Annotated in this window: 104 protein-coding genes, 4 tRNA genes, 3 rRNA genes, 4 pseudogenes and 2 riboswitches (2 of these 117 running past the window's edge); of the genes and pseudogenes, 68 read left to right on the forward strand and 47 right to left on the reverse strand. The window is 48.3% G+C overall.

The window, feature by feature from the left end; translation table 11 throughout:
* Positions 1 to 1,455, forward strand: partial view of a methyl-accepting chemotaxis protein gene (locus tag I3X05_RS21050; protein ID WP_045570087.1) — the 3' portion only. It extends 114 nt beyond the left edge of the window; only the last 1,455 of its 1,569 coding nucleotides appear in the window; its start codon lies off the left edge, out of view; its stop codon occupies positions 1,453 to 1,455.
* 103 nt (positions 1,456 to 1,558) lie between these two features.
* Here the strand turns inward: I3X05_RS21050 and I3X05_RS21055 are convergent, their stop codons facing one another.
* From I3X05_RS21055 to I3X05_RS21070, 4 genes are all read right to left on the reverse strand, one after another.
* Positions 1,559 to 3,001, reverse strand: a complete 1,443-nt coding sequence (locus I3X05_RS21055) for a catalase (protein ID WP_337971241.1) — start codon at positions 2,999 to 3,001, stop codon at positions 1,559 to 1,561.
* A 100-nt stretch (positions 3,002 to 3,101) separates the two neighbouring features.
* Entirely contained in the window at positions 3,102 to 3,344 is a 243-nt protein-coding gene (locus tag I3X05_RS21060; RefSeq protein ID WP_045570089.1) for a thioredoxin family protein, read from the reverse strand.
* Between the two features lie 310 nt (positions 3,345 to 3,654).
* Complete coding sequence (locus I3X05_RS21065; protein WP_045570155.1) at positions 3,655 to 4,278, reverse strand: MarR family winged helix-turn-helix transcriptional regulator; 624 nt, start codon at positions 4,276 to 4,278, stop codon at positions 3,655 to 3,657.
* A gap of 8 nt (positions 4,279 to 4,286) precedes the next feature.
* The gene (locus I3X05_RS21070; RefSeq protein ID WP_337971242.1) at positions 4,287 to 4,694 is read right to left on the reverse strand and encodes a helix-turn-helix domain-containing protein; all 408 of its coding nucleotides are present in this window, start codon (positions 4,692 to 4,694) and stop codon (positions 4,287 to 4,289) included.
* 92 nt (positions 4,695 to 4,786) lie between these two features.
* On the opposite strand from I3X05_RS21070, the gene I3X05_RS21075 reads away from it, so the two are divergent.
* The 5 genes from I3X05_RS21075 to I3X05_RS21095 all read left to right on the forward strand — a co-directional run bounded on the left by I3X05_RS21075 (position 4,787) and on the right by I3X05_RS21095 (position 8,953).
* Positions 4,787 to 5,281, forward strand: a complete 495-nt coding sequence (locus tag I3X05_RS21075) for a DUF2938 domain-containing protein (protein WP_337971243.1) — start codon at positions 4,787 to 4,789, stop codon at positions 5,279 to 5,281.
* A 190-nt stretch (positions 5,282 to 5,471) separates the two neighbouring features.
* A complete protein-coding gene (gene trpS / locus I3X05_RS21080; protein WP_045570092.1) occupies positions 5,472 to 6,494 on the forward strand; it encodes a tryptophan--tRNA ligase in 1,023 nt (340 codons plus the stop codon).
* A gap of 259 nt (positions 6,495 to 6,753) precedes the next feature.
* Positions 6,754 to 7,044, forward strand: coding sequence for a co-chaperone GroES (locus I3X05_RS21085; RefSeq protein ID WP_193167362.1), 291 nt, complete (start codon positions 6,754 to 6,756; stop codon positions 7,042 to 7,044).
* Between the two features lie 31 nt (positions 7,045 to 7,075).
* Positions 7,076 to 8,671: a chaperonin GroEL gene (gene groL / locus I3X05_RS21090; protein ID WP_045570094.1), complete on the forward strand. Its 1,596-nt coding sequence runs from the start codon at positions 7,076 to 7,078 to the stop codon at positions 8,669 to 8,671.
* A gap of 72 nt (positions 8,672 to 8,743) precedes the next feature.
* Complete coding sequence (locus tag I3X05_RS21095; protein WP_193186808.1) at positions 8,744 to 8,953, forward strand: hypothetical protein; 210 nt, start codon at positions 8,744 to 8,746, stop codon at positions 8,951 to 8,953.
* 32 nt (positions 8,954 to 8,985) lie between these two features.
* Here the strand turns inward: I3X05_RS21095 and I3X05_RS21100 are convergent, their stop codons facing one another.
* Entirely contained in the window at positions 8,986 to 9,834 is an 849-nt protein-coding gene (locus I3X05_RS21100) for an SIS domain-containing protein (protein ID WP_337971244.1), read from the reverse strand.
* A gap of 245 nt (positions 9,835 to 10,079) precedes the next feature.
* On the opposite strand from I3X05_RS21100, the gene murQ reads away from it, so the two are divergent.
* From murQ to alr, 6 genes are all read left to right on the forward strand, one after another.
* Positions 10,080 to 10,982: an N-acetylmuramic acid 6-phosphate etherase gene (murQ, locus tag I3X05_RS21105; protein ID WP_045570156.1), complete on the forward strand. Its 903-nt coding sequence runs from the start codon at positions 10,080 to 10,082 to the stop codon at positions 10,980 to 10,982.
* Between the two features lie 25 nt (positions 10,983 to 11,007).
* Positions 11,008 to 11,577, forward strand: coding sequence for a PTS transporter subunit EIIB (locus tag I3X05_RS21110; protein ID WP_045570097.1), 570 nt, complete (start codon positions 11,008 to 11,010; stop codon positions 11,575 to 11,577).
* 350 nt (positions 11,578 to 11,927) lie between these two features.
* The gene (locus I3X05_RS21115) at positions 11,928 to 14,351 is read left to right on the forward strand and encodes a M9 family metallopeptidase (protein ID WP_193167361.1); all 2,424 of its coding nucleotides are present in this window, start codon (positions 11,928 to 11,930) and stop codon (positions 14,349 to 14,351) included.
* A 256-nt stretch (positions 14,352 to 14,607) separates the two neighbouring features.
* Complete coding sequence (locus I3X05_RS23875) at positions 14,608 to 14,769, forward strand: 4Fe-4S dicluster domain-containing protein (protein WP_082069637.1); 162 nt, start codon at positions 14,608 to 14,610, stop codon at positions 14,767 to 14,769.
* Between the two features lie 259 nt (positions 14,770 to 15,028).
* Complete coding sequence (locus I3X05_RS21120) at positions 15,029 to 16,660, forward strand: methyl-accepting chemotaxis protein (RefSeq protein WP_045570099.1); 1,632 nt, start codon at positions 15,029 to 15,031, stop codon at positions 16,658 to 16,660.
* 47 nt (positions 16,661 to 16,707) lie between these two features.
* The gene (gene alr / locus I3X05_RS21125; protein WP_045570100.1) at positions 16,708 to 17,934 is read left to right on the forward strand and encodes an alanine racemase; all 1,227 of its coding nucleotides are present in this window, start codon (positions 16,708 to 16,710) and stop codon (positions 17,932 to 17,934) included.
* Between the two features lie 86 nt (positions 17,935 to 18,020).
* Here the strand turns inward: alr and I3X05_RS21130 are convergent, their stop codons facing one another.
* Positions 18,021 to 18,818 (reverse strand): AraC family transcriptional regulator, encoded by a 798-nt coding sequence (locus I3X05_RS21130; RefSeq protein ID WP_045570101.1) that lies wholly within the window; start codon positions 18,816 to 18,818, stop codon positions 18,021 to 18,023.
* A gap of 185 nt (positions 18,819 to 19,003) precedes the next feature.
* Complete coding sequence (locus tag I3X05_RS21135) at positions 19,004 to 19,477, reverse strand: Dps family protein (RefSeq protein WP_039442185.1); 474 nt, start codon at positions 19,475 to 19,477, stop codon at positions 19,004 to 19,006.
* A gap of 347 nt (positions 19,478 to 19,824) precedes the next feature.
* Between I3X05_RS21135 and I3X05_RS21140 the strand changes: the two genes are divergently transcribed.
* The 6 genes from I3X05_RS21140 (at position 19,825) to arsB (ending at position 27,592) form a co-directional block, all read left to right on the forward strand.
* Positions 19,825 to 20,805: an SLAC1 anion channel family protein gene (locus tag I3X05_RS21140; RefSeq protein ID WP_045570102.1), complete on the forward strand. Its 981-nt coding sequence runs from the start codon at positions 19,825 to 19,827 to the stop codon at positions 20,803 to 20,805.
* Positions 20,806 to 20,837: 32 nt separating this feature from the next.
* The gene (locus I3X05_RS21145; RefSeq protein ID WP_039442181.1) at positions 20,838 to 21,179 is read left to right on the forward strand and encodes a carboxymuconolactone decarboxylase family protein; all 342 of its coding nucleotides are present in this window, start codon (positions 20,838 to 20,840) and stop codon (positions 21,177 to 21,179) included.
* A gap of 104 nt (positions 21,180 to 21,283) precedes the next feature.
* Positions 21,284 to 22,720 carry an MFP transporter gene (locus I3X05_RS21150; protein WP_337971245.1) on the forward strand — a complete coding sequence of 479 codons (1,437 nt, stop codon included), beginning with the start codon at positions 21,284 to 21,286 and terminating at the stop codon, positions 22,718 to 22,720.
* Entirely contained in the window at positions 22,717 to 25,827 is a 3,111-nt protein-coding gene (locus I3X05_RS21155) for an efflux RND transporter permease subunit (RefSeq protein WP_045570104.1), read from the forward strand. Before I3X05_RS21150 ends, I3X05_RS21155 begins: the two co-directional genes overlap by 4 nt.
* Positions 25,828 to 26,114: 287 nt before the next feature.
* Positions 26,115 to 26,453 carry a metalloregulator ArsR/SmtB family transcription factor gene (locus I3X05_RS21160; RefSeq protein WP_045570105.1) on the forward strand — a complete coding sequence of 113 codons (339 nt, stop codon included), beginning with the start codon at positions 26,115 to 26,117 and terminating at the stop codon, positions 26,451 to 26,453.
* A gap of 44 nt (positions 26,454 to 26,497) precedes the next feature.
* Positions 26,498 to 27,592 (forward strand): ACR3 family arsenite efflux transporter, encoded by a 1,095-nt coding sequence (arsB, locus tag I3X05_RS21165; RefSeq protein WP_193157459.1) that lies wholly within the window; start codon positions 26,498 to 26,500, stop codon positions 27,590 to 27,592.
* 97 nt (positions 27,593 to 27,689) lie between these two features.
* Here the strand turns inward: arsB and phoU are convergent, their stop codons facing one another.
* The 5 genes from phoU to I3X05_RS21190 all read right to left on the reverse strand — a co-directional run bounded on the left by phoU (position 27,690) and on the right by I3X05_RS21190 (position 33,171).
* The gene (phoU, locus tag I3X05_RS21170) at positions 27,690 to 28,442 is read right to left on the reverse strand and encodes a phosphate signaling complex protein PhoU (RefSeq protein WP_045570107.1); all 753 of its coding nucleotides are present in this window, start codon (positions 28,440 to 28,442) and stop codon (positions 27,690 to 27,692) included.
* Between the two features lie 23 nt (positions 28,443 to 28,465).
* On the reverse strand, positions 28,466 to 29,305 hold the full coding sequence (pstB, locus tag I3X05_RS21175) for a phosphate ABC transporter ATP-binding protein PstB (RefSeq protein ID WP_045570108.1): 840 nt from the start codon (positions 29,303 to 29,305) through the stop codon (positions 28,466 to 28,468).
* A 5-nt stretch (positions 29,306 to 29,310) separates the two neighbouring features.
* Positions 29,311 to 30,681: a phosphate ABC transporter permease PstA gene (pstA, locus tag I3X05_RS21180; protein ID WP_193157458.1), complete on the reverse strand. Its 1,371-nt coding sequence runs from the start codon at positions 30,679 to 30,681 to the stop codon at positions 29,311 to 29,313.
* A 16-nt stretch (positions 30,682 to 30,697) separates the two neighbouring features.
* Positions 30,698 to 32,080, reverse strand: coding sequence for a phosphate ABC transporter permease subunit PstC (gene pstC / locus I3X05_RS21185; RefSeq protein ID WP_193157457.1), 1,383 nt, complete (start codon positions 32,078 to 32,080; stop codon positions 30,698 to 30,700).
* A 68-nt stretch (positions 32,081 to 32,148) separates the two neighbouring features.
* Positions 32,149 to 33,171 carry a substrate-binding domain-containing protein gene (locus I3X05_RS21190; RefSeq protein ID WP_045570110.1) on the reverse strand — a complete coding sequence of 341 codons (1,023 nt, stop codon included), beginning with the start codon at positions 33,169 to 33,171 and terminating at the stop codon, positions 32,149 to 32,151.
* Between the two features lie 326 nt (positions 33,172 to 33,497).
* Between I3X05_RS21190 and I3X05_RS21195 the strand changes: the two genes are divergently transcribed.
* The 5 genes from I3X05_RS21195 (at position 33,498) to arsJ (ending at position 37,102) form a co-directional block, all read left to right on the forward strand.
* Positions 33,498 to 33,875, forward strand: a complete 378-nt coding sequence (locus I3X05_RS21195) for a hypothetical protein (RefSeq protein WP_045570111.1) — start codon at positions 33,498 to 33,500, stop codon at positions 33,873 to 33,875.
* Between the two features lie 87 nt (positions 33,876 to 33,962).
* Positions 33,963 to 34,304: a metalloregulator ArsR/SmtB family transcription factor gene (locus tag I3X05_RS21200; protein ID WP_045570112.1), complete on the forward strand. Its 342-nt coding sequence runs from the start codon at positions 33,963 to 33,965 to the stop codon at positions 34,302 to 34,304.
* Positions 34,305 to 34,316: 12 nt separating this feature from the next.
* Entirely contained in the window at positions 34,317 to 35,318 is a 1,002-nt protein-coding gene (locus I3X05_RS21205; protein WP_193157456.1) for an ArsJ-associated glyceraldehyde-3-phosphate dehydrogenase, read from the forward strand.
* A 12-nt stretch (positions 35,319 to 35,330) separates the two neighbouring features.
* A complete protein-coding gene (locus I3X05_RS21210) occupies positions 35,331 to 35,828 on the forward strand; it encodes a cyclin-dependent kinase inhibitor 3 family protein (protein ID WP_193157455.1) in 498 nt (165 codons plus the stop codon).
* A 47-nt stretch (positions 35,829 to 35,875) separates the two neighbouring features.
* Complete coding sequence (arsJ, locus tag I3X05_RS21215) at positions 35,876 to 37,102, forward strand: organoarsenical effux MFS transporter ArsJ (protein ID WP_171816716.1); 1,227 nt, start codon at positions 35,876 to 35,878, stop codon at positions 37,100 to 37,102.
* Between the two features lie 227 nt (positions 37,103 to 37,329).
* Here the strand turns inward: arsJ and I3X05_RS21220 are convergent, their stop codons facing one another.
* Positions 37,330 to 37,707 carry a low molecular weight phosphatase family protein gene (locus I3X05_RS21220; protein WP_226972158.1) on the reverse strand — a complete coding sequence of 126 codons (378 nt, stop codon included), beginning with the start codon at positions 37,705 to 37,707 and terminating at the stop codon, positions 37,330 to 37,332.
* 455 nt (positions 37,708 to 38,162) lie between these two features.
* Here I3X05_RS21220 and I3X05_RS21225 point away from each other — a divergent pair, with 455 nt between their 5' ends.
* On the forward strand, positions 38,163 to 38,540 hold the full coding sequence (locus I3X05_RS21225; protein ID WP_226972156.1) for a SirB2 family protein: 378 nt from the start codon (positions 38,163 to 38,165) through the stop codon (positions 38,538 to 38,540).
* A gap of 8 nt (positions 38,541 to 38,548) precedes the next feature.
* Here the strand turns inward: I3X05_RS21225 and I3X05_RS21230 are convergent, their stop codons facing one another.
* Entirely contained in the window at positions 38,549 to 39,760 is a 1,212-nt protein-coding gene (locus tag I3X05_RS21230) for an MFS transporter (RefSeq protein ID WP_193157454.1), read from the reverse strand.
* 90 nt (positions 39,761 to 39,850) lie between these two features.
* On the opposite strand from I3X05_RS21230, the gene I3X05_RS21235 reads away from it, so the two are divergent.
* From I3X05_RS21235 to I3X05_RS21260, 6 genes are all read left to right on the forward strand, one after another.
* Positions 39,851 to 41,584 (forward strand): ABC transporter substrate-binding protein, encoded by a 1,734-nt coding sequence (locus tag I3X05_RS21235; RefSeq protein ID WP_193157453.1) that lies wholly within the window; start codon positions 39,851 to 39,853, stop codon positions 41,582 to 41,584.
* Between the two features lie 113 nt (positions 41,585 to 41,697).
* Positions 41,698 to 42,444 (forward strand): nicotinamide riboside transporter PnuC, encoded by a 747-nt coding sequence (pnuC, locus tag I3X05_RS21240; protein WP_045570118.1) that lies wholly within the window; start codon positions 41,698 to 41,700, stop codon positions 42,442 to 42,444.
* A complete protein-coding gene (locus I3X05_RS21245) occupies positions 42,441 to 43,169 on the forward strand; it encodes a nucleoside phosphorylase (RefSeq protein WP_045570119.1) in 729 nt (242 codons plus the stop codon). Before pnuC ends, I3X05_RS21245 begins: the two co-directional genes overlap by 4 nt.
* A 155-nt stretch (positions 43,170 to 43,324) precedes the next feature.
* Entirely contained in the window at positions 43,325 to 44,005 is a 681-nt protein-coding gene (locus tag I3X05_RS21250) for a Crp/Fnr family transcriptional regulator (RefSeq protein ID WP_045570120.1), read from the forward strand.
* A 300-nt stretch (positions 44,006 to 44,305) separates the two neighbouring features.
* Positions 44,306 to 45,268, forward strand: coding sequence for a DUF1852 domain-containing protein (locus I3X05_RS21255; protein ID WP_193167998.1), 963 nt, complete (start codon positions 44,306 to 44,308; stop codon positions 45,266 to 45,268).
* 29 nt (positions 45,269 to 45,297) lie between these two features.
* A complete protein-coding gene (locus I3X05_RS21260; protein WP_045570122.1) occupies positions 45,298 to 46,341 on the forward strand; it encodes a methionine synthase in 1,044 nt (347 codons plus the stop codon).
* Positions 46,342 to 46,387: 46 nt separating this feature from the next.
* Here the strand turns inward: I3X05_RS21260 and I3X05_RS21265 are convergent, their stop codons facing one another.
* Complete coding sequence (locus tag I3X05_RS21265) at positions 46,388 to 47,302, reverse strand: GlxA family transcriptional regulator (RefSeq protein WP_337971246.1); 915 nt, start codon at positions 47,300 to 47,302, stop codon at positions 46,388 to 46,390.
* A gap of 121 nt (positions 47,303 to 47,423) precedes the next feature.
* Here I3X05_RS21265 and I3X05_RS21270 point away from each other — a divergent pair, with 121 nt between their 5' ends.
* A complete protein-coding gene (locus tag I3X05_RS21270) occupies positions 47,424 to 47,948 on the forward strand; it encodes a cysteine hydrolase family protein (RefSeq protein WP_193168001.1) in 525 nt (174 codons plus the stop codon).
* A gap of 127 nt (positions 47,949 to 48,075) precedes the next feature.
* Here I3X05_RS21270 and I3X05_RS21275 read toward each other — a convergent pair whose 3' ends face one another.
* Entirely contained in the window at positions 48,076 to 48,981 is a 906-nt protein-coding gene (locus I3X05_RS21275; RefSeq protein ID WP_337971247.1) for a DMT family transporter, read from the reverse strand.
* 87 nt (positions 48,982 to 49,068) lie between these two features.
* Here I3X05_RS21275 and I3X05_RS21280 point away from each other — a divergent pair, with 87 nt between their 5' ends.
* Positions 49,069 to 49,977: a LysR family transcriptional regulator gene (locus I3X05_RS21280; RefSeq protein ID WP_337971248.1), complete on the forward strand. Its 909-nt coding sequence runs from the start codon at positions 49,069 to 49,071 to the stop codon at positions 49,975 to 49,977.
* 63 nt (positions 49,978 to 50,040) lie between these two features.
* Here the strand turns inward: I3X05_RS21280 and I3X05_RS21285 are convergent, their stop codons facing one another.
* A complete protein-coding gene (locus I3X05_RS21285) occupies positions 50,041 to 51,345 on the reverse strand; it encodes a dicarboxylate/amino acid:cation symporter (protein ID WP_045570126.1) in 1,305 nt (434 codons plus the stop codon).
* A gap of 435 nt (positions 51,346 to 51,780) precedes the next feature.
* Entirely contained in the window at positions 51,781 to 52,503 is a 723-nt protein-coding gene (gene nfsA / locus I3X05_RS21290; protein ID WP_193168003.1) for an oxygen-insensitive NADPH nitroreductase, read from the reverse strand.
* A 164-nt stretch (positions 52,504 to 52,667) separates the two neighbouring features.
* Here nfsA and rlmC point away from each other — a divergent pair, with 164 nt between their 5' ends.
* Together rlmC and I3X05_RS21300 are read left to right on the forward strand one after the other, a co-directional pair.
* A complete protein-coding gene (gene rlmC / locus I3X05_RS21295; RefSeq protein ID WP_193168019.1) occupies positions 52,668 to 53,801 on the forward strand; it encodes a 23S rRNA (uracil(747)-C(5))-methyltransferase RlmC in 1,134 nt (377 codons plus the stop codon).
* A gap of 145 nt (positions 53,802 to 53,946) precedes the next feature.
* The gene (locus I3X05_RS21300; protein ID WP_039427058.1) at positions 53,947 to 54,156 is read left to right on the forward strand and encodes a hypothetical protein; all 210 of its coding nucleotides are present in this window, start codon (positions 53,947 to 53,949) and stop codon (positions 54,154 to 54,156) included.
* A 103-nt stretch (positions 54,157 to 54,259) separates the two neighbouring features.
* Here I3X05_RS21300 and I3X05_RS21305 read toward each other — a convergent pair whose 3' ends face one another.
* The 3 genes from I3X05_RS21305 to I3X05_RS21315 form a co-directional block, all read right to left on the reverse strand.
* Complete coding sequence (locus I3X05_RS21305) at positions 54,260 to 56,002, reverse strand: hypothetical protein (protein WP_045570128.1); 1,743 nt, start codon at positions 56,000 to 56,002, stop codon at positions 54,260 to 54,262.
* 325 nt (positions 56,003 to 56,327) lie between these two features.
* Entirely contained in the window at positions 56,328 to 58,175 is a 1,848-nt protein-coding gene (locus tag I3X05_RS21310; protein ID WP_045570129.1) for a M3 family metallopeptidase, read from the reverse strand.
* A gap of 119 nt (positions 58,176 to 58,294) precedes the next feature.
* The gene (locus I3X05_RS21315; RefSeq protein WP_045570130.1) at positions 58,295 to 59,746 is read right to left on the reverse strand and encodes a PLP-dependent aminotransferase family protein; all 1,452 of its coding nucleotides are present in this window, start codon (positions 59,744 to 59,746) and stop codon (positions 58,295 to 58,297) included.
* A gap of 87 nt (positions 59,747 to 59,833) precedes the next feature.
* Between I3X05_RS21315 and I3X05_RS21320 the strand changes: the two genes are divergently transcribed.
* Positions 59,834 to 60,748: a DMT family transporter gene (locus tag I3X05_RS21320; protein ID WP_045570131.1), complete on the forward strand. Its 915-nt coding sequence runs from the start codon at positions 59,834 to 59,836 to the stop codon at positions 60,746 to 60,748.
* Positions 60,749 to 60,850: 102 nt separating this feature from the next.
* Positions 60,851 to 61,633, forward strand: a complete 783-nt coding sequence (locus tag I3X05_RS21325) for a substrate-binding periplasmic protein (RefSeq protein WP_045570132.1) — start codon at positions 60,851 to 60,853, stop codon at positions 61,631 to 61,633.
* A gap of 44 nt (positions 61,634 to 61,677) precedes the next feature.
* Here the strand turns inward: I3X05_RS21325 and I3X05_RS21330 are convergent, their stop codons facing one another.
* The 8 genes from I3X05_RS21330 to I3X05_RS21365 form a co-directional block, all read right to left on the reverse strand.
* Positions 61,678 to 63,309 carry an endonuclease gene (locus I3X05_RS21330; protein WP_337971249.1) on the reverse strand — a complete coding sequence of 544 codons (1,632 nt, stop codon included), beginning with the start codon at positions 63,307 to 63,309 and terminating at the stop codon, positions 61,678 to 61,680.
* A 257-nt stretch (positions 63,310 to 63,566) separates the two neighbouring features.
* Positions 63,567 to 65,588, reverse strand: a complete 2,022-nt coding sequence (locus I3X05_RS21335; protein ID WP_193157452.1) for an alpha-amylase family glycosyl hydrolase — start codon at positions 65,586 to 65,588, stop codon at positions 63,567 to 63,569.
* Positions 65,589 to 65,846: 258 nt separating this feature from the next.
* Complete coding sequence (locus I3X05_RS21340; protein WP_045570135.1) at positions 65,847 to 67,784, reverse strand: LTA synthase family protein; 1,938 nt, start codon at positions 67,782 to 67,784, stop codon at positions 65,847 to 65,849.
* An 11-nt stretch (positions 67,785 to 67,795) separates the two neighbouring features.
* On the reverse strand, positions 67,796 to 69,451 hold the full coding sequence (locus tag I3X05_RS21345) for a phosphoethanolamine transferase (RefSeq protein WP_139046307.1): 1,656 nt from the start codon (positions 69,449 to 69,451) through the stop codon (positions 67,796 to 67,798).
* The gene (locus I3X05_RS21350; RefSeq protein WP_045570136.1) at positions 69,448 to 69,807 is read right to left on the reverse strand and encodes a diacylglycerol kinase; all 360 of its coding nucleotides are present in this window, start codon (positions 69,805 to 69,807) and stop codon (positions 69,448 to 69,450) included. Before I3X05_RS21350 ends, I3X05_RS21345 begins: the two co-directional genes overlap by 4 nt.
* Positions 69,808 to 70,099: 292 nt before the next feature.
* On the reverse strand, positions 70,100 to 71,407 hold the full coding sequence (locus I3X05_RS21355; protein WP_045570137.1) for an ATP-binding protein: 1,308 nt from the start codon (positions 71,405 to 71,407) through the stop codon (positions 70,100 to 70,102).
* 9 nt (positions 71,408 to 71,416) lie between these two features.
* On the reverse strand, positions 71,417 to 72,115 hold the full coding sequence (locus I3X05_RS21360) for a response regulator (protein ID WP_045570138.1): 699 nt from the start codon (positions 72,113 to 72,115) through the stop codon (positions 71,417 to 71,419).
* Positions 72,116 to 72,362: 247 nt separating this feature from the next.
* A complete protein-coding gene (locus I3X05_RS21365; RefSeq protein ID WP_045570139.1) occupies positions 72,363 to 72,998 on the reverse strand; it encodes an NAD(P)-dependent oxidoreductase in 636 nt (211 codons plus the stop codon).
* A 124-nt stretch (positions 72,999 to 73,122) separates the two neighbouring features.
* Here I3X05_RS21365 and I3X05_RS21370 point away from each other — a divergent pair, with 124 nt between their 5' ends.
* The gene (locus tag I3X05_RS21370; protein ID WP_045570140.1) at positions 73,123 to 74,031 is read left to right on the forward strand and encodes a LysR family transcriptional regulator; all 909 of its coding nucleotides are present in this window, start codon (positions 73,123 to 73,125) and stop codon (positions 74,029 to 74,031) included.
* A 71-nt stretch (positions 74,032 to 74,102) separates the two neighbouring features.
* Here I3X05_RS21370 and I3X05_RS21375 read toward each other — a convergent pair whose 3' ends face one another.
* From I3X05_RS21375 to I3X05_RS21385, 3 genes are all read right to left on the reverse strand, one after another.
* Positions 74,103 to 74,399 (reverse strand): isoamylase early set domain-containing protein, encoded by a 297-nt coding sequence (locus I3X05_RS21375; protein WP_039432709.1) that lies wholly within the window; start codon positions 74,397 to 74,399, stop codon positions 74,103 to 74,105.
* 156 nt (positions 74,400 to 74,555) lie between these two features.
* Complete coding sequence (gene ribB / locus I3X05_RS21380) at positions 74,556 to 75,212, reverse strand: 3,4-dihydroxy-2-butanone-4-phosphate synthase (protein WP_045570141.1); 657 nt, start codon at positions 75,210 to 75,212, stop codon at positions 74,556 to 74,558.
* Positions 75,213 to 75,314: 102 nt separating this feature from the next.
* Positions 75,315 to 75,454, reverse strand: a riboswitch (FMN riboswitch).
* 196 nt (positions 75,455 to 75,650) lie between these two features.
* A complete protein-coding gene (locus tag I3X05_RS21385) occupies positions 75,651 to 75,773 on the reverse strand; it encodes a hypothetical protein (RefSeq protein ID WP_264299430.1) in 123 nt (40 codons plus the stop codon).
* 30 nt (positions 75,774 to 75,803) lie between these two features.
* Here I3X05_RS21385 and I3X05_RS21390 point away from each other — a divergent pair, with 30 nt between their 5' ends.
* The 6 genes from I3X05_RS21390 (at position 75,804) to I3X05_RS21415 (ending at position 80,506) form a co-directional block, all read left to right on the forward strand.
* Positions 75,804 to 75,962, forward strand: coding sequence for a hypothetical protein (locus I3X05_RS21390; RefSeq protein ID WP_171816718.1), 159 nt, complete (start codon positions 75,804 to 75,806; stop codon positions 75,960 to 75,962).
* 57 nt (positions 75,963 to 76,019) lie between these two features.
* Positions 76,020 to 77,768, forward strand: a complete 1,749-nt coding sequence (locus tag I3X05_RS21395) for an SgrR family transcriptional regulator (protein ID WP_045570142.1) — start codon at positions 76,020 to 76,022, stop codon at positions 77,766 to 77,768.
* Between the two features lie 45 nt (positions 77,769 to 77,813).
* Positions 77,814 to 78,353 carry an isochorismatase family protein gene (locus I3X05_RS21400; protein ID WP_045570143.1) on the forward strand — a complete coding sequence of 180 codons (540 nt, stop codon included), beginning with the start codon at positions 77,814 to 77,816 and terminating at the stop codon, positions 78,351 to 78,353.
* Positions 78,354 to 78,467: 114 nt separating this feature from the next.
* Entirely contained in the window at positions 78,468 to 79,268 is an 801-nt protein-coding gene (locus I3X05_RS21405; protein ID WP_045570144.1) for a Cof-type HAD-IIB family hydrolase, read from the forward strand.
* Between the two features lie 222 nt (positions 79,269 to 79,490).
* On the forward strand, positions 79,491 to 79,781 hold the full coding sequence (locus I3X05_RS21410) for a hypothetical protein (protein WP_045570145.1): 291 nt from the start codon (positions 79,491 to 79,493) through the stop codon (positions 79,779 to 79,781).
* A gap of 281 nt (positions 79,782 to 80,062) precedes the next feature.
* Complete coding sequence (locus I3X05_RS21415; protein ID WP_039427081.1) at positions 80,063 to 80,506, forward strand: TetR/AcrR family transcriptional regulator; 444 nt, start codon at positions 80,063 to 80,065, stop codon at positions 80,504 to 80,506.
* A 363-nt stretch (positions 80,507 to 80,869) separates the two neighbouring features.
* On the opposite strand, the gene I3X05_RS21420 is transcribed toward I3X05_RS21415, so the two are convergent.
* From I3X05_RS21420 to trmY, 3 genes are all read right to left on the reverse strand, one after another.
* The gene (locus I3X05_RS21420) at positions 80,870 to 81,595 is read right to left on the reverse strand and encodes a phosphatase PAP2 family protein (protein WP_045570146.1); all 726 of its coding nucleotides are present in this window, start codon (positions 81,593 to 81,595) and stop codon (positions 80,870 to 80,872) included.
* A 122-nt stretch (positions 81,596 to 81,717) separates the two neighbouring features.
* Positions 81,718 to 82,557, reverse strand: coding sequence for a bifunctional hydroxymethylpyrimidine kinase/phosphomethylpyrimidine kinase (thiD, locus tag I3X05_RS21425; protein ID WP_045570147.1), 840 nt, complete (start codon positions 82,555 to 82,557; stop codon positions 81,718 to 81,720).
* Positions 82,558 to 82,652: 95 nt separating this feature from the next.
* Positions 82,653 to 82,754, reverse strand: a riboswitch (TPP riboswitch).
* A gap of 37 nt (positions 82,755 to 82,791) precedes the next feature.
* Positions 82,792 to 83,394 carry a tRNA (pseudouridine(54)-N(1))-methyltransferase TrmY gene (trmY, locus tag I3X05_RS21430; RefSeq protein ID WP_045570148.1) on the reverse strand — a complete coding sequence of 201 codons (603 nt, stop codon included), beginning with the start codon at positions 83,392 to 83,394 and terminating at the stop codon, positions 82,792 to 82,794.
* A gap of 198 nt (positions 83,395 to 83,592) precedes the next feature.
* Between trmY and I3X05_RS21435 the strand changes: the two genes are divergently transcribed.
* From I3X05_RS21435 to I3X05_RS21475, 9 genes are all read left to right on the forward strand, one after another.
* Complete coding sequence (locus I3X05_RS21435) at positions 83,593 to 84,117, forward strand: DUF3087 family protein (protein WP_045570149.1); 525 nt, start codon at positions 83,593 to 83,595, stop codon at positions 84,115 to 84,117.
* Positions 84,118 to 84,600: 483 nt separating this feature from the next.
* Positions 84,601 to 86,160 (forward strand): 16S ribosomal RNA (locus I3X05_RS21440).
* Positions 86,161 to 86,264: 104 nt separating this feature from the next.
* Positions 86,265 to 86,340, forward strand: a tRNA-Glu gene (locus I3X05_RS21445).
* A gap of 1 nt (position 86,341) precedes the next feature.
* Positions 86,342 to 86,417 (forward strand) — tRNA-Lys (locus tag I3X05_RS21450).
* A gap of 63 nt (positions 86,418 to 86,480) precedes the next feature.
* A tRNA-Val gene (locus I3X05_RS21455) sits at positions 86,481 to 86,556 on the forward strand.
* Positions 86,557 to 86,895: 339 nt separating this feature from the next.
* Positions 86,896 to 89,785, forward strand: a 23S ribosomal RNA gene (locus tag I3X05_RS21460).
* Positions 89,786 to 89,895: 110 nt separating this feature from the next.
* Positions 89,896 to 90,011 (forward strand): 5S ribosomal RNA (rrf, locus tag I3X05_RS21465).
* Together the 16S, 23S and 5S rRNA genes with 4 tRNA genes alongside form the textbook arrangement of a ribosomal RNA operon.
* Positions 90,012 to 90,080: 69 nt before the next feature.
* Positions 90,081 to 90,171, forward strand: a tRNA-Ser gene (locus I3X05_RS21470).
* 87 nt (positions 90,172 to 90,258) lie between these two features.
* Positions 90,259 to 90,489 carry a DUF6538 domain-containing protein gene (locus I3X05_RS21475; protein WP_139046385.1) on the forward strand — a complete coding sequence of 77 codons (231 nt, stop codon included), beginning with the start codon at positions 90,259 to 90,261 and terminating at the stop codon, positions 90,487 to 90,489.
* On the opposite strand, the gene I3X05_RS21480 is transcribed toward I3X05_RS21475, so the two are convergent.
* Positions 90,473 to 91,509 (reverse strand): IS630 family transposase gene (locus I3X05_RS21480; protein ID WP_337971250.1). Its coding sequence is split into 2 segments (ribosomal slippage): positions 90,473 to 91,048 and positions 91,051 to 91,509, totalling 1,035 coding nucleotides; the frame shifts between segments, so codons are not numbered across the junction. The genes I3X05_RS21475 and I3X05_RS21480 overlap by 17 nt on opposite strands.
* Before the next feature lie 62 nt (positions 91,510 to 91,571).
* A pseudogene (locus I3X05_RS23880) lies at positions 91,572 to 91,738 on the reverse strand (IS630 family transposase); the annotation flags it as partial.
* Between the two features lie 58 nt (positions 91,739 to 91,796).
* Between I3X05_RS23880 and I3X05_RS21485 the strand changes: the two are divergent.
* Positions 91,797 to 92,192 carry a helix-turn-helix domain-containing protein gene (locus I3X05_RS21485; RefSeq protein WP_337971251.1) on the forward strand — a complete coding sequence of 132 codons (396 nt, stop codon included), beginning with the start codon at positions 91,797 to 91,799 and terminating at the stop codon, positions 92,190 to 92,192.
* On the opposite strand, the pseudogene I3X05_RS21490 reads toward I3X05_RS21485, so the two are convergent.
* Positions 92,189 to 92,976, reverse strand: a pseudogene (locus tag I3X05_RS21490) (IS630 family transposase); the annotation flags it as partial. The gene I3X05_RS21485 and the pseudogene I3X05_RS21490 overlap by 4 nt on opposite strands.
* A 75-nt stretch (positions 92,977 to 93,051) precedes the next feature.
* On the opposite strand from I3X05_RS21490, the gene tnpA reads away from it, so the two are divergent.
* From tnpA to tnpC, 3 genes are read left to right on the forward strand one after another with little or no spacing between them, the layout of a single operon-like run.
* The gene (gene tnpA, locus I3X05_RS21495; RefSeq protein WP_045569184.1) at positions 93,052 to 93,372 is read left to right on the forward strand and encodes an IS66 family insertion sequence element accessory protein TnpA; all 321 of its coding nucleotides are present in this window, start codon (positions 93,052 to 93,054) and stop codon (positions 93,370 to 93,372) included.
* On the forward strand, positions 93,369 to 93,722 hold the full coding sequence (tnpB, locus tag I3X05_RS21500; RefSeq protein WP_337970604.1) for an IS66 family insertion sequence element accessory protein TnpB: 354 nt from the start codon (positions 93,369 to 93,371) through the stop codon (positions 93,720 to 93,722). Before tnpA ends, tnpB begins: the two co-directional genes overlap by 4 nt.
* A gap of 59 nt (positions 93,723 to 93,781) precedes the next feature.
* Positions 93,782 to 95,314, forward strand: a complete 1,533-nt coding sequence (gene tnpC / locus I3X05_RS21505; RefSeq protein ID WP_193277853.1) for an IS66 family transposase — start codon at positions 93,782 to 93,784, stop codon at positions 95,312 to 95,314.
* Here tnpC and I3X05_RS21510 read toward each other — a convergent pair.
* Positions 95,304 to 95,609 (reverse strand): helix-turn-helix domain-containing protein, encoded by a 306-nt coding sequence (locus tag I3X05_RS21510; RefSeq protein ID WP_337971252.1) that lies wholly within the window; start codon positions 95,607 to 95,609, stop codon positions 95,304 to 95,306. The two genes, tnpC and I3X05_RS21510, sit on opposite strands and share 11 nt — an antisense overlap.
* Before the next feature lie 155 nt (positions 95,610 to 95,764).
* Here I3X05_RS21510 and I3X05_RS21515 point away from each other — a divergent pair, with 155 nt between their 5' ends.
* The 3 genes from I3X05_RS21515 to I3X05_RS21525 all read left to right on the forward strand — a co-directional run bounded on the left by I3X05_RS21515 (position 95,765) and on the right by I3X05_RS21525 (position 98,186).
* Positions 95,765 to 96,676 (forward strand): ParB/Srx family N-terminal domain-containing protein, encoded by a 912-nt coding sequence (locus I3X05_RS21515; protein WP_045569538.1) that lies wholly within the window; start codon positions 95,765 to 95,767, stop codon positions 96,674 to 96,676.
* A gap of 61 nt (positions 96,677 to 96,737) precedes the next feature.
* Entirely contained in the window at positions 96,738 to 97,340 is a 603-nt protein-coding gene (locus tag I3X05_RS21520; protein WP_193167113.1) for a pentapeptide repeat-containing protein, read from the forward strand.
* 126 nt (positions 97,341 to 97,466) lie between these two features.
* Entirely contained in the window at positions 97,467 to 98,186 is a 720-nt protein-coding gene (locus tag I3X05_RS21525; protein ID WP_193167114.1) for a carbonic anhydrase, read from the forward strand.
* Between the two features lie 30 nt (positions 98,187 to 98,216).
* On the opposite strand, the gene I3X05_RS21530 is transcribed toward I3X05_RS21525, so the two are convergent.
* Entirely contained in the window at positions 98,217 to 99,311 is a 1,095-nt protein-coding gene (locus I3X05_RS21530; protein WP_193157964.1) for a mechanosensitive ion channel family protein, read from the reverse strand.
* Positions 99,312 to 99,582: 271 nt separating this feature from the next.
* On the opposite strand from I3X05_RS21530, the gene I3X05_RS21535 reads away from it, so the two are divergent.
* Complete coding sequence (locus I3X05_RS21535) at positions 99,583 to 99,930, forward strand: hypothetical protein (protein ID WP_045569535.1); 348 nt, start codon at positions 99,583 to 99,585, stop codon at positions 99,928 to 99,930.
* A 324-nt stretch (positions 99,931 to 100,254) separates the two neighbouring features.
* On the opposite strand, the gene I3X05_RS21540 is transcribed toward I3X05_RS21535, so the two are convergent.
* Together I3X05_RS21540 and I3X05_RS21545 are read right to left on the reverse strand one after the other, a co-directional pair.
* Positions 100,255 to 101,157: an AraC family transcriptional regulator gene (locus I3X05_RS21540; protein WP_337971253.1), complete on the reverse strand. Its 903-nt coding sequence runs from the start codon at positions 101,155 to 101,157 to the stop codon at positions 100,255 to 100,257.
* A 450-nt stretch (positions 101,158 to 101,607) separates the two neighbouring features.
* Complete coding sequence (locus tag I3X05_RS21545) at positions 101,608 to 102,954, reverse strand: magnesium transporter (RefSeq protein WP_337971254.1); 1,347 nt, start codon at positions 102,952 to 102,954, stop codon at positions 101,608 to 101,610.
* A gap of 220 nt (positions 102,955 to 103,174) precedes the next feature.
* On the opposite strand from I3X05_RS21545, the pseudogene I3X05_RS21550 reads away from it, so the two are divergent.
* The 3 genes and pseudogenes from I3X05_RS21550 to I3X05_RS21560 form a co-directional block, all read left to right on the forward strand.
* Positions 103,175 to 103,267 (forward strand): annotated as a pseudogene (locus I3X05_RS21550) (hypothetical protein); the annotation flags it as partial.
* Between the two features lie 33 nt (positions 103,268 to 103,300).
* A pseudogene (locus tag I3X05_RS21555) lies at positions 103,301 to 104,020 on the forward strand (PLP-dependent aminotransferase family protein); the annotation flags it as partial.
* 12 nt (positions 104,021 to 104,032) lie between these two features.
* Complete coding sequence (locus I3X05_RS21560) at positions 104,033 to 104,794, forward strand: class II glutamine amidotransferase (protein ID WP_193167116.1); 762 nt, start codon at positions 104,033 to 104,035, stop codon at positions 104,792 to 104,794.
* Here the strand turns inward: I3X05_RS21560 and yjeH are convergent, their stop codons facing one another.
* The gene (gene yjeH / locus I3X05_RS21565) at positions 104,795 to 106,045 is read right to left on the reverse strand and encodes an L-methionine/branched-chain amino acid transporter (RefSeq protein ID WP_202934739.1); all 1,251 of its coding nucleotides are present in this window, start codon (positions 106,043 to 106,045) and stop codon (positions 104,795 to 104,797) included.
* Positions 106,046 to 106,285: 240 nt separating this feature from the next.
* Here yjeH and I3X05_RS21570 point away from each other — a divergent pair, with 240 nt between their 5' ends.
* The 3 genes from I3X05_RS21570 (at position 106,286) to I3X05_RS21580 (ending at position 108,450) form a co-directional block, all read left to right on the forward strand.
* On the forward strand, positions 106,286 to 106,741 hold the full coding sequence (locus tag I3X05_RS21570; RefSeq protein WP_193167118.1) for an Lrp/AsnC family transcriptional regulator: 456 nt from the start codon (positions 106,286 to 106,288) through the stop codon (positions 106,739 to 106,741).
* Between the two features lie 95 nt (positions 106,742 to 106,836).
* The gene (locus tag I3X05_RS21575; protein ID WP_337971255.1) at positions 106,837 to 107,784 is read left to right on the forward strand and encodes a LysR family transcriptional regulator; all 948 of its coding nucleotides are present in this window, start codon (positions 106,837 to 106,839) and stop codon (positions 107,782 to 107,784) included.
* Between the two features lie 51 nt (positions 107,785 to 107,835).
* Positions 107,836 to 108,450 carry a LysE family translocator gene (locus I3X05_RS21580; RefSeq protein WP_337971256.1) on the forward strand — a complete coding sequence of 205 codons (615 nt, stop codon included), beginning with the start codon at positions 107,836 to 107,838 and terminating at the stop codon, positions 108,448 to 108,450.
* A gap of 106 nt (positions 108,451 to 108,556) precedes the next feature.
* Here I3X05_RS21580 and I3X05_RS21585 read toward each other — a convergent pair whose 3' ends face one another.
* On the reverse strand, positions 108,557 to 109,030 hold the full coding sequence (locus tag I3X05_RS21585; protein ID WP_061899624.1) for a peroxiredoxin: 474 nt from the start codon (positions 109,028 to 109,030) through the stop codon (positions 108,557 to 108,559).
* Positions 109,031 to 109,190: 160 nt separating this feature from the next.
* Complete coding sequence (locus I3X05_RS21590; protein ID WP_039436491.1) at positions 109,191 to 110,447, reverse strand: adenylosuccinate synthetase; 1,257 nt, start codon at positions 110,445 to 110,447, stop codon at positions 109,191 to 109,193.
* Positions 110,448 to 110,550: 103 nt separating this feature from the next.
* Here I3X05_RS21590 and I3X05_RS21595 point away from each other — a divergent pair, with 103 nt between their 5' ends.
* Entirely contained in the window at positions 110,551 to 111,423 is an 873-nt protein-coding gene (locus tag I3X05_RS21595; protein WP_337971257.1) for a LysR family transcriptional regulator, read from the forward strand.
* A gap of 6 nt (positions 111,424 to 111,429) precedes the next feature.
* On the opposite strand, the gene I3X05_RS21600 is transcribed toward I3X05_RS21595, so the two are convergent.
* Complete coding sequence (locus I3X05_RS21600) at positions 111,430 to 111,636, reverse strand: hypothetical protein (RefSeq protein ID WP_039427114.1); 207 nt, start codon at positions 111,634 to 111,636, stop codon at positions 111,430 to 111,432.
* A gap of 331 nt (positions 111,637 to 111,967) precedes the next feature.
* Positions 111,968 to 113,404, reverse strand: coding sequence for a glyceraldehyde-3-phosphate dehydrogenase (locus I3X05_RS21605; RefSeq protein WP_045569524.1), 1,437 nt, complete (start codon positions 113,402 to 113,404; stop codon positions 111,968 to 111,970).
* Between the two features lie 603 nt (positions 113,405 to 114,007).
* Here I3X05_RS21605 and I3X05_RS21610 point away from each other — a divergent pair.
* Positions 114,008 to 115,343: the 5' portion of an ATP-binding protein gene (locus I3X05_RS21610; protein ID WP_226972484.1), read on the forward strand. It continues 1,283 nt past the right edge of the window; 1,336 of the gene's 2,619 nt are visible here — the first part of the coding sequence; its start codon is at positions 114,008 to 114,010; its stop codon lies off the right edge, out of view.

Consider the following 115,343-nt stretch of genomic DNA (forward strand, 5'->3'; position numbering starts at 1 on the left):
AACTCGAAAGCGAAAGGGTCACAAATGGCTCTGCACGCTGAGTACATTTTAGAAAACTCCAAGCAGCCGATTGACGATCTGCAAGAGATGGTGACGACGCTCAGCCATCGTGCGGACATCGCTTACGCGATAGTGATCGACAAAAACGTGGCGGCGGTCGCGCACAGTGACAAGCAAAAAATCAATAAAGTCTACAAGGATGAGTACACGGTGCTTGGCGCGACACAAGGTGTGGTGCAGCACTCGAAATGGTATGCCGATGTACAGAAAGTGTGGACCTACGACATCATGTCGCCGATTTATGTTAACGGCAAACTCTATGGAACATTAGACATCGGCGTGCCGATCACCGAAGTCGACTCGGCGGCGATGGGCATCATCGTTACCCAATTGGCGACTACTTGCGGTATGTTCGTGCTGTGTATTGTGGTGTTGGCGGGCTTGATGACCAAACTGTTCCAGCCTCTGACTCGTTTGCAAAGTGCGCTTGAAGATATTTCTCAAGGCGATGGCGACTTAACCATGCGCTTGCCCGTTAAGGGCAATGACGAAATCGCTCATATCTCAACCGCATTCAACACGTTTGTCTCGAAAATCAATGACATTATTCAGCAGGTCGTGCGTACTGGCAGCGAACTCAATCAGTCGGCCAATGTGGTGCGTGAGCAGTCGGTGCGAGCGCTGACTCGCGGCGATCTGCAGAACGAACAGTCCACACTGGTGGTGACATCGATGAATGAGATGGTATCGACCATCAATGAAATTTCCACCAATGCCGCAGGGGCGGCGCAGGCGGCGGGTAATGTAAATAAAGAGACCGCCAACAGCAGTGCGGTTTTGCAGTTTGCCACCGAAACCATCAGCAACTTAACTGATGAAATGAACAACACTGCTAATGTGGTGGTGGCGCTGGCGGATAGAACACAATCTATTGAGTCGATTTTGGATGTGATTCGCGGTATTTCCGAACAAACTAACCTTCTGGCACTTAACGCGGCGATTGAAGCCGCAAGGGCTGGTGAAGCTGGGCGCGGTTTTGCTGTGGTGGCCGATGAAGTGAGAAATCTGGCAACCAAAACAGCGCAATCGACCGGTGAAATCCAGACCATGATTGACCATTTACAAGCCGAAGCGAAAAGTGCGGTGACGGCGATGAACGCCAGCCGTGAACTGACCATCAAAGGTGCAGAAGCCACGCTCGAAGCGCAGCAAGCGATCAGAACCATCGCGTCTCAAGTCTCTTCGATTTTAGATCTCAATACCCAAGTGGCAACCGCCACCGAGCAGCAATCGAGCGTAACGAAAGAGATCAACTTGAATATGGACTCGCTCAATGAGTCAGTGAGAGAGGGGCTGAGCGCTAGCCAACAACTGGAAGACACCAGTAAAACCTTGACTGCGCTTTCGCAAACACTGGATAAGTATGCGGGTTCGTTTAAAGTCGGCAAGGCGTAAGTTGCTCTTTTTGTGGTTGAACTGACCAAAATAAAGCCCTGAGGCGTGAAGTTCAGGGCTTTTTGTTTCATGCCACTTAGCGTTATCACAGCGAGCAGTAAAGTTAAAGTGTCAACCCAAGAGCGTTGGCGACCCCTTCACCATAGCGCAAATCGGCTTGCAGGCAGTTGGCGATGTGCCTACGTTTTATCTCCTCTGGCGCATTGCCCATTGCATCGGCGGTGTTTTGGAACAGTCTTTGTTGCTCATCTTTCTTCATTAAGCGGAACAGATTTCCCACTTGGGAGAAGTAATCGGTGTCCTCTCTGTGATTCCAGTGATCGGCGGCCCCTTCAATCGATAAAGGCGGCTCGCGGAAGTCCGGTTGTTCTTGCCATTGGCCATAACTGTTGGGCTCATAACCAATGGTGGAACCGAAGTTGCCATCAACACGCATTGGTCCATCACGGTGATATCCATGCACCGGACATCGCGGCGCATTGACCGGGATTTGGTGATGATTCACACCGATCCGATAGCGCTGGGTGTCGCCGTAAGAAAAAAGTCGGGCTTGCAGCATACGATCGGGTGAAAAGCTGATGCCCGGTACGACGTTGGCAGGATTCATGGCGGCTTGCTCAACCTCGGCAAAGTAGTTATCTGGGTTGCGGTTGAGTTCCAAAACGCCCACTTCGATCAGTGGGTAGTCTTTGTGCGGCCAGACTTTGGTCAGATCAAACGGGTTGTACGGGACTTGTGCAGCCTCTTTCTCTGGCATGACCTGAATGTATAGGGTCCATTTGGGAAAATCGCCATTTTCAATTGATTCATACAGGTCGCGTTGATGGCTTTCGCGATCTTTACTGATGATCGCCTCCGCTTCTTCGTTGGTCAGGTTTTTGATGCCCTGATGGGTACGAAAGTGAAATTTGACCCAAAAACGTTCCATTTGCGCATTGATGAAACTGAAGGTGTGCGATCCAAAACCATGCATATGGCGGTAACTGGCTGGGATGCCTCGGTCAGACATAATGATGGTTACCTGATGCAAGGATTCAGGAAGCAGAGTCCAAAAATCCCAATTGTTCTTTTCCGATCGCATATTGGTTCGCGGATCGCGTTTTACTGCATGATTCAAATCGGGAAACTTCAGTGGATCACGCATGAAAAAGATCGGCGTGTTGTTTCCCACCAAGTCCCAGTTACCTTCCTCGGTGTAGAACTTCACTGCGAAACCGCGAATGTCGCGCTCTGCGTCCGCCGCGCCTCGCTCTCCTGCAACGGTCGAAAAACGCAAAAAGAGGTCGGTTTTTTTACCTACTTGGCTAAATAACTTAGTACGAGTGTAGCGGGTAATGTCTTGGGTGACGGTAAACGTACCATAGGCCCCCGAACCTTTAGCATGCATGCGTCGCTCGGGAATCACTTCTCGGTCAAAGTGAGCGAGTTTTTCAATAAGCCAAATGTCCTGAAGAAGTGCGGGGCCACGGGGGCCAGCGGTCATAATATTCTGGTTGTCTACAACGGGCGCACCCGCAGCTGTAGTGAGTTTGGGGTTCTTTTTCATAATCTACCTTCTCAATTTGATTGAATGAACAAGTGTCTTATTGCTGACTGGTATCGTGGACAATTCGGTGGACCTTTTTCATGCCCACCGATTTTGCTTATTAACCGTTTTTCACTTGTTCAAGTGATGCACCGTAATTGATGTGGAAGACGTTACCGTCGATCACTAAGGCTGGGACCGATTTCACACCCAGTCGTTCGGCTTCGCTAATGCGCCCACTCTCTTTGCCAAAATGAACCACTTCGACGTCGAATTGTTTTGGGTCAAGGGCACTGGCTAACTGCTCTTCAGCGGTGACACAAACAGGGCAGCCTGCGTGGTAAAAAGTTGCTTTTATTGTCATAATTCAGGTCTCTCTACTTTTTGCTTGAGGGATGGGAGTCAGGACGGTCGCCAAACTCACCTGATTCCCACTTTTTTAGCCGTCAGCGAGTTCAGGTCACTGACGACAGAGAAATATCCCGCTAATGTGAGCTGGCTGCTTGTTTGACATTGTCTCTTCAAACGGCCAAGGTCTCTTCAAACGACCGTCTTTTCAAATCAAACGACCATAGCACTTGCGGTGCATCCCTAAGGCAAAACGTTAGGACTCCTAAGCATGTACGTCAAGACAGATGTCTGTCATGAAAACATCAGGGGTGAGTAAACTGCTGCTACGTCTTAAGCTGCTCTGCGAGCTGTGCCTCTTCGTGTTCAGGGCAGTCAAGCCGCAAATGTTGGTCGCCAAAGGGGGCATTGACTAGGTGGCAATAGTGCGGTTGAGAAACACTGTGTTCCTGGTTTTTACCAAAATACTGGCAAGTGACGCACATGCGATTCAACGCAATATCGCCTTGATCTTGGAGCTGTCTGACCATCTTGATGATAAGCCTTAACAGCATCACTTTTTCATTTTCGCTCAGCATTTGGGTGGCACTGCCAAGAAATAGGCTCAGGTTTGCCGACGCGGCCATGGAGCTTCCTGCTTCAGTTAAGGTGATCGATAGGGCGCGTTTATCATCGATTGCAGGCCCTTTTGCTATCAAACCTTTTGTCACTAATGCTGCAACGGCATCGCTCGCCGTCGCTGGGGTAATGGCAAGTTGCTGAGCAATCGCAGACAGACGCAGTGGCACGCTGCGTACCGCAAGCAGCGAGAGAATTTCGGTCTGCGTTGGAGTCAGACCATTGGCCGCAGCATGTTCCCAAGCTTTGCTACGCATTGCGGTGTTGATCTTGGCAAAACCCGTCGAGATACGAGCTTCGATTGGTGAGCTAATTTTGTCGAAGTCATTCATGGCGTTGATCACTTTTTCAGTTCGGGTAAATGACGTTTTACCGATTTCATCAGTTTTTGGAATGAAGGGCAGGTCAAATGAGAAGAGTGAGGGCAGTTTGCGACATGATTTAAACTGTCTCGCACCGCTTTAAGCCGTTTGATCTGTGCATCGATCTCTTGGGCCTTGTTGCTTAACATTTCGCGATCAATGACCAGCATATCTTGCGATGATGTCGCTAGCATGGCGGCAATGTCGTTGAGTGAAAATCCGGCCAACCTTCCCAGAGAAATCAGGTTCAGTTTCTCCAGCACATTGGGAGCGTATTGGCGCCTTAGCCCACTTCGTCCAATCGAAGTAATCAGCCCCAATTGTTCGTAGTAGCGCAGTGTCGAGGCGGGAAGACCAGATAGCTTAGTAACCTCGGCAATATCCATAAAATTGTCCATTGACTTAAAGTGAGCTTCAAGTCGTACCATGCAAGTTGATAAACAACAAGCCAATTTTTAGCCTAAAGAAGGAGAATGGAATGGATACGATGATCGGGCTGCAAGCGATTTTTATTGGTCTTGGAGCAACATTGCTAATGGACGGCTGGTCGTGGATTCAACGCAACGTATTTGGCATCGCCTCGCTCAATTATGCCTTAGTTGCACGCTGGATTCTGTGGATCCCAGAGGGAAAATGGATGCATGACACCATTTTACAAACGCCCAAAGTGGCGGGTGAACAACTACTCGGATGGTTACTGCATTACGCGATTGGCATCGCCTTCGCCTTTCTTCTCATTTGGTGGGCGGGTGAACACTGGCTTGCTGAGCCGTCTTTGGACGAAGCCGTTGTCATTGGCATGGCCACCTTGTGTGTGCCATTTTTGTTGATTCAGCCCTGCTTGGGATTTGGCGTGGTCGCCAGTAAAACGCCAATGCCTTGGCAAGCACGCGTTTTAAGCTTTATCACCCATCTGGTTTATGGCACTGGGCTGTTCATCAGTGCCGAATTACTGCGCTGGATAACGGCGTGACTTGCTGCATCAGCCGATTCTTGTTAGTGTCGTTGGCTATGAATATGATCAATAGCTTAACGTCCGTTTTCTTCTGGTGGCGCTCTCTCTAGAGCGGCGCGGAATGCTTACATTCTTTAGCTGCTGGAAGGTAGCTAAAGATCACTCTCTTTTTATCTCCAGTAGCGTCCTTTTAACTTGGAGATAACCCATGCAATCAACAAAAACTGAAACTCAAAGCGAAATCATTTTAACTGGCGATAGAGCCACTGGGCCGTTGCACCTCGGTCATTATGTCGGCTCGTTGCAACAGCGCGTTGCGCTGCAAAGCATCCATCAGCAGACCATTTTAGTGGCCGATATGCAGGGGCTGACCGATAACGCCCATCAACCGGAGAAGGTGTCGAGCAATATTTTGAATGTGGTCGCCGACTACTTGGCGGTGGGCATTGATCCTCTGCAAACCACCATCTGTTTGCAGTCGCAATTGCCCGCGTTGGCAGAGCTGACCATGTATTACAGCAATCTCGTTTCCATCGCCCGCTTGGAAAGAAACCCGACAGTGAAGAATGAGATCCATAGCAAAGGCTTTGGCCGTTCCATTCCAGCGGGCTTTCTGACCTATCCAATTTCACAGGCGGCTGACATCAGCGCGTTTCGCGCTACGCTGGTTCCAGTGGGAGACGATCAACTGCCCATGCTGGAACAAACCAATGAAATTGTACGCAAGATCAACAGTCTGGCAGGAAGCGACGTGCTGCTTGAGTGTCGTGCGCTGCTGAGCAATGCACCGCGTTTACCCAGCACCGATGGCAAAAACAAGATGTCTAAATCCATGGGTAACGCCATCAATCTTGGCGCCAGTGAGCAAGAGATCCGCGCGGCGGTCAAATCGATGTACACCGATCCTAACCACTTACGCGTTGACGATCCGGGGCAAATCGAAGGCAACGTGGTGTTTACTTATCTGGATGCTTTTCATCCCGATCATGCCTATGTGGCTCAGTTGAAAGAGCAGTATCAGCGCGGTGGTCTGGGCGATGGCACGACCAAGAAAATACTGGAAGAGTGTTTACAAGAGTTGCTCAAACCGATCCGCGAGCGCCGCCAGCGTTACTTGGATGACAAAGCGCAATTGATTGAGATACTGCGCTTGGGCAGCCAGATTGCGCAAGGCAAAACTCAGCAAGTGCTTATCGATGTCCGCGGTGTGTTTGGTTTGAATCTGTTCTGAACTTGCGCAAAGCAGAATGACAAACAGCCGCGGATGAATCGTGGCTGTTTTAGCCAAAGTCTGCTGAAAATCAGTTTGAACACACGCTCTTTGGTGAGTATATTTTATGAATACGATAAAATTTTTTTATTAAAAAATGGTCTTGAAAGCGATTTTTCCGGCCCTATTTATTGCACTGAAGCGAGATAGCAATGGCTTGCTTCAGCAATCTAATCAACTCTGTCTTTTATTTTTTATGCTAAGTAGGAGGCACTAGCAAATGAATATTCGTCCTTTAAATGACAAGCTGATTGTTGAGAGACAAGAGGTGGAAAACAAATCTGAAGGGGGAATCGTTCTCACTGCTCAATCGGTGAAAAAATCAAACCGCGGCAAGGTGATTGCGGTGGGCGCTGGTAAACGTCTGGACAATGGTGAGCGCGCGGCGATGGATGTCAAAGTGGGTGAGCAAATTATTTTCAACGACGGTTATGGCGTGAAAAGCGAAAAAATTGACGGCACAGAGTATCTGATTCTCTCTGAATCAGATGTGTTGGCAATTGTTGAGTAATCATTTTTGAGTCGTTTTTGAGGAGATTACTATGGCTGCAAAAGAGGTTTTATTTGCCAATGATGCGCGTCAAAAAATGCTGAAAGGGGTGAACTTGCTGGCGGACGCTGTCAAGGTAACGCTCGGGCCAAAAGGGCGCAATGTGGTGCTGGATAAATCTTACGGCGCACCCACCATCACCAAAGATGGTGTTTCTGTGGCAAAAGCGATTGAGCTAAAAGACAAATTTGAAAACATGGGCGCGCAGATGGTGAAACAAGTAGCGTCCAAAGCGAACGACGAAGCGGGTGATGGTACTACCACCGCAACGGTGCTGGCACAATCTTTCATCAATGAAGGGCTTAAAGCGGTCGCTTCTGGCATGAACCCGATGGATCTGAAACGCGGTATCGACAAAGCCACCGAGGCAGCGGTAGCGAAATTACGTGAAATGTCGAAACCTTGCAGCGATAAAGAGTCGATCACCCAAGTAGGTAGCATTTCCGCCAACAGCGATCGTGCGATTGGTGAAATCATTGCCGAAGCGATGGAGAAAGTGGGTCGCAACGGTGTGATAAGCGTGGAGGAGGGCCAAGGGCTGGCTAACGAGCTGTCTGTCGTTGAAGGCATGCAGTTTGATCGCGGCTACCTGTCGCCGTACTTCATTACCAACCAAGAAAAAGGCTGTGTTGAGCTCGACAACCCTTACATTCTGCTGGTGGACAAAAAAATCAGCACCATCCGTGAGCTCTTGCCAGTACTGGAAGCCATTGCGCAATCTTCCCGCTCGCTGTTGATCATTGCCGAAGATATCGAAGGCGAAGCGTTGGCGACGCTGGTGGTGAACAATATGCGTGGCATCGTACGTGCGACAGCGGTGAAAGCGCCGGGCTTTGGCGACAATCGCAAAGCGATGATGGAAGACATTGCGGTGCTGACCGCAGGTACGCTCATCTCTGAAGAGATTGGTCTAGAGCTTGAAAAAGTGACACTAGAGCAGTTGGGTAGCGCGAAGAAGGTGACCATCACCAAAGACACCACCACCATTGTGGGCGGTAGTGCGCAGGCGCATGCGATCGAAGATCGCGTGGCGACGCTGCAAAAACAGATCGAGACCACCACGTCATCATACGACAAAGAGAAGCTGCAACAACGTATCGCTAAGCTCTCTGGCGGTATTGCGCTGATCAAGATCGGCGCGGCCACCGAAGTGGAGATGAAAGAGAAGAAAGACAGGGTAGATGACGCGCTGCATGCTACTCGCGCGGCAGTGGAAGAGGGCATTGTTGCTGGTGGTGGCGTGGCGCTGACCAAGATCGCTAAAGAACTGGCGGATCTCAAAGGTGACAACGACGATCAAAACGTCGGTATTCGTGTTGCGCTGCGTGCGATGGAAGAGCCGCTACGTCAAATTGCAATCAACGCGGGTGACGAAGGTTCCGTGGTGGCGAACGCGGTTAAATCGGGCGACGCCGACTACGGTTACAACGCGGCGACGGGAGAATTTGGCAACATGATCGAGATGGGCATTCTGGATCCGGCCAAAGTGACCCGTTCGGCGTTGCAGTTCGCTGCCTCCATCGCCGGGTTGATGATCACGACCGAAGCGATGGTAAGCGATCACGTCGAAGTGGAGAGCGAAAAATAATCGCTTGAGCTCAACATGAAAACCAGACGGGCTCGCGTGAGCCCGTCTGACTAACGATGTGAGGTGAATGTGATGACTCGTTTACCAGCCTTTTCTTTCTCGGTGAGTGAATCTGGCCTGCGTGGCGGCGACAGCCATTGGCCCGATACGCTGAATTTTCCTCAAGTGACGGCCCATCCGATCTTCTCTATCGCCAGCTACCTGCCAAGAGTTTGGCCACGGTTGGTATTTGTGCTGGAACTGCCTGCGACTTCGCAAAAGCAGCCCCCAGTGGTGCACTAAGCCGCATGCGCTTGAAGCCGTTCATGCGGCTATTACCATATCTGGCGAATATCGGAGGAGATGTCGCTGATCATCTGCCTTGCGCTCTCATCGAGAAATTGCACCAGCGAGATAAACAGCAGGTCAGTAATCACGTTTTGCGCGCTGCGTGAGGCAATCGCCGAGCTGCGATGCTCGGTTTCATCGGCGATGGTGTCGAAGGTCATGTCTGCGATTTGGCGCAGTCGGCTTTTTTTCGGTGAGCTGAGCGCGATCACTTTCGCTCCCTGTTCTCTGGCCGCTTCGGCCGCCACCAAGATCTCTTTGCGCTCTCCAGAGAACGAGATGGCAATTTGCACATCTTGTTCGCTCAAGGTGCGCGCCACCGCGATCTGCACATGGCTGTCTTGCTCGGCCAAGGTGGTGATGCCGAGTTTAAGCAGCTTATAACTGAGGTCTTTCGCCGTTAACGCAGAATCCCCAATGCCGACAATCTGCACGCGCCTTGCCTCACTTAACCACTGCACCGCCTGATGGCACGCGTCATAAGAAAGCGCATTAGTGGTTTGGAACATCGCGTCAGTTTTGGCTTTAATCAGCTTTTGCGCAATCACCGCCAGCGGATCATCGGCCAGAATATCGCTGTGCAACGGCGTGGCCTGCATTGCTTGCTTGCGGCCAATTTCTTCCGTCAGAGCGAGCTTAAATGCGCTGTAACCTTTAAAGCCGAGTCGCTGAGTAAACTTGACGATGCTCGATTGGCTCACTTGTGCCTGCTCTGCCAGCTCTTGGCTGGTTAATTGCGCCGCTTTTTCTGCATTTTCTACAATCCAATCGCCAATCAATCGGCCACTTTGTGACAGCTGAGTTCGTCTTGCGACGATTTTATTGATAACAGACATCACTAAACCTCAAAAAGATTAAATAAATTATTCCAAACAAAAAATAAAAACAGAAATCAGCAAACCACTAATTAAAAGCGACTTTTCTTCAAATAACGGTCATTATCACCCTTGAATTAGTCCCATTATTCCAGAGTTCATCTGCCTAAAGAATAACCTTAAGTGTGATTTTTATCACCAAAACCGAATATTTTATTCCATAGAATCGCCCTCAGTTCAAAACCTATTATCGAGAAATGTCCACCATGAAAATTGATTTAAGCCGTTTGGTTACAGAAAGCCGCAACCCAGCCAGTGCAGAGATTGATACCCTGTCCACCGTCGAGATGCTCAGAGTCATCAATCAAGAAGATCAGAAAGTCGCACTGGCGGTGGAAGCGGTTTTGCCGCACATCGCCCAAGCGGTGGATGCCATCACACATGCGTTTGCCCACGGTGGCCGTTTGATTTACATGGGCGCAGGTACCTCGGGCCGCTTAGGCATTCTTGATGCCAGTGAGTGCCCACCAACTTACGGCACTCCGGCAGAGCTCGTGGTTGGCCTGATTGCCGGTGGCCACACTGCCATTCTAAAAGCGGTGGAAAATGCCGAAGACAACCGAGAGCTGGCGCAAAACGATCTCAAATCACTCAACCTGACAGCCAACGATGTGGTGGTCGGCATTGCCGCCAGTGGACGCACACCTTATGTCTTGGGCGGTTTGGAATACGCCACCTTGATTGGCGCAACGACGGTGTCGATCGCCTGTAATCCGGTTTGCCCGATGGCCGATGCGGCGCAAATCGCCATTTTGCCCGTGGTGGGCCCAGAAGTGGTCACAGGCTCTTCTCGCATGAAAGCGGGCACGGCGCAAAAACTGGTGCTCAATATGCTGACCTCTGGCGCGATGATCCGCAGTGGCAAAGTTTTTGGTAATTTGATGGTGGATGTGGAAGCAACCAACGCCAAGCTGATCCAACGCCAAACCAACATCGTTGTAGAGGTCACTGGCGTGTGCGCAGAAGAAGCAGAAGAAGCGCTAAAGGCGTGCAATCGCCACTGCAAAACCGCGATTTTAATGATTCTTTCTGGCCTAGACGCCGAGCAAGCCAAAGCCAAATTACAACAGCACAACGGTTTTATCCGCGCTGCGCTAAACGACAAGTAACCGTTGAGGTTTCAAGGAGACCGTTATGGCAAAGATAACCCAAACAATGATCTCGCAGCTGCTGGCTGCGGTGGGTGGCAGCAGTAATGTCAGCAAATGTGGCAACTGCATGACCCGACTTCGCTTAACGCTGGCCAACAATGGCGTAGCGGATCAAGCTGTGATTAAGCAGATCCCCGGCGTCATGGGCGTGGTGGAAAGCGATGAGCAATTTCAGATCATCCTTGGCCCCGGCAAAGCGAAGAAAGACGCGGTGCTGCGCACGCAAGTAAAAGGGGCGATCATCCCGGGCATTCTCGGCATCGGTGAGCCACTGATTTACGGCGTCACCCTGCCACGCGTCAAGCCGTTTGTGACGGCCTGTATTGGTGGCGCGGCGGGCTTCTTCTTCATCGGCTTGGTTTCCTACCTTGGCTTACCTGTCGGCTTGAATACCGTGTTTGGCCCGTCTGGTATCGTGGCGATCCCACTGATGACATCGCACAGCGGCATCTTCGCAGGCATGGCGGTATTTCTGGTTGGCCTGCTCATCTCCTACGTGGTTGGCTTCCTCGCCACTTACTTCTTTGGCAGCAAAGACGTCGATTTAAGCTGATTTATTCTTCCCCCTATAGGAATGAACTGGCTGCGCCTTTGAGCACTCAAGGGCGCGCTCCTTATCTCTAAAAACACAAGGTTCAAAACACGTTACCTCAAACTTTTTCCTGCCGAAAAAGCGTGTTGTTGAACCAGGTTTGACTCTGTATATAGGTTATTTCATCCCATTTATTGAAATTTTTATTAACGTTTTCAAAGATTAAATCCATGCCGTTCAATTCTATAAATTAGAAAAATGGATCTATTTTCTGAACTAGCCTCATAAAGTTTATGCGATGAGTTTCATTTTGTGGCGCGCAAGGCCTATAACACGCCCCTCAAATTATTTTCTAATCAATGAGTGTTGTTATGTCTCAGCTTGTTCCGTTCCCTCATCGCCGTTTGGCTCTCGCTTGTTTACTGGCATCGGTCTCTGGTGCTTCTTTTGCGCAAAACTCATGCGATGTTGCCCAATTGCAGCAATCGCCCGATCTTGCCGCCGCCATCTCCAGTGCCGATTACGCCTGTTACAGCGGTTGGTTTTATGCCTCGTCCGACACGTTGGACAACATCTACAGCGAAGCAAGCTTAAGCCGCGTTCAGGTAGCACTACACCAAGCGGTACAAACGTATCAAGGCGAAGCCGAGCAAGCGCGCGCCATTGAAAACTTGGGTGAGTACGTTCGCGCCGCCTACTACGTTCGTTATAACGCAGGGAACGTGGTTGCTTTTTCTGATGCCCTTGGCCAACGATTCGCTCACACAATCAACGCATTTTTAGCCAACCCTCATGCCCTTGATCAAGGGCGCGAGCAAGTGGGGGCGATGAAAAGTCTCACGCTGATGGTGGACAACATTAAGCAACTGCCGCTGACCATGGACGCCATGATGCTGGCACTGCAACAGTTCAACCCTGAAACAGCAAAAAATACTCAGTGGGTTGATGGCCTCAACAACCTGTTCCGCTCAATGGCGGGCCATATCGCCAACGATGCGTTTTATCGCTACCTTGCCAGCCACACCCAACACATCGATACGTTGGAAAAATTCGCCAATGAAAACGCATGGGCGCAGGGTACCGATGCCGATTTTTTGGTGTTTAACGCACTGCGCGAAACGGGCCGTTTGATCGCCAGCCCAGACAAAGCCACTAAACAAAAAGCCGTACAAGTAATGCAACGAGTGATGGCTCGTTATCCATTAGGTAGCGAACACGATAAGTTGTGGCTCGCAGCGGTGGAAATGCTCAGCTACTTCGCACCAGAAGCCTTAAATGGTTTGGATTTGCCGCAAGCGAAGCGCGATCTCGCCGCTCGTGTATTGCCTAACCGCCACGAATGCCAAGGCCCAGCGATCATCCGTTCACAAGATCTCACTCCAGAGCAAGCCGCCAAAGCGTGTGATGTGTTGGCCGCGAAAGAAGCCGATTTCCACCAAGTGGCGAATACTGGTATGCAGCCGGTGGCGGACGATCACAACCAACGTGTGGAAGTGGCGGTGTTCGCCAGCAAAGACAGCTATGTCGATTACTCCGCGTTTCTGTTTGGCAACACCACTGACAACGGCGGCCAGTACCTTGAAGGCAACCCGGCCGATGAGCACAACACCGCTCGTTTTGTCGCCTATCGCTACGCTAATGGCGAAGAACTCTCGATTCTGAACCTAGAGCACGAATACACCCACTACTTGGACGCGCGCTTTAACCAATATGGCTCGTTTAGCGACAACCTCGCTCACGGCTATGTGGTTTGGTGGCTAGAGGGTTTTGCTGAGTACATGCATTACAAACAGGGCTATCAAGCGGCCATCGAACTGATTGCACAAGGCAAAATGAGCCTCTCGCAAGTGTTTGCCACCAGCTACTCGCACGATACCAATCGCATTTATCGCTGGGGTTATTTGGCGGTGCGCTTCATGTTGGAAAACCACCCGCAAGAGGTTGAGGGGCTATTGGCTCTGTCGCGCTCTGGCCAGTTCAAGCAGTGGGCGCAGCAAGTACAAACCCTTGGCCAACAATACGACGGCGAATTTGCTCGCTGGTTAGATGGCTTAGAGTTGACGCCAGAAAACCCAGACACCGACCCAGATACGCCAACGGAGCCCAACGATGGTGTGACGCAATTGCTGGCCAATCAAATCATTACCCTCAGCGGCGAAGCCTACAGTGAGAAGTTGTTCTACGTGGATGTGCCCGCCAACACCACCCACTTTAGCGTAGCCATTGAGGGCGATGGCGATGCGGATCTCTACATGAGTTACAACCAAGTGGCCCACTATTACGATTTTGAAGTGAGTGAATTTGTCGATGGCAGCAATGAAGAAATTCAGTTTGCCGCCGACGCTTCTGGCTACGTGAAACCGGGCCGCTACTATCTGAGCGTCACTGGTCGTGGTAGCTACCAAGCCGTGAACCTAACCACAACACTGGACACCGCGGCACCCACACCACCAACCCAAGAGCAAGATGACCTTGCGCCAGTGGTGTTGCAATCGGGCCAAGCACAGCATTTGACCGTTCACCAGCAGCGCTACGCCGCGGTGTATGTCCCAGAGGGCGTGAGCGAAGTGCGCATTTGGCTTAGCGATCTCACCCCTTCAGACAACCAAGGCAACGTAAACCTATACGCTAGCCGTGAACATTGGCCAACCCCAGAGCAGCACCAGTTTGCATCTCGCTACGCTGGCAACAACCAATACCTCGCGATTCCTGTTGAGCAAGCGGGCTACCTGCATTTCTCACTCAACGCGCCACAACAAGGCGATGATGTCGAGATGGTGGTTTACTTCCACTGATCATTAGTTGGAAAGACAAATGAAAAACAAACGCCACCGCAAGGTGGCGTTTGAGGTTTTAACTTTGCTGTCAACTCAATCTCTGCCTGAGTTTCTCAATTAGTGAGAGTTGTTCAGTGAGTCCGACGTCAAGATAACTGTCGCTTTTATAATTATTTCAATGTGCTCGTCAAAACGTGTAAGTTTCTTCTTCCTCTCACGTATCTCTCTGGGCCAGCTGCAAATAGGGTAGAGCGGCTCAGCATTGCTTGGGTGAGTGCATCGTTGCCCCTCCCATTGTTTGCCCCAAATCGGTCCTTATTTACACATTAATGCAGCCAACTGTTTACACTGTAAAATCGGTGAGATCAACGATCTGGCACGGAACATCAAGCGGATACAGTTTGAAGGTGATGGCGAAGCGAACTGCCCAAATTAAACGCGCTTCGGTTGGATGAAGTGCACTTTGCTTTCTATGCTTATGTCAATACGTCGAGTTGAAGCGATAGCTGTACGAGAAATCATTCCAATATTAAGTGATAAACACCAAGTTTTATTTAGAGCTCAAAATAAATATCGCCAAATAATAATAAAGATGATAAATTGCGCAAAATTTTGGTAGGAAGTCACACTTTTTAATATATGGATGTAGGTTGCAATAGCAGTCATTGATACCAAGCAAAGAGGGTAACTCATTCATGTTTATTAAAAATCTATCCATCGGCAAGAAAATCGCAGCCGCTTTTTCAATTATAGCCATCATCAATATCGCATTCGGGATATTTTTGTCTACAGAGCTCAAAACGGTTAAGTCTGAGCTATTAAACTACACCGATGACACCCTGCCCGCGATGGAAAAAGTGGATGCGGTACGAGATAAAATCTCTTATTGGCGTCGTACTCAATTTGCTGTGTTAGCGATGCACGACGAAAACCAAATCAAACAGACCATCACACGTAATGAAGGCATTCGTCGAGAGATCGAAACGGAACTTGCCGCGTATGGCAAAAGCGTTTGGCCGGGTGAAGAAGAGCAAACCTACAACCGTTTAATGTCACTTTGGAGTGGTTACCTCAGCACCATGGATAAGTTTAACGACGCATTGCTTGCAGGCGACAAAGAACTCGCTTATCCAATCCTCATCAACTCACTGTCGACCTTTGAATCGATTGAAGCGGAAGTGAACAAGCTGGTCGCGATTCTCAAAGGTGCAATGGACAGCAACAAGACGAAAATTTTGTTGTCTGTTAACGGCCTGAACACCACTGCCGTTATCAGCAATATCGCTATCTTCGCTGTTATGGTGATCATGACACTGCTATTAACTCGTATCATTTGTGGGCCACTGAATATTGTTGTTCGTCAGGCGAACGCTATTGCACGTGGTGACCTGTCGCAAGAGCTCGACCGTAAGGCGATCGGTAACGATGAGTTGGGCGAGCTGGCGGACGCAACTATCAAGATGCAAGACGATCTACGCCAAGTGATCGATAATGTGATTGCCGCTGTAACCCAATTAAGCAGTGCAGTAGAAGAGATGACACAGATTTCTGAAATCTCAGCTTCTGGCATGAAGGATCAACAAACGCAGGTGACATTGGTTGCAACCGCAATGACTGAAATGAAAGCCGCAGTGGCAGACGTTGCACGCAATACCGAAGACTCTGCATCGCAAGCGTACGACGCAAATCGCCGTACGCAAGAAGGCGCGAAAGAGACGCATCAAATGGTGGTGTCAATCGAAGAAGTAGCCGACATCATTGGCAAAGCGGGCGACACGGTGGCCGAGCTTGAAGCGCAATCGAACCAGATCAACGTGGTGGTGGATGTGATTCGTGGTATTGCCGACCAAACCAACCTCTTGGCACTGAACGCAGCGATTGAGGCGGCTCGCGCTGGCGAATCTGGCCGTGGCTTTGCGGTGGTTGCCGATGAAGTGAGAACCTTGGCAGGCCGCACTCAAGATTCAACTGGTGAAATCACCGCAATCATCGAGAAACTGCAGGAATTGGCAAAACAAGCAAAACACGCGACCGAGGAATCAAGATCCAGCATTGATGCTTGTGTTGAGCAAGGCAACAACGCACAAAAGTTAATCGGCTCGATTGAAAAGTCCATCGCCAACATTGCGGACATGGGGGCGCAAATTGCCACCGCATGTGGACAACAAGATTCCGTTGCCGAAGAACTCAGCCGCAATATAGAAAACATCCACATGGCCTCGCAAGAAGTCGCGCAAGGGTCGCAGCAAACCGCGCAAGCGTGCCGTGAATTGACTCAACTTTCCGTCTCGCTGCAAGACGTCATGAGTCGCTTTAAATTGAATTAATACAACCGCCCCAGCCTGAGTGCTGGGGTATTTCTTAGGGAAATAACATGAACTTTAAAAAGACCCTTCTGTCTATTGCCATCGCCAGCGCCAGTCTCACTCCGGCTTTCTCTTACAGCGCACCTCTCTTACTCGATAGTACGGTTCACCAAACCAGCCAAATAGCCGGGGCCAATGCTTGGCTCGAAATCAGCCTCGGCCAATTCAAAAGCAACATTGAACAATTTAAATCGCACATAGCCCCAAAAACTAAAATTTGTGCGGTGATGAAAGCCGACGCTTATGGCAACGGAATTCGTGGTTTGATGCCAACCATTCTTGAACAACAGATTCCCTGCGTGGCGATCGCCAGTAATGCGGAGGCTAAATTAGTTCGAGAAAGTGGCTTCACCGGACAACTGATGCGTGTTCGCTCAGCAAGTTACAGTGAAATTGAGCAAGGTCTGGATCTTCAAATCGAGGAGTTGATCGGCAGCGAGCAACAAGCGCGTGACTTATCGGCGCTGGCCGAAAAGCACAAGCAAACCATCAAGGTTCACCTTGCTCTTAACGACGGTGGCATGGGCCGTAATGGCATTGATATGAGCACCGAACGTGGACAAAAAGAAGCAGTCGCCATTGCAACACACCCTTCGGTTGCCGTGGTCGGTATCATGACCCATTTTCCGAATTACAATGCAGAAGAGGTACGAACAAAGCTAAAAAGCTTTAACCAACATGCACAATGGTTAATGGAAAGTGCAGGGCTAAAACGTGAAGCGATCACCCTACATGTGGCCAATTCCTACACGGCGTTGAATGTCCCTGAAGCCCAGTTGGATATGGTTCGTCCGGGTGGTGTGCTCTATGGCGATCTCCCTACCAACCCTGAGTACCCTTCTATTTTGGCGTTTAAAACCCGCGTTGTTTCACTTCATTCGCTTCCGGCAGGCAGCACGGTGGGTTACGACAGCACGTTTACCACGGAAGATGACGCAGTGATGGCAAACCTCACGGTCGGCTATTCCGATGGCTACCCACGGAAAATGGGCAACAAAGCGCAAGTGCTGATCAACGGCCAACGCGCCAATGTGGTGGGCGTTGCTTCAATGAATACTACGATGGTGGATGTGTCCAAGATCAAAGGCGTGTTGCCCGGCGATGAGGTGACGCTCTTTGGCGCTGAAAAAAACCAGCACATCTCTGTAGGTGAAATGGAAGAAAACGCCGAGGTGATTTTCCCAGAGCTTTATACCATTTGGGGCACCAGCAACCCGCGTTTCTACGTTAAATAGTCAATTCTGTCATTTACGTTTAGCTATCTTTTGTTGCTCGACTTGTCGTCAGTTAAATAACCCACAGCAACGACAGAATAACCACGTTACTTTTGAGCATACTCTTGAGGTGTACAACCAAACATCTCTTTAAAAGAAGAGATAAAACTGCTCACGCTGCTATAGCCTAATTCATGCGCAACCAGTGTTGTCTTAGCACCCTGAGTAATTTTCTCCAGAGAATTCATCAAACGAAAGCGGCTGCGCCATTGACGAAATGTTAGCCCCGTTTCTGCTTTAAACAATCGTTCAATAGTACGAACACTGGCTCCAACCTCTGTTGCTAATTGCTCAAGCAGCAGTGATTGCTCTGGCTGATTCACAATAAGGCTGATCAGGCGTTGCAGACGAGGATCATGCCCGGATGGAATATACAGTTCTAATGCTGGTAAAGATTCAAGCTCATCAAGGGCGACTAAGCCTAGGTGATGGGCTCTTTTTTGGGTGAGCTCCCCCGCATTTTCTGTCAGCCTGAGTATCACTTCTCTCATTAACGAGCTCATTTTTAACATGACGACTTTATCGGAGTTTTGACGTACACAAAACGAGGGGTCAATGTATAAATTACGAGTTTGTGTCGCGGTTTCATTACTTACTTGATGGTAATGACCGCCCGGAATCCATACCGCATGGGTTGTCGGGACCACCCAAACCGCCTTTTCGCTGGTCACTCGTAATATTCCTTTCGCACTCCATAGCAGCTGTCCTCGCGGATGGGCGTGGGGCTCGATAGCTGACTCGGCGACCATGCTGCGGCAATGAGTAAGCACTGGCCGTGTTGGATCCAAAATAAAGGCAACATCGCTGGGTGATAACATTGCTGTGTGAGGAGTTTGTTTTGACATCCGGTCTCATTAAAACGTATCAAAATAGGTATTTTAGGAATGACTCATGAACATTGCTAGAGTCCTGAAGCGTACTCTTTAGCAGTGAACTCTTACGGTGGAAGATAGGTGCTGAAGGCTTTCACTACTACTGCCTATAAAACGGGGCTAACGGCTCGTTAACCCCGTCAGGCGATAAACGTGATCTAGGCAACCAACATCGCTCTTAACATCCATGCTGTTTTTTCGTGAACACGCATACGATCGGAAATCAGTGCTGCTGACGATTCATCATTGGCGTCTTGAGCAATGGTGAGTATCTCACGGCAAGTTCTAATCACCTGTTCGTGGCTTTGCGTAAGAATTTTAACCATCTCCATGGCGGGCGGGATATCTTCCACTTCTTTGATCGAAGTGAGTGCGGCTAGAGATTTATAAGTGCCTGGTGCGACAATATTTAATGAACGAATGCGTTCAGCAATGTCATCCACGGCGGTTGCAAGCTCGGTGTAATGCTCTTCAAACATCAGGTGCAGATCGCGGAACTGTCGACCGGTTACGTTCCAATGAAAATTGTGAGTTTGCAGATAAAGTGTGTAAGAGTCGGCCAATAAGCGCTTTAAGCCTTCAGCAATGGCAATGCGGTCAGCTTCATTAATTCCAATATTGATAGTATCCATATTGACTCCTTGATTTATTAATAACATTCAGGCTCGGTACACAAGTATAGAAAAATCGATCGAGCATCCTTTTTGAATCTACTTATGCAGCAAAGTCCATAGGTAATGACTCTATAATAGTTCATTTGGTAAAAAAACCACTTGTCGTAATAGGAATGTGTTTTGTCATATTTCTGGATAAAAACGTCAGTCGGATAGGCGTATATTAGATTCAACGATAGATCATCGCTGCCACATTCTTCATTGAGAGCAACAAAGCCGGGGTATTCATGTGGTGGTGAATAGATCTTCATCACAATTGGTGTTAGTGCGATATTGCGACAACCTACCGACTGAAAAGGCTTGATATGAAAGACGTCTCTACTAAACAGATATCCTCAATGGAGGAAGAAAGCCGATTGGTACATTTCCCTATCTCCATGTTTTCCATCGTTATGGGGTTGAGCGGCTTATCAATTGCATGGCAAAAAGCGCTTGGGACATCCTTTCCTGTGATAACCACCTTTAGCAGTATTTTGGCAACGACTGTCATGCTGCTGGTGAGCGCACTCTATTTACTAAAAATCACGCGTTATCCAAATGCAGTGATAGCAGAAACAAAGCATCCAATAAAAATTAATTTTTTTGCTGCTTTTTCTATTAGCCTTTTACTTCTCTCAGTCGTTTGGCACAGATTCGAATCGCTCTCCTATGTTTTGTGGGGGCTCGGCGCGGTGGTTCAGTTATCGCTAACCTTGCTGGTTATGCATAGCTGGATACACCATGATCACTATCGGCTAGAGCACGCAAACCCGAGTTGGTTCATCCCTGTTGTTGGCAATATTATTGCTCCAATCACCGGGGCTAAGCTGGGTTTTATCGAAATAAGCTGGTTCTTTTTCGGCGTTGGTATCGTCTTCTGGTTGGTATTATTAACCATCATCATTAACCGTTTAATTTTTCATGAGGCTCTGCCAGCGCGTTTCAAACCTATGCTGTTTATCTTGTTAGCGCCTCCATCGATTGGTTTTGTGTCTTATAGCTCATTGGTTCCAGAGTTGACCGATTTTTCAAGAATACTCATCTCTGTTGCACTATTCACCGCTATTTTGCTGGCGCTCAACATTAATCAGTTTCGAAAAAGTGGCTTTTTTCTCTCTTCATGGGCGTACTCATTTCCGGTGGCGGCTTTTAATGTAGCTCTATTTCGATATGCAGAGTTAACGCTGTCACCCATAGGCTTTTACATTGGCGTTGCCTTATTGGGGGGCCTGACGCTACTCGTTTTGTGGCTGTCGTTTAATACACTCAAAGCAATAAAGGCTGGTGAAATATGCAAGCCGGAATAAACGAAATTTAGGTATATCAGTGAGGAAGAATCATGAACAAAAGTTATAAAGAGATTAATCAGCAACAACGCAAATTAGGGTCGGCTTTTCGGAAAGAGAGCCCTGACACGCTTAATGCTTTCCTAAGCCTTCATAAAGCGGCATTTGCATCAGGTGCAATGGAAACAAAATATAAAGAACTGATTGCGGTGGCTATTGCTATCAATGTCCGTTGTGACGGTTGTATTGGTTCTCACGTTGAAGCCGCTGTTAAAGCAGGCGCTTGCAGAGAGGAGTTGGTTGAGACGATTAATGTGGCTATTTTGATGGGAGGTGGCCCTGCTGTGATTTATGGAACACAAGCGCTGGCTGCGGTGGATGAGTTTTGTGAATAATCCAAAGCAATGGAGTAGATGAATGATAGGAGAAAGGAGAAGATGATCTATCGCCGTTCAATGTAAATATACTGCTTGCAATATCAGAAGAGTCATTAATCGGCGTGGTGAGCTCCCAACTCCATCAAAAATCAAGCATCTTCAATGATCATGCACATGGTTGTGTGCTATCTTTTTTAGCAATCTCTAATATAGATAAGATGATTCATACGGAGCATGGCATGGCAAGATTTAAATGGACGCAAAGATCTTTATTTATACCACCGGTCCTTCTCGGTGTTGCAATGCTCCTATTAGCTCCAGCAATGAAAGCAGAACCACCCAAAGCTATTGATAATACGGGGAAAAAGGTGGTTCGGGTACTTAAAGTCACCCCACGAAAGATCCAACCTTCTGCCGTAGGCTATGGCCACACCCAACCCGCCAGAGACTGGCAAGCCCAAGCGGAGTTGGAAGGTGTGGTCGTCTGGGTTGCGGATAACTATCATGATGGCAGCCTTATCAAGCAAGGTAGTGAAATTCTCAGGCTGGATCCCTCATCTTATGAACTCGCTATTGCCCGTTTGCAAGCCGAACTTGAAGTGGCAAAACTGACCGCTCAAACTATTTTGGAAACATTGAATATTGCCGAAAGAGAGTATCAGCTTCAGCAATCAGACTATGATCGTACGGTTCGCCTGAGTAAAACGGGCCATATATCCGAAACAGAGAGAGATAAAGCGGCCAAAGATCTTCTCAACAGCCAGCAACAGTTTCAGGCGCAAAAAAATAATCTGGCGATTAACAAAGCGACACAAAAGGTACTTCTGACGGAACTGGCGATAGCTAAGCGCGATCTTGAACACACCATTATCAAAGCCCCTTTCGATATAAGAGTCACAGACAAAGTAATTGGTCTGGCGGAATACGTTAATAAAGGCGAGCTCATGCTAAAAGCCGATGGGATTGATGCGGTTGAGATCCGTGCCCAGTTCCCACTTGGCAAAATGCGTCCTCTGAGAAGAGCGCAAATGCTAAGTAAAACAAACAGTAATGGCTTTACGGATCTTGAGGCAAGGGTAGAACTGAACGCAGGGGACCACCTTATTTCTTGGGATGCGAACGTCAGCCGTTCCGGCGGACAGGTGGATGCGCAGACACAAAGCCAGAGTATTGTGGTGCAAATTGACAACCCGCTCAAGCAGGCGTCTCCGGGCAAAAGGCCACCACTGATTAGAGACACCTTTGTCAAAGTGACCCTGAAAGCACCAGTGATGAGCGAGCAGATCCTACTGCCCCTAAACGCCATTCATAACGACAAGGTCTACTTGGTGGAAGAGGAGAAACTGAAAATTCAGCCTGTAGAAGTGGATTTTGTTCAGGGTCAGGTTGCCGTTATCAAATCGGGCATCCAGAAGGACGATATTGTTGTTTTAAGCAAGCTTTTCCCAGCCGTTGAAGGAATGTTACTCAAACCGCAACCCGATAAAAATATCGACCCATGGTTGGATAAAGAAAGCGGGTTTAAGTTAGGTAAAGCAAAGAGTGAGGTCAAATTATGATCTCATTTTTTACTCGACACCCCACTGGCGCGAATGTGCTGATGGTTGCGATATTGTTGCTCGGGGCTTTTGCGTTACCTAAATTGCAAAAAGACACCTTCCCTGTCACTCAAACCAAAAACATCGAAATTCGCATTAGTTACCCGGGCGCTTCCCCAGCCGAAGTGGTTGAAGAGATTTGCACCCCGCTGGAGGAGGCTATCGATCTGATCAACGGTGTCAAAGAGTTCACCTGTGATGCCAGAGAGAACATGGCTATTGGTAATGTGGAAATCGATGAGGGTGAAAATACTGACGCGCTCACCTCGGACATTCAGCAGCAAGTCAACGCCATTAGTGACTTCCCCGACAGAGTTGAGCAGATCACGGTCAATAAACTTGATAGGGTAGCGACAGTCGCCAGTGTCGCTATCAGCGGAAATATGTCAGCGAAAGATCTCTACCTCTATGCCCAAGAGGTGAAACGCCGGATGAAATCACACCCTCTCATCGCTCAGGTTTCAGTTGGTGGCTTTTCCGATCAGGAGATTGAAATTCGTGTATCTCAGTGGAAGCTTAAGCAATACGGGCTGAGCATCTCTGACTTATCCAACCTTGTGCAGCAGCAAAGTGTCAGTACCCCTGCCGGCGTATTTACTAACGATCTCGAAGATCTGAGTGTGCGCTTTGATCAAATGAGTAATGACGTCGACGATCTGAAAAAAATCGTCGTGAAATCGAGTGAACATGGTACTCAAGTTCGGCTGGGTGATATTGCTGACATTGAGCAAAAGTTTGCTAATGAAGAGGATAAAATTCTCTTCCAAGGCCAGCGAGCTGCGCTGTTGCAAATATCCAAAAGCGATTCTCAGGACACTCTGAAAGTCAAAGAGGCGATTGTTCATTTGATCGAAAAAGAGCAGATGAGTGCGCCGCAAGGTGTCGAATTGACCATTACTCAGGATGTCAGCGTGAATATTGATGAGAGGCTGAGAATTCTGACCAGCAACGGAGTACAAGGGCTGGCACTGGCATTTCTCATGCTTTGGGCATTCTTTAATATTCGTTTTAGTTTTTGGGTCGCGTTGGGGTTGCCGGTCTCCTTCCTAGGCGCAATCTTTGCCATGTATGTGTTGGGTTATACCCTGAATATGATGACCATGGTGGGGCTTATCGTTGCCATCGGCCTGTTAATGGACGATTCGCTGATCATCGCAGAAAACATCGCCGCCAAAAGGCAAGCGGGTATGCCTGCATTTGCTGCTGCAGTTCAAGGCACCGCACAAGTGTTTCCAGGCGTCATCGCATCCTTTGCCACCACCGTAATGGCCATTGGCCCGCTGATGTTTTTGAGCGGAACCATGGGAGAGGTTCTACGCTACATTCCGATCATCTTGCTAATTACTTTGCTGGTAAGCCTGATTGAAGCTTTTTTCATTCTTCCTGCGCACCTTGCGCACAGCCATCTTGAGTCAAGTTCAAACCCGGTGCGAGAGAGGTTTATCGCCAGTTTTGAAAGGGTAAGAGATAAGTTTTTTGTTCCTCTGTCGCTAAAAGCGATGAATGCACCATACTTGACGCTGGGCGTTCTTACTATGGTCGTGCTGCTCTCAACCGCCACTTTCTCCGCAGGGCTTCTTAAGTTTAAAGCGATGCCATCACTGGAAAGCGATACGCTTCAGGCGCGTGTTCTGCTGCCACAGGGCAGCTTGCTTTCTCAAACCGAAGAGGTGGTTGCTAAGTTATCCCAAGCTCTGGACAAAGTGAATCAAGAATATTCAGGAAAATTCCCCGATTCAGAGCCATTGATGAGAAGCAAAACAATCATGTACAACACCAATATCGATGCTAACGAATCTGGGCCTCATATGGCGACAGTGAGTGCGGATTTACTTCCGGCGCAATTTCGTCAAGAGAGCATCAAATATCTGGTGCAACGCTGGAAGGAGAAAACAGGCCCCACGGCAGATGTTGTGTCACTTAAGTTTACCGATAAGGAAAGGGGCATCGCTGGCAATGGTATTGATATCCGTGTGCAGGGTAGCTCTCTTGAAGAGCTGGACAAGGTCAGTCGTTCTCTTATCAAGTGGCTGAAAGGCTTTGATGGCGTTTTTAATCTTTCCAGTGATCTGCGTTACGGGCGATCTGAAATTCATGTAAAACTCAAAGAGGAAGCTGGCGTGATGGGCGTTAACGCTGCACAGCTCGCCCAGACACTTCGCAGTGCGGTAAAAGGCAGTACCGATCTGACGGTGTTTCAGGGCAGTGAGATTCTGGATATCACGGTGCGCCTTGAGGAGTTTACTCACCAAGCCAGTTTGCAAGAACTCAAGGATCTGATGGTGACCGCGGCAAACGGGACGCTCGTGCCACTGTCTGCTGTTGCTGACTTTGAAGAACAACAAACCTTCTCCAGAATTAACCGAATAAACGGCATCAATACGGTCACGGTACAAGGAAATATCGACACCCGAGTTGCCAACGCCAGGGAAATTATGCAGCAGTTCTATGCGACGTTTGTCCCTAATGCGAAAAGGAATTTTCCGGACGTGAGCTTTGTTTCTCAAGGGCAAGACAAAGAAAGCGCCGATACTGGCGCCTCGTTGCAAACTTTCTTTGCTCTGGGGGTTATCGGGATTTATCTGATCCTGACTTTTCTATTCCAAAGTTACAGCCAACCGATCGCGGTATTGCTCGCCATTCCTATGGGGTGGATAGGTGTTGTTTGGGGCCACTTAGCGATGGGGCTCGATTTGACGATTCCGAGCCTTGTGGGGTTTGCTACCCTTGCTGGTATTGTGGTGAACGACAATATTTTGCTGGTCAACTTTATTAAAGAGAACATCGCCAAAGGTGTCGATTTGCTGGATGCTTGTCGTGACGCTGTTCATGACCGATTCCGCGCTATTTTTATCACTTCGCTCACCACCTTTGCAGGGCTGCTACCCCTGTTAACCGAGAGCAGTACTCAGGCGCAGTTTTTGATCCCGTTGATTGCCAGTATCGCCTTTGGCTTAATATCGGCAACGCTGCTGGCCTCGATTATTGTCCCTTGTGTGTTACTTATTCTCGATGACTTGGGTTTAAGTAAATTGTCAGAACCCAACCTACGGAACGATGCGCTATGAGGTTATTAGGTGGAACAGGCTACGAGCTCTTTTGTGTGATTCATTCAGCAGCAAATAAGGTGGGTGAATCGATACTCGGCCAAAGGTTCTGCTCCATCGGGCACTGTAACAAGCTTTTGCCCCATTCCAATGTTGTATCAATATTAAGCCGCTAATTTCTTATAGGTATCGACTTACTTTTACTAATCTAACTTATCTCTCAGAAGCACAGCTTAATTGAAAAATTGACATATACGGGAAATGAGATATATGATATTTCATATGTTTTATTGCGTTGAATAGTTCCTATGTTTGATCCAATCCTTCTTTACAAAGCACTTTCTGAAGAAACTCGGCTTAAGTCTCTGCTTTTAATGCAGAAGCAAGGAGAGTTGTGTGTCTGCGATCTCATGGAGTCGCTGAATCTCAGTCAACCCAAAGTCTCTCGGCATCTTGCCGAATTACGAAAGCACAGGGTTGTTCTGGATGAACGACGTGGTAAGTGGGTTTACTACCGTATCAACCCCGCGCTAGCTCCTTGGGTCAAGCAAGTGCTGGAGATCACCCTTAAGCATAATTTGACATTTATCGAGCCAGAGTTGCAGTTCATCCAAGGCAAGTCATGTTCGAATGGTGTGAACGAATGATGTTTTATTTCGTGGGTTTATCAATTTAAACTTAAAGAGGCTGTATGAGTAATATCTCAAGCTGTGTCGAAACCAGCGCATCTGAAAAAATGAGTTTTCTTGATCGATACTTAACCGTATGGATTTTTCTTGCAATGGCAGTTGGTGTCGGGATTGGCGTGTTATTTCCTCAAGTCGCTCAGTGGAACGAAAGCCTATCTGTTGGTTCAACCAATATCCCACTTGCGATTGGCTTAATCTTAATGATGTACCCGCCATTGGCGAAAGTGAACTATAGCCTTTTAGGTGAGGTAACTCGTGATAAACGCGCGATAACGCTTTCTTTAGTGATGAACTGGTTCGTGGGACCGATTTTGATGTTCACATTAGCCATCATTTTCTTACGCGATCAACCTGGTTATATGGTAGGACTCATCCTGATCGGCCTTGCTCGATGCATCGCTATGGTGTTGGTTTGGAATGATATCAGCGGCGGAAACAAAGAGTACGGAGCAACCTTAGTTGCCTTAAATAGCGCGTTTCAGATTGTCACGTACAGTTTTATGGCGTGGCTATTTATTACTGTTTTGCCGCCATATTTTGGGCTAGAGAGTTTTGTAGTTGATATTACCATTCTCGATATCGCCGAAAGTGTACTGATTTATTTAGGCATCCCATTTTTAGCTGGCTTTTTGAGCCGCAAATGGTTGGTGGCTGCTAAAGGTGAGCAATGGTACAACGAGGTATTTATTCCGCGTATTTCACCGATTACGCTGGTTGCGCTGCTGGCGACCATTGTTTTGATGTTTAGTCTGAAAGGTGAAATGATCATTGAGTTACCGATGGATGTGTTCCGTATTGCCGTACCACTGATCATCTATTTTATGGTGATGTTTTTTACGAGCTTCTACATCGGGAAACGTATGGGCATTCCTTACGATCAAAATGCTTCAATTGCCTTCACTTCATCTGGTAACAACTTCGAGCTGGCTATCGCCGTATCAATCGCTGTATTTGGGTTAAATTCTGACCAAGCGTTTGCTGGTGTGATTGGACCTTTGGTAGAAGTGCCTGTCTTAATCGCTTTGGTTAACGTCGCGCTGCGAATGAAAAAGAAATACTATGCCATTCATCCTAGTGATAAACCGCATAATGCTTAAGGTGGAATGGGGGCGTAACGGATTTAAACTCCGGATTGGTTTTCCTAAAAAATCAAAGGCTGCGAATTTGCAGCCTTTTTACCAATGAGCAATATCACTACGAACGGGTTTTCTGACTCGCTAAAAGATCGGCAATCGCTTGATCTTTTTGGTGGCGTACGTCTAAGCCAGTGACAAAATAAATCGTGTACTCACAAACGTTGCGCGCGTGATCACCAATCCGTTCGACCGCTCGACCTATCCACGTGATCTCTAAAATGGTTTGATAGTGAGTGCCTTGCACCAGCATATCTTTATCATTTTGACGCAAAATATCGCCGTAGCTGTTGTCGATTTGTTTATCTAACATTGCTGCTTCTAGCGCATCGTGTGCATTGAGATCGTGAAAAGCGTTCATCGATTTTTGCAGCATATTGATCACGTTCGCGTTAATTGTTTCAAACGCATCTTCTTGTAATTCAATACCATCAAAATAGTCTTTGTCACCCGGATGGTGCTCCTTTAAACGCAACACCGCATGGGCGATCCGTTTAGATTGATCGCCAATTCGTTCAAGATCCATGATCGCTTTCATGATCGAAAACACCGCACGTAAATCGCGGGCTGCGGGTTGGCGTTTGACTAAAATATCAATGCAGCGCTGATCAATGGCCAGTTCTAACAAATTGATATTATGATCGTGTTCAATGACTTGCTTGGCCAGTTCGGTATTACCTGTCATAAACGCATCAAGTGCGTCCCGCACCTGTGCGATGACTAAATCACCCATATTCACCACGCTATCCACAATAGAACGCATTTCGCTATTGTAGCTATGGGAGGTGTGCCCATCGACACCATGAGTTGTCATAAAGTTCTCCTAAAATACAATCGTTAACCGAAACGGCCAGTAATGTAATCTTCAGTGCGGCTATCACGTGGGTTGGTGAACAACTCACGTGTTTCGCTCAGTTCAACCAAGTTGCCTAAGTGGAAGAAAGCGGTTTTATCGGAAACGCGCGCCGCTTGTTGCATGTTGTGTGTCACCATCGCGATGGTGTAGCTGCCTTTGAGCTCATCAATCAGATCTTCGATGATCGAGGTCGCGATAGGGTCAAGCGCCGAACAAGGTTCATCCATCAAAATCACTTCAGGGTTAACCGCAATCGCACGAGCAATGCACAAACGCTGTTGCTGGCCACCTGACAAACCCGTGCCTGGTGCCGATAAGCGATCTTTAACTTCTTTCCACAAGCCCGCACGACGTAAGCTGGTTTCGACGATTTCGTCTAAATCGGTTTTGTTATCCACCAGGCCATGTAATTTAGGACCATAGGCGATATTGTCATAAATCGATTTTGGAAAAGGATTAGGCTTTTGAAACACCATGCCGACTTGGGCGCGTAGCTGCACCACATCCAAACTTGGGTGATAGATGTCTTGCCCATCTAAGGTCACTGAACCTTCAACACGAGCCGTGTCGATGGTGTCATTCATGCGATTTAGACAGCGTAAAAAGGTCGATTTACCACAACCAGAAGGGCCAATAAATGCGACCACTTCATGCTCAATGATATCCATATTGATGCCGTGTAGCGCCTCAGTTTCACCATAAAAAACTTTCACATCACGAGCGGCCATTTTAATCTGTGTGGCTTGGACCGCTTCTTTGGCTGTGCTTTTTACCTGTGGTGTCACAAGCGCGTGTTTGTTCATAATAGCTTCACTTATCATCTTTATTACCACCGAGTTTCAAAGCGTCGACGCAACCAAATCGCCAGCGCATTTAAGCTAATCATTAATGCCAACAATACGGTGATTGCAGCAGAGGTTCTTGCTTCAAAAAAGTTTCGCAGTTCGTTGCCTTGCCAGAGGAATATCTGCACAGGAAGTGCAGTCGATTGATCGATCGGCGTCGCTGGCACACTCGCGACAAACGAGCTCATGCCGATCAAGAGTAGCGGTGCCGTCTCACCTAATGCTTGCGCGATACCTAAAATGGCCCCAGTCAGGATACCCGGTAGTGCCAAAGGCAATACGTGATGAAATACCGCTTGCGTTTTTGACGCACCGATACCCAGTGCCGCTTGGCGAATCGATGGCGGAATGGCTTTCAACGTTGAACGCGTGGCGATGATGACCGTTGGCAACGTCATAAGCGTTAGCACCAAACCACCGACAAGTGGCGCAGAGAGCGGCAGCTTAAACCACAAGATAAATACTGAAGCGCCTAGTAAACCAAAGACAATCGAAGGAACCGCCGCCAAGTTGTTGATGTTCACTTCAATCAAATCGGTGAACTTATTTTTGGGGGCAAATTCTTCTAGGTAAATCGCGGAAGCGACGCCAATCGGTACAGCCAACACCATAACGATGAGCATCATAAATACCGATCCCATAAACGCCCCAGCAAGGCCAGCAGAAGCCAATGAGCTGCGAGAATCGACGTTCATAAACAACGCAGTGCTGAACTTGTTTTGGATAACGCCACGCTCTGCCAATTCATCAGCCCAAGCGCGAGTACGTGCACTTAACTGCTGACGAGAGTCGGGTAAATCGCGGTCAATGTTGCCTTTTAACCACACATCAACGTTGGCTTCAGCCAGTAAGTCAAGACGCAGGGTTTGGCCGACCAGTGAAGGGTCATTAACGATCATATCGCGCAAAGCAAAGCGTTCGCCGCTAGTGATCAGTTTAAGGGCGTCGCGCTGATAACGCGTTGCTTCTGGGATTTCATTAGCCAAGCTGTTGACAATAATGCGGTTGAAATTAACCATGCCAACGCTGCTTTGCCATGTGAGCATGCGTTGATTGAACTGTGCCGGGCTCTCATCACTTTGTTGGATAGGTTTAGGATCTATTTTCACCACATCCGGGTCAAAGTAGACATCCAAGGTCACTGTCGCTTGCCAGAAGGCTGGAATACCTTTGGAAAGGATTGACGTAAATAATATCGCCACAAAACTTAGAGCTAAAACAACCGCACTAATCCCGAAAACTTTAAAGCGTCGTTCACTGTTGTGACGTTTTTTCAGCGAGCGAGCAATGCGCTGCTTGGTTTCGTCACGCCGCGCTAAGATGTCATCCTTTGCAAGGTTAGAAGTACTCATGGTGTTGTCCATAGTGTTAATCATACTGTTCACGGTACTTACGCACGATAGCGAGTGCGATCACATTAAGGCTTAAAGTGATCACAAACAGGGTTAAACCAAGCGCAAACGCCACTAAGGATTGTGGGCTAGCAAAATCGGTATCACCGGTAAGTTGGTTGACGATGGTGACCGTCATGGTTGAGACGGCCTCAAAAGGGTTAGCGGTCAACACTGGGCTATTGCCTGCAGCAAGGACCACAATCATGGTTTCACCTATTGCGCGGCTCGCCGCAAGCAACACTGCGCCTGTGATTCCCGGTAGCGCTGCTGGCAGCACCACTTTACGGATGGTCTCTGATTTCGTTGCACCAAGGCCAAGAGAACCATCTCTCAGTGTTTTGGGCACCTGCGTAAGAATGTCGTCGGATAGCGAGGAAATAAAGGGAATCACCATTAAGCCCATCACAATCCCTGCTGTTAGAGCAGAAGTGGCGCGAATGTCGACATGGAGCCACTGTCCCAATTCATTCAAAAATGGGCCGACGGTGATTAAAGCAAAAAATCCGTAGACGATGGTAGGAATACCCGCGAGCACTTCAATAATCGGTTTGGCTATCGAGCGAACACGACTTGGCGCATATTCAGCCAGATAAATGGCGCACATCAGACCAATAGGAATCGCGACGATTAACGCAATCAAGGCGATTAAAAAGGTGCCTGCCAGTAACGGCAACATACCAAAGCCGGTTTGGTTTTCTGTTCCAACGGTTGAAAAACGAGGGTTCCATGTGGTGCCGAAGAAAAATTCACTCGGGCTAACAAAACTAAAGAAGCGTAACGCTTCACCGACCATAGAAAGAACAATGCCGACTGTGGTTAAAATTGCCACGGCAGAACATAGAATCAGCAGTATATGCAGTGCACGCTCGACGGTGTTGCGTGCGCGAAGATCAGGGCGAATTTGTCGAGTGCTAAAAACTAATCCTGCTGCGGCCACCGTTGCCATCAAACCAGTGAGTAATAAATCGCTGCGTTGTTGTAACTGCTTGAAGTAATCTGCGGCGGTAATTTCTTGAGGAGAAAAGCTATCGAGCACCGCGAAGCCGCTGGCGATATTGTGCAGTTTGTTCATCAGTACCTGAGCACTTTCTGCAGCCGTTGGCTGAAGATCCGCAGGAAGGCTATCAATGACCATTTGCTGAATCAAAACGGGCGAAGATAGGCTCCACACTATCCAGATGAGCAATGCAGGAAGCACAGACCACAACAGAGTTAGCATGCCATGATAAACAGGACGAGAGTGTAAACGCTGAGTTCCCGTATTGGTTGATGCTACTTTTTTACTGCGCGTCAGACCCAATTGGTAAGCCAGTGTCATTACCGCCAGTAGCACAACCATCAGCATCAGATTATTCATTATTATTCTTACCTTATTAAAGCGTTAACTTGGGCCGACAAATGCCAGCCCAAGCTAATCAGAGAGCCTTAAAGGACTTTACGACTTTTAATATTATTTGATACTTGAGCACGCTCTTTATCATCCATCGGGATAAGGCCAGCCGCTTCAAGTGGGCTGCCTGTTGCTCCCATTTGTTCGCTGACAAAGAATTGTGCGTATTCTAGGATTCCCGGTACGACACCAACATGTGCATTTTTGATGTAGAAAAATAGTGGACGAGAAACTGGATATTGTCCGCTGCCAATCGTTTCTAGGCTTGGGGTTACGCCGTTAACGGTTGCCACTTTCAAGCGGTCACGGTTTTGATCGTAGAAGCTTAGGCCAAATACACCAAGTGCATTTTTCTGAGCATCAAGACGAGCGAGGGTTTCGGTATAGTCGCCAGCGACTTCAACTACGCGGCCATCGGTGCGAATCGCATTACAGAAGTTGCCTTTGGCTTTTTTGTCCATCGCTTTGACTTCGGCAAATTTTTCACAACCTGGGTGAACCACTTTCTCTTCATACACTTCGCGCGTACCGTGGTTAGAGCCTGGGATCACAAGCAGAATTTCTTGATCAGGTAGAGAGGCGTCAATTTGCTTCCAGTTGGTGTAAGGGTTTGACACCATTTTGCCGTTCTGTGGAATTTGTGCTGCACCCGCTTTAAACACATGCTCTGGCTTAAGGGCAAAAGTGCCACTGTCGGTACGAGATGCGAACACGATGCCGTCATAGCCAACTTTAACTTCAATGATTTCTGTCACGCCATTAGCGCGGCAGCTTTCCACTTCAGAAGATTTAATCGCGCGTGACGCGTTTGCGATGTCAATGGTATTTACACCAACACCTTGGCAGAACTGGCGCAGACCGCCACTGGAGCCACCTGAACCGACCACTGGCGTGTTAAATTGTGGGAAGGTTTGGCCGAACTCTTCTGCAACGATAGAAGAAAATGGCAAAACGGTTGAAGAGCCTGCGATTTGAATTGTATCACGTGCCATTGCTGGGGCAGAGATGGCAGTTGCGATGGTTGAAGCAAGCAAAAGCGCATTGCGTCCGAACTTCATAATATTTCCCTCATTAAATTCCATAGACGTAGATTGTTTTGAAGAGCCTTGCGTAAGCGGCTTTGTATTGTTTAACTGAGGTGAAGTTTGAGCAGGTAATGTGACAGTAAAATAGCTTTTATGTTTCAAATTTATGAATGCCAGTTTTGTTTTGCTTTAGTGGGTTTATTTAATTCATATAAATCAATTACTTTAATAGAAAACTCAATGGCTACTGTGCGATTGAACATTCATCGGCGTGAAATGTTTGTGAACTTCGAGGTTTTTTCGATATTTTGCTTCGCGCATTCACTGGATAGAGTCTGTCAGTAAAGGAGGCTAACGATATGATAGATAAAAGAACGGTTCATCTGATCAGCTTTCCTAACTCTGACCTTGCTTGTATCGCCGCTCAGTTGTTACACATACATGCTGGAAGTTTCTATGAAATCACGTTTGAAGCGGTCAACGGCATAGATTGTCCCGAACAGGGCGACCTGGAAAAATTGGGGTATTTTGGCTACCTCTTTATCGATCCGACACAAAAGTTAGAGCCCGCTTACGATTACGTTATCGATATTAACTATGCGATGTACCAGCACAATCGCCGCAGAGAGGCGTATCAAAAACAGGTCTATTGGGAGATTGACTGTAATCAAAATGCCACAAAAGCCATTCAGAATGCGGTCAGCTATTTTACTTCTCGCTTTAACATTGACCTTTAAAGCTGTTGGCTGGTTTGATTCTGATGTTGACAAGAGCCCCGTTTTATACAATATATATGCTTATTCACATATGCAGAGATAAGTGGAATGTTACCTCATCAGTTTTTTAAATTACTTTCAGATGAAACTCGGGTTCGCTGCTTGTTGATGATTGCCCGTGAAGAAAAGCTCTGTGTCGGAGAACTGACAGAATCCCTCAACGAGAGCCAGCCTAAAGTGTCTCGCCATCTTGCATTACTCCGTTCCAGTGGTGTGGTGGTGGATACCCGTCAAGGTCAGTGGGTTTTTTACCGCTTATCGGATCAGCTTCCTGGTTGGATGAAAAAACAGATCCAAGGGTTAGTTGACTCTAACTGCCTAAAAGCAGAGTACCAGCAAGATATTCAACGCTTATCCGAGATGAAATCTCGCCCAGAATGTTGTGTTTAAAGGAAATTAAAGATGTCTATTAAAGTAGGAATTAATGGTTTTGGTCGTATAGGACGTTTAGCGCTGAGAGCGTCGTTTGATTGGCCAGAAATCGAGTTTGTTCAAATTAACGATGTGGCAGGTGATGCGGCAACCTTAGCCCATCTGCTTGAGTTTGACTCAGTGCAAGGGCGCTGGCATCACGAAGTGAGCAGTGAAGGTAACGCAATTGTCATCAATGGAAAAACCATCGCAGCCTCACAAGAAAAAGCCATCGATGCGGTAGATTGGTCAGGCTGTGACGTGGTGATTGAAGCAACGGGTAAACACCGTAAATCTGAGTTCCTGAATCTGTATCTGGAACAAGGCGTTAAGCGTGTTGTGGTTTCCGCGCCAGTGAAAGAAGATGGGATTGCTAACATCGTGGTTGGCGTGAACGATCGCATTTTTGACCCGGAAAAACACCAGATTGTGACCGCTGCTTCTTGTACCACCAACTGCATTGCCCCTGTGGTGAAAGTGATTCATGAGAAGTTGGGCATTGAGAAGTCGTCATTTACCACTATCCACGACCTCACTAACACCCAAACGATTTTAGATGCTCCGCATAAAGACCTTCGCCGTGCGCGTGCTTGTGGGATGAGCTTGATCCCAACGACCACAGGTTCTGCGAAAGCGATTATCGAAATTTTCCCTGAACTTAAAGGAAAAATTGATGGCCATGCAGTGCGCGTGCCGTTAGCTAACGCCTCTTTAACCGACATTATTTTTGATGTTAAGCGAGACACTACGGCTGAAGAGGTTAACGACTTACTTAAAGAAGCGTCGCAGAATGAACTGAAAGGCATTCTTGGCTTTGAGGAGCGTCCTCTTGTTTCTATTGATTACAAAGGCGACCAACGTTCAACGATTGTAGATGCGCTTTCGACCATGGTGGTCGGTAAACGCATGGTGAAAATTTACGCTTGGTATGACAATGAAATGGGCTACGCCACTCGTACCGCAGAGCTGGTTCGTAAAGTCGGCCTAGCATAAGGAAGCAAACAAATGACACATCCTACCTGGGAACTGCCTGTTGAAGACAATAACGCAGCGTTAGTACTGACGCCTTGTCCTGGCACCAAAGAAGCCTCGCTCACTGACAGCATTGAGCAGCTCAAGTCTCAAGGCGTAACCGTCGTTGTTACCGCACTAAGCACTCACGAAATGCAAGAAAAAGGCGTTGGTGACTTGCCAGACCTTGTTGAGAAAGCAGGCCTGCAATGGTTCCATACACCAATAGAAGATGACTGCGCACCCGATGAATCTTTCCAAGAACGCTGGAAAAAAATCTCCCCTTCTCTACACAAAGCGATAGAAAATGGCGAAAAGATTGCCATGCATTGCATGGGAGGTTCAGGGCGTACTGGTTTACTGGCTGCACATTTACTGCTCGAAAAGGGTTGGGAATTGCAAGAGGTCATCACCCATGTCCAATCACTGCGACCTGGGGCATTTACCAAGGATGTACAAGTCGAGTACATCCATCAATTTGTTAATCAGTAAACACCACAAAGAGCCGCCTTCAGCGGCTCTTTTTTAAGAGAGTGAATATGTTGTCTCAGCTCAACCAAAATGTCCGCCAGTACATGTTGGTCACATTTAACTATTGGAATTTCACCGTCACCGATGGTGCATTACGCATGCTGGTGGTGCTCTATTTCTATGATTTGGGGTATTCAAGCTTAGAGATTGCCTCCCTTTTTCTTTTCTATGAATTTTTTGGCGTTGTCACTAACCTGATTGGTGGCTGGCTTGGCGCTCGGCTTGGCTTAAATCGAACCATGAATATCGGTTTGGCTATGCAAATCATCGCCCTCTCAATGCTGGCCGTTCCCGCAAGTTGGCTCTCTATTCCATGGGTTATGGCGGCGCAAGCCTTGTCAGGTATTGCCAAAGACCTCAACAAGATGAGTGCCAAAAGTTCTATCAAAACGTTAGTCCCAGAGAATGCGCAAGGTGCATTGTATAAGTGGATAGCCATACTCACCGGCTCTAAAAATGCGTTAAAAGGGGCGGGATTCTTTTTAGGCGGTGCACTGCTTTCTCTGATTGGCTTTCAATACGCTGTCGCATCGATGGCAGGTGTGCTTCTGTTGGTCTTTATCGGCAGTGTCATTAGCCTTAAATCGGATTTGGGCAAAGCGAAAAATAAACCTAAGTTCTCTGAGATTTTCTCCAAGTCTAGCAGCGTGAACATTCTATCTGCTGCCCGTATGTTTTTGTTTGGTGCGCGTGACGTTTGGTTTGTGATTGCCCTGCCTATTTATCTCGGGTCTGTGTTTGGGTGGGATCACAGTGCAGTAGGTGGCTTCTTGGCTATTTGGGTTATCGGTTACGGAGTGATTCAAGGAATTGCGCCAAAGATAACCGGCAGTAAATCGGGGCATGCTCCAGATGGTAAAGCCGCCATCGCTTGGGCGTTGTTCCTGTCTGTCGTGACTGGCGTGATTGCTTATAGTGTGCAGCAGCAATGGCACCCAGAGGTGGTTATTGTGGTTGGACTAATGATTTTTGGTGCTGTGTTTGCGGTTAACTCATCACTACACTCGTACTTGATCGTCAGCTATGCCAAAGGCGATGGGGTTTCGTTGGATGTCGGCTTCTACTACATGGCAAACGCAATGGGACGCTTGATCGGCACGGTGCTCTCTGGGTGGGTGTTCCAAATGTGGGGATTCGCCGCCTGTCTATGGGTCTCCTTTGCCTTTTTGACATTAACCACCATCATTTCGTTTTGGTTGCCCATAGGTACAAATCAAAAACTGGCTCAGCAATAAATAAAACTAAGCAGATTTGTTCACCAATGCCAGCAATCGTAGCTGGCATTATTTTTTAACCTTAAGTCATGGAATAAGCGAGATCTGTAAAAAATCTTTAATGAAGTAGTATCAGTTCGTTACGCATACACTTATCTACATTGATTTTAGATCGAGCACATGCTGTTTTATTTCTTCAGAATCGAGATTTTGAAAATCGATGTTTGCAAGAGCTTCAATTCTTCGTTTTAGAGAGGAGTATACTTTATCGCACTGCTTGTTAAATTCGGAGACTGAAGTTTCATCATTAGGCAATGGCTCAAGATCCCAAGCAACCGAATACCTGCTGATAACCAGTTTGGGCAAGTTTCATTATGCATTGTGTCACACACAGTAATTATTAGATCTGGATGGAAGCTCAGCCTTTCTTCCCATGAAGTGCTGTGAAACTCAGAGGCATCAAAACCATGCATATCAAGGTATTGTGCAATACGAGGATTGATCTGACCCTTAGGGTGGCTACCACCACTTGCGATTTGGAAATTTTCAGGCAGGTATTTTTTTGTAATTGCTTCAGCCAAAATGCTTCTGCTTGCATTATGTTTGCACACAAATAATATTTTCATCAATTGCCCTGTGGATGTTTAGGATTACTAAATTCGACATTTATCATGCTTTCATTACAGTTTGTTGACTATTGAAAATAGGCATGAATTAACTCATAGAAATACGCAGAGAAAGCTAGTTGTCTGCACTATCAATCAATATTGCACTCTAAATTTTGCCATACTTTAGGTAATTGATGATTTGCTAAATTAGAACGCCATATAAAACAGTTCTGTCCAAAAACGAGTGAGATCCCGCTCTTCTTACTCGGTCACATCCCTCCACGAGCAACCTAAAACTGCACTCGAGATCGATTGAATCTCACCATGATCTCTGTGGCTAATTTGTAATCAAATTGGCTTTTGGTAAACATCAATAAGTCATTTTAATAACACTTGATTTACATCAAGGTGGCTGACAGAAAGAGTAATTACTTTAAACAACCGTTTAAATGTGCTTCATGTTAAGGATGACTATGTACTTACTACTGCTAAAAGCCCATGTGGGCTTGATTTTACTCAGTTTTTTCAGTTTTGCTCTGCGCACCTACTGGGGATACCGTGGCTCGGCATGGCTGGAGAGTGAGCTGGCATTCAAAGCGCACAAAGTAATTACTCTAACCATGCTGCTGTCGGCGCTAGTGTTGTGTGTAACCATCAATCAGTATCCGTTTACCGATGCGTGGCTGACAGAAAAGTTGTTGCTGTTGGTTGCGTATGTGGCATGTGCCATGTTGGCGTTTAAGCCGAAACTCAACCGCCAACTGCGAACTGTGTTTACCTCCGTCACTTGCATACTGTTCGTGATGATTTTCTACATCGCGAAAACGCATGCGCCGATTGCGTTAAGCTGAGTGCGCCGCTACGCGAGGCTTCTCACTCGGCTCAAGCCAAGAACTAGCGCAGTGAGAAGCTGAACGCAGCAGCACGCAATAAACAGGGCATTCATGCCAACGCTTGCCACTAAGTAACCCGATGCGGCTAGGCCAATTGGCATGAGTAGCTTAAACAGCGAACCAGTAATTCCGGCGACACGGCCTAAATGCGCTTCGGCAAACGCTTCTTGACGATAACTCCAAATGCAAATGCTGCTGTACAAGCCAATGGCGGAGACCCAAGCAAAAGCGATGGCGAGAGAAACGACTCCCGGTGCGATGAGCGGAATAAGAAAACCAAACGACTCGAGACAAATGGAAAGCAGCAGCAATTTTCCCAGCCCGATGCGGCGGCGCACTTTATCGGCACTGAACGAACCTAGTAGACCACCCAAACCAGACGCGGCAATCAGGTAGCTCACTTCTACGGAGTTGAGTGCCAACTGCGCTTTGGCAAAATAGAGCGCTTGGATCCAAAACACCGAGCCTGTGGTGTTGATCACCATCACGGCCAAGGTGATGTACCACATCGCGGTTTCTGCGCGCAGGATCTGCCAGCCCTGGTAAAGTGAACGCCAAACACTTGGGTGTGATTTTACAGGGCTAGGGGTTAATTCGAGTCTTTGCAACTGCCAAAACGCCAATCCCAGCAACAGTGCCACCGCGAGAAATACGTGATGAATGGCGGAAAGCAACATCAATGCGCCCGAAAGCACTGGCCCGACGGTTTCCATAAAACTGTTGAGTGCGCTCATTCTAGCGGTCGCGGTATTTTGCCTCTCCTGCGCCAGCGCATTTTTCATCATCGCAATGCGCGCATTGTGATAGCCGTAGTTACACGCCATCATCACAAACGCGGCGGGAAAAAGCACCCACAGCGGCTCTTCAAGAGTTTCGACCGCCCAGTAAGACGCCAGCACGACGCCTACTTGACCAAGCAACATCGCCTGCGACCAGCGTTTTTTATCTACCCGGTCAACCCAAACGCCAATAAACAGCGCCAGCAGTAAATTGGGTAAGAACTCCACCGCGCGCATCCAGCCCATCATCTGGGAGGATTGGGTTAACTCATAGACCAGCAGCGGCAGGGCCAAATTGTAAATCTGACCGCCGAAAGCGACAAAAAAAGCGCTGGAAAAGAGGATAACAAACGGGCGACTGCGCCAAATAGAAATGTGTGTCTCGGCTAACGTATTCATCAATCTTTCCTTTCTTCCTGAAATGATGGGGTTATTATCGTGAGGAAAAGATGAAGAAAAATAGAAATACAAAAATAGGATTTCACCTTTATGCGTTATTGGCAGGCACTCGCGTTTTGTCGCGATCAATTGGTGCAAGATGAGTGGAGAGCGGTCTCATTAGATCGTTTTAGTGAAGCGTTGGGATGCACTCGGCGCAATGCGCAGTTGGTGATTAAACGGCTGGTGAAAGAGCAGATCCTCGATTGGCAAGCCGGTGTTGGGCGAGGCAATCTGCCGCAAGCTAAGTTGCTGAAAAGGGTCGATGCGCGCCTTAAGCGCCAAGCCGAAAACTACCTAAAAGTGGGGCAGATTGAACCCGCGATTTCGCTGCTGCCTGAGCAAGAGCGTTCGTCGTTTTTAGGTGGCTATCTGGCTCAGTATCAGTCCAAGCCAAGTGACAGAGATATTTTGCAGATCCCCTTTTATCGTGCGACACACGGGCTTGACCCTATTTCTATCAGCCGCCGCACAGAGCATCATATTGCCAGCTATCTCTACGCGAGATTAATCCACTTTGAGCACAAAAGCGCTGAGTTTCGCTGCGATCTCGCCCAGCTTTACCAGCTACGTGGCGATACACTGACGGTGGTGCTGCGCAAACATCTCTATTTTCATGATGGCAGTGAGCTTACCGCGCACAGCGTGAAAGCGCACTTTGAACGTTTAATCGGTTCGCATTCTGGCAGTCGGCCGCTGTTTGATTTTATTGACGAGGTGATCGTCGATGGTGAGCGGCAATTGCGTTTTATCAGTCATCAGATGCCTCGGCTGTTGCCCAAGCTCTTAGCGCACACGGCAATGGGCATAAGCAAGGAGTCGGGGCAAAAACGGTTCGGCGCAGGGCCATTTATGTTAGTTGAACAAAATGAGTGGCGAACTTTGCTCAGTGTGTTTCCGCGCTACCATGGCTATCGCCCGTGGATTGATGGCATTGAAATATGGAATCTTGGCGCCAATGCCAAAGAGTTTACCTTGCACAGCGATGTGGCACATGGGCGTGAGGTGAGGAAATACGGCAGCGAAGGGTTTGTGGCTAAGCGCCAGTGGGAACCGGGTTGTGTTTATGCCATGTTGAATCCTCAGCGCCACTCTTGGATGGCCGTCACTGAACATCGCGCTTGGCTACAAGGGTTGCTGTCAACCATGTTGCCGCCTTCTGATTTGGAGGGGGAAGTTCTCGCCAAAGCCCAAGGAATGATGGGTCAACCAGACCTTTCTCCAGCGAGTGTGGAGCAGCCTCATCCCCTTCTGGCTGGCCTCAATTTAAGCCTGCCTCGGTCACCATTAAATATACTGACCTATCAACTGAGCACTCACATTGCGGTGGCGGAGCAGGTGGCGAGCCAGCTAAGTTCGGTTGGTATTGGTTGCAATATTGAGGTTTTGCCATTTCCCGAGTTCGACAATGAAAAACGACTTGCAGAAGCCGATATCATCATCTCGGGTGAAGTTTTTAGTGATGACAGTGACATGTCGTGGCTTGGCTGGCTGCTCTGTACTTCCTCAGTTAATGCATGCTTAAGCGCTGACAACAAACATTGGTTGAAGCAGCAAGCCGTGGAGATAATGAAGCAAGAAATAGCAGAATGTCGCTTAGCGCGCTTTGATAGTTTAGAGCGCGAGCTGGTGGAACGGGGTTTGTACCAACCGCTCTACCATACCCAGCAGGATCTTAACCTCTCTGAGCATATTGCAGCGCCAGATCTGCTTGCCAATGGTTGGATCGATTTTAGCCAAGTGGTGATCATGCCAAAGCCAGATCATGGAGTGGCCCGTCAGTAATTTAGCCGGAAGTATGATCGCTAACGCCTCAAGGGGGACAAATGTCCTCTCTCAATGATGCCGACAGCCACTAACATCAGCTTATCCAATACGTTTTAACAAAAGGAGCTCATATGGAGCTGTTCTCCCTATTCGATATCAATAATACACTGGTGAATATCCCGATTGGCGACGGTTACGCCATGAGCTGGATTGAAGCCATTGGCACTGTCTTTGGTTTGCTGTGTATCTGGTTTGCTAGTCAAGAAAAAACCATCAATTACCTGTTTGGTTTGATAAACGTGACACTATTTGCAGTGATCTTCTTTCAAATCCAACTCTACGGATTGCTTTTGCTACAACTGTTTTTCTTCTGTGCCAATGTGTATGGCTGGTATGCGTGGACACGACCGAATGCCGAAGGCGATTTGCTGGAAGTCCGTTGGCTCAGCCAGAAAAAAATGATGATCACGGGCGCCATCTGCGTCTGTGCGATTGCGCTTTTGACGGTTTATATTGATCCATTCTTCTACGCCTTGGCCAACATCGCAGTGGATGCTCTGAATCTCTTTGGGGCTGGGTTATCAGAGCCAGCTTTAGAGCCGGATGCGTTTCCGTTCTGGGATTCCACTATGACTGTGCTGTCGATTGTGGCGCAAATCCTTATGACCCGGAAATACGTGGAAAACTGGATTTTGTGGGTCGTGATCAACATCATCAGCGTAGGCATCTATGCCATGCAAGGGGTATACGCGATGTCACTTCAATACGCGATTCTTATGTTTATTGCCGCGAATGGTACGCGGGAATGGGCGCGCACGGCAAAGCGAAATCAAGCTCAACAGCCATCTGACAAACCCGTTGATGAGGCGGTCGCATGAATAAACAGCCCCATCTGTGTGTCGATGAAAGCCAAGTGGCAGCACGCGTGATTGTCTGCGGTGAGCCGAATCGAGCCAATCGTATTGCTGGCTTACTCGATAACGCCGAACTGATAGCGGAAAATCGTGAATACCGCTTATTCAACGGTAAGTACCAAGGACAAGCCATTACCGTGTGCAGCACGGGTATTGGTGCGCCTTCGATGATCATCGCGGTGGAAGAGCTTAAGCAATGCGGCGCGAAATACATCATTCGTGTTGGTTCGGCAGGTGCGATGCAGCCCAATATTGCTTTAGGTGAGGTGATTGTTGCCGAAGGGGCGGTTCGCGATGAAGGCGGCTCAAAAGCTTATATCCGTGCGGCTTACCCAGCGTATGCGAGTTTTTCGTTACTAAAGGGGCTTGATGGTTATCTGCAAACGCAAGCGGTGCCTTACCATATGGGCGTTGTGCGCTCTCATGACAGTTTCTATACCGATGACGAAGACGCCCTATGCCAATACTGGAATCAGAAGGGTATCTTAGGTGCGGATATGGAAACGTCGGCCTTGTTTACCGTTGGGCGTCTGCGCGGGTTACAGGTTGCTTCGGTACTCAACAACGTGGTTCGATACCAACAAGATGTCAAAGAAGGGGTAAACCAGTACGTGAATGATGATGACGCCATGATGGTAGGTGAAAAGCGCGCATCCCTAGCGGCATTAGAAGCGCTGCTTGCGGTTTAGTGTAGGTAGCCAATCACCCTAAACGACAAAACGGTGTCTTCGGATGCCGTTTTGTCGTTTAGGCTTGTTGTCAGCTCTCATTCTCGTAGACAGATGAGTGACATCATAAGGCTGGAAACGTAGTCTCTTCCATCAGTGCAACACAGAGGTACAAGATGAGAATCAACCCCTACCCAACAGGCCGCTTTGCTGCTTATTTGACAGAGCAAAGCAAAGCGTTTCGCGAGCTGATCTACCGTTGCCAAGTGAGTAGCCACTATGTGGATGCAGGGACGGAAATTCTCCGTCAGGGGGAGAAGCTGGAACAGCTTTTTGTGGTGCCAGTGGGGCGTGTTTCCATGAATATTATCGCGGCAAACGGCCGACGTTTTCAGCTTGGTGAAGCCAATTGCGATGACCATATTTTTGGTGAGATGGAATTTTTTACCCAAACCCCGTGCCAGTGGACGGTGACCGCCGATGAACATTTGCAAGTGGATCTTATATGCATTCACCGCTTGACTCAGGCTCTTGAGCAATACCCTGAAATGATGGTGTTTTTTGCTTCAGCACTGGCAGAAGATTATCAAGATTCAATGGAGATCTACACCAGCCGATTACTGCATCCTATCGCTTACAATATCGCCTTTGACTTACTGCAACAAAAAGAGCGCCCCGTGATGTTGGGTGGGTTTGATAAAGTGAACCAAGAAGCGGAACGATTTGGCACCTCAAGCCGTGTTTATCGCCGAGCGGTAAAAGAGCTAATAGAGAAAGGCCTTGTTCGCAAAGGTGATCATGGCTTAGAGATTATTGACGAAGGGCAGCTCAGGCGTTTTCTTGAGAGCAGTGAATAGGAGGCATCCCAACGAGTAAGTTCACAGACAGTTCTTCACTATCCCCCAGCGGTGTTCATTGCGGCCGATTCTTTGCTCATTCCAATAGACATGAATATTTCTCATGTTCAGCATGAAGTAAAACCATTTCTTTTATTCTGCTTTCACCAGTATAAAAATAGTTAGAGCACAACCTGTAACGATATAAAAAATAGAACGTCATCTCTTTGTTCGAAAAGAAAAAGGACTGTGCAGGTTTGAAAATAAAAAAGGCCACATCGGGAATAAGCCTATTTATACTTTGGAATTGGATAACAGAACATGATTTTTAATATTAAAAGTATCGGGTTTAATGAGAACTATCATCCCGCAGACAATACACGTGTTACGACCAACTTTGCCAATTTAGCACGAGGAGAGTACCGCCAAGAAAATCTGCGTAATGCACTACAAATGATTGACAGTCGATTTAATTCGTTAGCCCATTGGGATAACCCCAAAGGCGATCGCTATTCGGTTGAGTTAGAAATTATTTCTGTTGATCTTGATATTGAAAGTAAAGGTGACAGTTTTCCATCGATTGAAATTCTAAAGACCAATATTGTTGATCATAAAACCAATCAACGTATTGAAGGTATCGTCGGAAATAATTTCTCATCTTACGTGCGAGACTATGATTTTAGTGTGTTGTTATTGGATCATAACAAGCAACAGACTAAGTTTAGTATTCCAGAAAACTTTGGCGACTTGCACGGCAAGCTCTTTAAGTGCTTTGTCCACTCCGATGCTTATAAAAACCGCTTTAAAAAGCGTCCGGTCATCTGCTTAAGTGTATCGGATAATAAAATCTATCACCGCATTGAAAATCAACACCCGGTGTTGGGATATGAATATCAGCCCAATGAATCTTCGTTGACGGAGCAATATTTCAGAAAGATGGGCCTACAAGTGCGTTATTTTATGCCGCCGAATAGTGTTGCACCGTTTGCTTTCTATTTCTTTGGTGATTTGCTCAATGACTACACCAATCTTGAGTTGATTAGCACCATCAGTACTATGGAAACGTTCCAAAAAATCTACCGACCAGAAATTTATAATGCCAACGCGGTAGCAGGAAAAATCTATCAACCCAATTTGAAAAACACCGACCACTCATTAACTCAAATTGTCTATGACCGAGAAGAGCGCAGCCGATTAGCGATTGAACAAGGCAAATTTGCCCAAGAGTATTTCATCAAACCTTACCAAGCTCTCCTAGAGCAGTGGTCTGCGCAATACGCATAATAAATAACAAAATATAAGTGGCCTTTGATATGAAAACATTATTACCAACGTCAACTGCGGGCAGTTTGCCGAAACCTTCTTGGCTAGCAGAACCGGAAAAATTATGGTCTCCATGGAAACTGCAAGGAGAAGAACTCGCCAATGGTAAGCAGGATGCGCTGCGCATTGCACTGCAAGAGCAACAACACGCTGGAATCGATATCGTTAGCGATGGCGAGCAAACTCGACAGCATTTTGTTACAACCTTCATTGAGCACCTGAGCGGCGTTGATTTTGAGAATCGCAAAACGGTGAGGATCCGCAATCGCTATGACGCCAGCGTACCGACAGTATTCGGACCTGTGGCACGTCTCAAACCGGTGTTTGTCGAAGATGCGAAGTTCTTACGCCAGCAAACCACTCAGCCGATTAAATGGGCTTTGCCCGGCCCGATGACCATGATCGATACGCTGTATGATGACTACTATCAAAGCCGGGAAAAACTGGCTTGGGAGTTTGCTAAAATCCTCAATCAAGAAGCGAAAGAGTTAGAAGCGGCAGGGGTGGACATTATCCAGTTTGATGAACCAGCATTTAATGTGTTTTTTGATGAGGTTAACGATTGGGGAATTGCCTGTTTAGAGCGGGCGATTGAGGGGCTGAAATGCGAAACGGCCGTGCATATTTGCTATGGCTATGGAATCAAAGCCAATACCGATTGGAAAAAGACGCTGGGTACAGAGTGGCGACAGTATGAAGAAGTTTTCCCTAAGTTGCAGAAATCGAACATCGATATCATTTCACTCGAATGCCACAACTCGCGTGTGCCGATTGAACTGCTTGAACTGGTGCGCGGGAAAAAAGTGATGGTTGGGGCGATCGATGTGGCAACCGATACGATTGAAAGTGCTGAAGAGGTCGCGCAGACGCTACGCCAAGCGTTGCAGTTTGTCGATGCCGACAAACTGTACCCATGTACTAACTGTGGTATGGCGCCTTTGTCTCGCGAGGTTGCCAGAGGCAAGCTCAATGCGTTACGCGCCGGTGCTGAAATTGTGCGACAAGAGCTGCTGAAAGAGCATCCTTGCTTGTAGTTGACAACAACATTTCCCCCTAAAAAGCGGCATCACGCCGCTTTCACTACATAAATCGGTGACGAAACGCCTTTGGGGTGAGGCCCATGGTTTTGATAAACACCTTGCGGCATGCACTGGTGTCTTCGTAGCCGACTTGTCGAGCAATGACCTCAAACGAGAGTTGTGAGCTTTCCAGCAGATCGCACGCTTTTTGTATTCTCAGGCGCTGCAAATAGTGGTTTGGATTGTAACCTGTCGCCTTGAGAAACCGCCTTTGCATGGTTCGCTCGGTGAGGTGAAACTGCGTGGCGATGGCTTGAATGCTCAAAGGTTGGCCGTATTCCAGATTCATCATCTGCTGAATCGCCACGACAACCTGATCACCATGCAGGAGAGACGGAGTAAACTGCTGATAATAGCGCTGTTCCCTTAGCGCAGTGTCAACCACCAACTGTTTTCCAAGCTGACGCATCACCTTCACGGAAGTGTATTTGGTTACTAGCTCAAAACCGAGATCCAGCCAAGACATCATGCCGCCAGCGGTTATTACATCACCATGATCGACCAATATTTGGCTGATATCTAAAGGAATATCAGGGTATTTCAATTGGAAGAGATCCGACAGACCCCAGTGCGTGGTCACCGTTCTGCCAGCCAAAATCTGGGTTGCCGCCAGTACGAAGGAGCCAGCACAAGCTGATGCCAATACCGCTCCTTGGTTATGCTGTGCTTTGAGCCAATCAATCAGCGTCGTTTCTGGGTTGAGATAGAAATCACTTTGTGTGCTTGGTGGCAGCAGGACGACATTAAAACGACTTGGTTGCTGAGTGGTTCCATCCACAATGACAGGAAGAAACTCGACTTCAATCCCCGATTGGTCGCAAATTCGGTTGGCCATGAGAAACAGCTCTTGCAAGCCATAAATGGCGGATTTTAAAGCATGCGGATAGTGGCAGATGGCGATGGCAATTTGTTTCATTGTGTTTATCAGAGAATTGTCGTTTTTAACCCTTTTTATGTCATTAAAGACGCTGATGCAAGGGCGAAGAATCGACGACAATGTGTATCTCATTGCCACAACGCATCATTTGGAGACGCTAATGACCAAGAAAGCACTGCTTGTCATCGACCTACAGAATGACTATTTCCCTCACGGAAAGTACCCACTTTGGAACACTGAGCAGACGTTAAATCAGGTGAAAACAGCGATAGCAAGGGCGAAAGCGCAGAACATCGAGGTGATTCATGTTCAGCATATTGCTGACCCGGAGAAAGGGATCGCGCCGTTTTTTAATCAAGGTACGCAAGGAAGTGATATTCATGCTGAGATCCTCGCCGCCGCGCCAGAAGCAGCAGTGGTAACTAAACGCTTTGCTGACAGTTTCGAACAAACGAATCTCGATGAACTGCTGAAAAAGCAGGGTATTAGTGAGCTTTTGCTTTGCGGAATGATGACGCAAAACTGCGTCACCCACACTGCCATATCGAAAGCTGCGGAGAAATACAAAGTTGCCATTTTGGCGGACTGCTGCACCACGGTGGACGAAATGATCCACAACATCGCGCTCAACGCCGTTTCGCTGCGCGTGCCTCTGGTGACGATGGCTCAAGTGTTGCCTGCATGATTGTTGCTCTAAGTCGTCTGTTGCTGCTTTTTGCTATCAGATGAGCTTCGACATGTGACCATTTAAAAAGCGAGTAGCCACTCGCTTTTTACCTTCCAGCTGCTTCTTTAAACCAAAGGACAACTCATTAATTTTCCCGCATCGATGTTGTTATCACACTCAGCAAAATCAATCCGCCACCGAGAAATTGCAGCGCGGTGAGAGATTCTTGTAACCACACCATGGCGAAGAGAGCGCCAAACAGCGGTTCACTCCCCATCAAAAGGGCGACGCGAGTGGGAGAAGTTTTGCGCACCGCGTAGTTTTGTACAAAAAAGGCAAACAAAGTACAAAACAGCACTAAATAGCTAAGGGTGAGCCAGAATTCCAATTTGGTCGGTAAGGTTATCGCCGAGGTCGGCAGATAGAAAATGGCGGCGAGTATGGCGCAGATCGCGACAACTAAGGATTGCAACGCGGTGAGTGTGGTGGTGGTGAGCTGCTTGCCTTCTGTAAAGCGTTTGGTACTGGTCACCATCAAGGCGCGCAGGGAAGCCGCAGCGAGAATCAAGTAGTCACCGGTGTTTAACGCGAGGTTAAGCCCTTTATTGTTGGTCAGCAATAGCACTCCCACAAGGCTGCACAAGGTCAACCCGAGCAGAGCCGAACTAATGCGCTTTTTGTTGATGGTGAGTTCAGCAAAGGCGGTCATAATGACGCTCAAACTGATCAAAAAGGCCGCGTTAGAAGCAGAGGTTTGTGATACGCCAAGGACTTCACAAAGAAAAATGGCCGCAAGAATGAGCCCTGTTGGTAAGGCGCTCAACCAATCTTGATTCAGCCCGCGGCGGAAATCTCGTATCGCTAAGGGGAGCAAGCAGAGAAAAGTCATTGAGAAGCGAATCGCGATAAACAGCAGTACGCTGGTAAAAACAAGCGCGCTTTTGGTCAACCCATAACTGGTTCCCCAAAACAATGCGACCAGCAGTAGCAGGCATTCGGTAAGAGGAAGCTTGGTCGATGGTCTAGATAGCGAACTCGCGGCACTGGTCATGGTTTTCTCCTGATAAATTGACCCGTTCAGTATCCATAAGTAACTTATGTGAAACAATGCACTGCCAATGCAAAGGATAATTGCGTAATGGATACAAATAGACTGATTTCACTGCTGTCTGAAATGGCAGTATTCGCCAGTGTGGTTGAAGCGGGCGGTTTCTCCGCCGCAGCGCAGAAACTCGGTGTGGCGCCCTCATCGATTAGTCGTTCGGTGACGCGTTTGGAAAACGCATTGCAAGAGAAGTTACTTGAGCGAACCACGCGGCAAATGCGTTTGACTGCCTGTGGTCAGCAAGTCTATCTGCTCTGCAGCGACATGATGAGCGCCGCCAAACTGGCGGTGTCAGCGGCACAAAGCGAGAAAGATCAAGTGTCGGGCATGTTGCGTATCGCCGCGCCGAAAGCCTTGTCGCGTCAAGTGTTAACGCCAGTATTACTGAACTTCATTGAGGACTATCCAAAAGTTTCACTGCAATTGAAAGTCGCCGATCACTATATCGATCCAATCGGCGATGAAGTGGATGTGATCATCCACATCACCGAGCAACCAGTCCAAGGGTTGGTGGCTCGTAGCTTAGGTCGCTGCCGCTTGGTGCTGTGTGCAAGCCCAGAGTATTTGCAGCAGCAAGGCAAGCCGAATCATCCAGATGATTTAGTGGGCCACAACTGTTTGTGTTTGGGAGAAAACCCGCGAGATCGAGTGTGGGATTTTTATCAAGCAGAACAAAAAGTATCGGTGAATGTGCGAGGATCACTGACAGTGAATCACAGTGAAATTCGCCGTGAAGCGGTGCTGAGTGGATTTGGAATTTCGCTGTTTCCGCAGTTTGTGGTTCGTGAGGATCTGGCCTCAGGACAACTGGTGCCGGTGCTGGCGGATTGGCAGCTTGGCGGAAGATACCAAGGGACGATTTGGGCGCAATACGCGCAATCAAAGTACATTCCAAACCAGATCAAAGCCTTGGTTGACTATTTACAGCAACGTCTGAAGTGAGTGCCTAGAGAGGAAAAAAAGAAACCTCCGCCAAGGGCAGAGGTTTCGATGCAAAGAGAGAAATTATGCGTCAGCGCGTTTTAAATGCACTTCTTCTTCTTTCTCGCCCGCTTTGGGATCGGCAAAACGTTCAATGTCCAGCGCACCTTCTGATTTCGCCACAATCACTGAGACACACGCGTCACCGGTAATGTTTACGGCGGTGCGGATCATATCCAGCAGACGGTCGACACCCATGATCAGCGCGATGCCTTCCAGCGGCAAGCCAACTTGGTTCAACACCATCGCCAGCATCACAAGACCAACACCCGGAACGCCAGCGGTACCGATAGAGGCCAAAGTGGCGGTCAGGATAACCATCAGATAGTCACCCATGCTGAGATCGATGTTAAACGCCTGAGCAATAAACGCGGTCGCCACACCTTGCATGATCGCAGTACCGTCCATGTTGACTGTTGCGCCAAGCGGAACCGTGAATGAGGCAATTTTATTGTCCACGCCAAGACGGTTTTTCACTGTTTCCATGGTGGCAGGGATGGTGGCGTTAGACGATGCGGTTGAAAACGCAAACATGATGGCATCTTCCATTTTCTTTAAGAAAGTCAACGGGCTTAGTCCGGTAAAGCCTTTGAGCATCAAGCTGTAAGTCACCAAACCGTGGATGAGCAGCGTTGCGGTCAAGACTAGGAAGTATTCTCCTAGGTTGATAATTGCGCCCAAACCAAGACCGGTGAAAAGTTTCGCCATCAGGAAGAACACGCCGTAAGGGGCTAGGTTCATCAGTAGCGCGACCAGCTTCATGATCACTTCGTTTAAATCAGAGAAGATTGCCGCAATGCGCTCACCCGGTTTACCCGCAGCACTGATGGCAATACCAAACAGCAGCGCAAAGACGATGACCTGAAGAGTTTTGCCTTCGGCCATGGCACTGATTGGGTTGGTTGGGAACATATCGATGATCACTTGACCCAATGACGGTGCTTCAGCCGATTTAAACGAGCTGGCTGCCGTTAGATCGGCACCTGCACCAGGTTGGAACAAGTTGCCCATGGTCAAGGCGAGTGTGATCGCGACGGCCGTGGTGGTGATGTAAAACGCGAGGGTTTTTCCGCCCATACGACCCAATGTTGAAAGGTCTTTCAATGAGCTGGTACCACAAACGAGAGAAACAAAAATGAGTGGTACAACGAGCATTTTCAGGCTGGCAATAAAGATCTTGCCGCCCACTTCAAATAGTCCATTAACTATATATGCATCGACAAATCCATTGTCAGCAAATAGCGCGCGAATCGCGAATCCAGTCAAGATACCCGCAATCATGCCAAGAATTACACGGCCGGTTAGCGACATCGGTTTCTTGGTATTCATATGAACACTCCTTATAGTTATGCACCTTGAGTTCATTTCAAGGTGAGCAGCAGGGTAGCAGCGTCCGTTAAAAATAAAAAAGTAAATTGACCAATTGGATTAATAGATGTGATCCATCTCACCAAGGTTTTATAGGTATTCACAATGTGATAACAAAGATTGTCAGAATATTTATCTGCTAAATCATAGGATTTATCTTTTTTATCGCTCGATATACAAATGGTGAAATTCTTACCAGATGATAATCACTATGCATATCAGGCTTGCTTTTGCATAACTAATCGAAATTTATGCACTATCAGAGAGGGAAGAGTAGCTCAGAGCCGTAGTCAGGTAACCAGTGACAAGCGGGTTATGGCGAGAGAATGCAAAATAAACGGCAGAGGGGGGGCGCTCTGCCGTGAAGAAAACGTCTTAATGCGATTGGCGACAGGACTAGCGCTTTGTCAGCCCCTTGCTGTGTAGGTAAGGCAAAATATGTGGGCGTGATTCGCCAGCCAATTTGCTGGTCACTTGCTCAGACCACGTCACCTGTTTCTGGTTGGATGAGCGTTTGCCGTAGTACTCCAGCATGGTTTGATCGTACTGCTCAACTTGTGCGCGATCCAATGGTTGATAGTGATTTTCATGCAACACCACCGACAGAGGCAAGCGCGGCTTAATTTCAGGCGTTTGATCGGGATGGCCCAAGCACATACCAAACAACACAGCGCAATGCTGAGGAAGCTGCAACAACTGGTCAACTTCTGCCGCGCGGTTACGCAGTCCACCGATATATACCCCGCCAAGCCCCATCGACTCGGCCGCGAGCAGACAGTTTTGCGCCATGATCCCCGCGTCGATGGCCCCAATTAGTGTCAGTTCTGTGAAGTCGGCTTGCACCTCTGGGTTGAGCTCGGCATGGCGTTGATAGTCGATACAGAACACCAAAAACTCGGCGGCACTTTGCACGTAGGCTTGCTGCCCGGCCAGCTCGGCCAAGGTGGCTCGTTTGTCGTTGTCAGTCACGCGGATCACCGACACCACTTGCAATAAGCTGGAAGAAGAAGCAGCAAGCCCTGCGCGCAGAATCGCCTCGAGCTGCTCTGAGCTGATCGGCTGTTGGGTAAATTTACGGATGGAACGATGCGCGAGCATGGTTTCGATAACGTTATTCATAGCAGAGTCCTTCGCGTCAAACATTGGCAGACTTTATCCCGATTTTCCGGGGATGTCGAACCGCTATTGATAAGCATAATTTGTCGTTAAGAATAGTAATCGGAATGGTAAAGTGTGCTGGGCAGACTAGACTTGCGTTTTCTTTTTTCCAGTTCTCTATTGCCATGCCGTGTGAATTTTTCCAGCAGAAGCGCTGCACTTCCTGCACGTACATCGAGATGCCTTATCTGGCACAAATCGAAATGAAAGACGCCCATTTGCGCCAGCTCTTTCCTCAGGTGTCCACTTCGGCGTGGCTTGCGCCTGTGCAAAGCCAGCCCACCCAATGCCGCAACAAAGCGAAAATGGTCGTGCTGGGCGCTGCGCATCAGCCGATTTTGGGCATCGAGAGCGTGCAAGATGGCTTGCCAGTGTCTCTCACCACTTGTCCACTTTATCAGGACGTGATGCGCGATCTGCTGAGCTATTTGCAGAACTGGATCCGCATCGCGGGTATTCCGCCTTACAACAAAGTGAAGAAAAAAGGCGAACTGAAGTTTATTTTGCTCACGCAAAGCCAAAAACGTGGCGAGTTCATGTTGCGTTTCGTGCTGCGTAGCGAAAATGCGCTGCAACGCATTCGTGACAATTTGCCCCGCTTACAGCAAGACTTTCCAGCGATTCGCGTGGTTACCGCCAACATCCAACCAGTACACATGGCGCGGCTAGAGGGAGAGCAAGAGATTTTCCTCTCAGATGCGCAATATCTGCTGGAGGAGTTTAACGGCGTGCCGATGGTGATTAAGCCCAAAAGTTTTTTTCAAACCAACCCCGATGTCGCGGCAAAACTGTATGCGACGGCGCGAGACTGGGTCGCAGAGATCCAACCGCAAACCATGTGGGATCTGTTTTGTGGCGTAGGCGGTTTTGCCCTGCACTGCGCGCAACATGCGCAAGCGGTCGTGGGTATTGAAATAGAAGAAGAGGCGATCAACAGCGCCAAACTGTCCGCCAGCCAGCTAGGTATTGAGAACTTGAGCTTTGCAGCATTAGATTCTGGCGAATACTCGCGCTCGCAAACGCAATCACCGGATCTGATCTTGGTCAACCCGCCGAGGCGCGGGCTTGGCAAAGCACTGACTGATCAGTTGGAATGCTTGGCAGCTAAGCACCTCATTTATTCGAGTTGTAACCCGAATACTCTGCAAGCAGATTTAGCACACTTGGCCAGCTATCAAGTGGTTCGCGCCCAATGGTTTGATATGTTCCCTCATACCGATCACGCTGAAGTGATGATGTTACTTAAGCGCAACGACTGAGATTGGTGTTGAGCGCATTGAGCGCCTCTGTTTTTATTCCTCAATAGAGTTGTAAAGGAACGGTTTGTTATAACAGCTTGGTATTATCACTCTTTTTAATGGCAAAACTATAATTAACAGCGAAAGTGAGGAAGAGGAGAGAGCCATGAAAGTGGTTGTTGAGTTCCTGGAATCAGGACGCTTTAGAGATAACTTTTGGGACGGAGAATTCAGAGTGGAGAGAGGCGAACACCGTGCAGTTAGCCCTTCTCTCGCGGCTCAGTTGATCCACAACAGACAAGCATCCTTGTATCGATTTGACGATTCGGACCATGCTGCCGACATCAACCCGGCAGATGGAGCGCCGATGAAATAGGGAAAGTAAGCCAGACTGTGAGCGACCGATTCAGGTCGCTTTTCTTTTGCAAGACCATAAAAAATGGGCACTTTCGTGCCCAGCAAAAAGTATCCTGCAGAGATTATTGGCTCGCTTGCTCTTTGGCCACTTTCATCTCGTTGAGATCATTGTGATAACCAAAACCGAAGACCACACCGTGTTGATCCACATCCAGCGTCACCGTGGTAGCGGACTCGCTATAAAAAGCGTCTACCACCTCTTGAGGCAGTTCTTCGCCGCTCATTTGCATGCCGAGATCAATCAGCTCTAACAAGCGAGGTGAATCCATGAAAAACTTCATCAAGCCGTTGGCATTGAGTGCTTGTGGCATAATCTCTCCACTGGCCGAGGTTGCTTTTTCACCGGAATACAGTGTGAAGTGTTTGTCGTTAAGACGCGCAAACAGCGGATTCTCTAACCCTGTTTGATCTTGCAGCAGTTCAGTGAGATCCACAGGCTGATCATTGGCAGGAATGTCAATGCCTGCAAGCTCAGGGATGAACATTTGCGCGCTTTGTACCAGCATCTTCGGATCGCTGGCCGACATACTGAGGATGAAGTCCAGTTTATCGAGCGTCGGGCCATACTCACCTTCAAAGTTTGCCTTGAGGTCGTACAGACTAAAGCTCACCCCTTTTAGACCATTGACCATGCCCGACGCCATGCTCATCATCGCTGCTGGATTTTGTGTACCGAGCCCGTTTTGGAATTCACTCAGTAGCTCACAAGAGTACGTTGGTGTGCGTAGATCTTGCCAGATTTCTCCCACAGCAGGAGCCAGTTTCGCCATTTCCAGACCAAAACCTAAACTGAAGATGCTGGCATCGTCCGCTTTGAGGCTCGGTAGGAAACCACGAATGGTGTTCAATGCATTCAAAATGGTCTTGTTGTTGCTTTCGACGATCACGTCGCCATTTAAGACTGCTTTACCTTCTTGGTACTTAAACTGACCCGTCGCGACGGTACGTGGCCAGTTGCTGCCGATGGTGGCGAGCTCTTGCTGACATGCAGGCGTTTGTAGCAAGGCAAACACTTCTTCATCTTGAGGCTGTTTGATGACATTCAGTTGCTTAGCGATGCGATTGCCCTCTTTCGTGGTCAACCCTTTGATCAACGCTTGATGATCAAAGTACGCGTAGCTATTGTTCTCTTTGCCATATTTGGCCTGAAGCGCGCTGAGTATATCCGTGTCAGCTAAGGAGCGCGTTGGTTTCTCTTGACCTAGTGCCATTTTCAGCGGGCTTTCGTTGCCCAACTCAGGACTATCGAGCGTAATCGTCAGCACGTTGCTTTCAGTGGCGATAATCAAATCGAGACCAATGCCAAACTCTTGTTTGTCAGCGACGGCATATCGACGGAAATCGACGCTCCCCAGTTTTTCTGCTTTGTGTGTCGCGCCCGTTTCCTGCTCTTTTTGGTCGATGGTGTGCCAAAATGCAGCCGGATCTTGCAGCGTGAGCTTGTACACAGGGATTAAACCTATGGTGTAAAACAAGGGGTTAATTTTTTCTGCTGTACCAAGGTACTTTTTGAGCGCTTCAGGGGAAGAGGCGCTTTGCGCATAACCATCAAATAAAGCAATGAGAAAATGTTGCTCTGGGGTGAGGTCGCCATCAAACTCATCGGCCAGTTGCTGTTGACCGAAGCTGGCCGATTTTAGATAAGCATAGTGGTCAAACGCTTCGGTTTGCACCGAAACGATGGCTGATTCTGCTGGAATTAAAGAGAGCAAATCATTGGTTTCTTGGGTCAGAACGCCGCTTTGGTAAACATAAGCGCCAATCGCTGCAGCCGATACCGCTGAAGCAAGTAGTAGTTTTTTCACAGCCAACTCCGTTGTTTATAGAAGCTTCTTCCACTGATGTTGTGTGATTCGAAAAGAAGAAGACAAAGTAGTAAAAAGTGCACATCATGCCGCATGTTATGCGACAAAACTAAGCCGCATTATACTAAATAATGACGCCTGTAGCATATAGAAATAGCTTTCTTTATCAATCAGTTATTTATAAGTATTTGTTATGTATTTCAATTTTGCAGCGAGTTTTATTGGGTACGAAATGAGGTAAAAGTGAAGCGCAGAGAGCGAAGAGAAAACAACAAAAAAGGGCTGGAGTGATCCAGCCCTTGAGCAATATGCCTTGACGGCAAGATTAACGGCCGTAAGTGGTTTCGATGTAGCGCTCAAATTGCTCGCACATATCGACATCACTTAACTCGTTGCTCGCCAGAACCTTCGCGCCATCGACCACAGTGATGCGGGCATTGAGAGACGCTGGCTGTGGACGTGTGCGCTCACCCAGCGCCGCAATTTTCTTCAGCTGCTGTTGCCACGCTTGTTCACTGGAAAGGTTGCATGCATCGGCGAGGTACTTGGCGTTAAAGCCCTCGCCAGTGAGGCTTTTGATCGAATCCGAGTGAGAAACGCTGTTGCCTGCATGCCAGTAATGTTTTGCCAACAAGGGACCGATCTCTGGGTTGTCAGTCAAGTAACCAAACTTTTCGGTGAAGTAAGCGCGAGTTTGATATACCGCCATGTGCGCTAACAGATAACCTTGATAAGCGCAGGACGCTTCATCCGACAGCAGGTGAGGGATCGCCATCAGCGGCCTTGGGCTGCACGCCAGCCCTAAAATCTTCTGCTCGGTATCGCGCGCCAACTGAGTGACCACTTCTGGCGTCAGTTGGGTTTCCTCCAGTTCATACAAGGCACGTTCAAAGTACGGCACAACTAAGATGCTGCGCTCTTCGTAGGCTTTAAATGGCTGACGGCTGTTGATCATCGCTTGAATCACTTCATCCGGTACCGGATTGCCATTGGCATCGAGCGCGTACAATTTTAGCCAATCGGCATCGTTGAGTAAGCTGTCGCAGAACATGGATTGTGTTTCTGCATACGCCATTGAGGTTGGCGCGAACTCTTGCGAGAAGCATGGCGCGTTCATCTTCACGTTGGCAAAGTGTGCGGCGTGGCCACCCTCATGGAATAAGGTGTTAATGCCATCGTAACCACTGCCGACTTGATCCGGTTTGGCATTCGAAGTGAAGTTGACTTTAGCCGCGATCCATTCGCCTTGATCGTAAAATGACGGGATTGGCCCGTGGCAGAAACCATTCGGGTATTTGCCTTTGCGATCCAACAAATCGAGAGTTAACTCGGCCGCGGAGTAGTCGATGTTCAATCGGCCAAACGATTCGACCCAGCGGCGCAGCGATTTAGAAAAAGGCACGTACGGATCGAGATCGCGCATCGCATCGCCTGCAAATGAGAAGATGAAGTTGTGCCCGTGTAGAGCTGCTGATCCTTTTTCTTGCGCCAGTTGCTGCAAACTATTTTGATGCGATTGGCGAGTACGTTGCTCGAAATCATCCAAAATGGCGAACAGTGCTTGTGTGGTCATGTGCTCGGTTTTAACCACCGAATAGTCAAAGAAATTTCGGTAGCCCATCGAACGAGCAAAGGCATTGCGTTTTTTGACCAGCTCTAAGAAACCCTTTTGTAGCAGCCACTGTTCGAGATTGAGCAGGGCTTGGTGGGCCGATTGACGCACCGTTTCCTGATCGCTATTGCGAATCGCTGCGCCAAGTACCGGCAGACTGCCTTCGACTTCTTGACCCTGCTCGTTGGTGTAGGTCATGACGTGGTTCTGTTTTTTCTCAAACAGCTCTGCTTCGAAACGGATCAGCTCGGCTTTTTGCTCGCGAGCGGTGTCAGCTTCAATTGCATGCGATTCAAACATGTTCAGCCAGCCTTGTAGCCCCTGTTTGGTCGCACTTTTTTCTTGTTGGTCAGTGATCTGCTCAGCCGCTTGAAGTTGTTGTTTGATCTCAGTGATCTTGTCGGCTTGGGCTAAAAAGTTGGTCCATTGTGTCTGTGCTTGGGTTGATCCTTGGTGATCATCGCTGATGCCCATGTAGGTTTCCCAGAAGAAATCTTCTTTGCTGCGATGAATGGTCAGATATTGGTGATTGAGTTGATTTAGGTAGGAAGTCGCAGTCATTTTTGTCCTTGAAAATGGTTGCTTTGAAGAAGCGCCATTATGACATGGCGCACGAATCGGCCCTAAAGTGCCACAAGTTTCATTTTGCCGCAATTTGTAAACTGCAATGTACCCTTAGTTTACAGCGGGTCTTTGGGGATCTGTTTAGCAATCAGCTTGGCGAGTAAATCGATCGCCGCTTGCCAATTTTTATCTTGATTAAAGGTCGCGACACAAAAGCGCACACAGTGCCGGTATTGCTGCTGGGTGCCAAACACCGTGCCGGGCAGCAAGCTGATGCCCTGTTGTTTGCATTGTTGATAAAGCTGATAGCTGTCAGACCCTTGCGGTAGGATCAACCACAGCAGAAAGGAACCTTGCGCTGGGTGAAGAGTAAACCGGCCCAGCATGCTGGGACACTGGTTTAAGGCCTTGCTAAGCATCTGGCAGAACAGTTTGCTGTTGTGTTGATAGATCCGCCGCATGCGCGCGGTGTGCGAGCGATAACGGCCAGAAGTAAGAAAGCTCGCCACGGCGGTTTGCATCAGATTCAGGCTGCCCATGCTATCGCACAGCAGATGTTTTTCAATCGCTTGGCGATAGCGCCCAGACAATACCCAGCCAATACGCAAACGTGAGTCCAAGGTTTTCGACAGCGAGTTGACGTAAATCACCCGATCTTGGCTATCCAGTGACTTGAGCGTTGGCTGCGGGGCTTCGAAGCTCAGCGCGCCGAACACGTCGTCTTCAATAATGGGTATGTCGGCTGAAATCGTCAGCAATTGCTGCCTTTTCTCCAGCGTCATGGTTGCGCCAGTCGGATTGGTGAAATTGGGCGTGACTAAAATCACCTTGATCGGCCATTGGCTCAGTGCCAGAGCGAGCGCATCAATCTCCATTCCGCTTCTCGGACAACTGGGGATTTCAAGCACTTTGAGACCTAACGATTCCAGCAGCAGCAAGGTGCCGAAATAACAAGGCGATTCCACGGCGACGATATCGCCGGGCTTGGTGGTGGCACGCAGTGCGAGACTGATGGCTTGTTGTGCGCCATGGGTGACAATTAGATCATCGACGGAGGCGGGCACGCCCAGATCCGCCGTTAACTTTGCCAGTTGTTTAATCAGCAGTTTATCGCCTGGCGGCAATTGGTAGTGGCTGGGGAAGTGGTTTTGCATCCGGCTATGGCGTCCGATTTCGGCGTAGAGGCTTTTGATCGCGGGCGCTTCGATATTGGGGTGCGCGGAGCCTGTCGGCAGCCGCTCCCGTTGTTCGGGGTAGCTGAGGATCTCTCGGCACACCGAAAGCAGATCCACGTCGGCAGGAGCGCAGCATGTTTGTGTTCGCTCATTTTGTTGCTCTTTGACGCGAAACCCGGAGCGATGTTGCGCATAGACCAGCCCTTGTGCTTCCAGCTCCTGATAGGCGCGGATCACGGTATTCTTACTTACACCAAGCGTTTGTTGCAGCTCGCGTATCGACGGAAGTCGGTCTTCTGCTTGATACTGCCCGGTGGCGATTCGCTGCTTAAGATGCTGCTCGACCTGCAAATATTTATTTTCGTTCATACTGCTTTGAGAAACTGTACCCATAAAAATGGCCTTGTCTGTCTCTTATCTCTTTATCTGTACCCGACTAAAGTAACCCAAAATAGTAAAACAAGACGAGAGAAAGTAACCATGTTGCTGAGATTGATCCCATTTATGTTTGTGGTGTTGTGGGCCTCTGGCTTTGTTGGCGCGAGATTGGGCTTGCAGTACGCAGAGCCAGCAACGCTACTGTCGATTCGTATGGCGGCCAACGTCGTGCTGTTTTTGCTGCTGGTGGCACTGCTTCGGCGCAGAATGCCCACCGGAGCGGGGCTTTGGCATTCTTGTGTGGTTGGCATCTTGATCCACGGTTTCTATCTTGGTGGCACCTATCTGGCGATTTCGTTGGGTATGCCAGCTGGGTTGAGTTCGCTTTTGGTGGGCATTCAGCCGATTTTGACGGCGGTAATACTGCTGTTAACCCTGCAAGAGCGCTTTCGCAGCTCTCAATGGTTGGGGTTAGTACTCGGCTTTATGGCTATCAGTTTGGTGTTGTCGGGCAAAATGGACTGGCAATCGGAGCAATATAAATGGCAAGCGGTGACGCTGTGTTTGATGTCATTGGTGGGCATTACCCTCGGCACCTTATACCAAAAGCGCTTTTGCCATGGGGTGGATATGATTGGCGGTGCGACGGTGCAGTATATGGCGGCGATGCTGCTATTTTTGCCTTACGCGCTGCGTTTTGAAACGATGCAGGTGCAGTGGACTGGCGAGTTTATTTTCGCCCTCATTTGGCTGGTGGTGGTGCTCTCTTGCGTGGCGATTTTGCTTTTACTTTATATGGTGAGAAATGGTGCGGCGTCGAGTGTGGCGTCGGTGTTTTACCTTGTGCCACCGATGACGGCGTTGCAAGCGTGGCTGATGTTCGGTGAATCGTTTGATATCAATGGTGTCGCTGGTTTTGTTTTGGCCGCAGTGGCGGTGTTCTTGGTGGTACGCAAGCCTAAAATAGCGCCGTTAGACGAAACCGCCCTCGTGGCTGCCTCTACCGTGAAATCGTGACGGCAAACTGAGGCGTTATTGATTTAGCGAATGCCGCTGATAGACGTTGCTGGGATCTTAACCTATTTTTTAGGTAGCTTTCGGCAAAAAAACAGGTGGAATATGGGCGTCTTACATCGCGGCTTTTGTCTTTTAGGAATTGTCCTCACGGCATTCGCCTCCGCATCTTCTTTTGCTCAGGTCACCTCGCTTGAGGATCTTGCTTTCTATTCAGAAGTCTACCCGCCGGCGAACTTCATTAAAGATGATGTTCCTGCTGGCTACTCGGTCGACATTCTTATTGAAGCGGCAAAATTACAAGGTGTGCAGATCACCCCTCAGCAGATAGTCATTCAGCCTTGGGCTCGCTCTTATCGAGCGACCTTGACCAACAATGATGCGGTGCTATTTTCTACCACGCGCACCGAGCATCGTGAGTCGCTTTTTAAGTGGGTAGGGCCAATTAGCGATATTAAAGCGGTGGTGTTGGCTCGAGTCGATTCCGGTATTGTCATCAAGGACCCGATTGACATGGCGAACTATCGCATCGGCGTGATTCGAGACGATGTCGGGGAACAAATGTTGCTGGAGCTGGGCGTGCCGCGTGAAGCGATGCAAGAAGCAAATTACGTCACCCAATTGGCTGAGCAATTGATGAAAAAGCGCATTGATCTGCTTGCTTACGATGAAAATGCGGCACTCTGGTGGACTGGCCAAGCCGGGCTCGATCCCAAGATGTTTAAGGTGGTTTACATCCTTAAAAAAGGTGAACTCTACTTTGCTTTTAATAAGCATGTGCCTCAGAAGGTCGTAGAACAATTGCAGATGGGGATTGATCGGTTGAAAAGCGAGAAAAATGCCGAGGGTATTTCTTTACATCAAGCGATTATGAATCGCTATCGCTAAGCATCTTCCCCATGCAAGTGGCCTGTATGGGGAAGACTGTCCGATTAGTTGCCCCAAATTGCGCTGACAAACTCCGGATGATCGATAAATGGATTGCGGTTGCCTTGAAACTCAAACACCGCTTGGTTGCGCTCTCTCTCCTTTTGACTCACCGGATCCGCACTATGCCAACGTTTGAGCATATTCAGTATCCAAGGTTCAAATACGGTGCTGTTGGTGCCGTCAAGAATTGCGTCGGAGTTGCTGGTATTGCCTTCCCAATTGGCGATGGCATTTTCGTAGCGGGTTGCCATGTAGAAGTAAGCGCGAGCAAAATCCCCTTTGAACTCGTCAATGGGCTCAAATACGGTGCCGTTGTAGCCTAACGTCGCTGAAGCCGTGCCCAGTTTCGATCCATTGCCGGATACATAACTGGCGCTACCCACTTCACCAAATGGCCAATTGCTGCGCTTGGCATTGACATAACCGTCGGTGGCGAAAATGTGGTGACCATCGGAGTTCATTGGCTCAATGGTGCCGCCAAACCAGCTTTTCGGGAAAGAGTGCTCACGGTTGTAGCAATCGCCTTCTTTGCTGTACTGGCCGCACTGGTCCGTCACTTTAGTAAACTGAGCTCCGTCAGCACCCGCAGGTTTTTCCGAGTACATATCAAGGATGGAACCGTCCTGCTCATAGTAGAGATCCAAATCGGCGACTTTCGCTAGGTTCCAAATTGCGTTGTAGCCTTGGCTGTTGTGATTGGTGATGATGTTGTAGAGCGCGGTTTTCAGTGCAAAGCCGGTTTTGCCCTCAGCGGCTTTGTAATATTCGCCGAGCACCGGTGGCTCAGTAGGATCCGTTGGCGTACTGCTGCCTAAAGTAAAGGTGGTTGCTTGACTTTTGCCAAACTCAGCGCCAGAGGCAAGCGTGGCGCCGTTGGCGACAAGGCTGTAAGAGCCATTCCCAACGCTGCAGCAGATGCCGTCTCCGTAGGTATCATTGATTTCAAACGTATATTCGCCATCGGCGAGGCACATTTCCACTGTGTTGCTGGAGGAATTGTCATAGCCAGAACCAGAAAACAAGCTGCTACCTGATTTGTCTTTGAGCAACCAACTGGTTTCACTAGCGTATTGGTCGGTGATTAAGGTCAGAGTCGCGGTAGTATTGGCGCAACTGGTTGGTTCTGTCGGAGTGGTGGCGGTCTCTGTCGGCTGAAAATTGTCGATATAAACGGTTTCAGAGCCGTCAAAACCCGTCATGTCATAAAAACGCAGACCGACAGCAATCTCTTTGCTCGCTGTCGCGGTGTAAGCAAAGGTGAGATCTTGCCATTGGTTCACGAGGCCGTTATTGGAATAGCCCTGATAGCCGTCCACGATCAAGCGTGCTTTTACTTTGCCTTCAGTGTGATAAAGCGACACGGAAAACTGGTAAGTTTTGCCCTGTTCCACCTGCACAAGCTGAGTGAAATCGGTCTCTGATTGGGTTCCAGTATTGACTGCAATGGCTGCAGCGAGCTTTCCGCTTTTAAACACTGAATTGCTTTGGCTCAGCGCAATACCGGAATCAATGGTTGTCCATCCGTTTGGTGTGTTGTTGGTCCAACTTTCAAAGTCACCATTGGTGACTTGTGCGTACGCTGCGCTGGTGGAGAGCAGAGTCAGTGCACTTAGAGTCATTATTCTATTTAGCATATAACCTTCTGTTTAATGATATAAAAATCAATTAAGGATAAAGTTTCATCGCAACAGGAAAGTTAACAAAGGTCGCAATTTGGCATTACAAAACCATTACTTTCATGAATATGTTTGAATTTGGTCACGAAATAAACAGGAAGCCGATTTCGTTAATCAGAGGGGGTGAAAGGTTAGCCAAATATAAAAAAGGGATGCTGATAACAGCATCCCAAACTAGCAGGGTGAGACACCCAGCTTATGTCGCTGAGCTGGCGTTACTCAGCACATTTGGACGCCATTACTTTGAGTGGCGTACCTTGTTGGTCAAATTGCAAACTCCAAACGTAGCGGCCCTCCGCCATGATGGTCACCGCGGTATCTTTACCATAGCCGCCTTTAATCAATGGGTTATCTTGGCCTAATTTCAGACTCAGCCCTTTGGCGGTGAACTGAGGAGTCCAGGTTTTAGCGGCATACTGCATACGGTAGCTGCCCGGTTTTTCGTTGGTCACCACTTGGTAAACGCCGTCGCCTTTGTACTCAAACTGGCGATGATCTTGGTGCTGCCAAGCCGAATCGCTGAAATCGCCAACCACGTAGAGTTTTTTGCGGATAGGTCCACTCTCATCGAGCGTTGGGTTATTGCACTGCGCCATGAAGCCTTCACCGATGCCACTGGCCATCGCCGCTTTGGCAACTTTAGGGCCAACTGCCGAAGGTTGATTGATCTTGAGGAAGCGTGCTTCAAGTGGGTTGAGCGAGACCAGATATTGCCCGTCGATCAGTTTGATCTCCTCACCGGTCAACAGATCGGTCAAGCTGCCCGTTGATCCCACTTTTTCATCGCTCAGTTGCAAATATTGCAGCCCTTTGCCGAGATTCGCCACGTAGAGAATTGATTCGTCAGCCGTGCTTTTATGATCCGCGTAGACTTTGTTGTCAGCCAGAACATTGACCCGCTTGCCTTTGGCAAGGGCCGGATGGTTGCTACGCAGCGTCATTAGTTTTTGCACGTACTGTTTGAGGTCTTGCTCGTTGGCATTCAACGTCGCCGTTACGCCTTCCACTTTGCCGCTGGAGCGAGCAACGTGATCGTCACATAAGCCTTTAACCGCGCAATCTTGTTCTACTTTTGCGGCGAAATTATCGACCTGATCGCCAATCTCATCGCCGTAGTAGAGGGTGATTGGCCCAGTGTAAGCCGCTTGGAAAGCGAAGACCGCTTTGTGGCGCAGCCAGTATTCAGCATCTTGTGGCTCGGCGATGTTGCCGCGCTGCAAGAGATCGCCAAAGCGGACTAAGTCATGGTTGCCGATCATCAGGTTCGGCTGAGCATGGCTTGGATAAAGCGCATGTAAGTCCATACCTTCTGCCAGCCATTCGCCCGATTTACCGCCTACGCCCGCCTCATTCACCGCAAAGGTTTCGACTAGGCGATAGCGTACCGGGAAGTCAAAAGCGGAGCAGAGTGCGGGATTTTCTCCGCTACCATAGCCAGTTTCGGTGATGCGGTTTTCACCCGCCCAAATCTCGGCCACCATGTAGCCCAGTGGGTTGACGTTTTCCCCTTTGTTATTGGTGTAAGTGACACTTTTTGAGGCATCATCTACGGCTTTGCGGATCTCCACCCAGGCCTCTGTCGGCACTTGGTACGCTTGGTCTAGGCGCCAACCGTCAATCTTGAGTTCTTTGACCCAAAATTGTGCTACTTCCTGATAGAACGCGAGGCTTTCAGGGTAGTCTACTGGGTTGTTGCCTCCAGCCGGAAGCTTGCCTGTCGGTGAGGCGACCACGTTGCCTTTGTGGTGACCAAACACGCCATCAAAGAAGACGTATAAGCCGCGTGCGTGGGCTTCTTCGACCAATCGGCGTGCGTCGTCCATGGTGCCAAAACGTGGGTCTATTTCAAAATAGTTGGTGGCAAAATAACCGGTGGCGTCAAGGCGATCTGCCCAGTGATCTTGCCCCGCTTTTGGTACGGAGTTAAAGATTGGTGTGAGCCAAATGCCGTTCATCCCCAACGATTGGATGTAATCAAGCGAGTCAATGATGCCCTGAATATCGCCCATATGGTGGCTGGTGCCGTAGCCAGTGCCGTGGCCAATTTGCTCGTTGCCGTTGACAAAGCTCTCCACCATGACTTGGTAGATACGCAGATCGTCCGCTTTATCCGTCGCGGCGACATCGCATTGGTAGGCGTTGGTGCTGGGCAGTTTCTCGACATTGGAGGATGAGTTACAACCGGCCAGCAAGGCGGTGGCAACCGCCAATGAAAGTGTGGTGAGTACCTGTTTCACGTTAATTTCCTTATTAGAGTTTTGCGCAAATTATTGATGAAGAATTCATCAATAAAATCAGCCTTTTTACTCAGTCAGCAGGGAGGAGGAGGGAGGATGAGAGATCGTAATCACAGCCACTTAGCGATTTATCCCTACCGAGATTGTGGCGGATCACAGATTGTTGAGTAAAAAGTAAAAACGCCATCGAAAGTCGATGGCGTTTTTGTGAGGGTGAGCAAATTTGTTTTTTCAGGCTGTCAGATGACGGGTTGGGCGTTAGTGAGCGGCGTCAGCGCTGTACCAATTATATTTGTACGCCATCGAACCTAACAAAGCATGAGCTTTGGCTCGTTCAATATCCTCTGGGGTAGCGTCTTTGGGCGTGAGCGTTTTATCGGCAAAGTTGTATTGGTAAGTCGACACTTTTTCGCCCGGTGAGAACACCACCAAACTATCACGAGTGAGATAGCCAAAGTTTTTATCAAACTGCATCATGGCTCGTTCATCTTCACGCGCGAGAGGCTTAGTTAAATCTCGACCGATCATCGGTGTCGTCGCATCCACTCCAATCAAAGAGAGTAAGGTTGGTGGCATATCTAAGTTATTCGCCAAGCGATCGTCTTCTCTCGGAGCTATGTCTTTACCCAGAATCAACGCCGGGATATGGAAATGCTCCACGGGAACGAGCTGTGAACCGTACACGCGTGCATCGTGATCGGCGATGATGATGAACACGGTGTTATCCCAGTAGTCTGATTTTTTCGCTTTATCGAAGAAAGTGCCGAGTGCGTAATCTGAGTATTTCACCGTATTGTTGCGCGTATTGAACTGGGCATCATACGGCTCAATCTTACCAGCGGGATACTCAAACGGGCTGTGGTTGCTCGAGGTAAAGACTAAGCTGAAGAAAGGTTTACCTTGTTGATTGAGCCGAGTGAACTCTTGATCCGCTTTGGTGTAGAGATCTTCATCACTCACCCCCCAAGAGCCTTTGAACTCAGGGTTATCATATTGAGGCTCATCGACAATCTGTTCAAAGCCATTGCCGAGGAAAAAGCTTTTCATGTTATCGAAGTGCGCTTCGCCACCGTAAATGAATTGGGTGTGATATCCCTGCTTTTGCAGTAAATCCGCGATGGTGAAAAAGCCAGTTTGGCTTTTGCTCAGTTTGACCACAGCGCGTGATGGTGTCGGTGGGAAACCCGTGGTTACCGCCTCAATGCCCCGAACAGAACGCGTTCCTGTTGCGTACATTTGAGTAAAGCTCCAGCCTTCTTTAAGCAGCTGATCCAAATTTGGCGTCAGCGGCAAGCCGCCCAATCCACCAACAAAACGTGAACCTAAGCTCTCTTGCAATAAGATCACAAGGTTTTTCTTTGTGCCCTGATGTGTGGCAGGGTTAAAGTTTAGCGTTGGTAAGCTGCCAGGCAGATAGTTCTCTTTGGCGGAAGATTGTTTCACCAAGTCAATAACGCGATCGGTATCCATCTTGCCATAAAATTGCGCCGCGCTTCGCTCGGATTTCATATTGTTGACAGCAAAAAAGACCGAGTAAGCTGAGTTCAGCACAAGATCATTGACCAATGGATCGCTGGAGAATGCCACCATCGCCGGGTTGAGCGGTCGATGGCCTAGTGATGAACGTGCGCCGAGCACTCCAAGAATGACAACAGCGACCGCCAATACGGGACGCCAGCGCCACTTGACTTGCTGAGTTTGCGCCGTGACTTTCCCGCTCCATTTCCAGCCAAACCACAAGGTCGCGACAGAGCCGATCAAACCGATAAACAGCTCCAGTTTGTAACCCGACCAGAGCATGCTGAACACTTCTTTGGGGTAAATCAGGTATTCAACAAACAAACGGTTTGGCCGCAGATCGTATTCCATGATGAAAGGCGGTGTGGCGAGCTCCATGTAAACAAGTATCCACAAACCGGCCACCAACCAAAGACGCAGCAGTGTTCGCCAAATCTTACCGAAGATGCCTTGCACGGGAAAAAGCGCAGCCAGCAGTGCTGGCAGGATAAATAGCCAACTGAGCGTGGCAATATCGACCCGAATACCTTGCACGATGAGATTGAGCCAACCTTCAGCGGCACTCACTCGGTCTGCTTGCCAAACGGCAAGCAGCACTCTAGATGTGGAGAGAATGCCCAAAGCAACGGCGCTAAACGCCAAAATAGGATGTAATGGGCCCAAATTCAGTTTGCGCATGGATGATTTCCTTATGAACGGCACGCAGAGAAGAGATCAAGCCGAGAGTTATACTCTTCAGTTTGGACGTCCATTATCCCAGTCAATGAATGGAAAATATAGTCATGTGAATAGGTATCTGTTTGTTGAGCCGCGGCTTTTAGGCAGCTTTCGTTCACATTTTTGGTTTTTTTAAAACCTGAAGACATCCAGAGCATCAATGGCACTTTAGTTTGGTACTCTGGCGCTAAGCTGTACGGCATGCCGTGTAGGAAGAGCCCATTTTCCCCAAGCGATTCGCCGTGATCCGAAACATAAATCAGCGCGGTATTAAATTGCTCTTCGAGGCTTTGCAATTTCTCAATCGTCTGAGCAATCACATAGTCGGAGTAGCGAATTGTGTTGTCGTAGCTGTTAGTGATCTGCTCTACGCTGCAGTTTTCGATATCAGCGCGAGGGCAGTCGGGCATGAACACTGCGTGTTCTTTGGGGTAACGTTGGAAGTAGGTCGGGCCATGGCTACCGATAAGGTGCAGCGCAATCATACGGTTGCCTTGCATGCTGGCGACTTCTTGATCAAAGTTTTCCAGCAACGCCATATCAAAGCAGGTACTGCCATTACACATGGCATCTTTGCGCGAACGATCAACCGTCATGGAAGGAATGTTTCGTGCAACGCCTTTGTCACCGCCATCGTTTTCTTTCCACAATAGAGAAACACCAGCACGATTTAAAATATCCAGCACATTGTCTTGATTATCTGCCACGGAACGTTCGAAATTTGCACGAGTTAGGTTGGAGAATAGACAAGGAACAGAGACGGCTGTTGCCGTACCGCAAGAACTGACATCTTGGAATGAGATGACATCAAACTGGCTGGTATAAGGATTGGTTGCACGCTCATAACCATTTAATTGGTAGTTTTGCGAGCGAGCCGTCTCGCCCATCACAAACACCAGCAACGTGGGCTTGGTTTGTGCTTGGGCAAGCGCTTGATCAGACTGTTTCGCATCTAAGCCCTGCTCTTTATAAGGCTGTGGCGTGGTGAAATAGGTATCCCGCACATACTTAGTTGCACTGTAAACATACTGCGTCGGGATGATCATTTTTTTCAGGTAGCTGTTATTGCGACCGACCGAGGCGTAATCCTGATAGTAGAGTCCAGCGATAACGGCAATCACCGCCAAAGAGGCCAGAATGCCGATCAATTTGTGCAGCACCATTTTCGGCAAGGAGCCATCAAGCGATAGCTTTATGCGACACACCCACAGGGCTGGCAAAATGCCCATGAATAGGCTCCAGAGAAGCGAGTAACGACTGAGGTAAGAACCCGCTTCGCTGCTGTCGGTCTCGAAGATATTGGCAATCATGCTGTAATCAAACAAGGTGCCGTAGTTGTACCCTGCGTAGCTCACCATGCTCGATACAATCAGCAACAGGACAAAAAGCGGCTTACTCAGCCAAGGCCAACTCAATAGGTTGAAGATCAGATTGAGCGCCGCCAGAAAGAACAATGGAATGGAAATGGCAAAGCCAATTTTAACCGTGTCCAGCTTAGTGAAAATAGATAACAACTCTTTATAAACCGGTAGGTTAACCACCAGTGTAAAATAGAGCGCCATCAAAAAAGTGAAGGAGAGATAGGAGAATTCGCCTTTTGTGGCGGTTTTAATTCTGTTCAACATCATGCCAGTAATACCGAAGACCAAACAAACAGTGTCAGAGCCAGCGCAACAAAAACCGCCGCCGAGCCGATGTCTTTGGCTCGTCCACTTAGTTCATGATGCTCGCTACCAATACGGTCAACCACTGCCTCTACAGCAGAGTTCAGCAGTTCAACAATCACCACCAGCAGGAGACTGGAAATAAGCAAAATGCGTTCGACATGAGTCACTGGTAAGAGAAAGGCCACGATGGAAAGGAGCGTGGTCAAAATCATCTCTTGTCTAAATGCGGCTTCGTGCAACCAAGCGGCTTTAAGCCCTTGAATGGAGTAACCGCTTGCATCAACGATACGGCGAATGCCAGTTTTTCCTGGTTTCAAAACAATATTCCTGCTTTGTAGTGTGTGATTAGCATGGCGCTGCTTTCTTAAGATTGGCTTAGCAATCGGCGCGCTCGTGGGGGAGCGGGGAGCAATAACACACGGCGTCACAAGACGCCGCATTATATATTGCCAAGTAGGAAAACAGGGCCGGACAGTCCGACATTAATGATGTGATAGCGAGATAGCTGCTAACATTGTCATCAATAAGGGATGCAAATGTACAGTGTTTTATATTCTGAGTCCGTCAGACTCTGTAATGAAATGTAAGACGTAAGCGATATGGTTATAATTAGTGCAATTTATTTTGCGTGACCGCGTTGTGACGTACGCGCACGATAAAACAAGCACCACCATAAAGGCTGTGAGCGACATCAACACTGCCTTGATGAACAGTGGTGATCTGTTTGACAATCGCTAACCCAAGGCCATAACCGCTGGTCGACTTGTTGCGTGATTTGTCCACGCTGTAAAAGGCATCAAATAAGTAGGGCCAGTCTTTTTCGCTGATGCCGGGGCCATCATCGTGAACTTCGACCGTCAGCTGATCTTCGTCTGTGAAGATGGTCAAGACGATGCGTGATTTGGCGTAGCGCATGGCGTTACGAACCAAGTTATCCAGTGCTCGTTTGACAAGGTGGGGATCGATGTGTACCGATGAAAGGGGTGTTTGCAACTCGATGCCTACCGAATGAGACGTTTCGCTCTGCCATCTTTGCTGCAAAGTGGTAAACCAAGATGAAAGAATAATGGATTGAGTTTGAATATTGGCCTGAGGGCGCTCCATTTTGGCGTAGTAGAGCATTTCCTCTACCATGTGTTCCATTTCATCAATATCTTCCACCATGCTCGATACGGATTTGCGCTGGGTTTGACTCAGTTCAGAGTCCGCTAAGAGATCGGCTTGCCATTGCAAACGGAAGATGGGGGTGCGCAGTTCATGAGCCACCGCGTTGGTCAGCATGCGATTGCTGGTGATCAAATTGGCAATTTTATCGGCCATGATGTTAAAGCTTTTGTTGAGGCTTCCGACCGAATAACGGCTGGTGGTTTTGGCGCGTACTGAAAGGTCGCCGGAGGCAAAAGCTAAGGTGACTCGTTCCAATTCGCGCACGCGGCGGCTCAAAAACCAGATCAGTAACACGCAGTAGAGCGCAAACCCCAGCATAAAGAAAACCCAAATGAGGTTGTCTGCAAAATCAATGGCTTGTCTAAGTGGAGAGTGAATATCCTCGGTCAGATGATAGACCATGGAGGTATCGTCAAAACGCAACCATAGGTTGCGATCGTGATCAAAGTAGACTTGCAAGGCGCTATCGGCAAAGGCGTTGTCCACTTCAGCGGGCAGTGCCATAGGATCAAACAGAGTCAGCACAGTGCGTGTTGATGCCGCGTATTGACGGATCTGTTGCGTTACGTACAAATCGCCTTTTTCCTCAAAGGCGGGTTCGAGCAACTGATGAAACGCCTCTGCCTGATACTGTTCGAGGATCTGGTCGTAGTCCGTATTCCAATGATAAACCACGGTTTCATAGCCCCACAGCGTGGCAAAAAACAGAATAACTAAGCCACAGAATGCTTCGAGGTAGAGGCGTTTCATGTTGAATCGTTACTCCCACACATCCGGCATAAACATATAGCCTTTACTTCGTACGGTGAGGATCTTTCTCGCTGGAGTGGTGTCGTCGAGCTTCTTACGCAGTGTGACAATGCGATTGTCTATGGTTCTATCGACGCCGTCGTATTCGATACCGCGTAAGTTTTTGGTCAGCCATTCTCGGGAGAGCACTTGCTCTGCGGACCTGGCTAATAGCCAAAGTAAGTCAAACTCACCGTCGGTCAGGCTGACGACACGCTCGGCAATCTGACACTCTTTGCGAATTCGGTTGAGTTTGAGTACGCCAAATTGGCAGTGGTTGCTCTCTTCATGGACCGTAACATCTGGGCGGCGGAGCAGCATTCTGATCCGGGCTAATAATACGCGCGGTTTAATCGGTTTATTGACATAATCATCGGCGCCCATTTCCAGTGCCGCGACGTGGTCAAAATCGTCATCACTGGCGGTAAGCATGAGAATTTTGCCAAAGTAGCTATCACGAATTTGTCGGCAGACGCTTAAACCGTCTTGGCCTGGCAGCATAAGATCGAGCAAAACGATGCACGGTTTTTCTTGCAAAATCAGCGATGGGGCATCCAAGCCATTATCGGTCGTGATCACGGTAAATCCTTGTGACTGAAAATAGTCACCCAACATTTGTTGTAACTTGATGTCGTCTTCAACAATGATCAACTTAGGGTTTTCTGCCATGGTCTATTTCTATGCTTTGTATTTGTTATGATTTGTGGTCTTCGCCTCTCAGGGCGATGTGAAATTACACCTTTCACCGCGTTGTTTCAAATAGTTCGGTTTATTTAGTGGTCAGTCCTGAGCTGTGTATCAATAATGAAAAAGTTTGGTTGAATCTGTGAAAATTATAGCAAAAAGCCATGCAACGGCATGGCTTTGGTCAGTTTTATCAATGTGATAAGCGAAGCGTTTGTGCTGAGGTTCGCGCTTAATAGGCAACAGAAATACGTTGCTTAGCGTGTTTCGCTGTCTCCAGCTCATCCAGCATGGCGCTGGCGAAGTCCGCAACAGAAATCTTGCTGTGGCCTTGTGCATCGGTCAGCAATTGGTCGCCGCCGACTCGGAACTGGCCCACTTTTTCGCCCGGGAAGATTTCAGCCGCTGGGCTAACAAAAGTCCAATTGAGCGGTGAGTCACTGTTGCGAAACACTTGCAATGCTTGCGACTGGGCTAATGCTTCATCTTTATACTCCGCTGGAAAATCGGGTACAGTGACCAGTTGAACGCCAGGGGCAACTTCCAGTGACCCTGCGCCGCCGACCCACAGTAGGCGCTTTACACCTGCGTTTGGCAGTTGTTCCAGCAGTTTTGCTGCCGAGCGTTCAACCATATCGTGGTTGCCTGCCGCGCGACCGCCAATGGAGGCGATAACGGTGTCTACCCCTTGTAGTGCTTGCGCGAAATCTTGCTCTGTGAGCACATCCAACTGGCGCACTTCAACGTCTTGGCGTTCGATGGCGCTTGGATTGCGCACCAGTGCGATGACTTGATGACCACGAGTTACTGCTTCTTCTACGATTTGGCTACCAATCCAGCCAGATGCACCTAATACCGCTACTTTCATTTCAATCTCCTGTGATTTATCACGTTTTTCTCGACAACCATTGCAGTCTACTGGCTAATGATTTGATGATAAATGCTAGCGATTGATATAGATTGTATCTCCATTTCGATCTAATGGGTGATGTATGGATAAGTTGGAAGCGATAAAGAGCTTTATTGAGGTGGCGAATTGCCGCAGTTTTACCCAAGCGGCGGAAGCGCTCAATCTCAGCCGATTACAGGTGTCGCGGCATATTCAAGAGATGGAAGCGTGGTTGCAGCAGCGTCTTTTGCACCGCACAACCAGAAAAGTCAGCCTGACCGACGCCGGCGAACAGGCTTATGTGCGCTGCCAACGCATTCTCGATGAGGCTGCGGCGTTGCAAGTGGAAGCGTTGAGTCGATCTCAGGCGCTAGGCGGTTTGATCCGCGTGTCAGCGCCGATCGGTTTTTCCCAGCATTTATTGATTGATGCAGTGTGTGCGTTCACCCAGCTTCATCCGCAAGTGACGGTGGACATTCTCGCCTCGGATAAGTTTTCCCAGTTGGTGGATGAACGAGTTGATGTGGCGCTGCGCTATACCAACCAGCCTGACGAGAGTTTAATTGCGAGAAAACTGATGGCGATCGAGACAGTGATTTGCGCCTCGGAGGAATATTTACAACGCCACTCGCCAATAGAACAGCCTCAAGATCTGCGCCAGCACAACTGTTTGGTGCATCTGAGTTCGGTGCTGTGGCGTTTTGTTGCGGATAACCAAGTGACGGAAGTGGAAGTGAAAGGCAGCATTCGCGCCAACGATATGGGCACTTTGCTTGGTGCGGCGAAGGCAGGGCATGGGATTGTTCGCTTGCCCTGCGATCTGGCCAATCCGCTACTGCAACAGGGGAAGCTACAGGTGGTGCTGCGAGATTATCACGTGCCTGGCTCATCGCTGTGGGCGGTCTACCTTTCTCGCAGCTATCAGACGCCAGTCGTCAGACAGTTTATCGATTTTATCGCTCAACGCTGGGGAGAAGATGCACAACGATGGCAAGTGCCGAGTGCGTGCTAAAGACACGGCGAAGAGAGCAGAAATGGCGGGCAATAAAAAAGGCGCGATGTGCGCCTTTACGTGTGTGCTGTTTACTCGCTGGTTAAAACTAAGCTGTTATCACTACCAAAACCGTTGGCGACATAACCATCGGCTTGAGGATCGTTTTCCCATTTGTCTTCGTTAAACAGATAGCGGAACTCGATTTTTTGTTCCTTGGGCAAACGAGTTTTGAACTTAAATTGGCCGCTTTTCTTCACCAACGTCATTGGTTCAGGTTGCCAATTATTGAAATCCCCGGCCACCTGCGCGCTTTCCCAGTGTTCCTGTTCGACTTCAAAAGTCACCTCGACTTCATCTTTTGTCTTGAAAAAGCGTTTCTTTAACATAGCAATATCCTTTTATCTCACAACAACCGCACACCAAAAAAGGTGCTTCAAAAATAACCTGGGTATAAGTATTACTACTGTTTCATAGGCTTTGCAAGTCACTGGCAGCACCATGGTGCTGATGTCGGGCTTTTCCTCTGTGACATTTCAAGCGGCTTACGCCAGTTTAAGATCGTACTGCTTACGGTAGCTAACCATATCTTCAATCGTCAGTATCGGCATATCGTGCAGTTTGCCAAAGGCGATGATCTCTGGCGTTTTCGCCATACTGCCATCGGGGTTGGTTAACTCGCACAGCACACCAGCAGGAGATAACCCCGCCATTTGCATCAGATCCACCGTACCTTCCGTGTGTCCGCGACGCGCAAGCACGCCGCCAGGGCGAGCACGCAGAGGAAAAACGTGCCCAGGACGAGCTAAATCGTCAGCCTTTGCCTGTGGATTGGCCGCGGTTTTAATCGTCGTGACACGATCTTGTGCGGAAACGCCGGTTGTGACGCCGTGTTTGGCTTCAATCGAGACGGTAAACGCAGTTTGATTGGCGCTGTTGTTGTTGACCACCATAGGTGGCAGTTCCAGCTTATTGGCTTGCTCGTCGGTCAAACATAGACAGACGATGCCACTGCATTCACGGATCATCAGCGCCATCTGTTCTGTGGTCAGATGATCGACGGAATAGATAATGTCGCCTTCATTTTCGCGATCTTCATCGTCTAAAAGCAGCACGCCACGGCCTTGTTGTAACGCAAAGAGCGCCGTTTCAACACGCGTGATAGCATCGCCAAATTCGGCAAGTAGTGATGACTGATTCATGGTTAACTCCTAATAATCACCAGAATCAGGGCTGTATGAGGGGGGAACGAGCTAAGCTCAATCCAAAACGAAATGCACCAGAACGTGAGTGTTCTGGTGTGGTTTCATTCTCTCTCATCCGGACTCTAACCGTCGGCTCTGGCCTCTCACCAGATCTGCTGACCTCGACGAATCGAGCGCTCGCGGGCTCACCTAAAAGGTATACCGCCGGTGGGGAATTTCGCCCCGCCCTGAGAATAAAAAGTTTAACGTTTGCTTAATTGCTCGGGCATGTTACTCGCTTCGCCAAGCGATTGGAAGGTGAATAAAACCGTTTGGCGGAACTTTGTCCGCCGCCCGGGATGCTTAGTCAAAGCGGCACTTACCCAGTTATTGGTGGGGGACCAGCAACGCTGGTTCGTTAGGAGCACAAATGGAAAGTGCCGCTTTGGCTCAGGATCACAGCCAATCGAGTAAAATGAGTAGAGCCTGACGCTCTAGTGGGTTGCGAGTAATCCTAAGTCGATTGGCATAGTAGCTAAGCATGACACGTTTGGTGTTGTGATTTGAGTTACTGTTCATAGTAGGCTCCTTGTGGTGCGGGAAAAGGTAGTGGACTTGCTGCCTAGCTATACTCCGACAAAATCGGGAATAGAAAAACTGAGTAAGTTTTTCCGTTTTGTTCCGGATAAACAGAATGAAGGGCAAAAAGCGCTGAGATTAGGAGTGAAAGTGGCAAAACGAGGAACAATCAAAGTGATTTTTTTCTGATTTTTTCTCTCCCGGTTTGCGCGATACTAGTGGCTTCTCATTTAGCGAGGCTCACTTTTGTCAGAACTCAATCTTCTTCGTTACTACGTGCGTTTGCAGCCTTTGGGAGTGGGCGTCGCGGTCAAAACCACGCTACAGGAGGTGGCCGATCTACTCTTTACCACGCCGAGACACGCACGCAGCTTGTTAACACAAATGCAGCAGGCGGGTTGGCTACAGTGGCAACCCAAGTCTGGGCGCAACCAGCGATCGCAATTGATGTTGAATATTGAGCTGGCCTCATTGAAAGAGCAACTGGCCACAACGCGCATCCGGGCGGGAAAATATGAAAAAGCGCTGGCCATTTTGGACCAAGATCAAAATGCTTTCGGTCGCCTGCTGAAAAACACCTCGGGCGCATCGCTGCGCGCTGGGCGTTTGCACATCCAACTCACCTACAAGCGGCCATTTGAACAAATTCTGCCGCACCACTTGCAGCGCAGTAGTGAACGTTTTTTGATCCGTCAGCTCTACTGTTGCTTGCTCTCTTGCGATAAAGATGGCCAGTTGCACCCGGAGTTAGCCCATCATTGGCGCACTGAAGACGATGATCGCAAGTGGACGTTTTATCTCAGACCGGGGCTGACGTTTCACAACGGCGCGGCGATTGACGCCAGCACGATTGTCAGTTTGTTTGCCAAACTCTCGAGCTTGGATTTGTATCGCAAAGAGTTGGCTCATCTCGATAACATCGTCGACGAGTCGCCACTCAAAGTGGTGTTCACCTTAAAACAGTCGGATCGCGGATTTGCAGGCCTGATTGCTGGCGTTCGTTACGCTATTCAGCCGGTTAGCCAAGTTAATGCAACGCAAAGTCCGTTGGTGATTGGTAGCGGCCCGTTTGAACTGGTGGAACACTGTGAGGCGCAGTTTAAGTTGCGTGCGTTTGAAAACTACTTTGCTTGTCGTGCGATTACCGATCAAGTCACTATCTGGCTGATTGATGAGCAGACAGCGGCGCGCAAACAGATCGAGACCAACCAGCCTGAGGCGAGCCATGAGCCTTGTGACCATTATGTCAACTCTCGAAAATCTGCACAGGAATCTCACCCGCAGCAGCAGAGCCGAGTAGAGGATGGTTGTTTGCTTTTGATGTATAACCAAACTGGGCGCAACGCTTTTAGTCCAGCGCAGCGTCGTTACCTCAGTGCTCTATTGACACCGCAGCGGGTGCAAAGCGAGATTGCGAAAATGAACGGCTCGTTTGGTTCAGTGACGGCGCACAATCTGCTGCCGCAGTGGCAAGCTGTCGTGCGGCCAAAAGCGGAAAAAGTGAAGCTACCAAAGCACATCGACCTTGCGATTTACAACTACAAAGTTTTGTCGCATTGCGCGCGCGCCATACAGAGTCTATTTGCCGAACAAGGATGCCGAGTGACGATCCAAACATACTCCTATCGCGGACTGGATCAAAAAGCCAGAGAAGGTGAGCTCAGCGAAGCGCTGATTTTGACCAACATCAGCCTAGACGATAACCGCCATGCTTCCGCCTTTTGTAATCTCTTCAGCAATCCCATCTTGCATGCCTGTATTGGTGAGACGGCAAGTGAATGGCTGGATCAACAACTTATCGCCCTTCGCGCTGAAGTGCCCCTAGTTGATTATCTCGACAAGCTTGAACCGATTGCTTCGGCATTGATCAATGAGTATTGGATCTCGCCGCTGTTCCACCACTTGCAGACATTGCGTTTTCATGGCGTACTGCAAGACGTCGAGCTAACCAATTGGGGGTGGCCAGACATTCGTAATGTTTGGGCAGCAGAATAAGACTATATTAAAGAGGTTGATCATCCAGCCCAAAAGGAAAAGCAGATGTTAGAGAGTAACAACACCGGACTCATCGTTGTTGATGTCCAAGGAAAACTGGCGCAGATGGTGGATGGCAGTGAGCAGATGATCGCCAATATCGTCAAGCTGATTGAAGGCGCGAAAGCGCTGGATCTGCCCATCATCTGGCTTGAACAGATCCCCGATAATTTAGGTCAGACAGTCGAGCCGATCGCGCATGCACTGACGGGATTTGTCCCGTTTCACAAACACACCTTTTCTGGGTGCCGCACCGAGTCTGTTACAGAAGCTATCCGCGCATGTCAGGTGGAACAATGGCTTCTCTGCGGCATTGAAGCGCACATCTGTGTCTACCAAACGGCCATGGATCTGAAACGCATGGGTTTTGAGCCTCAGGTGGTCAGTGATTGTGTCTCCTCGCGTGATGCGGCCAACAAAGAACTGGCACTGAAAAAGCTCTGCGCCAGCGGTGTTGGCTTGACGGGGCTGGAAATGTGCCTGTTTGAATTGATGGAGGACGCCAAACATCCCGCGTTCAAAGCGCTACTGCCACTTTTTAAGTAATGCTGTCGGCACGTTAAGCAAAGTGCCGATCGTCAACCCTTATCGCTGTACAAGCGAGACTTTTTCTGCTCAGATTGGGCCCACTTTGCTTTGTTATTTTTAGGTAATTTCTGTATGTCGTTATCCGATCTTAAATTTATTGCTGCCGATATGGACGGTACGTTGCTGGACGAAAACAGCCAACTTAACCCGGCGTTTTTCCCGATGTTTGAACAGTTGCAAGCCAGAGGCATTCTGTTTGCTGCAGCGTCTGGGCGTCAATACTACAGCTTGATCAAAACCTTTGAACCCGTCAAAGAACGTATGCTCTTTATTGCGGAGAACGGCACTTTGGTGATGCACAAAGGGGAAGAACTCTATAGTTGCACCATCGCCAAGGAGCAGATTGACGCTATCGTCACCGCCGCTCGCTCGATAGAAGGTGCGCATATCGTGTTGTGCGGTAAGCAATCCGCGTACATCGAAACGCAAGATGCACAAGCGTTGGCGGAGTTTGCCAAATATTACCACCGCTGCGCCTACGTGACGGATCTCTTGGCGGTGGAAGATGACTTCATTAAGGTGGCGATCTGCCATTTTGGTGGCGCAGAAGCCTTAGTCAACCCAAGGATGAAAGCCTTGTTCGGTGAGACTCATCAAGTGGTCGTCAGCGCTAAAATTTGGCTTGATGTGATGAATGCTCAGGCATCAAAAGGCGCGGCCATTAAACATTTGCAGCAAACGCTCGGTTTTAGCTTCGAGCAAACGATGAGTTTTGGCGACTATCTCAATGACACGGAGATGCTCAACGAAAGTTTCTATTCTTACGCGATGGAAAACGCCCATGAACAGATCAAACAGATTGCGCGATTTCGTGCGCCGAGTAATCGCGAAGCGGGTGTATTTCAAGTGATCACACAACAAGTTTTAAGCTAAATTCCTCTGCCAGAAATACCAATCTCCCAATCAACATAGCAGGCATGTCGGTACATAACGTTGTCAGCCTGCTTGCACAAAACATGCTGACTTGCTGCTGCGCGCGCGACCATTGCGTCATCCTTTAACAGAGATCAATCTTCACATCAGTTTAATTTCGAGTCCGATTCTTCTGTCCTAAACTGAACTTGGTCTGTTAATGGGCAGGTTCAGGAGGAGATCATGCTTACCGTTCAACGTCATTACACCGTTTCAGGAAAGCCCAGCTTACATGCCTGTGTTGAAGTAAACCCCACAGGAACAGTCGAAATCGAAGTTTTGGAGTTGTACCAACACCACAGCAGCAGTTTCGACAATCTCTCTTTCAAGGTAAATCCACAGGGTGTCAGTGTTGTCTACTGTCATCAAGCGTCACCTTGGCAACTCTTGCTCAATAGCCAAGATGCCCAGGAGTTACGTAGCCTAATCCAAGAGGCGGAAGAGGAATATGAAATCCTGATGCGCGATTTGTAGTTTGCCTCAGGATAAATGGATTTTGCACAGGAGGAGGCTGTTCGTTCTCTTGTGCAATTTTGCTTATACTCTTGCCAAAATAAAGGATAGAATCCTTTAAATTCACTCTCTCTAAATGTTCAAATTATGATATTTTATCCAAAAGTTAGGCTCGTATAATGATACATTTCGCATGTTTATTGTGCGTCATACGTATTGTTGATAAAAATAATAGCGGATTTTTCGTAAGCCGTTGTTTGTATATTTAGTTGGGCGAGACAGCCGAGTAGTAGGAGGGCGTTATGCCAAGAGTGAGTCGTGCGGTGGCACAGCAAACACGACAAAACATTATCGATACTTCATTTAAAATCCTCCTGCTGGAAGGTTATGAAAACCTGACGTTTACCCATATCGCAGAGAAAACGGGTATCAGTCGTTCCGGGGTGAATGGCCACTTCAAAAGAAAAGAAGATCTCTTGGAAGAGCTGAAACCAAAGGCCGTTGAGCTGGTGATTCAGTCGCTGGAGTTCTCTTCTCCAGAGGATTTTTATCGCTCTTGGGTGAAGGCGGTGAGAGAAGACAGAATGTTTCGCAATCTTATCCAAAACGTTGGAGAGATCATTTGTACAGAAAAAGGCCGAACCCGACTTACACGTTTAATTCAAGGTGACGCAGAAGAGGTCGAAAGAGTGGTTTACATGGCAATTGGCTATGCCGTGGTCAATATTTCCTGCTCAATTTGTTGATTGAATAGAAGCTCATATCCTAGTACCGCTGGAAAAGAAAAAGTGCGAATTAATAGTCATAAATCCATCAACAAATAACGGATGGTACGTTTTATTTCTTTCATTTCCTTTGACTCACGTTATAATGGCGCCGTCTAAGTGAGTTGGTCCTCACAGACAACACTTTCTATGCTTTGGTTGTATAACCAGCTTAGCTTAAATGGCTTTTGGTCGTTTGGTTGTCCTACTTTTGCCAAACGACCTTCTTTTTAGCTTTATTTTGAACGCCATTCATTTGCCCCTTCCGTTTAAGATGACATTGAAAATAGAACGCCTTCACCAATGGAAGGCGTGACGGTATCTGCCTCGCACCTTATTGTTTCGCTAACCGCGTTTCCATTGGCTGACAATAGGTAAATGATTGGGCAGTAGGGTAAACACGATTGCCACAAAAGCCCAAGAACCGAACAGGTCTAATGGGCGATGCATCCCCAACCACAATCGGCTATAGGCAACGCTGCTCGCCCATACCAGTAACAATATTAACGCGCCGTATCGCTTTGCAGATAAAAAGGCTGCCCCAAAGAAAGCAACGCAAATCGCCGCGAAGAGGGTATGTCCGGAAGGAAAAGAATAGTCCTTCTCACCTTGCCAATGTTGGCTTCGCCACGGGCTGACATTCTGTGATACGGCTGAAATGGCCTGCACTTTTTCCGCTTCATCCAGACGATAAAAATCTGCAGGAGAGTCAATGATCTGCTCAGCGGCCAGCAACTCGCTATAAGGACGAGGGCTCTCCGTTGCCAGCTTTAAGCCGCTTTTACTTGCAAAACCTATGATGAGTAACAGGCCAAGCTGCAAAAATTTCTGTAATACGCCTCGCCTAAATGTGCGAATTGAGAGCGCCCAAATGCACAGAATGATCAGCGTGATGAAAAAGCCCTGAATGCCCGCTGAGTAAGTTAAAAGTGTCAATAGGCGTCCTTCAAACGAGGCGACCGGAGAAAAGAGAGAGGCAGGGTAGTAAAGCCAAGTGATGACGCCAAGGCAAAGTGCGTAGCAAAAAAGGGTGATAAGCCCAGCCAGTTTGAAATTGAGTGCACGGTCCACGAACAGTTTCCGCCGTTAATAAAAAGCGGCATTGTATGCCAAGGCAAGCAGCAGAAATATCAGGGCAAAGTTAATTTGCGTGCTCACTCTGTTACCAGCTAACCGTTCGGCGAAAGTTTGTGTCAGCGCACGTGCATATGTCCCGCAAAGAAATGGTTCACTGGCCCTCTTCCTTGGCCGACAGATAACTCGTCGGCATGACTAATGGCCTGAGAGATGTACTGTTTGGCGAGAAAAACCGCTTTGTGCATCCGGTGGCCTTGCGCTAAATAAGAGGCAATAGCCGAAGAGAGGGTACAACCCGTACCGTGTGTGTTGCGTGTCGGGTGACGCGTCGAACGGATTAGTTCTGCCATATCGCCTTCAATCAGCAGATCGCTGCTGTATTCTTCCTGCTCCAAATGGCCCCCCTTAAGCAACACGGCTTTAGCGTGTAGAATACGTAACTCATCAAGTGTCTGCATTAAGCCGTTTTCGTTTTCGGGTTGAGGCTGTTGGGTTAAAGCGGCATATTCGGGAAGGTTCGGTGTAATGATACTGGCCAGAGGGATTAAGCTTTCCTTGAGCGTGTTGATGGCTTCCGGTGCAAGAAGCAGATCGCCACTGGTAGAGACCATTACGGGGTCCAACACAACAAACGGTGGACGATATTGGCGAATTTTGCTGGCGACAAGACGGATAATGTCGGCGTCTGCCAACATACCAATTTTTACCGCTCTGACGTTTAAATCGCTGAACACCGCATCCAACTGGGATGCAATATGCTCAAGTGGGATGGGCAGAACGGCGAATACCCCTTGAGTATTTTGCGAGGTAATAGCCGTAATCACAGAGCAGGCGTAACTGCCAGTGGCGGAGATGGTCTTAATATCAGCTTGAATGCCCGCGCCGCCTCCGCTGTCTGAGCCAGCGATAGTGAGAACAATAGGGATGTGAGATTGAGAGTCTTGTGAGAATAGCATCTTGCTTCCTATGACAAGACGTACAGGAACTGCGTATTCAACAAGCTGCCGCCGTGCGATTGGGGGAAACTTTTGTCCTTAACCACAACAAACGGGTGAACACGCATATAGTTCCCTACGTCAGTATTAACTGCATCAGGTTCAACGGGTCTCGCTTTGCGATCTCAGCCTAACTAAAGGCTCCCCGACTATATCTGCGACATCATAGCAGCAAAAAGGCCTGCTGCAAGTCACTCACAATGACTCGCGTAGATCCAACTCGTTCTGGATCAAGGTGACACACTGGGAAGCAAACAGCATCTTAGGGCCAAGACTGATTTTTTGCGTACCTAAGCGTTTTAAGCTGTTGAAAGTCTTCTTCGGCATCGGAATGTGATCGGTGAGCAAAAAGCAGGGATTTGGCGCAAAATCAATGTCGCGAACAAATTCGCCCTTTTTGTCCAACATATAAAGCTGGTGGTTTTCCGCAAGCTCTTGAATAAGGCGCTCAAAACTGATGGTTCGAACCGTCACACCTGGTTCCACATTGCGGCACTCTTCTTTGGCCATTCCTTGAGAAGCGTCTAATGAGCGAGCAACCACATTCAGTAAAGTGGCTTCATTAAAACCGTTGATATTAGTGACATCATTTGACTGAATCGTGATGGTTCGAGAATAGTCCTGGGTACTCTCTAGCACTAAATACACCGTCACATCCTCACGGTGCGATTGAGCAACAAACATGGTGTTCATCAAAGTATGTGCCAAAATTTCAGTGTGCGCTTCCTGACCAACGCCTTCCAGTAAGGCTTTACTGTTAGTTGGGGCGGCACGGGCGCGTAAAACAAAAGAGCGCATAAAGGAAACCTCGAATGAGCAGTAAATTGAATGGGCGGAGTATATACCCAAGTCAGACTGAGGCGCGAGCCCAAACAAAAAGCCTCTATAAAAGAAGAAATGGACAAAGTGCGAATTTGATTACAAAACCTTGATTGAGTTAGCGGGTGTGATCGAGCAGCATAGGGGCCTTGTCTTACTGCTTTAATAGAATGAAACATGAAAATTGAATCTATCAACAAACCGCTCTACCGCAGAAAAGCTAATATCGTCATTGTTGGCTTTGTGGTGCTTTTCGCACTCTCGTCACTGGCATTCGGTAGCTTACTGATTGCATTGTTTGGTAACCAGACAGTCGTCGAACAAGAGTCGACGGGCAATTTCCACTGGAACTTGATCGGTGTCCTTCTCGCACTTTTGACCTCGGTATCGTTACTCAATCAAGTGAAAGGACATCTTTTCTTCAAAGAAGTCGTTTACGTTTGGCAAATGAAACAATTGCACAATCGCATTTTCCGTAAGCTGAAACAGATAACGTCGGCAGCAGAGCAAGAAGATCTGCAAGCATATACGATTTTAAAATTCTATTATCAAAGCCAAAAACAGATCTTTGAGTTAGACAACAATACGCTGACTTTGGACAGCGTCATGCGTGAGCTAGAGAAAATAGAAGATTGGGAGCGAAAACAGGGTGTGAGGATCAAGACTGGCGAGATAGACGAGGCGTGGTTAAACCAGTTTTAATCTACAGATAGCTACTTATTATTAACAACTGCGTATGCAAAACGAGCAGTTGGGTGAGATTTGTTCATCTAAACCAATTTTTGAAGGTTTTTGCAAAAAATGGGTTGCCAAGAAAATTTCTCTGCCTATAATGCGCATCCACTGACACGGCAGACGCCACAAGGCTTCAGCAGTGCAGTAAAAGGGTAAAGCTTCTAAAAAAAGAAATTTGAAAAAGTGTTTGACTCTTCAAGTTAACTCGCTAGAATGCACCTCCGCTTCGAGAGAAAAGCTTCTCAAAAAGCAAGCTCTTTAACAATATAAACCTATCAATCTGTGTGGGCACTCGTTGATGATAATCCAAAAGATTTATCAATGAACTGAGTGACCAATTTGATACTTCGGTATCGAGCACAGTCAATTCAAGTTTTCTAGGAACTAGCTTCTAGGGACTAGAAACTTATCAGTATTCATTGAGCCGAAGCGCAAGCTTCAAAAAACTTTTAATTGAAGAGTTTGATCATGGCTCAGATTGAACGCTGGCGGCAGGCCTAACACATGCAAGTCGAGCGGCAGCACAGAGGAACTTGTTCCTTGGGTGGCGAGCGGCGGACGGGTGAGTAATGCCTGGGAAATTGCCCTGATGTGGGGGATAACCATTGGAAACGATGGCTAATACCGCATGATGCCCTTGTTTATAATGAACAGGGGCCAAAGAGGGGGACCTTCGGGCCTCTCGCGTCAGGATATGCCCAGGTGGGATTAGCTAGTTGGTGAGGTAAGGGCTCACCAAGGCGACGATCCCTAGCTGGTCTGAGAGGATGATCAGCCACACTGGAACTGAGACACGGTCCAGACTCCTACGGGAGGCAGCAGTGGGGAATATTGCACAATGGGCGCAAGCCTGATGCAGCCATGCCGCGTGTGTGAAGAAGGCCTTCGGGTTGTAAAGCACTTTCAGTAGGGAGGAAGGTGGTAGTGTTAATAGCACTGTCATTTGACGTTACCTACAGAAGAAGCACCGGCTAACTCCGTGCCAGCAGCCGCGGTAATACGGAGGGTGCGAGCGTTAATCGGAATTACTGGGCGTAAAGCGCATGCAGGTGGTTTGTTAAGTCAGATGTGAAAGCCCCGGGCTCAACCTGGGAATTGCATTTGAAACTGGCAAACTAGAGTACTGTAGAGGGGGGTAGAATTTCAGGTGTAGCGGTGAAATGCGTAGAGATCTGAAGGAATACCGGTGGCGAAGGCGGCCCCCTGGACAGATACTGACACTCAGATGCGAAAGCGTGGGGAGCAAACAGGATTAGATACCCTGGTAGTCCACGCCGTAAACGATGTCTACTTGGAGGTTGTGGCCTTGAGCCGTGGCTTTCGGAGCTAACGCGTTAAGTAGACCGCCTGGGGAGTACGGTCGCAAGATTAAAACTCAAATGAATTGACGGGGGCCCGCACAAGCGGTGGAGCATGTGGTTTAATTCGATGCAACGCGAAGAACCTTACCTACTCTTGACATCTACAGAATCCTGCGGAGACGCGGGAGTGCCTTCGGGAACTGTAAGACAGGTGCTGCATGGCTGTCGTCAGCTCGTGTTGTGAAATGTTGGGTTAAGTCCCGCAACGAGCGCAACCCTTATCCTTGTTTGCCAGCACGTAATGGTGGGAACTCCAGGGAGACTGCCGGTGATAAACCGGAGGAAGGTGGGGACGACGTCAAGTCATCATGGCCCTTACGAGTAGGGCTACACACGTGCTACAATGGCGCATACAGAGGGCGGCCAACTTGCGAAAGTGAGCGAATCCCAAAAAGTGCGTCGTAGTCCGGATTGGAGTCTGCAACTCGACTCCATGAAGTCGGAATCGCTAGTAATCGTGGATCAGAATGCCACGGTGAATACGTTCCCGGGCCTTGTACACACCGCCCGTCACACCATGGGAGTGGGCTGCACCAGAAGTAGATAGCTTAACCTTTCGGGGAGGGCGTTTACCACGGTGTGGTTCATGACTGGGGTGAAGTCGTAACAAGGTAGCGCTAGGGGAACCTGGCGCTGGATCACCTCCTTATACGATACGGATAGTTTGCTTCTGCTTTTTAAAGCGGAAACAAATAAGTCGCGATGAGTGTCCACACAGATTGATATGGTTTAGACAGTTTAGAGTATCTTAGTGTCCCGTTCGTCTAGAGGCCTAGGACACCGCCCTTTCACGGCGGTAACAGGGGTTCGACTCCCCTACGGGATACCACGGGTCGTTAGCTCAGTCGGTAGAGCAGTTGACTTTTAATCAATTGGTCGCAGGTTCGAATCCTGCACGACCCACCATTTCCTTCCACAGGGAATTCTGTTTTGATTCTGCTTTTTCAAAAGCGGAGACAAACAAACTGTGGGCGATTAGCTCAGTTGGGAGAGCACCTGCCTTACAAGCAGGGGGTCACTGGTTCGAACCCGGTATCGCCCACCACTCTTTAAATGTTTTTGTGTCACCAAATGAAGCCTCCTCTTAATGTGGATGGTGGTTTTTTCGACGCTGAAAGTCTTTAAAAAGTGGATTTCTCATCGGGAAATAACACTGCTCTTTAACAATTTGGAAAGCTGACAAAACAACAATTTATTGTTGTTTGTAAAGTTCTCAATGTTTGTCTTTAAGACAAACACCAACAAACACATTCAAGTGTTCTTGGGAATGTCACGTTTAGTGACGATTCAAAATTGAGTCCGGCAAATCAATGCTATCTCGCTCATTCAAATAATGAGATAGCGAACCTTGGTTGTTTAACGCAAAGACCCTTTCGGGTTGTATGGTTAAGTGACTAAGCGTACACGGTGGATGCCTTGGCAGTCAGAGGCGATGAAGGACGTAGTAACTTGCGATAAGCGGTGATGAGGCAGTAACAGCCACTTGAGTCACCGATTTCCGAATGGGGAAACCCACTGGCATAAGCCAGTATCGCTGCATGAATACATAGTGCAGCGAAGCGAACCGGGAGAACTGAAACATCTAAGTACCCCGAGGAAAAGAAATCAACCGAGATTCCGAAAGTAGCGGCGAGCGAAATTGGATTAGCCCTTAAGCTTTACATGCGTTAGACGAATGGTCTGGAAAGGCCAACGATACCGGGTGATAGTCCCGTAGTCATAGGCGCATGTTCAGTGAAATCGAGTAGGGCGGGACACGTGTTATCCTGTCTGAATATGGGGGGACCATCCTCCAAGGCTAAATACTCCTGACTGACCGATAGTGAACCAGTACCGTGAGGGAAAGGCGAAAAGAACCCCTGTGAGGGGAGTGAAATAGAACCTGAAACCGTGTACGTACAAGCAGTAGGAGCACCTTCGTGGTGTGACTGCGTACCTTTTGTATAATGGGTCAGCGACTTAATGTTAGTAGCAAGGTTAACCGCATAGGGGAGCCGTAGGGAAACCGAGTCTTAACTGGGCGTATAGTTGCTAGCATTAGACCCGAAACCGAGTGATCTAGCCATGGGCAGGTTGAAGGTTGAGTAACATCAACTGGAGGACCGAACCGACTAATGTTGAAAAATTAGCGGATGACTTGTGGCTAGGGGTGAAAGGCCAATCAAACTCGGAGATAGCTGGTTCTCCCCGAAAGCTATTTAGGTAGCGCCTCGGACGAATACTACTGGGGGTAGAGCACTGTTAAGGCTAGGGGGTCATCCCGACTTACCAACCCTTTGCAAACTCCGAATACCAGTAAGTACTATCCGGGAGACACACGGCGGGTGCTAACGTCCGTCGTGGAGAGGGAAACAACCCAGACCGCCAGCTAAGGTCCCAAATTACAGCTAAGTGGGAAACGATGTGGGAAGGCTTAGACAGCTAGGATGTTGGCTTAGAAGCAGCCATCATTTAAAGAAAGCGTAATAGCTCACTAGTCGAGTCGGCCTGCGCGGAAGATGTAACGGGGCTAAGCTGTAAACCGAAGCTGCGGCAATGTGCTTTAGCACATTGGGTAGGGGAGCGTTCTGTAAGCCGTTGAAGGTGTGTTGTAAAGCATGCTGGAGGTATCAGAAGTGCGAATGCTGACATGAGTAACGACAAGGGGGGTGAAAAACCTCCCCGCCGGAAGACCAAGGGTTCCTGTCCAACGTTAATCGGGGCAGGGTAAGTCGACCCCTAAGGCGAGGCCGAAAGGCGTAGTCGATGGGAAACGGGTTAATATTCCCGTACTGCTTATAATTGCGATGGGGGGACGGAGAAGGCTAGGTGGGCCAGGCGACGGTTGTCCTGGTTCAAGTGCGTAGGCTGAGTGTTTAGGTAAATCCGGATACTCTTAAGGCTGAGACACGACGTCGAGCTGCTACGGCAGTGAAGTCATTGATGCCCTGCTTCCAGGAAAAGCCTCTAAGCTTCAGATTATAAGCAATCGTACCCCAAACCGACACAGGTGGTCGGGTAGAGAATACCAAGGCGCTTGAGAGAACTCGGGTGAAGGAACTAGGCAAAATGGTACCGTAACTTCGGGAGAAGGTACGCTCTTGATGGTGAAGTCCCTCGCGGATGGAGCTGACGAGAGTCGCAGATACCAGGTGGCTGCAACTGTTTATTAAAAACACAGCACTGTGCAAAATCGCAAGATGACGTATACGGTGTGACGCCTGCCCGGTGCCGGAAGGTTAATTGATGGGGTTAGACTTCGGTCGAAGCTCTTGATCGAAGCCCCGGTAAACGGCGGCCGTAACTATAACGGTCCTAAGGTAGCGAAATTCCTTGTCGGGTAAGTTCCGACCTGCACGAATGGCGTAATGATGGCCACGCTGTCTCCACCCGAGACTCAGTGAAATTGAAATCGCTGTGAAGATGCAGTGTACCCGCGGCTAGACGGAAAGACCCCGTGAACCTTTACTACAGCTTGGCACTGAACATTGACCCTACATGTGTAGGATAGGTGGGAGGCTTTGAAAACGTGACGCCAGTTGCGTTGGAGCCGTCCTTGAAATACCACCCTTGTATGTTTGATGTTCTAACGTTGGCCCCTCATCGGGGTCGCGGACAGTGCCTGGTGGGTAGTTTGACTGGGGCGGTCTCCTCCCAAAGAGTAACGGAGGAGCACGAAGGTGGGCTAATCACGGTTGGACATCGTGAGGTTAGTGCAATGGCATAAGCCCGCTTAACTGCGAGAATGACGGTTCGAGCAGGTGCGAAAGCAGGTCATAGTGATCCGGTGGTTCTGAATGGAAGGGCCATCGCTCAACGGATAAAAGGTACTCCGGGGATAACAGGCTGATACCGCCCAAGAGTTCATATCGACGGCGGTGTTTGGCACCTCGATGTCGGCTCATCACATCCTGGGGCTGAAGTCGGTCCCAAGGGTATGGCTGTTCGCCATTTAAAGTGGTACGCGAGCTGGGTTTAGAACGTCGTGAGACAGTTCGGTCCCTATCTGCCGTGGGCGTTGGAAGATTGAAGGGGGCTGCTCCTAGTACGAGAGGACCGGAGTGGACGAACCTCTGGTGTTCGGGTTGTGTCGCCAGACGCATTGCCCGGTAGCTAAGTTCGGAATCGATAACCGCTGAAAGCATCTAAGCGGGAAGCGAGCCCTGAGATGAGTCTTCCCTGATACTTTAAGTATCCTAAAGGGTTGTTCGAGACTAGAACGTTGATAGGCAGGGTGTGTAAGCGCTGTGAGGCGTTGAGCTAACCTGTACTAATTGCCCGTGAGGCTTAACCATACAACACCCAAAGGGTTTTGGTGGACTCGATACAAGAACGAATTGAATGTGTTGAAAAGAACTTAAACAGCTTTCCAGATTATTCTCTAGAAATAGAGAGAAAGAATTTGCTTGGCGACCATAGCGTTTTGGACCCACCTGATTCCATCCCGAACTCAGAAGTGAAACGAAACAGCGTCGATGGTAGTGTGGGGTCTCCCCATGTGAGAGTAGAACATCGCCAGGCTTTATATATTGTTATCCGTTATACGGATAACTACATCGTCAGTGTACTAATCTGTTGATGACAATTTGTGGAGAGATGGCTGAGTGGTTGAAAGCACCGGTCTTGAAAACCGGCGTACGTTAATAGCGTACCTAGGGTTCAAATCCCTATCTCTCCGCCACTTTTAAATGAGCAAAGCTCTGATTTTTCAGGGCTTTTTTCATATCTGATGCATACCAAAAGTCACCACTACATAGAGGTGATACATATGTATCTATTAAAACTCCCTTCCAGTGTTTACTACCACCGCTCCCCTGTACCTGTTTCACTGCGTGAACGAGGCTTTCCAAACGAAGTTCGCCTTTCTCTACTTACCAAAGATCGCCAAATTGCATTAGAGCGCAATATCCATGTATCTCTAGCAGTGAAGCAAAAATTCAGCCTTGCCTTTACCGATGACACACTAATACCAATCTGGAAAATTAACTGGTCAGATTAATCCACTCTCTTGTACACATCTTGCTAACTCTATCTGTACTGTCCAAGAATCGATTCCAAGCCTTGCACACTTTCTCCACGATATCCTCATAATCGGTAAAACTCTGATTGGCAAGATAGTGTTGTCTGAGCCAGCTCCACACTTGTTCTATCGGGTTTAGCTCTGGTGAATAGGGCGGGAGCTTGATGATACTGACATTGCTAAACGGTTCTGCAATGTCATTGGTATGCCAACTCGCCCCATCCATAATGATGAAGGCATGACGCCCTTTCTCTGTGACAGCCGATATTTGCTTTAAATGCTCGATCATGATCTCTTTATTAACCCAAGGAACGACCATCGCTTCGCCAATTCCTCTCGCGGGACAGACAGAACCAAACAGATACGCATATTCAAATTGTTGTTGCTTCACGGCTCTGGGACGTGTTCCTTTCTCTGCCCATAACCGTGTCGTCGTGTTTTGTTGCCCAAATCTGGCTTCATCTTGAAACCAGACATCAACATGCTCTAGAGCGATATGTCCTGGGATCTTCAGGATCGTTTCAATTTTGAATTTTTTTTAAAATCGTCTTGGACTTCTTGAGATTGCTTGGGGTGTTTTGAGCGGGAAGTTATCCATGACAAGCCCATGTGCTCGAGCAGGTAATAGATAGAGTCAGGGTGGTAGTGCTGGCCAAATTCTTTCACGATATAAGCGTGGATGTCGGCCCCAGTCAGTCGTCCGCCTTGTGTATCATTGGCTTTATCTTTTATGTATTGGCTCAACTGCTCTCTTTGCTCAGAAGTTAAGAAGGGGGGTCGTCCCGTTCTTGGCTTTTCCTTCAGCCCTTCTAATCCTTCTTCAAGAAAAGTGTGAACCCACTTATTAACACTGGTTCGGCTCACCATAAGAAACTTGGCGATTTGGGTGCGAGAGTGTCCCTCTTTGAAATGAGCGAGGGCCAGCAATCTCATTTTCATCTGAATAGATTTCTGCTGGCTTGCGAGCTTTTTAAAGTCGATATTATTGAGACTGTCCATAGCGAATAAGTTTTATCGTTGAATGGCCTCAATTAGATCACATTTTTACTTATATTGGTATAATCTTGAAACCAGACATCCACATGCTCTAAAGCGATATGTCCTGGGATCTTCAGGATCGTTTCAATTTTGAATTTTTTTTAAAATCGTCTTGGACTTCTTGAGATTGCTTGGGGTGTTTTGAGCGGGAAGTTATCCATGACAAGCCCATGTGGTCGAGCAGGTAATACCAATATAAGTAAAAATGTGATCTAATTGAGGCCATTCAACGATAAAACTTATTCGCTATGGACAGTCTCAATAATATCGACTTTAAAAAGCTCGCAAGCCAGCAGAAATCTATTCAGATGAAAATGAGATTGCCGGCCCTCGCTCATTTCAAAGATGGACACTCTCGCACCCAAATCGCCAAGTTTCTTATGGTGAGCCGAACCAGTGTTAATAAGTGGGTTCACACTTTTCTTGAAGAAGGATTAGAAGGGCTGAAGGAAAAGCCAAGAACGGGACGACCCCCCTTCTTAACTTCTGAGCAAAGAGAGCAGTTGAGCCAATACATAAAAGATAAAGCCAATGATACACAAGGCGGACGACTGACTGGGGCCGACATCCACGCTTATATCGTGAAAGAATTTGGCCAGCACTACCACCCTGACTCTATCTATTATACCAATCTGGAAAATTAACTGGTCAGATTAATCCACTCTCTTGTACACATCTTGCTAACCCTATCTGTACTGTCCAAGAATCGATTCCATGCCTTGCACACTTTCTCCACGATATCCTCATAATCGGTAAAACTCTGATTGGCAAGACAGTGTTGTCTGAGCCAACTCCACACTTGTTCTATCGGGTTTAGCTCTGGTGAATAGGGCGGGAGCTTGATGATACTGACATTGCTAAACGGTTCTGCAATGTCATTGGTATGCCAACTCGCCCCATCCATAATGATGAAGGCATGACGCCCTTTCTCTGTGACAGCCGATATTTGCTTTAAATGCTCGATCATGATCTCTTTATTAACCCAAGGAACGATCATCGCTTCGCCAATTCCTCTCGCGGGACAGACAGAGCCAAACAGATACGCATATTCAAATTGTTGTTGCTTCACGGCTCTGGGACGTGTTCCTTTCTCTGCCCATAACCGTGTCGTCGTGTTTTGTTGCCCAAATCTGGCTTCATCTTGAAACCAGACATCCACATGCTCTAAAGCGATATGTCCTGGGATCTTCAGGATCGTTTCAATTTTGAATTTTTTTTAAAATCGTCTTGGACTTCTTGAGATTGCTTGGGGTGTTTTGAGCGGGAAGTTATCCATGACAAGCCCATGTGCTCGAGCAGGTAATAGATAGAGTCAGGGTGGTAGTGCTGGCCAAATTCTTTCACGATATAAGCGTGGATGTCGGCCCCAGTCAGTCGTCCGCCTTGTGTATCATTGGCTTTATCTTTTATGTATTGGCTCAACGTAAGCGCATCATAAACCCCGCATTCTAATCGTCTAGCCCGAATAATAAGATCAAACCTCCAACCCAAAGGAGATTTGAAATGGCCAAACGACGCACTAACCAAGAATGGCGAACCCTGTTCGAACACTATGAATCCAGCCAGCTATCACAACGATTATTCTGTGAACGTAACGGACTGAGCCTTTCCACTTTTTACGCTAAGCGCCAACAGTTAAAGCACATCGAAAAACCGAACACGGTTGGCTTTGTTAAAGCAGAAGTCGTTGAAAAGACGACAAAGTATCAAGCCACTCACGTTGTCGTTGCCAACATGACACTACTTGTAAACAATGTTGAACTGAGCATCCCACAAGGCACACCAGCGACCTATCTCGCAGAGCTTATCGGTGCGTTATCATGAAACGCATGCTCAGCGCTCCAAAGATTTACTTGTATCGTGAAAGCGTCGATTTTAGAAAGTCCATCAACGGCCTCGCTGCGATTATCGAAAATGACACCGACTTGCCCTTGGGCAGCGGCGCACTGTTCCTGTTCACCAACAAACAGCGCGACAAAATCAAAGTGTTGTACTGGGATAAAACAGGCTTTGCTCTTTGGTATAAGCGCCTTGAAAAAGCCAAGTACAAGTGGCCATCAAAAGAGCAAAATGAGGTGTTTACCCTAACTCAATTCGAGCTTGATAGACTGCTTTCTGGCTTCACGATTATCGGCCATAAACCCGTTAGAATAAACGATTTTACAATGACTTAAGCGATAATAAAGTCTTATCCACCAAGCATTAACGGCATGATTTTAGTATCATCAATGCCATGAAAAAGACGCCAAATATCAACCCAGAAAGCCAAGATGTTGCCGAGCTACAAGCGATGGTGAAAGCACTGTTGGCGTCAGAAAACCAATTGAAACAAGAGCGCCAATCGCTGCTTGAACAACTCAAACTTGCCTTCGACCGTCAGTTCGCTAAACGCTCGGAGGCGTTAAAGCCTTACAATGAATCACAAGGTGACCTCTTCAACGAAGCGGAATGTGAAGCCGCTAAGGAAGAAGAGGTTGAAGTTGTCACAACGACCATCACAACGAAGAAACGCGGTAAACGTCAGCCACTGCCAAAGACCTTGCCTCGTGAGGTTATCGAACTCGATTTAGACGACGATGAAAAGCAGTGCGCTTGCTGCCAACATAGTCTGCATAAAATCGGTGAAGACCGTAGCGAGAAACTTGAGTTCACACCTGCGGTACTTAAAGTGTTGGAATATGTTCGTCCTAAATATGCTTGCCGCCAATGCGAGCAAACTCAGGACAACAGCCGCATTGTTCAAAAGCCAGCGCCGCAAAGCATTATCCCGAAGAGCTTCGCCACAGAAAGCTTGTTGACCAATATCATCCTCGGCAAATACCAATATGCGATGCCACTTTACCGTCAAGAATCCCTGTTTACCCAGTCGGGTATCGAACTCTCACGAACCACCATGGCAAGGTGGATTATCCAAGTCAGTGAGAAGTTCGCTCCACTTTACGCGGCCTTAAAAACGCACCTACTTGAGCAAGTGGTGATTCAGGCGGATGAAACGCCGCTCAATGTCCTCAAAGAAGATAAACAGTGTTATATGTGGCTTTACTGCTCGGGCGCAGACTCGCCAGATGCCGCCCTCCCTAATGTGAGAAATATCGTCTTGTACGACTATCAAAACAGTCGAGCTAGGGCGTGCCCTGTTGCCTTCTTGGGGGATTACAGTGGTTATCTACAAACCGATGGCTATGGTGTTTATGATGGGCTTCATCTCGTCACCAATGTCGGTTGCTTCGCGCATGCTCGGCGCAAGTTCATGGAGGCGAAGAAGCTTCAAGGCAAAGGCAAGTCAGGTAAAGCGGATAAAGCGCTGGCCAAAATCCAGAAGCTTTATGGAATAGAATCACGCTTAAAAGGTGAGTCTGCGGAAAAACGAAAAGCAGAGCGCCAAGAGCATGCTAAGCCGATACTGGATGAGCTTTATGAATGGATGACAACTCAGAAAGTGCTTGAGTCTAGCCCGCTGGGTAAAGCGATAAAATACACGCTCGGCCAATGGCCGAAGCTCACCCGCTATATCGATGACGGTCACTTATCGATAGACAACAACCGAGCTGAACGCGCAATAAAACCGCTGGTTATTGGGAGAAAGAACTGGCTCTTCTCGACCAACCCTAACGGGGCGGAAGCGAGCGCGATGCTTTACAGTATCGTCGAGACAGCGAAAGCCAACGGCCTTATCCTTTACGACTACATGGTCAAGTGCATGCAGGAGTTAGCGAAAGCGGAACCTGATATCGATGCACTCCTGCCTTGGAACTTCAAACACTAACAATATCGCCCCGTGGGTTCATGGGGCGGATACGGCTCAACTGCTCTCTTTGCTCAAAAGTTAAGAAGGGGGGTCGTCCCGTTCTTGGCTTTTCCTTCAGCCCTTCTAATCCTTCTTCAAGAAAAGTGTGAACCCACTTATTAACACTGGTTCGGCTCACCATAAGAAACTTGGCGATTTGGGTGCGAGAGTGTCCCTCTTTGAAATGAGCGAGGGCCAGCAATCTCATTTTCATCTGAATAGATTTCTGCTGGCTTGCGAGCTTTTTAAAGTCGATATTATTGAGACTGTCCATAGCGAATAAGTTTTATCGTTGAATGACATCAATTAGATCATATTTTTACTTAGATTGGTATAAGCTATTCTCTTTTCTGTTACAGAGTGTTTTCGGTTACGCTAAGTTTCCGAGTTGGAGATCTGGTTGGCAAAATAGCCAATATGGAGTGAGTGATGAAGAAAATAGTATGGCTACTTTTAGTGGTGAGTGTTGGCTGTTTTGGACCTGCTTATGCAGTAGTGCCGACGGTTGGCGATGTTGTTGAGCTAGAATTAGGGCTATTGAAGCCGACTCAACCATCCATCGGCTACGAGCAGATTTTCTACAAGTTAGGACGTTACCATCGCGATCCGAAAACGATGTTCGATGAGTTATGCGAATCGAATGGGCAAAAAGGGGTCAAACATTTTACCGACGCATCTCTGCCAAACGACAACCTGTCTTATCAATGCAAAGATGAGATAGGTACACATAAAGACAAAATGAAGACAGTGGTTATTGGACCAAATGGGCAGTATTTCCTCACTGACGGGCATCATACGTTTAACGTTTTTTACCAGATGCCTAGTGGTGGAGAGCGGTTACGCGTCAACGTTTTGATAGATAAAGATTATCGCCAGTTGGCAGATTGGGCAACATTCTGGGAAAAAATGGCCGCGTACGGTGATGCTTGGCTTTTTAACGAGCAAGACAGGCCGATTGACTACAACCAACTTCCGACCAAATTGGGTATCTCGAATTTCAGTGACGATCAGTATCGCTCGCTTGTCTATTTTGTCAAAGGCGTCGCCTGGGATAAGCCCATGAAAGCGATTCCATTTCTCGAATTTTATTGGGCGAGAGAACTACGCTCGTCGATGGAGGGCAGCCAGTTTGATTTGTCTACCCAGCAAGGTTATCGTGACGCTCTAAAAGTGACGAGTCGGACTATCGTCGCGATTGAAAGCCGTGATGTTGGCGGTTCTGGCATGAGTGCTGAGCAACTCGGACAGTTGAAAAAGGTCGACAATAAAGCGCTAGAGAAGTTAATGAATAAAAAAGGTAAAGTCACCGACGCGCTTAACTATAAAGCGACACTCCGCTGATAACGAGTCTGAGATAAGTATGGTAGGAGTGAGTGCATCTTATTAATAAGAGTAATAGACAATGACAATAACGCTTTGCAATGACGAGCCGTATTTCGACCAAATGTTCAGTAAACTGGAGTACAGCGATGATGCTTTCGAAGGGATTGAGTTTGAAGAATGTCAGTTTACTGATTGCGACTTTTCGAACACACAGTTTCAGCGTTGCAAATTCAACAACTGCGAGTTTGAACGCTGCAATTTGAGTTTGGCTGATTTTTCTGCCTCGGCGTTTTACGGTGTTACTTTTATTGATTGCAAACTGATTGGCGTCGATTGGACCAAAGCAAACTGGCCGATTTATCATCGTGATTTTGAGCTTTCCTTCCAACGTTGCATTTTGAACGACAGTTCATTTTTTGCACTGACGCTAAATACCCTCAAGTTTAATCAATGCAAACTGCATGATGTTGATTTTAGAGAAGGAAACTTCAACGAGTCGACCATGACGGCGTGTGATTTTTCCCGTAGCCTTTTCATGCGTACCCAGTTGCAAAAAGTCGACTTTAGCGATTCCGAGGGATACGAAATTAACCTTTTGGATAATCAGCTCAAAGGAGCCAAGTTTTCTCGATACGAAGCACTGTCTCTTTTAGAGTCCTTAGGTATAGATTTGGTGGATTAACGGTAAGCCGTGAAGAGAGATGCTACTCAACTTTAGCAAACAAAGTTTGCAACGCATTCGCGTGGCTTACTTTGTGACTACTATTGCCTTGCCGATTACTAAATTTTTATTCGCAAGGAAACAAGTATGAAAAAACAAATCAGTGTACTTTTCGTCACTTTGGCGTTGTCTAACACCGCACTGGCATCTGAATGGGGGTATGAAGGCCATCATGGCCCTGAACATTGGGGGAAAGTCGCAAAAGAGTGTGCAATGGGCAAAAACCAAAGTCCTATTGACATAGCTCAACCAATCGAAGCAGAGATGAAAGCGCTTGAGCTGAACTATACTGGTCAGGCTGTTTCTTTGATCAACAATGGCCATACGCTTCAGGCGGGTGTGAGTGGGAAAAACTTTCTGAATATCGATGGAAAAAGCTTTGAACTTAAACAGTTTCATTTTCACACACCGTCTGAAAATGTGATAAAGGGAAAGCAGTATCCTTTGGAAGCACACTTTGTACATGCTGACAGTGAGGGAAACTTAGCCGTTGTTGCAGTGATGTTTGATACTGGGAAGCTGAATCCGTTACTCAATGAGCTGACGGCAAAAATGCCTACTCTGGGTGAACAAGTTACCTTACCTCATGCCTTTGATGTCGCTGCTCTCCTACCTAAGAAGCAAGACTACTATCGCTTTAATGGTTCTTTAACCACACCACCGTGTAGCGAGGGGGTTCGTTGGCTTGTTCTCAAACAAGCTTCTGAACTTTCGAGCAGTCAAACAGAACAGTTGGTGTCTGTCATGGGACACAACAATCGCCCACTGCAGCCACTAAATGCGCGTACTGTGCTAAGCAAAGACTAAAAAGCAGAGCCCAAACCGGGCTCTGCGCATTTAGGCCTTTTCAGTGGACGAGATACCCGCTTGGAATGGATCGAGTTTGATGGTTTGGGTCGGGAACGCGATGTCGGCGCCATTTTGCTGAATGATCTCCATCACTTTTAGTAGCACATCTTGTTTCACACTGTGGTATTCGACCCAGTTGACTGTTTTTGTGAAAGTGTAGATGAAGAAATTCAGTGATGATGGACCAAACGTATTGAAGTTCACAATGAGCGTTTGTGTGACATCGATATCGGGATGTTGTTCCAGCATCTTACGCACTTGCTCGATGATAATAGGTAATTTCTGGTTGTCATCGTACCTAACGCCAATGGTTTCATTGATACGGCGATTGAGCATACGCGATGGATTTTCAACCACGATGTTACTGAACACGGAATTGGGTACATACAGTGGCCGTTTCTCAAAAGTACGGATGCTGGTCATGCGCCAGCCTATGCGCTCAACGGTTCCTTCAATTTGACGATCTGGAGAACGGATCCAATCGCCGACTTTAAAGGGGCGATCAAAATAGATCATCAAACCGCCAAAGAAGTTGGATAAGAGATCTTTCGCAGCGAGACCGACAATCAAACCACCTACACCACCAAAGGTCAGCAAACCCGATAAACTGAGACCAAAGGCTTGCATCATGGTAAGCATTGCAATGGCTAAGAAAAACAGTCGAGAGACTTTAGCAATCGCTTGAACCGTGGTTTCGTCATGATTTGCCTGAGCGAGAATGTAGTCTTCAATCCGACTTATCAAGCGGATGACGATCCACACAAACAGAGCGATAAGCAGCAGCCGTTTGGTCATCCCAAGCCAAGCCAGTTGTTTACCGGTTTGGCTTTGTACGGCGATTGCCAGAGAGAGGGTGGCGGGCCACAACCAAATCAAAGTACTGATTGGGGTTTGGATCGACTCTACCAAGATATCATCCCAATGCAGACGAGTTTTGCTTGCTAGTAGACGTAGACGTGATACTACCAAACGCCAAATCAACCACGCGACACCACTACCAATAGTAATTAACAGGACACTGCCGAACCAATCTTGGTGATTGCTAAAAAGAGCGCGTTGTAGTTCAAGTAGCCAATCGTTCATAAATTTTTGTTTTTGCAAGTAAAAGCCAAAAGGTAACAGAAAAGCGGTGCTTATCACAGGCAATATGTAGGTAATTAGCGAATGACTGTTTTTAACAACTCATCTCTTTTTTCGCCCTATCCACGCTCATAATGATGTGATCGTCCTTGTATTTTGTGCAATCTGTTCGGTTTCTGTAGCAGAAAATCGGCGCTTTTTTGACTTGCAACTAACACTTTAGTTATTAATGTATGAGAGTGTCATGCCGATAGCGAATAAATGAGGATAAATCATGGAGTTTACTGAACAGGATCGTATGGCGTTATACGATCTCTGGATGTCACAGAAAGCGAAAATGCACATTACGCAGATGGAAATGACGAAACGCCTTGGTTTGAATCATCATGAGTTTTCTTCTCTGCTGAGAGGAAACGCACCATTAACGCTTGGATTTGTCCATCAGCTTTGTGAGCAGTTGCATGTTCAGCCAGCTAAAGTGATTCCTTCGCTATCTCAGCGTAATTTAGGCAATTCGCAATCTATTTTCCTGCAAAGTCGCGTGACGGTTGATGGTGTAATTAAGAACGTGTTTGTTGATGGTAACCAAGTGGTGATTGAATACGAACATCAACTGAATTAATGCAGAGGCAGATTATACAAAGAAATGCGGCTCCGAATGGGAGCCGCTTTCTTTTTTTATTTTTATACCAAACGCAGGCGTGAGGTGATTGACGTTGTTAGTGAGATCCGATACTGCGGATGCGATATCAGGTCACTGAGATGAGTAAACATTAGTACCGATTCTATCAACAGGCAAATTCTCAAACGATTATTTGTGCATTTAGTCTATTTTTGTGTGATGTTAATTCCATAATTACTATGGATTATTGTTGAAACGATGAGTTTTGACTATCGAGCAGAGTGGAAATGAAGTAAGCGGCAGCCGAACAGCTGCCGAATTTTACTAGGCTTTTATTGCTGTGCAGAAACTCACATCGGCATGGTGAGTTTGTGGATCGTAGGAGTGATAGAGCTCAAAACAAGGTCGATCATCAGAATCTAACCCTTGTTCAACCAGTTGTTCCATCAGTTCATCCCAAGCCAGAGGATACTGCTTAACATCCGTAATCGTTCTACGCATACAGGCATAGTGGCCACCGGTAAATGGCTTTATTTCCACGTCATTATTGCCTTCTACCGCTCCATCAAGCAATAAACAAACGTCGGTGCGGCATTTCTCCGCTGGTGTAATTTCTGGGTTGTCGTGATAGATAAAAATACAGGTATTATCCGCCAATCCTCTTGGGCTTGCCCACTGATAAAGTTTTTGTGTTGCTGGTTCATAATTCTTCCCATACTCGCCAGTTACACGTACAAACGCCAAATGGCTCGCCGGAAAATGTTGCATGTCCATGGTTATACTCCCTGTGTGAGATTTCATTCTAGTGTAGGCTGAACTGCGTTTCTCGACGTGTCCATTCTTGCGCAATGTGTGTCCTATCTTGCTGTTTCTGAGTAATTCAGCAAACTCGCTGATACTCTCACACTCCCTGACTTGAGATGGAGTCAAGGCAAAATGCTGTTTGAATGCTTTTGCCAAGCTCTGAGAACTGGAAAAACCAAAGCTCAACGCGGTTTCTGTGACGCTCAGTTTACGGTAAAACAGGAGAGTGGCGACTTTCTCCAAGCGTAATCTGCGAAGATGTTCATTTAATGTTTCGCCAGTGACGGCTTTGAAAATTCGATGGAAATGATAGGGAGAGAGGTGCGCAAGTGCAGCGACTTCTTCTAAGTTTAATGGCTCATCAAAATGCGCTTCGAGATGACGAATGACGGGGAGTAGTCGCTTGTGGTAGTCGGTTTTCATCAAAGAGTCGTTTGGAGTTGTCTTGACGAAAAGGGTAAATGAAAAGTTGCGCTGAATGAAAGAGAGCGAAGACAATTTTGTGCAATCGCAGATAAAAAAAGAGCCAACCGCAAAAGCTGCGCTTGGCTTATATACTTGTGAACAATCTGGTTCACTAACAACGTCAGTTGGCTAGGTGACCCTCGGCTTAATAAGGGTCAGTTAATATAAAGCACTATCCGTGCCAACTTTTTAAAGGGCGAAATTAGACGATTTTTGCCTAGTTTCTGTGATATTGATTGCTTAATGCACGGCTTTTCATTGCAAAACGCAATTGCATTTTGCACTTTGCATTTAAATTGCTACTGATAGCATTGATAAATAACATATTGATTCGGTGATCTATTCGCCTAAAAAGAAGACGGGAGCCTGTTGCTCCCGTCAGTCAATATTTGGATGGTGAGCGTTGCACTAGAGCATGACTAGGCTCGCTGTGCCTAAGAACGCAAAAAAACCAACCACATCGGTTACCGTTGTGAGTATCACCGAACCTGCCAGAGCTGGGTCAAGTTCAAACTTGTCGAGGACAATCGGGATCAAAACGCCAAACATGGCTGCGGTGACGATGTTGACCACAATCGCTAAGGAAATCGTCGCGCCAATGAGGGGAGATTGAAACCACAACGCCGCCAAACCGCCGATGATCACCGCCCAGAGAAGTCCATTGATTGCGCCGATGCCAAACTCGTTTTTGAACAGCGCGAAACGGTTACCGGGAGTAATTTGGTTGAGGGCCATCGCGCGGACCATAAGAGTCAATGTTTGGCTGCCCGCAATACCACCCATTGAGGCGACGATGGGCATCAGCACCGCGAGCGCGACCACTTGGGCGATCACCTCTTCAAACAGACCAATCGTGATGGAAGCCAGAATCGCCGTCAGCAGATTAATGCCCAGCCAAACGCCTCGCTTCTTTGAGCTCTTCATCACTGGAGCAAACAAGTCGTCGCCTTCATCCATACCAGTACCCGCCATGAGGCGAGCCTCGTAGATTTCTCGTTGCGTGGTTAGGGCAAATTGCCAGTCAATTTCACCGATCAAGGTTTGGTCTTCATCCACGACAGGCAGCGCGGGTAACGAGCTGTGTTCCACCGCTTCAACGGCTTCTGACAGCGCCATTTTGCTACTGAGCAAATTGACGGGATCAATGGTGAGATTTTTAAGCGTGGTCGTGCCTTCGCTGCGCAGAATCTCGTAGTAATTGACCACGCCGCGAAATTGCTTCTTTTTATTAATCAGATAAATCCGCTGTGGCGTGTCATAGCTGTAGCGCGCCATCAAGCGCTTCGCGCGATCAACCGAAATGGTGAAAGGAAGGGTGATGATTTTTCGCTCTGCCCAGCGGCCAAGCTCATCATCCCCATACTGGTTTGCCAGATCGAACAGTTCCAGTTCGTCCTTTTCGATCAATGAAAGCGCTTCATTGATGATCTCTTCTGGCAAAGAGTCCGACCATTCGATCAACGAGAGGTTGTCGAGTTTGGCCAGCGTCAGCTTCAGTTCGACTTCAGATAGCGCGGTGATGATCGAGTAGCGCACCTCAGAACGCATGTCAGTCAGCACATCAATGTGCATCTCTAGCGGTAACGCCCGCCATAAACGCACACGGTCATCGACAGGGAAAGCTTCGAGAATCAGCGCCACGGAACCCGATTCAAGGCCGTGTTCAATCGATTCGTTTAATAAGGCGATCTGTTCTGAGTCATCTGCTTTGGCTATCTGTTCGATAAGCAGGGGCAGATCTTGGAATTCGCTCACAAAGCATCCCCCGAAATAAAAATGAAAAATTGCGAGAGTTAAGGTACTTGAAAGTCTATGAAATTCAATGGTTGCGTGGAAAAATAATCAAACAGGCGGTAATAACGCTTTTTCTTTGTGCAGAGCAGCGTTACTTAGACAACGGCTAAACGGTATTTTTAAAATCCAGCTTGTAGAGTAGGTCCAACCTAAACGAGTTGATGCGCATTTCTTTGTGTTTATGATCAATATTTCGCCATGTGTGGTGAGCACGCTGATTTCTGGCGTGCCGCTGGAACAGATTGCCCAGCGGCTAGGCTATAGCAGCTTGACGGGGTTTAGCCGCATGTTTAAGAAACATCGCGGTGTGACGCCCAACCAGTACCCGATGGGGACCACACTGAACACAGAACAGCGGTTGCAGATTATCGATTGGGTAAGAGAAAAGCAGCGGTGGATCATTGAAGATGACTATGACAGCGAGTTTCAGTTTGCGCATCGACCTTACACCAGTTTGCAAGGACTGGCGGCGCAAGTCGGCGAAGCGCAGCAGGTCATCTATGTCGGTTCGTTTAGCAAGGTGATGTTCAATGGGCTGCGCCTTGGCTATGTGGTGCTACCCAAAGCTTTGGTCGAGAAGGCGTGTACGATTAAAGATGCCCTCACAGGTGATTCGCCGACGCACACGCAACTGGCGTTAGCGCAGTTTATTGCTGAAGGGGATTTGATGCGCCACATTCGAAAGATGCGCCGCATCTACAAGCAAAAACATCAGCAGATGGTGGAAAGCATTGCGCGACATTTTGCTTCAGAGCTCGAAATCATCAGTCAAGCCGCTGGATTACACATCACAGTGCGCTGGTGGCAGGGCATCACTGAGCAAGAGTGGGTGCGACGCGCCAAGGAGCACGGTATTATCGTGCGGCCGCTAAGCTATTATGAACATAGCGCCTATGAACAGAGCGCCGAAAAGCAACGTGATTGGCATGGTGCGGTGCTGGGATTTGGCAATGTTCGTATTGAGGATATTGACGACAAAGTGGCACTGCTGGCAAGCTTGTTCAAGGCCGATTCTGCCGTGACTTAAAGGAACTCTATTATGTGTCGTTGGTTAGCCTATCAAGGAGAGCCGATTTATCTTGATGAACTGGTATACAAGCCAGAGCATTCCCTTGTGCATCAAAGCCTTGAGGCGAGAAAAGCGGTAACACGCGTCAACGCCGATGGCTTTGGTTTGGGTTGGTATACCGAACGCTCTACGCCCGGGCAGTTTCACGAAGTGCTGCCAGCGTGGGGAGATGAAAACTTGCGTTCGCTGGCGCACCATATTCGCTCTCATCGTTTTATGGCGCATGTGCGTTCGTCAACGGGCGCTTCCGTGTCCCGCTCAAATTGCCACCCATTTATTTTCGAAAACTGGATGTTTTTGCACAACGGGCAAATTGCCTGTTTTGAGCAAGTTAAATTTGCCCTTGAGCGCTTGCTGCCGGAGAGTCTCTACGTGCAAAAACGCGGTACGACCGACAGCGAGTTGCTGTTTTTGCTGATGCTCAAAAATGGTTTGCAAGATGATGCGCTCACCGCGATTCGCCGCACGCTGGCTGAGGTGAATCATGCCATGAGTGATAAAACCATCTGTGAACCTTTTAAAGCGTCGATTTGCATTTCCGATGGAGAGCAGTTTTGGGTAGTCCGTTATAGCTCGGCAGGCGAGCCGCCGACGGTATTTATCGAGCAAAAAGGACAAGCGATCATCTTGGCCTCAGAGCCGCTGGATGCGGCAGGTAACTGGCAAAAAATAGCGCCACAGACCGTGACGCACATTCATCATCAGCAGATCGACAGCCACAACATAGACTAACTAAATCTGCGCTTTTTTAGCTTGTTTTTGCCCTTGGAAAAGAAACAGAGAGAAGATGGTTAACGCGTAGAGCATTGACCATCCTAAACAGACGAAAACCAAGGTACACAGCACAAGAGATAATGCTGCCAGCCATTTGGCGCTGCCACTCAGTAGTTTATAAGCCGCCAGCATGGCAAGCAGGTAAACCAGTACAAACACACTGTTGGCCAGTTTAAGGAAGAACTCCAAATCCAAGCCGGAGAAGTAACCGACCAAACAGGCAAGGGCTAAGACTACGCCGACGCTTAACGTCGCGTTAAATGGCACGCCACGTGAGGAAAGTTGGGCCATCTTCCCTTGCGGTTTATGGGCTCTGGCTTGCGCCCAGATCATACGTGATAGGCTTTGCGTGTAGAGATTGACGCTGGCAAAGCACGCAGAAAAACCAATGACGCTGATCAACACCTTGGCGTTGGCGCTAAAGAGTTGTTCGCTCAACCACGGGATCGAGGCACTATCAAACTGCGCGCTGCCGTACGCACCAAATTTGAGGATCACCACCGAACAGGCCCAATAGGTTGCCCCAGCAACAAAACAGCCAATAATGATGGCGATGGGGAAATCGCGCTGCGGATTTTTAAACTCTTCGCCCATATGGGCAAATGCTTCAATGCCGACAAAACACCAGAACATCACCGCCAATGCCGTGGTGATCGAATAGAGCGCGCTGCTTTCAAGCGCCGGCATGTGCAAATCACTCATGCCGACATCGCCTTGCCAGAAAAAAGCGCCGACCAGCGCGAAAATGGCCAGTGCAATCGCGGTTTGTAGGTGACCAGACGATTTTGCTCCAAGCAGATTAACGCCGACTAATAACGCAACGGTGATCAATTGTGCGCTGAGATTGCCATCCAGTGGCGCTGGCAAGAGTTGTTGCAAAAAGCCTGCAGCTAAAGCAATCGCGGCGGGCACACCAACGGGAATGACCGAAACGAACAGCCAAGCCACTGCGCTTTCTAAGCGAGGGTTAAAGGCTTGGCGAACGAAATAAGCCGTTCCGCCAGCATTGGGATAACGCTTGCCTAACTGCGCAAACGTCAGCGCCACCGGGCAAATTAGCACAAACAGAATCAGCCAAGCCCACAGCGAATAGTGACCCGCAATGCCTGCGGCGATCGCCGGGATCATAAATAGCCCGGTGCCCATGAGGGTGGTGGAGAGCTGTCCGATACCGGACAGTAAAGTAATTTCCTGTTTGAGTTGACCCATGGAGCGCTCCCTGCGTGTCTTAACACTTATGTTTATCATCAGTAGTTTGAAATCAATCCGACTCAGCATACTGGGTTCGGCACGAAAACACAGCAGACAATTTGCCTTGTTTGAGCGACGAATTGACGGAATCAGGCGCTTTCTCTTGGCAAAACGGCTTCAGTAAGGTGGAGATGGGTATCTGCTCGATTTACGGGTAGAATGCAACGACAAAAAAAGGAGAGGTTGCAGTGAGAAAAGATGGATAAGTTTGATAAAAAAATCATCACCATGTTGCGAGAGGATGCGCGTTGTTCTGTCACCGACATCGCCAAAGCGGTGAACCTGTCGCGTTCCGCGGTCACCGCACGGATCAATAAGCTGGAAAGCGATGGTGTGATTTTAGGCTACCATGCTGACATTGCCGACCCTGCAGCGGGGGAAAAAATCGGCGCGTACTTGGCACTGAAATTTGATACCTCCTCATCCAGCCATTTTTGCGAGTCATACGCCAAGCAAATTTATCTGATTGATGGCGTTAAGTGGTGCCATGCAATCAGCGGAGAAACCGATATGATGCTGTATGTCGAAGTGGCCAGCATGACTCGCTTAAATCAAATTCGTGAAGAGATCCAGGCTTATCCGGATCTCAAACACGTGATGACTCACATGGTGTTGAATGAATTTTTCAATATCTGTAAAGCATTCAAGCAATGAAGGCGTGTTTTACTGACAAACAGTGCCTTGCAAACAAACCGACCCTTTTGGCCGTGTGATTTACAGCGCATCGGATACTGGTTAAGGAAGTGTTTATGCTAAGCAATATCAACCTCAATTTGCTGCGTTCGCTGCATGTACTATTGGACGAGTGTCACGTTAGCCGAGCGGCTGAGCGTTTGCACATCACCCAATCGGCGATGAGCCGTCAGTTGGCACAACTGCGAGAATTGTGTGGCGACCCGCTATTGGTTCGCGATGGCAATCGACTTGTCCCTACCGCTCGCGCGTTGACGTTACAGAGCAAGTTATTGGGTCTGCTGGATGAGTTTGAACATCTATTTGCGGCACCTTCTTTTGTACCCGAGCAGTGGCAAGGGGAGCTTGTTTTCGCCTCAAGTGACTACGTCGCACAATATATTTTCCCAGCGGCCGCGCAGGCGCTCATGCAGCAAGCGCCGAGACTCAATCTCAGCTATCGTTTGTGGCAACCGGGCTATCTGACGGCGCTACTCGACAGTGGTATTCATCTCGCTTCGACCATGTTGCCTCAAGCGCCACGCGATCTTTCCAGTGTGCACATCGGGCAGGATAGTTCGGTTTGCCTGATGCGTGCGGAACATCCGCTGGCGCAGCAATCATCACTGAGCTTGGATGCTTTTCTCGCTTACTCACACATTAAAGTCACCGGTGGCGGCGATAAAGACTCGGCCACCGATCGCGCGCTGGGTGAAAAAGGGCTAGCACGCCGCATAGCGCTACAGGTGCCTTTTTTCACTGCCGCGGTCAACTGTCTGCTGCAAAGCGATCATCTGATGGTGGTGCCAAAGCATATCGCAGTGAATTTGGCGAAAAACCACCCTCTGGTCGATCTTCCGCTGCCGCTCTCCACCGAGCCGCATCAATACTGGCTGATGTGGCATCCCAAATACGATAGCGATTTAGCACACCGCTGGGCAAGAGAAGTGGTGTTAGCCATTATGCTCAGTTGCCAATACTCAATCGGTATGATTTCAGATCATCATCATCATGAAGAAGTTTGATTTCATTTCATTTTCAACTCAAGTTACTGTGCAGTTTTACCGGAGATGAACATGACACTGACTGTTTGGCTATCACTATTTACGATTTGTATTCTAGGCGCCATGTCGCCCGGCCCGAGTTTGGCTATTGTGGCGAAACATGCGCTTGCTGGCGGGCGAAAAAACGGTTTGGCCACCAGTTGGGCACACGCGTTTGGTATTGGCATTTACGCCTTTGTTACCCTGATCGGCTTGGCGGTGGTACTGCAACAATCCCCGCTGCTGTTTAAAACCATCAGTTACGCTGGCGCGGCCTATCTGGCGTATTTGGGCGTGAACGCGCTGCGCTCGAAAGGTGGCGTGGCTGCCAAATTGGAATCGGGCGAGCAGACCTCCGTATGGCAATCAGCAAAAGAGGGCTTTTTGATCTCGATTCTCAGCCCGAAAATTACGCTGTTCTTTATTGCTTTGTTTAGCCAGTTTGTTGCGCTGGGTAATGAGTTGAGCAATCAAGTCATCATCGTTGCGACGCCGTTTATTGTCGATGGTTTGTGGTACACCTTTATCACCATCGTGCTATCGAGTTCCAAAGTGGTGGATAAGATCCGCGCCAAAGCGCAGTTGATTGATCGGCTGTCAGGCGTGGTGCTGATTTTGTTGGCGCTGCGTGTGGTGGTCACGATTTAGCGAATGCTCACTGCAATAAAAAACGGAAGCGCGGCTTCCGTTTTTTCTTCTATCTATTTTGCAATCGCGCTATTGCGGTTCTTGCTGTTGCCGTTTTTGGCGTGAATTACAGTGCGGCAAGAATCGTTTCGGCGTTACTCACTTCGAATGACTTCGGTGCTTCCACATTCAGTGTGGTCACCACACCATTGTCGATCACCATCGCGTAGCGCTGTGAACGTACGCCGCCAAAGCCAGCGGTATCCATCTCAAGACCCAGTGCTTTGGTAAAGCTTGCATCACCGTCGGCCAACATCATTAGCTCAGAAGCATTTTGCGCTTCGCCCCACGCTTTCATCACAAATGCGTCGTTAACCGAAACACAAGCGATGATGTCTACGCCTTTGGCTTTGAGTTGATCCGCAAGTACCACGTAACCCGGTAGATGCGCTTCAGAGCACGTTGGCGTAAATGCGCCCGGAACAGCAAACAGGACGACTTTCTTACCAGCAAACAGTTCTTGAACCGAATGGTTGACCATACCATCTTTGGTCAATTGACTCAGTGTCGCATTTGGCAGGGTTTGCCCTTGTTCGATCATGGTTCTTTCCTTTTTCAATGATTAAGAATACCTGAGCAGTGTAGTACGGATTTTGCCGATTAAACACAGACAAAAACAGGGGATACTGAACAAAAACCACCAGCGCACGGCAAAAAGAAAAAATCCGGGCGAACCCGGATTTTTTCGATGGTGCAGAGGATTAGCGAATGATCATCTGTTCGCGGCCTGGGCCAACAGAAACCATGCTCACGGGCACACCCATCAGCTCTTCAATACGCAGTACATATTGCTGCGCAGCGATAGGTAGCTCGTCGAATTGACGGCAGCCCGTGATGTCTTCACTCCAACTGGCCATCTTTTCATAAACAGGTGCAAGCGCCGCTGTTTGTGGCCAAATTGGGTTTTCGCTATGCTCGCCTTGGTAGGCAACGCAAATTTTTAGATCAGCAAGGCCAGTTAGGCAGTCAAGCTTGGTCAGGGCAATCTCAGTTGCGGCTTGCAGTTCAACGCCATTTTTGGTCGCCACCGCGTCAAAGTAACCCATATCACGTGGGCGACCCGTGGTTGCGCCGAATTCGTTGGCGAGTTCACGGAACGCGTCTTGCTCTTCCATCGCGGTGATCAAGGTGCCTGTCCCTACGGAGGAACTGAATGCTTTGGCGACCGCAATCACGCGCTCTGGGCGAAGAGCAGGCAAGCCACTGCCAATGCCCGCGTAAGCGGAGACGACGTTAGAAGAGGTCGTCCAAGGGTATTCGCCATAAACCAAGTCACGACCCGCGCCCAACTGTGCTTCAAACAGCAGGTTGGATTGCTCAGCTTGCAGTGCTTTTAGTGGGGTCGAAACGTTACAAATCGCATCACGCCAAGGAGCAGAAACCTCAAGCAGCCAATCCGCCATCTCTTGCGCGCTTTGAGTAAAGTTGAAATCTGGATATAGCGCGCGCAGTTGCGGCAATTTCCAATCGAGCAGGAACTGAATGCGCTCAACGAGCACTTCAGGTTGCTTCAACCAGCCGACCAGAATGCCTTTCTTCATCACGCGATCGCCGTACGCCGGAGCGATTCCCTGACGAGTCGAGCCATACGCTTTGTCGCCTAAACGCTGTTCTTCTAGCGTGTCTTCCAGAGCGTGCAGCGGCAGACAGAACGTCGCGCGATCAGAGATGCACAGGTTCACGGTTACGCCTGCTTGTTCCACTTCTGCCAGCTCCTTGCTCAGTGCTTCAGGGCTAATCACCATGCCTGGGCCAAGCACGGCCAAACAACCTGGGTTAAATACGCCACTCGGTAGCTGGTGCAACTTAAACGTACCGAGGTGGTTTACCACGGTATGGCCAGCATTATTACCACCTTGGAAACGAATACTTGCAGCGGCGTGTTCGGCCAAAAAGTCAACGATACGACCTTTGCCTTCATCACCCCAGTTGGCACCAACAACAACGATAGACGACATGAGAATTCCTCCGAAATAAGACCGAAGCATCTTAGGTGGATAGTCTTAATAAGAGAAATTAATTATACTCATCAAGCTAATAATAAACTCATATGAGGAAGTGATGCTGGATCTCAATTGGTTAAGAACCTTTGTTACTTTGGCTGAGGTGAAGCATTTTGGTAAAACCGCCGCAGAGCTGCATATGACGCAGCCCAATGTCAGCTTGCATATCAAGCAGTTAGAGCAAAATACCAAAGCGAAGTTGATTGAGCGAAATCCGGTACAGCTAACCCCAGCAGGTAAGCGGCTACTGAAATCGGCCAAGATGATGCTAGGGGAGTTGCAAATTTGCCAAGCGGATCTCAATGCCATCAACGAACTCACGCAAGGGACGCTGTCGATCGCGGCAAGTGACATTGTGTCGCGCCTGTTGCTTATCCATCCTTTTCAGCGCTTTAAAAACGATTACCCCGGCATTGACTTAGCGCTATTTAATACCACCTCAGCGCAAGCGGTTGAGCTGGTGAAAAGTGCCCGCGCCGACATCGGCTTTGTGATTGAGCAGAAAGAGAGCCAGCCACTGCATTTTACCGCGCTGACCCAGATTCAGTGGTGTGCGTTTGGTGATGATCTGTTTGCGAGTGATTGGGGAGAGCAAGATAAGCCGACTCTGATACTGCTTGGCCATGACACGCGAACGCGGGAGCTGATTGATGCTTCTTTGCCCAAGTTAGCCTTGCCCAAATATCGCGTGATGGAAGTGGGCAGTGTTGAGGCGCAGATCGACTGGGCGCAAGCAGGCTTTGGCACCGCGATTGTGCCGGATTTTTCACTGCACACCAAAGCGGCATTGACGCGAACGGTGACCCACTTGGAGGCGTTCCCAGCCACCGATTTTGGCTATATTGTGAGGCAAAACCAAGTGCTATCGAAAGCGGCCAAGCAGTTGCTTGGCTGGGTGGAAGAGTATGCGCAATCGACAGACTGGCATTGATGGTGATTAGTGACGGCGTGGGACTTCTTCCCATTCTCCTTCAATCACGTGTGGGTCCTGTTGGGTCTGCGGCGATTGACGGCGAAGCTGCTTTTCTAACTTTTTACCGGTGATCAAAGCGGCTATGGTCAATGGAATGGCCAGCAGCAAACTAAACATCAGGGTAAAGAGCGCGGCGATTGCGGTCAAAGTCACTAGGATGATTCGTTGCATCGTTGTTTCCTCAGGTTGCACTACAAAATGCGATAGACAACACAATAACCAGCGGGAGATGAATCAAGGATGAACGAGCAGAAAAGGTGCCTGCATCAGGGGCACAGGCACAAACGGGGGAGAGATTCTACCTTTGCCACTTAGCGCGTTCATGCTGTTGGCTAGCACGCCAAATGATTTCGGTTTGTTGTTGTAATAATGTTGGCTCAACTGCGGTTTACAACCGCTTTTAAGCCCAAATGGACAAATCATGTCACCGACTCTCGTTGCCGTAGGTGGAGCAAAGAGAGTCAGTTCGCTTTCGATGCGGTACTAGTTGTGGAGCAAGCTATTACACACGAGGGAAAGTTTGATAGCGAACGCCCATCATTTGTTCCATACAGTGAACGACTTGGCAACTGTAGCCAAACTCGTTGTCATACCAAATGTACAGCACACAGCGGTTGTCTTGAGCGATGGTCGCCTGACCATCAACCACACCCGCATGGCGAGAGCCGATGATGTCGCTGGAAACAATCTCAGTTGAGTCCGTGAAATCGATCTGTGCAGAGAGAGGTGAAGCCAGTGCCATTTCGCGCAGATACTCGTTAAGTTCTTCTTTGCTGGTGGCTTTTTCCAGATTGAGGTTAGCTACCGCCATGGAAACGTTCGGCGTTGGTACACGGATGGCATTGCCAGTGAGGCGGCCTGCCAACTCTGGCAACGCTTTAGCGACAGCTTTGGCTGCGCCAGTTGATGTCAATACCATGTTGAGCGCTGCGCCACGACCACGGCGATCGCCGTTGTGGAAGTTGTCGATCAGGTTTTGATCATTGGTGTAAGAGTGCACGGTTTCGATATGACCAGAAATCACCCCATACTTGTCATTGATCACTTTTAGAACTGGTGTGATGGCGTTGGTGGTGCAACTTGCGGCAGAGATAATTTTGTCGTCCGCTTTGATCACATCCTCGTTCACCCCAAACACGATGTTTTTGATGTCACCTTTACCCGGTGCGGTCAGCAGCACTTTCTCTGCGCCTTTGCAGTCTAGGTGCTGGCCTAAGCCTTCTGCATCGCGCCAGACACCCGTGTTATCCACGACTAACGCGTTGTTAATGCCATAAGTGGTGTAATCCACTTCTTCGGGCTTGTTTGCGTAGATGAACTGAACGTAGTTACCGTTGATGATGAGCGCATTACGTTCTTCATCGATGATGATGCTGCCGTTGAATTGTCCATGAACGGAATCGCGTCGCAGCAGGCTCGCGCGCTTTTGCAAATCACCGGCTTTGCCACCACGAACGACGATGCCACGCAACTTGAGCGGGTAACCCGGGCCGCTTTTTTCGATCAGAAGACGAGTGAGCAGACGACCGATACGTCCAAAGCCGTACAACACCACATCACGGCTTTTGAGTGAGGATTCTGCATCCAACGCGCCAATCAGTGCAGTCTGAAGGTAATCTTCAAGGGCCGATGTATCTTCATGACTTTCCCAGTATTGGTGCGCCAATTGGCCAACATCTACGCGGCAAGAGGCGATGCTCATCTCGCTGATGGCTTGAATCATTGGCAGAGTTTGCTCTAAAGAGAGCGGAGTGCCAGTGTAACGCCTGGCGACGCGATGAGTTTTGAGAATGTCGATGGTAGTTGCGTTGATCAGTGTCTTACCAAACAGGATCACTTCGACGCCTTTTTGTCGATAAAGTTTGCCGATAAGAGGTGTAATCGATTCCGCAATCGTTTGGCTGGTTTGCCAGTCTTGGAGATATTTCTCTGGACTCATGTTTCTATTGGACCTTTCACGTTTTTTAAGGGCTGACCTTACTCTCTGAGTGTAGGGGGCAGAAAGTAGGTATAAGGTTTGTAATAGTGTTGTAATATTTATGTGGCGGAATTCTACAGCCCGATGGGTTATTCTGCTAGAAAAAATAAAGCCAGTGAAAACGACTGGATATGTCGATGATTTAGCCGATTTGCCGCAGATATACAGGGCTAAATCACTATTGACATTCGCAAAAGCGCAAACTTATTTTGTGCATATAACGATCACTTTGGCTCAGTGAATGCAACTCAATCTAAATTTTTGCATTAATTGTTGATTTCACTCGATATAACTACGGAAAAAGTAAACAAAAAATCCTGATTTCATTGCGGTTATTTACAGGATTCTCCTTACCTAACGTCATCGCTGCGTTTGCATCGATGATCCTCACATTTTCGCTACGGACCATTTTCAGGGAAAAGTCGTATGAAAAATAAGGCGCCGTACCTGAGCTGTCTAAAAACGGAACATTCGCTAATCCCTGTCGTCTGATTATGAAATTAGTCTAGTATTTAAACTAGGCTAGGCTGCAACTATTCGGGGACACTCACGATGATGGCGACCATGTTAATTAAAACTCGTCTTGTGCTGCTTTCATTACTGCCCGCTTTGGTGATTTTAGGATTAGTAGTGCAACAATTGCTGAACAATCAGCAACAGTCGGCGTCGCTGGAACAGGCGATGGTGCGAATGGATATCATGCAGGGGGTGACGAAAACGAGTTTGGCGCTATTCGACTATCAACATGGTCAAAGTCAAACCTTGGACGAGTTGGAGTTCAGCGTTCCCCCTTCTTGGGGAGCTTTGGCTGAGTCGACTTTGCAAATCACCGAGTTTGAGCAGAGGCTAAACGACGTGTTAGCGTATGTTAGCGGGCAAAAAGCCTTGACCAAAGAGATTGCAGAACCGCTGTATGCGTCGCTTCATCATGTTTTGTCTACGCTCAGCAGCGCGCATTTTCACCTTGATGACGACACATTGGAACGTCAAACGAAAATCTTGCTTGAGCTCAGTTTGCTGCAAATTTGGACTATTGAAGAAGCGAGGTTGGTGCCTCCTACGCAGACAGGACAGAACTTGGCGGCCTGGTATCGTGTGCTGGAACATCAGCGAGTGAGTCGACAAAACCTGTTGGGGATGGGCAATGGACAGCCAAATGTGGATGCGCTGGTGAGTTTTCTCAGCTCTGATCGTTATCTCAGCGCTGTGCAGTTTCGCGATGGATTCAGTGCGAGTTCGGCAGACAACCCAATGCTGGGCCCAGCAGAAAGAAACCTCTACCACTCCGAACTGATTTATCGAGTGCATACCTTGTCTGAGTTAGTCAGCCACTTTTTCGTTAGCGTTGAACGCAATTTACAATGGCAAATAGAGCATAAACATCAGCAGTTTGCCGCTATGCTAGGTTTACTCGCAGCACTTCTGACATTGATCTTTTTCTTGGTTAAATCCATCTGTCAGAGAGTGGAAGGCAAACTCAATGCGATTCTTCGCGCACTGCAATGCCTAATCGAAGACGAGCAAGGCCGCTCTGACTGTCATGTCGGCGTGGAAGGTAACGATGAGCTGAGTGAATTCGCTCGACGCATTAACCAGATCATAGACGCTAAGCAGCAACAAACGAAGGAATTGATTGAAGCGAGGGAGGCGGCGGTGTCGGCCAATCGTGCCAAATCCACCTTCCTGGCCAATATGTCCCACGAGCTGCGTACCCCGCTCAATGGCATTATCGGTATGACGGAAATTCTCACTCAAAGTGATATGAACCAAGCGCAGCAGGAAGTGCTTAACGACATCGACGCCTCTTCACAGTCGCTGCTGATACTGCTCAATGATATTTTGGACTTGTCGAAAATTGAGTCCGGTAATCTCAACTTATGCTTAGAAGAGACCGCTCTGC

Source organism: Vibrio navarrensis (genome assembly GCF_015767675.1).
In the GTDB taxonomy this organism is placed as follows: domain Bacteria; phylum Pseudomonadota; class Gammaproteobacteria; order Enterobacterales; family Vibrionaceae; genus Vibrio.

Coding starts and splice junctions, on each gene's coding strand:
- I3X05_RS21590 (WP_039436491.1), bottom strand. CDS start 110,447: ATGTCGTCTATCGTTGTTGTTGGTGCCAACTGGGGTGATGAAGGCAAA.
- I3X05_RS21310 (WP_045570129.1), bottom strand. CDS start 58,175: ATGACTGCGACTTCCTACCTAAATCAACTCAATCACCAATATCTGACC.
- I3X05_RS21085 (WP_193167362.1), top strand. CDS start 6,754: ATGAATATTCGTCCTTTAAATGACAAGCTGATTGTTGAGAGACAAGAG.
- yjeH (WP_202934739.1), bottom strand. CDS start 106,045: ATGGGTCAACTCAAACAGGAAATTACTTTACTGTCCGGTATCGGACAG.
- I3X05_RS21560 (WP_193167116.1), top strand. CDS start 104,033: ATGTGTCGTTGGTTAGCCTATCAAGGAGAGCCGATTTATCTTGATGAA.
- alr (WP_045570100.1), top strand. CDS start 16,708: ATGAACTTTAAAAAGACCCTTCTGTCTATTGCCATCGCCAGCGCCAGT.
- I3X05_RS21375 (WP_039432709.1), bottom strand. CDS start 74,399: ATGTTAAAGAAACGCTTTTTCAAGACAAAAGATGAAGTCGAGGTGACT.
- I3X05_RS21205 (WP_193157456.1), top strand. CDS start 34,317: ATGTCTATTAAAGTAGGAATTAATGGTTTTGGTCGTATAGGACGTTTA.
- I3X05_RS21220 (WP_226972158.1), bottom strand. CDS start 37,707: ATGAAAATATTATTTGTGTGCAAACATAATGCAAGCAGAAGCATTTTG.
- I3X05_RS21225 (WP_226972156.1), top strand. CDS start 38,163: ATGTACTTACTACTGCTAAAAGCCCATGTGGGCTTGATTTTACTCAGT.
- I3X05_RS21140 (WP_045570102.1), top strand. CDS start 19,825: ATGAAAGACGTCTCTACTAAACAGATATCCTCAATGGAGGAAGAAAGC.
- I3X05_RS21160 (WP_045570105.1), top strand. CDS start 26,115: ATGTTTGATCCAATCCTTCTTTACAAAGCACTTTCTGAAGAAACTCGG.
- I3X05_RS21580 (WP_337971256.1), top strand. CDS start 107,836: ATGACACTGACTGTTTGGCTATCACTATTTACGATTTGTATTCTAGGC.
- I3X05_RS21405 (WP_045570144.1), top strand. CDS start 78,468: ATGTCGTTATCCGATCTTAAATTTATTGCTGCCGATATGGACGGTACG.
- I3X05_RS21100 (WP_337971244.1), bottom strand. CDS start 9,834: ATGTCTGTTATCAATAAAATCGTCGCAAGACGAACTCAGCTGTCACAA.
- I3X05_RS21245 (WP_045570119.1), top strand. CDS start 42,441: ATGAATAAACAGCCCCATCTGTGTGTCGATGAAAGCCAAGTGGCAGCA.
- murQ (WP_045570156.1), top strand. CDS start 10,080: ATGAAAATTGATTTAAGCCGTTTGGTTACAGAAAGCCGCAACCCAGCC.
- pnuC (WP_045570118.1), top strand. CDS start 41,698: ATGGAGCTGTTCTCCCTATTCGATATCAATAATACACTGGTGAATATC.
- I3X05_RS21575 (WP_337971255.1), top strand. CDS start 106,837: ATGCTAAGCAATATCAACCTCAATTTGCTGCGTTCGCTGCATGTACTA.
- thiD (WP_045570147.1), bottom strand. CDS start 82,557: ATGCTATTCTCACAAGACTCTCAATCTCACATCCCTATTGTTCTCACT.
- I3X05_RS21485 (WP_337971251.1), top strand. CDS start 91,797: ATGGACAGTCTCAATAATATCGACTTTAAAAAGCTCGCAAGCCAGCAG.
- I3X05_RS21530 (WP_193157964.1), bottom strand. CDS start 99,311: ATGAACGATTGGCTACTTGAACTACAACGCGCTCTTTTTAGCAATCAC.
- I3X05_RS21255 (WP_193167998.1), top strand. CDS start 44,306: ATGATTTTTAATATTAAAAGTATCGGGTTTAATGAGAACTATCATCCC.
- I3X05_RS21315 (WP_045570130.1), bottom strand. CDS start 59,746: ATGGGTACAGTTTCTCAAAGCAGTATGAACGAAAATAAATATTTGCAG.
- arsJ (WP_171816716.1), top strand. CDS start 35,876: ATGTTGTCTCAGCTCAACCAAAATGTCCGCCAGTACATGTTGGTCACA.
- I3X05_RS21600 (WP_039427114.1), bottom strand. CDS start 111,636: ATGCAACGAATCATCCTAGTGACTTTGACCGCAATCGCCGCGCTCTTT.
- tnpC (WP_193277853.1), top strand. CDS start 93,782: ATGAAAAAGACGCCAAATATCAACCCAGAAAGCCAAGATGTTGCCGAG.
- ribB (WP_045570141.1), bottom strand. CDS start 75,212: ATGAATCAGTCATCACTACTTGCCGAATTTGGCGATGCTATCACGCGT.
- I3X05_RS21415 (WP_039427081.1), top strand. CDS start 80,063: ATGCCAAGAGTGAGTCGTGCGGTGGCACAGCAAACACGACAAAACATT.
- I3X05_RS21365 (WP_045570139.1), bottom strand. CDS start 72,998: ATGAAAGTAGCGGTATTAGGTGCATCTGGCTGGATTGGTAGCCAAATC.
- I3X05_RS21055 (WP_337971241.1), bottom strand. CDS start 3,001: ATGAAAAAGAACCCCAAACTCACTACAGCTGCGGGTGCGCCCGTTGTA.
- tnpA (WP_045569184.1), top strand. CDS start 93,052: ATGGCCAAACGACGCACTAACCAAGAATGGCGAACCCTGTTCGAACAC.
- I3X05_RS21235 (WP_193157453.1), top strand. CDS start 39,851: ATGCGTTATTGGCAGGCACTCGCGTTTTGTCGCGATCAATTGGTGCAA.
- I3X05_RS21210 (WP_193157455.1), top strand. CDS start 35,331: ATGACACATCCTACCTGGGAACTGCCTGTTGAAGACAATAACGCAGCG.
- pstB (WP_045570108.1), bottom strand. CDS start 29,305: ATGATAAGTGAAGCTATTATGAACAAACACGCGCTTGTGACACCACAG.
- I3X05_RS21525 (WP_193167114.1), top strand. CDS start 97,467: ATGAAAAAACAAATCAGTGTACTTTTCGTCACTTTGGCGTTGTCTAAC.
- I3X05_RS21385 (WP_264299430.1), bottom strand. CDS start 75,773: ATGAACAGTAACTCAAATCACAACACCAAACGTGTCATGCTTAGCTAC.
- tnpB (WP_337970604.1), top strand. CDS start 93,369: ATGAAACGCATGCTCAGCGCTCCAAAGATTTACTTGTATCGTGAAAGC.
- I3X05_RS21330 (WP_337971249.1), bottom strand. CDS start 63,309: ATGCTAAATAGAATAATGACTCTAAGTGCACTGACTCTGCTCTCCACC.
- I3X05_RS21145 (WP_039442181.1), top strand. CDS start 20,838: ATGAACAAAAGTTATAAAGAGATTAATCAGCAACAACGCAAATTAGGG.
- I3X05_RS21285 (WP_045570126.1), bottom strand. CDS start 51,345: ATGAATACCAAGAAACCGATGTCGCTAACCGGCCGTGTAATTCTTGGC.
- I3X05_RS21110 (WP_045570097.1), top strand. CDS start 11,008: ATGGCAAAGATAACCCAAACAATGATCTCGCAGCTGCTGGCTGCGGTG.
- I3X05_RS21595 (WP_337971257.1), top strand. CDS start 110,551: ATGCTGGATCTCAATTGGTTAAGAACCTTTGTTACTTTGGCTGAGGTG.
- I3X05_RS21355 (WP_045570137.1), bottom strand. CDS start 71,407: ATGAAACGCCTCTACCTCGAAGCATTCTGTGGCTTAGTTATTCTGTTT.
- rlmC (WP_193168019.1), top strand. CDS start 52,668: ATGCCGTGTGAATTTTTCCAGCAGAAGCGCTGCACTTCCTGCACGTAC.
- I3X05_RS21435 (WP_045570149.1), top strand. CDS start 83,593: ATGAAAATTGAATCTATCAACAAACCGCTCTACCGCAGAAAAGCTAAT.
- I3X05_RS21570 (WP_193167118.1), top strand. CDS start 106,286: ATGGATAAGTTTGATAAAAAAATCATCACCATGTTGCGAGAGGATGCG.
- phoU (WP_045570107.1), bottom strand. CDS start 28,442: ATGACAACTCATGGTGTCGATGGGCACACCTCCCATAGCTACAATAGC.
- I3X05_RS21135 (WP_039442185.1), bottom strand. CDS start 19,477: ATGGATACTATCAATATTGGAATTAATGAAGCTGACCGCATTGCCATT.
- arsB (WP_193157459.1), top strand. CDS start 26,498: ATGAGTAATATCTCAAGCTGTGTCGAAACCAGCGCATCTGAAAAAATG.
- I3X05_RS21515 (WP_045569538.1), top strand. CDS start 95,765: ATGAAGAAAATAGTATGGCTACTTTTAGTGGTGAGTGTTGGCTGTTTT.
- I3X05_RS21095 (WP_193186808.1), top strand. CDS start 8,744: ATGACTCGTTTACCAGCCTTTTCTTTCTCGGTGAGTGAATCTGGCCTG.
- I3X05_RS21475 (WP_139046385.1), top strand. CDS start 90,259: ATGTATCTATTAAAACTCCCTTCCAGTGTTTACTACCACCGCTCCCCT.
- I3X05_RS21400 (WP_045570143.1), top strand. CDS start 77,814: ATGTTAGAGAGTAACAACACCGGACTCATCGTTGTTGATGTCCAAGGA.
- I3X05_RS21195 (WP_045570111.1), top strand. CDS start 33,498: ATGATAGATAAAAGAACGGTTCATCTGATCAGCTTTCCTAACTCTGAC.
- I3X05_RS21260 (WP_045570122.1), top strand. CDS start 45,298: ATGAAAACATTATTACCAACGTCAACTGCGGGCAGTTTGCCGAAACCT.
- I3X05_RS21510 (WP_337971252.1), bottom strand. CDS start 95,609: ATGGACAGTCTCAATAATATCGACTTTAAAAAGCTCGCAAGCCAGCAG.
- I3X05_RS21075 (WP_337971243.1), top strand. CDS start 4,787: ATGGATACGATGATCGGGCTGCAAGCGATTTTTATTGGTCTTGGAGCA.
- I3X05_RS21070 (WP_337971242.1), bottom strand. CDS start 4,694: ATGGATATTGCCGAGGTTACTAAGCTATCTGGTCTTCCCGCCTCGACA.
- I3X05_RS21280 (WP_337971248.1), top strand. CDS start 49,069: ATGGATACAAATAGACTGATTTCACTGCTGTCTGAAATGGCAGTATTC.
- I3X05_RS21340 (WP_045570135.1), bottom strand. CDS start 67,784: ATGCGCAAACTGAATTTGGGCCCATTACATCCTATTTTGGCGTTTAGC.
- I3X05_RS21410 (WP_045570145.1), top strand. CDS start 79,491: ATGCTTACCGTTCAACGTCATTACACCGTTTCAGGAAAGCCCAGCTTA.
- I3X05_RS21535 (WP_045569535.1), top strand. CDS start 99,583: ATGGAGTTTACTGAACAGGATCGTATGGCGTTATACGATCTCTGGATG.
- I3X05_RS21130 (WP_045570101.1), bottom strand. CDS start 18,818: ATGTCAAAACAAACTCCTCACACAGCAATGTTATCACCCAGCGATGTT.
- I3X05_RS21585 (WP_061899624.1), bottom strand. CDS start 109,030: ATGATCGAACAAGGGCAAACCCTGCCAAATGCGACACTGAGTCAATTG.
- I3X05_RS21250 (WP_045570120.1), top strand. CDS start 43,325: ATGAGAATCAACCCCTACCCAACAGGCCGCTTTGCTGCTTATTTGACA.
- I3X05_RS21370 (WP_045570140.1), top strand. CDS start 73,123: ATGGATAAGTTGGAAGCGATAAAGAGCTTTATTGAGGTGGCGAATTGC.
- I3X05_RS21190 (WP_045570110.1), bottom strand. CDS start 33,171: ATGAAGTTCGGACGCAATGCGCTTTTGCTTGCTTCAACCATCGCAACT.
- I3X05_RS21230 (WP_193157454.1), bottom strand. CDS start 39,760: ATGAATACGTTAGCCGAGACACACATTTCTATTTGGCGCAGTCGCCCG.
- I3X05_RS21270 (WP_193168001.1), top strand. CDS start 47,424: ATGACCAAGAAAGCACTGCTTGTCATCGACCTACAGAATGACTATTTC.
- I3X05_RS21540 (WP_337971253.1), bottom strand. CDS start 101,157: ATGAAAACCGACTACCACAAGCGACTACTCCCCGTCATTCGTCATCTC.
- pstC (WP_193157457.1), bottom strand. CDS start 32,080: ATGAATAATCTGATGCTGATGGTTGTGCTACTGGCGGTAATGACACTG.
- nfsA (WP_193168003.1), bottom strand. CDS start 52,503: ATGAATAACGTTATCGAAACCATGCTCGCGCATCGTTCCATCCGTAAA.
- I3X05_RS21325 (WP_045570132.1), top strand. CDS start 60,851: ATGGGCGTCTTACATCGCGGCTTTTGTCTTTTAGGAATTGTCCTCACG.
- I3X05_RS21275 (WP_337971247.1), bottom strand. CDS start 48,981: ATGACCAGTGCCGCGAGTTCGCTATCTAGACCATCGACCAAGCTTCCT.
- trpS (WP_045570092.1), top strand. CDS start 5,472: ATGCAATCAACAAAAACTGAAACTCAAAGCGAAATCATTTTAACTGGC.
- I3X05_RS21320 (WP_045570131.1), top strand. CDS start 59,834: ATGTTGCTGAGATTGATCCCATTTATGTTTGTGGTGTTGTGGGCCTCT.
- I3X05_RS21605 (WP_045569524.1), bottom strand. CDS start 113,404: ATGAGTCCAGAGAAATATCTCCAAGACTGGCAAACCAGCCAAACGATT.
- I3X05_RS21200 (WP_045570112.1), top strand. CDS start 33,963: ATGTTACCTCATCAGTTTTTTAAATTACTTTCAGATGAAACTCGGGTT.
- I3X05_RS21115 (WP_193167361.1), top strand. CDS start 11,928: ATGTCTCAGCTTGTTCCGTTCCCTCATCGCCGTTTGGCTCTCGCTTGT.
- I3X05_RS21520 (WP_193167113.1), top strand. CDS start 96,738: ATGACAATAACGCTTTGCAATGACGAGCCGTATTTCGACCAAATGTTC.
- pstA (WP_193157458.1), bottom strand. CDS start 30,681: ATGAGTACTTCTAACCTTGCAAAGGATGACATCTTAGCGCGGCGTGAC.
- I3X05_RS21345 (WP_139046307.1), bottom strand. CDS start 69,451: ATGATGTTGAACAGAATTAAAACCGCCACAAAAGGCGAATTCTCCTAT.
- I3X05_RS21265 (WP_337971246.1), bottom strand. CDS start 47,302: ATGAAACAAATTGCCATCGCCATCTGCCACTATCCGCATGCTTTAAAA.
- I3X05_RS21065 (WP_045570155.1), bottom strand. CDS start 4,278: ATGAATGACTTCGACAAAATTAGCTCACCAATCGAAGCTCGTATCTCG.
- I3X05_RS21300 (WP_039427058.1), top strand. CDS start 53,947: ATGAAAGTGGTTGTTGAGTTCCTGGAATCAGGACGCTTTAGAGATAAC.
- I3X05_RS21155 (WP_045570104.1), top strand. CDS start 22,717: ATGATCTCATTTTTTACTCGACACCCCACTGGCGCGAATGTGCTGATG.
- I3X05_RS21360 (WP_045570138.1), bottom strand. CDS start 72,115: ATGGCAGAAAACCCTAAGTTGATCATTGTTGAAGACGACATCAAGTTA.
- I3X05_RS21120 (WP_045570099.1), top strand. CDS start 15,029: ATGTTTATTAAAAATCTATCCATCGGCAAGAAAATCGCAGCCGCTTTT.
- groL (WP_045570094.1), top strand. CDS start 7,076: ATGGCTGCAAAAGAGGTTTTATTTGCCAATGATGCGCGTCAAAAAATG.
- trmY (WP_045570148.1), bottom strand. CDS start 83,394: ATGCGCTCTTTTGTTTTACGCGCCCGTGCCGCCCCAACTAACAGTAAA.
- I3X05_RS21060 (WP_045570089.1), bottom strand. CDS start 3,344: ATGACAATAAAAGCAACTTTTTACCACGCAGGCTGCCCTGTTTGTGTC.